Source organism: Gluconobacter sp. ESL1110 (assembly GCF_058107395.1).
Genome location: NZ_JBYLUK010000006.1, coordinates 54605 through 167289, shown reverse-complemented (window position 1 = coordinate 167289; position 112685 = coordinate 54605). Strand labels below are relative to the sequence as shown.

109 protein-coding genes (2 of these 109 running past the window's edge) are annotated in these 112685 nt (G+C 56.8%); 68 read left to right on the top strand and 41 right to left on the bottom strand.

The annotated features are described in order from the left end of the window. Window positions 1-1652, bottom strand: the 5' portion of a protein-coding gene (locus AC3B6F_RS03605; RefSeq protein WP_327791950.1) for a TonB-dependent receptor plug domain-containing protein. 826 nt of this gene lie to the left of the window's left edge; 1652 of the gene's 2478 nt are visible here — the first part of the coding sequence; it begins with the start codon at window positions 1650-1652; its stop codon lies beyond the left edge, outside the window. A gap of 183 nt (window positions 1653-1835) precedes the next feature. Between AC3B6F_RS03605 and AC3B6F_RS03600 the strand changes: the two genes are divergently transcribed. Beyond that, window positions 1836-3053: an SMP-30/gluconolactonase/LRE family protein gene (locus tag AC3B6F_RS03600; RefSeq protein WP_489823397.1), complete on the top strand. Its 1218-nt coding sequence runs from the start codon at window positions 1836-1838 to the stop codon at window positions 3051-3053. A 48-nt stretch (window positions 3054-3101) separates the two neighbouring features. On the opposite strand, the gene AC3B6F_RS03595 is transcribed toward AC3B6F_RS03600, so the two are convergent. From AC3B6F_RS03595 to minC, 4 genes are all read right to left on the bottom strand, one after another. Further along, entirely contained in the window at window positions 3102-3464 is a 363-nt protein-coding gene (locus tag AC3B6F_RS03595) for a YidB family protein (protein WP_023943159.1), read from the bottom strand. Window positions 3465-3540: 76 nt separating this feature from the next. Next, the gene (minE, locus tag AC3B6F_RS03590; protein WP_010502196.1) at window positions 3541-3822 is read right to left on the bottom strand and encodes a cell division topological specificity factor MinE; all 282 of its coding nucleotides are present in this window, start codon (window positions 3820-3822) and stop codon (window positions 3541-3543) included. Further along, entirely contained in the window at window positions 3819-4637 is an 819-nt protein-coding gene (gene minD, locus AC3B6F_RS03585; protein WP_010502195.1) for a septum site-determining protein MinD, read from the bottom strand. The genes minE and minD overlap by 4 nt, the downstream gene beginning before the upstream one ends. Before the next feature lie 158 nt (window positions 4638-4795). Next, the gene (minC, locus tag AC3B6F_RS03580) at window positions 4796-5533 is read right to left on the bottom strand and encodes a septum site-determining protein MinC (RefSeq protein WP_426066358.1); all 738 of its coding nucleotides are present in this window, start codon (window positions 5531-5533) and stop codon (window positions 4796-4798) included. A gap of 81 nt (window positions 5534-5614) precedes the next feature. On the opposite strand from minC, the gene fzlA reads away from it, so the two are divergent. The 47 genes from fzlA to AC3B6F_RS03345 all read left to right on the top strand — a co-directional run bounded on the left by fzlA (window position 5615) and on the right by AC3B6F_RS03345 (window position 47914). Next, complete coding sequence (gene fzlA / locus AC3B6F_RS03575; RefSeq protein WP_023943153.1) at window positions 5615-6283, top strand: FtsZ-binding protein FzlA; 669 nt, start codon at window positions 5615-5617, stop codon at window positions 6281-6283. Between the two features lie 14 nt (window positions 6284-6297). After that, entirely contained in the window at window positions 6298-7473 is a 1176-nt protein-coding gene (locus AC3B6F_RS03570) for a BaiN/RdsA family NAD(P)/FAD-dependent oxidoreductase (RefSeq protein ID WP_489823396.1), read from the top strand. 399 nt (window positions 7474-7872) lie between these two features. Continuing rightward, entirely contained in the window at window positions 7873-9099 is a 1227-nt protein-coding gene (locus AC3B6F_RS03565) for a DNA recombination protein RmuC (RefSeq protein ID WP_489823395.1), read from the top strand. A 47-nt stretch (window positions 9100-9146) separates the two neighbouring features. After that, a complete protein-coding gene (locus AC3B6F_RS03560; RefSeq protein WP_026017459.1) occupies window positions 9147-9878 on the top strand; it encodes a response regulator transcription factor in 732 nt (243 codons plus the stop codon). Further along, window positions 9865-11289, top strand: a complete 1425-nt coding sequence (locus AC3B6F_RS03555; protein ID WP_062017901.1) for a sensor histidine kinase — start codon at window positions 9865-9867, stop codon at window positions 11287-11289. The genes AC3B6F_RS03560 and AC3B6F_RS03555 overlap by 14 nt, the downstream gene beginning before the upstream one ends. A gap of 170 nt (window positions 11290-11459) precedes the next feature. Then, on the top strand, window positions 11460-14627 hold the full coding sequence (locus tag AC3B6F_RS03550) for an efflux RND transporter permease subunit (RefSeq protein WP_489823394.1): 3168 nt from the start codon (window positions 11460-11462) through the stop codon (window positions 14625-14627). A 23-nt stretch (window positions 14628-14650) separates the two neighbouring features. Next, complete coding sequence (locus tag AC3B6F_RS03545) at window positions 14651-15916, top strand: efflux RND transporter periplasmic adaptor subunit (protein ID WP_489823466.1); 1266 nt, start codon at window positions 14651-14653, stop codon at window positions 15914-15916. Beyond that, window positions 15916-17532: an efflux transporter outer membrane subunit gene (locus tag AC3B6F_RS03540; RefSeq protein WP_489823393.1), complete on the top strand. Its 1617-nt coding sequence runs from the start codon at window positions 15916-15918 to the stop codon at window positions 17530-17532. The genes AC3B6F_RS03545 and AC3B6F_RS03540 overlap by 1 nt, the downstream gene beginning before the upstream one ends. A gap of 106 nt (window positions 17533-17638) precedes the next feature. Further along, window positions 17639-18073 carry a 50S ribosomal protein L11 gene (gene rplK, locus AC3B6F_RS03535; RefSeq protein WP_008852418.1) on the top strand — a complete coding sequence of 145 codons (435 nt, stop codon included), beginning with the start codon at window positions 17639-17641 and terminating at the stop codon, window positions 18071-18073. Between the two features lie 4 nt (window positions 18074-18077). Then, on the top strand, window positions 18078-18770 hold the full coding sequence (gene rplA / locus AC3B6F_RS03530; protein ID WP_010502167.1) for a 50S ribosomal protein L1: 693 nt from the start codon (window positions 18078-18080) through the stop codon (window positions 18768-18770). Between the two features lie 308 nt (window positions 18771-19078). Beyond that, window positions 19079-19597 (top strand): 50S ribosomal protein L10, encoded by a 519-nt coding sequence (gene rplJ / locus AC3B6F_RS03525; RefSeq protein ID WP_010502165.1) that lies wholly within the window; start codon window positions 19079-19081, stop codon window positions 19595-19597. Window positions 19598-19663: 66 nt separating this feature from the next. Further along, a complete protein-coding gene (gene rplL / locus AC3B6F_RS03520; RefSeq protein WP_489823392.1) occupies window positions 19664-20038 on the top strand; it encodes a 50S ribosomal protein L7/L12 in 375 nt (124 codons plus the stop codon). A 242-nt stretch (window positions 20039-20280) separates the two neighbouring features. Further along, window positions 20281-24453, top strand: coding sequence for a DNA-directed RNA polymerase subunit beta (rpoB, locus tag AC3B6F_RS03515; protein WP_489823391.1), 4173 nt, complete (start codon window positions 20281-20283; stop codon window positions 24451-24453). 80 nt (window positions 24454-24533) lie between these two features. Then, the gene (gene rpoC / locus AC3B6F_RS03510) at window positions 24534-28850 is read left to right on the top strand and encodes a DNA-directed RNA polymerase subunit beta' (RefSeq protein ID WP_489823390.1); all 4317 of its coding nucleotides are present in this window, start codon (window positions 24534-24536) and stop codon (window positions 28848-28850) included. 387 nt (window positions 28851-29237) lie between these two features. Next, window positions 29238-29609 (top strand): 30S ribosomal protein S12, encoded by a 372-nt coding sequence (gene rpsL, locus AC3B6F_RS03505; protein ID WP_010502158.1) that lies wholly within the window; start codon window positions 29238-29240, stop codon window positions 29607-29609. Window positions 29610-29621: 12 nt separating this feature from the next. After that, the gene (gene rpsG / locus AC3B6F_RS03500) at window positions 29622-30098 is read left to right on the top strand and encodes a 30S ribosomal protein S7 (RefSeq protein ID WP_010502156.1); all 477 of its coding nucleotides are present in this window, start codon (window positions 29622-29624) and stop codon (window positions 30096-30098) included. A gap of 113 nt (window positions 30099-30211) precedes the next feature. Then, complete coding sequence (gene tuf, locus AC3B6F_RS03495) at window positions 30212-31402, top strand: elongation factor Tu (RefSeq protein ID WP_023943132.1); 1191 nt, start codon at window positions 30212-30214, stop codon at window positions 31400-31402. Window positions 31403-31522: 120 nt separating this feature from the next. Continuing rightward, on the top strand, window positions 31523-31831 hold the full coding sequence (rpsJ, locus tag AC3B6F_RS03490; protein ID WP_007282720.1) for a 30S ribosomal protein S10: 309 nt from the start codon (window positions 31523-31525) through the stop codon (window positions 31829-31831). 10 nt (window positions 31832-31841) lie between these two features. After that, window positions 31842-32525 carry a 50S ribosomal protein L3 gene (gene rplC, locus AC3B6F_RS03485; protein WP_023943130.1) on the top strand — a complete coding sequence of 228 codons (684 nt, stop codon included), beginning with the start codon at window positions 31842-31844 and terminating at the stop codon, window positions 32523-32525. Between the two features lie 11 nt (window positions 32526-32536). Further along, on the top strand, window positions 32537-33151 hold the full coding sequence (gene rplD / locus AC3B6F_RS03480; RefSeq protein WP_023943129.1) for a 50S ribosomal protein L4: 615 nt from the start codon (window positions 32537-32539) through the stop codon (window positions 33149-33151). Window positions 33152-33192: 41 nt separating this feature from the next. Continuing rightward, window positions 33193-33489 carry a 50S ribosomal protein L23 gene (locus AC3B6F_RS03475; protein WP_010502122.1) on the top strand — a complete coding sequence of 99 codons (297 nt, stop codon included), beginning with the start codon at window positions 33193-33195 and terminating at the stop codon, window positions 33487-33489. 16 nt (window positions 33490-33505) lie between these two features. Continuing rightward, window positions 33506-34336, top strand: a complete 831-nt coding sequence (gene rplB / locus AC3B6F_RS03470; protein WP_010502120.1) for a 50S ribosomal protein L2 — start codon at window positions 33506-33508, stop codon at window positions 34334-34336. 16 nt (window positions 34337-34352) lie between these two features. Continuing rightward, window positions 34353-34631 (top strand): 30S ribosomal protein S19, encoded by a 279-nt coding sequence (gene rpsS, locus AC3B6F_RS03465; RefSeq protein WP_007282725.1) that lies wholly within the window; start codon window positions 34353-34355, stop codon window positions 34629-34631. A gap of 2 nt (window positions 34632-34633) precedes the next feature. Beyond that, window positions 34634-35041, top strand: coding sequence for a 50S ribosomal protein L22 (rplV, locus tag AC3B6F_RS03460; protein ID WP_010502117.1), 408 nt, complete (start codon window positions 34634-34636; stop codon window positions 35039-35041). Window positions 35042-35044: 3 nt separating this feature from the next. After that, complete coding sequence (gene rpsC, locus AC3B6F_RS03455) at window positions 35045-35722, top strand: 30S ribosomal protein S3 (RefSeq protein ID WP_007282727.1); 678 nt, start codon at window positions 35045-35047, stop codon at window positions 35720-35722. A gap of 55 nt (window positions 35723-35777) precedes the next feature. Further along, complete coding sequence (rplP, locus tag AC3B6F_RS03450; RefSeq protein WP_007282728.1) at window positions 35778-36194, top strand: 50S ribosomal protein L16; 417 nt, start codon at window positions 35778-35780, stop codon at window positions 36192-36194. 1 nt (window position 36195) lies between these two features. Then, window positions 36196-36429 (top strand): 50S ribosomal protein L29, encoded by a 234-nt coding sequence (rpmC, locus tag AC3B6F_RS03445; RefSeq protein ID WP_010502114.1) that lies wholly within the window; start codon window positions 36196-36198, stop codon window positions 36427-36429. 13 nt (window positions 36430-36442) lie between these two features. Continuing rightward, window positions 36443-36715 (top strand): 30S ribosomal protein S17, encoded by a 273-nt coding sequence (rpsQ, locus tag AC3B6F_RS03440; protein WP_010502113.1) that lies wholly within the window; start codon window positions 36443-36445, stop codon window positions 36713-36715. A 12-nt stretch (window positions 36716-36727) separates the two neighbouring features. Continuing rightward, window positions 36728-37096, top strand: coding sequence for a 50S ribosomal protein L14 (gene rplN, locus AC3B6F_RS03435; RefSeq protein ID WP_007282731.1), 369 nt, complete (start codon window positions 36728-36730; stop codon window positions 37094-37096). Further along, on the top strand, window positions 37096-37416 hold the full coding sequence (gene rplX, locus AC3B6F_RS03430; protein WP_007282732.1) for a 50S ribosomal protein L24: 321 nt from the start codon (window positions 37096-37098) through the stop codon (window positions 37414-37416). Before rplN ends, rplX begins: the two co-directional genes overlap by 1 nt. 11 nt (window positions 37417-37427) lie before the next feature. Next, window positions 37428-37991 carry a 50S ribosomal protein L5 gene (gene rplE, locus AC3B6F_RS03425; protein WP_023943122.1) on the top strand — a complete coding sequence of 188 codons (564 nt, stop codon included), beginning with the start codon at window positions 37428-37430 and terminating at the stop codon, window positions 37989-37991. Between the two features lie 133 nt (window positions 37992-38124). Next, window positions 38125-38430, top strand: coding sequence for a 30S ribosomal protein S14 (gene rpsN, locus AC3B6F_RS03420; RefSeq protein ID WP_007282734.1), 306 nt, complete (start codon window positions 38125-38127; stop codon window positions 38428-38430). A 12-nt stretch (window positions 38431-38442) separates the two neighbouring features. After that, a complete protein-coding gene (rpsH, locus tag AC3B6F_RS03415; protein WP_010502111.1) occupies window positions 38443-38841 on the top strand; it encodes a 30S ribosomal protein S8 in 399 nt (132 codons plus the stop codon). A gap of 10 nt (window positions 38842-38851) precedes the next feature. Continuing rightward, window positions 38852-39388 carry a 50S ribosomal protein L6 gene (gene rplF / locus AC3B6F_RS03410; RefSeq protein ID WP_010502110.1) on the top strand — a complete coding sequence of 179 codons (537 nt, stop codon included), beginning with the start codon at window positions 38852-38854 and terminating at the stop codon, window positions 39386-39388. Continuing rightward, complete coding sequence (gene rplR / locus AC3B6F_RS03405) at window positions 39388-39750, top strand: 50S ribosomal protein L18 (protein WP_010502109.1); 363 nt, start codon at window positions 39388-39390, stop codon at window positions 39748-39750. Before rplF ends, rplR begins: the two co-directional genes overlap by 1 nt. Window positions 39751-39762: 12 nt before the next feature. Further along, window positions 39763-40335 carry a 30S ribosomal protein S5 gene (gene rpsE, locus AC3B6F_RS03400; RefSeq protein ID WP_007282738.1) on the top strand — a complete coding sequence of 191 codons (573 nt, stop codon included), beginning with the start codon at window positions 39763-39765 and terminating at the stop codon, window positions 40333-40335. After that, complete coding sequence (gene rpmD / locus AC3B6F_RS03395; protein WP_007282739.1) at window positions 40328-40516, top strand: 50S ribosomal protein L30; 189 nt, start codon at window positions 40328-40330, stop codon at window positions 40514-40516. The genes rpsE and rpmD overlap by 8 nt, the downstream gene beginning before the upstream one ends. A 1-nt stretch (window position 40517) precedes the next feature. After that, window positions 40518-41003: a 50S ribosomal protein L15 gene (gene rplO / locus AC3B6F_RS03390; RefSeq protein WP_211568487.1), complete on the top strand. Its 486-nt coding sequence runs from the start codon at window positions 40518-40520 to the stop codon at window positions 41001-41003. Window positions 41004-41099: 96 nt separating this feature from the next. Continuing rightward, on the top strand, window positions 41100-42473 hold the full coding sequence (gene secY / locus AC3B6F_RS03385; protein ID WP_489823389.1) for a preprotein translocase subunit SecY: 1374 nt from the start codon (window positions 41100-41102) through the stop codon (window positions 42471-42473). Next, window positions 42470-43051, top strand: a complete 582-nt coding sequence (locus AC3B6F_RS03380) for an adenylate kinase (RefSeq protein ID WP_211568489.1) — start codon at window positions 42470-42472, stop codon at window positions 43049-43051. Before secY ends, AC3B6F_RS03380 begins: the two co-directional genes overlap by 4 nt. 218 nt (window positions 43052-43269) lie before the next feature. Continuing rightward, window positions 43270-43647, top strand: coding sequence for a 30S ribosomal protein S13 (rpsM, locus tag AC3B6F_RS03375; protein ID WP_010502104.1), 378 nt, complete (start codon window positions 43270-43272; stop codon window positions 43645-43647). A gap of 58 nt (window positions 43648-43705) precedes the next feature. Further along, window positions 43706-44098 carry a 30S ribosomal protein S11 gene (rpsK, locus tag AC3B6F_RS03370; protein WP_007282744.1) on the top strand — a complete coding sequence of 131 codons (393 nt, stop codon included), beginning with the start codon at window positions 43706-43708 and terminating at the stop codon, window positions 44096-44098. Between the two features lie 128 nt (window positions 44099-44226). Next, window positions 44227-45246 carry a DNA-directed RNA polymerase subunit alpha gene (locus AC3B6F_RS03365; RefSeq protein WP_023943111.1) on the top strand — a complete coding sequence of 340 codons (1020 nt, stop codon included), beginning with the start codon at window positions 44227-44229 and terminating at the stop codon, window positions 45244-45246. Window positions 45247-45273: 27 nt separating this feature from the next. Next, window positions 45274-45693 (top strand): 50S ribosomal protein L17, encoded by a 420-nt coding sequence (rplQ, locus tag AC3B6F_RS03360; protein ID WP_282858834.1) that lies wholly within the window; start codon window positions 45274-45276, stop codon window positions 45691-45693. Between the two features lie 340 nt (window positions 45694-46033). Beyond that, on the top strand, window positions 46034-47344 hold the full coding sequence (locus AC3B6F_RS03355) for an MFS transporter (protein WP_489823388.1): 1311 nt from the start codon (window positions 46034-46036) through the stop codon (window positions 47342-47344). 113 nt (window positions 47345-47457) lie between these two features. Then, window positions 47458-47691, top strand: coding sequence for a hypothetical protein (locus tag AC3B6F_RS03350; protein ID WP_034880489.1), 234 nt, complete (start codon window positions 47458-47460; stop codon window positions 47689-47691). 52 nt (window positions 47692-47743) lie between these two features. After that, on the top strand, window positions 47744-47914 hold the full coding sequence (locus AC3B6F_RS03345) for a DUF1328 domain-containing protein (RefSeq protein ID WP_007282750.1): 171 nt from the start codon (window positions 47744-47746) through the stop codon (window positions 47912-47914). 69 nt (window positions 47915-47983) lie between these two features. Here AC3B6F_RS03345 and AC3B6F_RS03340 read toward each other — a convergent pair whose 3' ends face one another. Genes AC3B6F_RS03340 through AC3B6F_RS03325 form a run of 4 tightly spaced genes read right to left on the bottom strand, consistent with a single transcriptional unit; the run spans window position 47984 to window position 57338 of the window. Next, window positions 47984-49519, bottom strand: coding sequence for an efflux transporter outer membrane subunit (locus AC3B6F_RS03340; RefSeq protein ID WP_489823387.1), 1536 nt, complete (start codon window positions 49517-49519; stop codon window positions 47984-47986). Beyond that, window positions 49519-52797 carry an efflux RND transporter permease subunit gene (locus AC3B6F_RS03335; RefSeq protein ID WP_489823386.1) on the bottom strand — a complete coding sequence of 1093 codons (3279 nt, stop codon included), beginning with the start codon at window positions 52795-52797 and terminating at the stop codon, window positions 49519-49521. Before AC3B6F_RS03335 ends, AC3B6F_RS03340 begins: the two co-directional genes overlap by 1 nt. Beyond that, entirely contained in the window at window positions 52794-55979 is a 3186-nt protein-coding gene (locus tag AC3B6F_RS03330) for an efflux RND transporter permease subunit (protein ID WP_489823385.1), read from the bottom strand. The genes AC3B6F_RS03335 and AC3B6F_RS03330 overlap by 4 nt, the downstream gene beginning before the upstream one ends. Before the next feature lie 24 nt (window positions 55980-56003). Then, on the bottom strand, window positions 56004-57338 hold the full coding sequence (locus tag AC3B6F_RS03325; RefSeq protein WP_023943098.1) for an efflux RND transporter periplasmic adaptor subunit: 1335 nt from the start codon (window positions 57336-57338) through the stop codon (window positions 56004-56006). Between the two features lie 285 nt (window positions 57339-57623). Between AC3B6F_RS03325 and AC3B6F_RS03320 the strand changes: the two genes are divergently transcribed. The 4 genes from AC3B6F_RS03320 to AC3B6F_RS03305 all read left to right on the top strand — a co-directional run bounded on the left by AC3B6F_RS03320 (window position 57624) and on the right by AC3B6F_RS03305 (window position 60460). Then, window positions 57624-57914: a CsbD family protein gene (locus AC3B6F_RS03320; protein ID WP_007282756.1), complete on the top strand. Its 291-nt coding sequence runs from the start codon at window positions 57624-57626 to the stop codon at window positions 57912-57914. Window positions 57915-57978: 64 nt separating this feature from the next. Then, window positions 57979-58608: a DUF4339 domain-containing protein gene (locus AC3B6F_RS03315; protein ID WP_489823384.1), complete on the top strand. Its 630-nt coding sequence runs from the start codon at window positions 57979-57981 to the stop codon at window positions 58606-58608. Between the two features lie 146 nt (window positions 58609-58754). Next, entirely contained in the window at window positions 58755-59378 is a 624-nt protein-coding gene (rnhB, locus tag AC3B6F_RS03310) for a ribonuclease HII (protein WP_489823383.1), read from the top strand. Beyond that, complete coding sequence (locus AC3B6F_RS03305; RefSeq protein ID WP_010502073.1) at window positions 59375-60460, top strand: site-specific DNA-methyltransferase; 1086 nt, start codon at window positions 59375-59377, stop codon at window positions 60458-60460. Before rnhB ends, AC3B6F_RS03305 begins: the two co-directional genes overlap by 4 nt. Before the next feature lie 244 nt (window positions 60461-60704). Here AC3B6F_RS03305 and AC3B6F_RS03300 read toward each other — a convergent pair whose 3' ends face one another. The 5 genes from AC3B6F_RS03300 to AC3B6F_RS03280 form a co-directional block, all read right to left on the bottom strand. After that, window positions 60705-61316: an ankyrin repeat domain-containing protein gene (locus tag AC3B6F_RS03300; protein ID WP_489823382.1), complete on the bottom strand. Its 612-nt coding sequence runs from the start codon at window positions 61314-61316 to the stop codon at window positions 60705-60707. A gap of 77 nt (window positions 61317-61393) precedes the next feature. Further along, complete coding sequence (locus tag AC3B6F_RS03295) at window positions 61394-63442, bottom strand: glutamine amidotransferase (RefSeq protein WP_489823381.1); 2049 nt, start codon at window positions 63440-63442, stop codon at window positions 61394-61396. After that, window positions 63439-66192 (bottom strand): DUF4159 domain-containing protein, encoded by a 2754-nt coding sequence (locus AC3B6F_RS03290; RefSeq protein WP_489823380.1) that lies wholly within the window; start codon window positions 66190-66192, stop codon window positions 63439-63441. Before AC3B6F_RS03290 ends, AC3B6F_RS03295 begins: the two co-directional genes overlap by 4 nt. Further along, complete coding sequence (locus AC3B6F_RS03285; RefSeq protein WP_489823379.1) at window positions 66189-67115, bottom strand: DUF58 domain-containing protein; 927 nt, start codon at window positions 67113-67115, stop codon at window positions 66189-66191. The genes AC3B6F_RS03290 and AC3B6F_RS03285 overlap by 4 nt, the downstream gene beginning before the upstream one ends. A 5-nt stretch (window positions 67116-67120) precedes the next feature. Beyond that, entirely contained in the window at window positions 67121-68149 is a 1029-nt protein-coding gene (locus AC3B6F_RS03280; RefSeq protein WP_489823378.1) for an AAA family ATPase, read from the bottom strand. 94 nt (window positions 68150-68243) lie between these two features. Here AC3B6F_RS03280 and AC3B6F_RS03275 point away from each other — a divergent pair, with 94 nt between their 5' ends. Genes AC3B6F_RS03275 through AC3B6F_RS03265 form a run of 3 tightly spaced genes read left to right on the top strand, consistent with a single transcriptional unit; the run spans window position 68244 to window position 71847 of the window. Beyond that, complete coding sequence (locus AC3B6F_RS03275) at window positions 68244-68837, top strand: DUF1285 domain-containing protein (protein WP_489823377.1); 594 nt, start codon at window positions 68244-68246, stop codon at window positions 68835-68837. Then, complete coding sequence (locus AC3B6F_RS03270; RefSeq protein WP_489823376.1) at window positions 68834-70045, top strand: CCA tRNA nucleotidyltransferase; 1212 nt, start codon at window positions 68834-68836, stop codon at window positions 70043-70045. Before AC3B6F_RS03275 ends, AC3B6F_RS03270 begins: the two co-directional genes overlap by 4 nt. A 47-nt stretch (window positions 70046-70092) precedes the next feature. Next, entirely contained in the window at window positions 70093-71847 is a 1755-nt protein-coding gene (locus AC3B6F_RS03265; protein ID WP_489823375.1) for an ABC transporter ATP-binding protein, read from the top strand. On the opposite strand, the gene AC3B6F_RS03260 is transcribed toward AC3B6F_RS03265, so the two are convergent. From AC3B6F_RS03260 to AC3B6F_RS03235, 6 genes are all read right to left on the bottom strand, one after another. Next, window positions 71805-72317 (bottom strand): RNA pyrophosphohydrolase, encoded by a 513-nt coding sequence (locus tag AC3B6F_RS03260; protein WP_489823374.1) that lies wholly within the window; start codon window positions 72315-72317, stop codon window positions 71805-71807. The genes AC3B6F_RS03265 and AC3B6F_RS03260 overlap by 43 nt on opposite strands. Next, window positions 72314-73426 carry a divergent polysaccharide deacetylase family protein gene (locus tag AC3B6F_RS03255; protein WP_489823373.1) on the bottom strand — a complete coding sequence of 371 codons (1113 nt, stop codon included), beginning with the start codon at window positions 73424-73426 and terminating at the stop codon, window positions 72314-72316. Before AC3B6F_RS03255 ends, AC3B6F_RS03260 begins: the two co-directional genes overlap by 4 nt. 30 nt (window positions 73427-73456) lie before the next feature. After that, window positions 73457-74923 carry a S41 family peptidase gene (locus AC3B6F_RS03250; protein ID WP_489823372.1) on the bottom strand — a complete coding sequence of 489 codons (1467 nt, stop codon included), beginning with the start codon at window positions 74921-74923 and terminating at the stop codon, window positions 73457-73459. A 124-nt stretch (window positions 74924-75047) separates the two neighbouring features. Then, on the bottom strand, window positions 75048-76337 hold the full coding sequence (locus tag AC3B6F_RS03245; RefSeq protein WP_489823371.1) for a murein hydrolase activator EnvC family protein: 1290 nt from the start codon (window positions 76335-76337) through the stop codon (window positions 75048-75050). Then, entirely contained in the window at window positions 76324-77862 is a 1539-nt protein-coding gene (gpmI, locus tag AC3B6F_RS03240) for a 2,3-bisphosphoglycerate-independent phosphoglycerate mutase (protein ID WP_489823370.1), read from the bottom strand. The genes AC3B6F_RS03245 and gpmI overlap by 14 nt, the downstream gene beginning before the upstream one ends. A gap of 121 nt (window positions 77863-77983) precedes the next feature. Then, on the bottom strand, window positions 77984-78175 hold the full coding sequence (locus tag AC3B6F_RS03235) for a CsbD family protein (protein WP_026017457.1): 192 nt from the start codon (window positions 78173-78175) through the stop codon (window positions 77984-77986). 147 nt (window positions 78176-78322) lie between these two features. On the opposite strand from AC3B6F_RS03235, the gene msrB reads away from it, so the two are divergent. From msrB to AC3B6F_RS03220, 3 genes are all read left to right on the top strand, one after another. Further along, entirely contained in the window at window positions 78323-78742 is a 420-nt protein-coding gene (gene msrB, locus AC3B6F_RS03230) for a peptide-methionine (R)-S-oxide reductase MsrB (protein ID WP_023943063.1), read from the top strand. Then, a complete protein-coding gene (upp, locus tag AC3B6F_RS03225) occupies window positions 78739-79377 on the top strand; it encodes a uracil phosphoribosyltransferase (protein ID WP_010502049.1) in 639 nt (212 codons plus the stop codon). Before msrB ends, upp begins: the two co-directional genes overlap by 4 nt. A 96-nt stretch (window positions 79378-79473) precedes the next feature. Next, window positions 79474-79761 (top strand): DUF1330 domain-containing protein, encoded by a 288-nt coding sequence (locus tag AC3B6F_RS03220; RefSeq protein ID WP_010502048.1) that lies wholly within the window; start codon window positions 79474-79476, stop codon window positions 79759-79761. Between the two features lie 9 nt (window positions 79762-79770). On the opposite strand, the gene AC3B6F_RS03215 is transcribed toward AC3B6F_RS03220, so the two are convergent. Genes AC3B6F_RS03215 through greA form a run of 3 tightly spaced genes read right to left on the bottom strand, consistent with a single transcriptional unit; the run spans window position 79771 to window position 81812 of the window. After that, complete coding sequence (locus tag AC3B6F_RS03215) at window positions 79771-80106, bottom strand: energy transducer TonB (protein ID WP_426066382.1); 336 nt, start codon at window positions 80104-80106, stop codon at window positions 79771-79773. 6 nt (window positions 80107-80112) lie between these two features. Then, window positions 80113-81339 carry a threonine ammonia-lyase gene (locus tag AC3B6F_RS03210; protein WP_489823369.1) on the bottom strand — a complete coding sequence of 409 codons (1227 nt, stop codon included), beginning with the start codon at window positions 81337-81339 and terminating at the stop codon, window positions 80113-80115. Further along, window positions 81339-81812: a transcription elongation factor GreA gene (gene greA, locus AC3B6F_RS03205; protein WP_007282780.1), complete on the bottom strand. Its 474-nt coding sequence runs from the start codon at window positions 81810-81812 to the stop codon at window positions 81339-81341. Before greA ends, AC3B6F_RS03210 begins: the two co-directional genes overlap by 1 nt. A gap of 248 nt (window positions 81813-82060) precedes the next feature. Here greA and AC3B6F_RS03200 point away from each other — a divergent pair, with 248 nt between their 5' ends. Continuing rightward, a complete protein-coding gene (locus tag AC3B6F_RS03200; protein WP_489823368.1) occupies window positions 82061-82267 on the top strand; it encodes a helix-turn-helix domain-containing protein in 207 nt (68 codons plus the stop codon). A 54-nt stretch (window positions 82268-82321) separates the two neighbouring features. Here the strand turns inward: AC3B6F_RS03200 and carB are convergent, their stop codons facing one another. Together carB and carA are read right to left on the bottom strand one after the other, a co-directional pair. Beyond that, window positions 82322-85576: a carbamoyl-phosphate synthase large subunit gene (gene carB / locus AC3B6F_RS03195; RefSeq protein ID WP_489823367.1), complete on the bottom strand. Its 3255-nt coding sequence runs from the start codon at window positions 85574-85576 to the stop codon at window positions 82322-82324. Between the two features lie 3 nt (window positions 85577-85579). Continuing rightward, on the bottom strand, window positions 85580-86941 hold the full coding sequence (gene carA, locus AC3B6F_RS03190) for a glutamine-hydrolyzing carbamoyl-phosphate synthase small subunit (protein WP_489823366.1): 1362 nt from the start codon (window positions 86939-86941) through the stop codon (window positions 85580-85582). 219 nt (window positions 86942-87160) lie between these two features. Between carA and AC3B6F_RS03185 the strand changes: the two genes are divergently transcribed. Together AC3B6F_RS03185 and AC3B6F_RS03180 are read left to right on the top strand one after the other, a co-directional pair. Beyond that, complete coding sequence (locus AC3B6F_RS03185) at window positions 87161-87616, top strand: GatB/YqeY domain-containing protein (RefSeq protein WP_010502036.1); 456 nt, start codon at window positions 87161-87163, stop codon at window positions 87614-87616. A 150-nt stretch (window positions 87617-87766) separates the two neighbouring features. After that, window positions 87767-88738, top strand: a complete 972-nt coding sequence (locus AC3B6F_RS03180; protein WP_489823365.1) for a cation diffusion facilitator family transporter — start codon at window positions 87767-87769, stop codon at window positions 88736-88738. Here AC3B6F_RS03180 and AC3B6F_RS03175 read toward each other — a convergent pair. The 6 genes from AC3B6F_RS03175 to AC3B6F_RS03150 all read right to left on the bottom strand — a co-directional run bounded on the left by AC3B6F_RS03175 (window position 88735) and on the right by AC3B6F_RS03150 (window position 94766). Then, window positions 88735-89616: an alpha/beta fold hydrolase gene (locus AC3B6F_RS03175; protein WP_489823364.1), complete on the bottom strand. Its 882-nt coding sequence runs from the start codon at window positions 89614-89616 to the stop codon at window positions 88735-88737. The two genes, AC3B6F_RS03180 and AC3B6F_RS03175, sit on opposite strands and share 4 nt — an antisense overlap. Window positions 89617-89753: 137 nt before the next feature. Continuing rightward, window positions 89754-90737, bottom strand: a complete 984-nt coding sequence (locus AC3B6F_RS03170; RefSeq protein WP_489823363.1) for a zinc-dependent alcohol dehydrogenase family protein — start codon at window positions 90735-90737, stop codon at window positions 89754-89756. A 20-nt stretch (window positions 90738-90757) separates the two neighbouring features. Beyond that, complete coding sequence (gene adhP / locus AC3B6F_RS03165) at window positions 90758-91786, bottom strand: alcohol dehydrogenase AdhP (protein ID WP_010502028.1); 1029 nt, start codon at window positions 91784-91786, stop codon at window positions 90758-90760. Between the two features lie 24 nt (window positions 91787-91810). Further along, window positions 91811-93232, bottom strand: coding sequence for an NAD(P)(+) transhydrogenase (Re/Si-specific) subunit beta (locus AC3B6F_RS03160; RefSeq protein WP_489823362.1), 1422 nt, complete (start codon window positions 93230-93232; stop codon window positions 91811-91813). Further along, window positions 93229-93549, bottom strand: coding sequence for an NAD(P) transhydrogenase subunit alpha part 2 (locus AC3B6F_RS03155; RefSeq protein WP_010502024.1), 321 nt, complete (start codon window positions 93547-93549; stop codon window positions 93229-93231). Before AC3B6F_RS03155 ends, AC3B6F_RS03160 begins: the two co-directional genes overlap by 4 nt. Continuing rightward, window positions 93546-94766 carry an NAD(P) transhydrogenase subunit alpha gene (locus AC3B6F_RS03150; protein ID WP_489823361.1) on the bottom strand — a complete coding sequence of 407 codons (1221 nt, stop codon included), beginning with the start codon at window positions 94764-94766 and terminating at the stop codon, window positions 93546-93548. The genes AC3B6F_RS03155 and AC3B6F_RS03150 overlap by 4 nt, the downstream gene beginning before the upstream one ends. Window positions 94767-95098: 332 nt before the next feature. On the opposite strand from AC3B6F_RS03150, the gene dnaG reads away from it, so the two are divergent. The 7 genes from dnaG (at window position 95099) to AC3B6F_RS03115 (ending at window position 102494) form a co-directional block, all read left to right on the top strand. Beyond that, window positions 95099-96940 (top strand): DNA primase, encoded by a 1842-nt coding sequence (dnaG, locus tag AC3B6F_RS03145; RefSeq protein WP_489823360.1) that lies wholly within the window; start codon window positions 95099-95101, stop codon window positions 96938-96940. Between the two features lie 134 nt (window positions 96941-97074). Beyond that, window positions 97075-99024, top strand: coding sequence for an RNA polymerase sigma factor RpoD (gene rpoD / locus AC3B6F_RS03140; protein ID WP_061932450.1), 1950 nt, complete (start codon window positions 97075-97077; stop codon window positions 99022-99024). A gap of 11 nt (window positions 99025-99035) precedes the next feature. After that, window positions 99036-99608 carry a GNAT family N-acetyltransferase gene (locus tag AC3B6F_RS03135; protein WP_010502017.1) on the top strand — a complete coding sequence of 191 codons (573 nt, stop codon included), beginning with the start codon at window positions 99036-99038 and terminating at the stop codon, window positions 99606-99608. Between the two features lie 157 nt (window positions 99609-99765). Next, on the top strand, window positions 99766-100248 hold the full coding sequence (gene rpsF, locus AC3B6F_RS03130) for a 30S ribosomal protein S6 (RefSeq protein ID WP_010502015.1): 483 nt from the start codon (window positions 99766-99768) through the stop codon (window positions 100246-100248). 5 nt (window positions 100249-100253) lie between these two features. Next, window positions 100254-100535 (top strand): 30S ribosomal protein S18, encoded by a 282-nt coding sequence (gene rpsR / locus AC3B6F_RS03125; RefSeq protein WP_007282799.1) that lies wholly within the window; start codon window positions 100254-100256, stop codon window positions 100533-100535. Window positions 100536-100545: 10 nt separating this feature from the next. Continuing rightward, the gene (gene rplI, locus AC3B6F_RS03120) at window positions 100546-101136 is read left to right on the top strand and encodes a 50S ribosomal protein L9 (protein ID WP_023943032.1); all 591 of its coding nucleotides are present in this window, start codon (window positions 100546-100548) and stop codon (window positions 101134-101136) included. A gap of 137 nt (window positions 101137-101273) precedes the next feature. Next, window positions 101274-102494 carry a class I SAM-dependent methyltransferase gene (locus AC3B6F_RS03115; RefSeq protein ID WP_489823359.1) on the top strand — a complete coding sequence of 407 codons (1221 nt, stop codon included), beginning with the start codon at window positions 101274-101276 and terminating at the stop codon, window positions 102492-102494. Here AC3B6F_RS03115 and AC3B6F_RS03110 read toward each other — a convergent pair. From AC3B6F_RS03110 to AC3B6F_RS03065, 10 genes are all read right to left on the bottom strand, one after another. Next, on the bottom strand, window positions 102483-103031 hold the full coding sequence (locus AC3B6F_RS03110; RefSeq protein ID WP_156470792.1) for a DNA-3-methyladenine glycosylase I: 549 nt from the start codon (window positions 103029-103031) through the stop codon (window positions 102483-102485). The two genes, AC3B6F_RS03115 and AC3B6F_RS03110, sit on opposite strands and share 12 nt — an antisense overlap. 22 nt (window positions 103032-103053) lie before the next feature. Continuing rightward, window positions 103054-103878, bottom strand: coding sequence for a 16S rRNA (adenine(1518)-N(6)/adenine(1519)-N(6))-dimethyltransferase RsmA (rsmA, locus tag AC3B6F_RS03105; protein WP_489823358.1), 825 nt, complete (start codon window positions 103876-103878; stop codon window positions 103054-103056). 1 nt (window position 103879) lies between these two features. Further along, window positions 103880-105238: a peptidylprolyl isomerase gene (locus AC3B6F_RS03100; RefSeq protein WP_489823357.1), complete on the bottom strand. Its 1359-nt coding sequence runs from the start codon at window positions 105236-105238 to the stop codon at window positions 103880-103882. 2 nt (window positions 105239-105240) lie between these two features. Beyond that, a complete protein-coding gene (locus AC3B6F_RS03095) occupies window positions 105241-107559 on the bottom strand; it encodes an LPS-assembly protein LptD (protein ID WP_489823356.1) in 2319 nt (772 codons plus the stop codon). Next, a complete protein-coding gene (lptG, locus tag AC3B6F_RS03090) occupies window positions 107559-108782 on the bottom strand; it encodes an LPS export ABC transporter permease LptG (RefSeq protein ID WP_211568519.1) in 1224 nt (407 codons plus the stop codon). Before lptG ends, AC3B6F_RS03095 begins: the two co-directional genes overlap by 1 nt. Continuing rightward, a complete protein-coding gene (gene lptF, locus AC3B6F_RS03085; protein ID WP_211568520.1) occupies window positions 108743-109891 on the bottom strand; it encodes an LPS export ABC transporter permease LptF in 1149 nt (382 codons plus the stop codon). The genes lptG and lptF overlap by 40 nt, the downstream gene beginning before the upstream one ends. Before the next feature lie 52 nt (window positions 109892-109943). Beyond that, window positions 109944-110423 (bottom strand): hypothetical protein, encoded by a 480-nt coding sequence (locus AC3B6F_RS03080; protein WP_010501998.1) that lies wholly within the window; start codon window positions 110421-110423, stop codon window positions 109944-109946. 3 nt (window positions 110424-110426) lie between these two features. Further along, window positions 110427-111440: an L-threonylcarbamoyladenylate synthase gene (locus tag AC3B6F_RS03075; RefSeq protein ID WP_489823355.1), complete on the bottom strand. Its 1014-nt coding sequence runs from the start codon at window positions 111438-111440 to the stop codon at window positions 110427-110429. After that, window positions 111437-112234, bottom strand: a complete 798-nt coding sequence (locus AC3B6F_RS03070; protein WP_489823354.1) for a 3'(2'),5'-bisphosphate nucleotidase CysQ family protein — start codon at window positions 112232-112234, stop codon at window positions 111437-111439. Before AC3B6F_RS03070 ends, AC3B6F_RS03075 begins: the two co-directional genes overlap by 4 nt. A gap of 65 nt (window positions 112235-112299) precedes the next feature. Next, window positions 112300-112685: the 3' portion of a hypothetical protein gene (locus AC3B6F_RS03065; protein ID WP_489823353.1), read on the bottom strand. Its footprint extends 181 nt past the window's final position; the window shows 386 of its 567 coding nt (coding positions 182-567); its start codon lies off the right edge, out of view; the stop codon is at window positions 112300-112302.

Here is a 112685-nt window from a genome sequence, read left to right as displayed (position 1 = left end):
GCTGCAATCAGGCCTCGTGCGGCAGTTGGGGAGACAGCCAGCGCGGAATAATGCTGCTGGGCCAGTGTCGGGGCATGGAAGCCGCTGCTGAAGGTTCCACGGACGGCAAAGCGAGGGCTGAAGTCGTAACGCGTGGAGATCTTGCCTGTCTTGGCATTTCCGACATCGGTGTAGTGCTCGATGCGACCCGCCAGATCGACCTGCCAGTTCTTCATCAGGTGCGTTGCAATGTCGATGTAGCCAGATGCAACATCACGCGACCAGTTGCCGGCGTTATAAGACGTTGTGCCAGGAATACCGTCAGCGCCTGTGCCGGCCGTGCTGTCTGCCGAGCCTGTGCCCATGGAATAAGATTCATAACGATACGCAGCGCCACCAGCCACGTTGATGCTGTGGGGCCAGAACGAGAAGTTGAACTTGCGGGAAAGGTCAAGACTGCTCGTCCACTGCGAGTTGTTATAACCCTGCGCGTTGTAAAAATTCGTCGGTGTTCGGCCTGATGCTTTATATACGGCACTATTGATTGTGCTGAGGGCATCAAACCGATCGAAATCGCGGCCATAGACTGTGGAAAGGTCCCAATGCCAGCCCGCCAGCATGCCTTTGAAACCAGCCGTTAGCTCGTAATCGTTTTCTTCCAGCCCGAGGATTGGTGAGTAGCCATATGGATACTTCGCGGCATATCCTGGGTAGGCGGTCAGTGTCGAAGGCAGGCGATAATTCTGGTAGGACTCTGCGTGGCGGTGCGCGTAGGTTGCGCTTCCATAGGCCTGAACATTTTCCGTGATGTCGTAACCGGCAGTGACGGCAACGCTTTCACGCGTCTGTTCGGGCTGGCTCAGAACCTGGTTGGTGTACTGGTTCGTACGGTTGTCTTTGCCGGACCGAAAAGCATGGTCCTGATGCACGAAATCGCCGCCAATATGAACATAACCGCGGTTATGAATATTGAAGCCGCCATCCAGATAGACGCCCTGCTGGAAGCCATCTCCTTCGCTGGTAATGCCAGTGTTGGAGCGCATGTTTAGGCCGTGATCCTGCTTTTTGGTGATGATGTTCACCACGCCAGCAATCGCGTCAGACCCGTACTGGGCTGAAGCCCCGTCGCGCAGAACTTCTATATGATCGATCATCGACATGGGAAGCATGTCGATATCAACGGGTGTCGCGCCCTGTGACGGGCCCGGATCGGCATAAATGTTTGCTGTCGTGTGACGGCGTTTGCCATCAACGAGCACAAGGGTCTCGTTCGGGTTCAGGCCTCTGAGAGCGATTGTGTCCGTGAGCGCGCCTGCGTCAAAGCCAGCCGTTGGGACAGTTAGGGACGGGAGCAGAAGCGAAAGGGCGTCACGCAGGGTTGGCTGACCTGTGGCTGCGAGTTGCCGGTTTGAAACAACGTCGATCGGGGAAATCGAATCGCGTGCTTTCTTACCGAATTCGCGTGTGCCGGTGACGATGACAGACTCATTGCCACCGGAAACATCCCTGGTTCGGACTGACGAGACGGATGTACGGTTTTTTGTCTTCTTGTGAGGGGTTTCGGCTTTTGCTGTAGGCGCTGCACAGAGTCCTGTAACCGGCATGGCAAGGGAGGAGCCAAGAAGAGTGGTACCTAGAAGCACAATATGCCGGGAGGAAAAACGTACAGACACGATTTCACGATCTCACAAGAGTGAATTAACAATTAGACAGATTGCTATCGTGTATCGGTTTGGTCAACGGAATTTCTTCCGTTTCAATAACATTTGCGTATTTCTTGCTTCAGTGTGGCGCCGTTCCATCACTTGAAGCGTTATGACACAGAAAAGTTGTAATGAAAAATGGGAGTTTGATCTGTGAAACGTCGCCATTTTCTGCGAACGGCCTCGATAGCCCCTGCATCTCTGGCTGCTGCGCCATGGGGAATGTCTTCTGCTCTTGCTGATTCAAATGAAGACAGGGGAACTGTGCCGCATGGTATTTTCGAAGTTGTTGCAAGATTTGATGGTCCTGGTCCGTCCGGTGTTGTGGTGTTGCCAGAAGGACGCATTTTCGTTGGCTTTCCAAGACATGCAGTGAACCACCAGGGGGCAACGCTTGGAGAGTTGGTGAATGGAAAGGTAGTACCTTATCCCTCGAAAGAAGAAAGCCTTCCCAGTCATCGTTCTGATGCAGAGTGTCTTGTATCCATTCACGGAATGACTTTGGATCGTAATGGACGGATCTGGGCCATTGATGATGGAAAACGAGCTGGTCATCCGATTGGGGCAGGGGCAGCAAAAATTGTCTGCATTGATCCGAAAACCAACACCATTGTGCACAGGATCCTCCTCAAAGCGCCTGTTCTGCTTCCTGACAGCCACATGAATGATCTGCGCGTCTCTCTGTCACATGGGGCGGAGGGAACGGTTTTTGTGACGGACTCCTCATTTGGCACGCAGCCTGCTCTGGTCGTTGTGGATGTCGCAACGGGGCAGGGACGACGGGTTCTGGCCCAGAGCAGGGCTATTCTGCCAGAGCAGGGCTTTCTGGCCATTGTTGAGGGAGAGCCTCGCCAGTATCTGCCTAAAAAGCCACAACTGGTTTCTGGTGGGGTAGATGGGATCGCCCTTACAAAGGACGAGCAGCGGCTTTATTTTGCGCCTCTGACAAGTCGACGTCTTTACAGTCTCCCCGTAGATCTTCTGGCAGATCCCGCGTCAGATGACGCTAAACTCGAAGCGGCTATTCGTGATGAGGGGGAAAAAGGCGTAGCGGATGGCCTAGATTTTGACAGTCATGATCGTCTGTATACCACCAATTATGAACATGACTGTATTCTGCGGCGAGATCCGGATGGATCGTTCAAACTGATGCTTCGTGATCCTCGAATATTGTCGCCGGACGGAATCTTTGCGTCCGAGACGCATGTCTATTGTACGTTTGGGCAATGGAATCGGCTTGCATCTTTCAATGATGGGAAAGACCGGCGGGAGCCCCCTTATCTTCTGGCCCGGTTCCCCATCGAAGAGCCGGAATCCTACAATGCCTTGCCTGATGCGGCTTTGACCAAGGCTGGAACGCCAGGGGACTGAATGAAAAAGCCCCGACCAAGGAATGTTGGTCGGGGCTTTTTAGACTTTTCAGGCTGTCTGCTCTGGGGGAACCTGTGTGTCAGTCGTGTGCTGATCCACCGCTGCCGGAAGAAGCTGGGCCAGAGCCGGAAGGATTGTCGCTGCCGGTAGGCCCGTCTTGGAGACGAGCATCTGGACCTGCTGATCCGTCAGCAGGTTGCGAAGTTCATCCGTGGAAATGGGCAAATTTTCACCGTTCCCAATCCAGGAATGGATCTTCTCTTCAAGTCCAGCACTTTTAGCCTGATTGATAAGCATGTTCAGGCCTTCGCCTTTGAGCATGTCACCAAAGCTGCCACCGAGTTTGTCACCCAACTGGCCACCAAGGGCGCCCATGGCTTGATTGACGATGTTTCCGAAGAAGCCGCTCATAAATGTGTTCCGTACTCTGGTGCGACCAAGTGGCCGCTATGGAAAGATCGCCTGCTGTGTCAGGCCTGCTAGATAATCAGGATGCGCGCTTGTTGCTGAGTTCCTGCGGGACTTCGACGTCGATTTCCAGCATGGAGCATCCGCTGCCACGGTCCAGTTTGATCTGGACCTTGTCCTGATCGACGGCAACATGGCGTGCGATGACTTCCATGATCTCTTTATGAAGCTGCTTCAGGAGGTCGGATTCACCTTCTTCTCCCGCACTGCGTTCATGAGCCAGAAGGATCTGGAGCCGGTCACGCGCAACAGCGCTGCTGGACTGCTGCCGTCGCGTGAAAAGGTTTGCGAGAAAGCTCATGCCGCACCTTTCTTGCCAAACAGCCAGTCGAGAAAGCCGCGCTTCTCAGTCGGCACGGAAACATCAATTTTTTCACCAGCCAGACGGCGAGCGGCTTCAAAATAGGCTCGGGCCGGGAGGCTTTCAGGAGAAGATAGTGTGACAGGGGCGCCGACGTTCGACGCCTTCAGGACATCTTCGCTTTCCGGAACGATGCCAACGAGCGGGATGGACAGGATTTCCAGGACGTCTTCAACGCTCAGCATTTCCTTGCGGGCTGCGCGAGCCGGATCGTAGCGGGTCAGCAGCAGGTGTTTTTCGATCTTCTCGCCGCGCTCTGCTTTCTCCGTTTTGCTGTCCAGAAGGCCGATGATGCGGTCTGAGTCACGGACGGAGCTGACTTCCGGATTGGTTACGATTACTGCGGCATCGGCGTGATACATGGCAAGCTGTGCGCCACGTTCGATACCGGCCGGGCTGTCACAGATGACCCAGTCAAACTTTTCGCGAAGTTCTTCCATGACGCGGGCCACGCCTTCGGATGTCAGGGCATCCTTGTCGCGCGTTTGGGAGGCGGGAAGGATGGAGAGTGTTTCGCAGCGCTTGTCGCGGATCAGGGCCTGTGACAGGCGGGCGTCACCCTGTACGACGTTGATGAGATCGAACACCACGCGGCGTTCTGCGCCCATGACCAGATCAAGGTTTCTGAGACCGACATCGAAATCTACAACGACAACATTTTGCCCGCTCTGTGCGAGTGCTGCGCCGAGGGCAGCAGTTGATGTCGTCTTGCCGACGCCACCCTTGCCTGAGGTGACAACCAGAACCTTGGCCATGAAAACTCCAAAAACTGCGTCTGCGGCCATTTGCCGCGTCCTGCACGAAAATCGCGCCTATTCCCTGTATCCTATGGGATAGTGAAGCCTTCCGGCAACACGGGAATAGGGGCAGTTTCGTGGCATGGGATCACTTTGATAACGGATCAGCCAATTTCTCAGCGCGGAAGTGGGAGGACCCGGACTCTGTCCTCATCGAGAAGTGCCTGCGCGGCCTGTCCGAAAACGGTGGGGTCGATATCTTCCGTAACAGCGTAGAAACCATCCAAGGCCAGTAATTCGGCTTCCATTCGGGAGGCAAAAATTCTGGCATCTGACTTGCCGCCGACCCCCGCGATCGCCCGACCCCGGAGGATGCCGTAAACGTGGATTGATCCGGCCGCCACGATTTCTGCTCCAGACGAGACGGCTCCCAGGATAACGACGTCTCCCTGCATATGCTGGATGCATTGGCCGGAACGGATCGCGCCTTCCAGAACCAGGGTTTGCCCGCCTGATACGGATGACGCTGCGGCTGTGTCTGCTTCTGTTGCCTGCTCCGGGAGGTCAACTTCGCCAGACGGACGACCACCTTCGAAGGACGCTGGCCAGTCCCAGCCGGCAACGGCGGGCCAGGAGCGATCACCGCCCTCAATGCTGATGATACGAACGCCGCGGCTGCGGATGTCGTCAAGGAGGGTGGTCAGACCGGTCGTGTCGGCTGCAAGAAGTCCGAGGTCAAGAATTACCGGCTTCCCGCTGAAAAGGCCGCCGGATCGTACGATCTGCTGGTCGAGGCCAGCCAGCCAGAGGTTCAGTGGCGCTTCTGGCGACAGGACGAGCGCCAGAAAGGAACGGCCACGGGCGCGGATACGCATCGGGGTGGCGGTGGGGGAAGCGGATGCAGTGTCTGACATCGGAAAATTCGTTGGCCCTGTAAGGAAAGCGGTGACGGAGGCTCTTGTGAGCGGGTAGTGGGTGACTTAGAACATGACGTTATGCGTATCCTGCATCACCTTCCACTCTCCCCGCAATGCCGTCTGGTCCGGCTTGTGCTTGGCGAGAAGAGACTGCCCTGTGAACTCGTGATTGAACGGGTCTGGGAGCAGAGTGAGGAATTCCTTGCCCTGAACCCGGCTGGCGAAGTTCCCGTCCTTGTTGAAGAGAATGGTCTGGCCGTTCCCGGAGGACGGGTCATCTGTGAATATCTGGATGAAGCCTATCCGGATACACCCCTGATGGGACGCACGTTGGCAGAACGTGTTGAGGTTCGCCGGTTGATGGACTGGTTTGACACGCGCTTCGCACAGGAAGTCACACGTAATCTGCTTGGTGAGAAAGTGGACAAGCGGTTGTATGGACGTGGTCATCCGGATGGCAATGTGCTGCGGGCTGGTTACGGTAACATGCGCTTTCATCTGGATTATATTGGCTGGCTTGCGGAAACGCGCTCCTGGCTTGCGGGGTCATCCATTTCCATGGCTGATTTTGCCGCCGCTGCGCATCTGTCGGCACTGGATTTTATTGGAGACGTGAACTGGGCCAAGGCGCCTGCTGCCAAGGATTGGTATGCACGGGTTAAATCCCGCCCATGTTTCCGTGGACTTCTAACAGACCGGATGAGTGGCATCACCCCGCCCGGCCATTACGCTAATCTGGATTTCTGAACAGGGATTTGCTCGTGACGTATGATGTGGTGGTCCTTGGGGCTGGCGCGGCTGGCCTCATGGCTGCTGCGAGCGCCGGGCAAAAAGGTGCAAGTGTTCTTGTGCTGGATCATGGCCCCGAGCCGGGTCGCAAGATCCTGATTTCGGGTGGTGGCCGGTGCAATTTCACGCATCTGGAGACCGGGCCGAACTGCTTTATTTCCCAAAACAAACACTTTGCCCGGTCCGCGCTGGCCCGTTACACGCCGCGGGACTTCGTAAAGCTGGTCGATCGTTATCGCATCGCCTGGCACGAGAAATCCAAGGGCCAACTGTTTTGCGATGGGTCTGCCCGTCAGATCGTGGACATGCTGGTTTCCGAATGCCAGGCAGCGGGCTGCGAAGCGCGCATGCAGACGCGGATTGTGGACGTTCGCTCTGATGGGAATGGCTTTGTGGTGCAGACAGATGCAGGGGATGTTCAGGCGCGATCTGTCATTCTGGCGACGGGTGGACTGTCTATTCCCAAGCTGGGAGCCTCTGATCTTTCTCTGCGGATTGCAAAGTCGTTCGGTCTGAAGATCGTGCCGACGGCACCGGCACTTGTTCCTCTGGTGCTGGCGGATGCTGATCCGTCTTTGGCTGGGGTATCTCTGAATGTGGTCGCCACGACGGGCAAGAAGGGACCGCGTTTTGAAGATGGTATGGTCTTCACGCATCGTGGCGTCTCTGGCCCCGCGATCCTTCAGATCTCGTCTTATCTGGAAGCCGGAAAGTCGGCTCAGATCGATTTGCTGCCGGGAAAAGATGCTTTGAAGATGCTGCTTGAAATCAAGCAGGCGCGTCCAAAGGCTCTACCTCCCAGCCTGCTGGATGCGCTTCCCTCTCGCCTTGCCAAAGAGCTTGTTGTCGATCTCGGGGATACAATGCTGGCTAATCAGCCGGACAAGAAACTTCGTGCATTGGCGGATCGTCTGTCCCGTTGGGAGATCTCTCCTTCTGGCACCGAAGGATATGCCAAGGCGGAAGTCATGCGAGGGGGGATCGATACCAGCGGTCTTTCGTCACAGACGATGGAAGCGCGGGATGTGCCGGGGCTTTATGTGATTGGCGAAGCTGTGGATGTGACGGGCTGGCTCGGCGGTCATAATTTCCAGTGGGCCTGGTCCAGTGGCGTTGCAGCAGGGCAGGCGGCTGCTGAGCGCAAATAAGCTGGAACAATTATGCCACAGGATTGCCATGCCGGCGTAGGATGCCCGCAACTGACGCAGTGGAAATCCGTTTTCCGCTCATTCATGTTGTCTTGAGAGGGTCATACCGATGTCTCGTTCCATTCGCCGTTCTGCACTCCGTGTTGCCGCGGGACTTTCTTTTCTTGGGCTTGGCGCTTGTGTAGGAACGGCCGCTTCAGGGCCTGTGAACCCGTCTGCTCCGGTTGCCGGCTATGGATACACCTGTAAGGCTGGGATCTACACCTGCAAGATGCCAACTCAGGTCCCTCTGGGCACATCCTGTTCCTGCCCAGGCCTGGGTGCAGCCAGCTACGGTAATGTGCACCAGCCATAATCCCTGACATTGGCCCTTTGGGCTGAAGGGGATAGAACCGCGCCATGCAGGATGGGATTTCCGGTGTGGCGCAGTTTGTTCCATGGATTATTGCCGCAGTTTCGTTAGCCGTCGCGGCTCTTGCGATCATGCGGGGCGGGAGCGGAGATGTTGCGCGTCTTCTGGATCGCGAAGCGGACGAACGGGCACGGGATGCCGAGTATCAGCGCGCTCATCTGGCAGATGTCGAGCGTGCTCTTTCCGGTCGGATGGACCAGCTTCGACTGGAAACAAATGATCGTCTGGGGGATCTGACCCGGAGGGTTGGGCAGGATCAGGCTGAAGGGCGTGTCCTGCTGTCTGAAGCGCTACGAGAAATGGCGCAGAGCCAGAATGTACAGATTGAGCGCATTCGTGTTGCCGTTAACGAACAGCTTCATGGTGCTGTCGAAAAACAGATGCAGACCAGCTTTCAGCGTGTGGTTGAGCAATTCAGCGCCATGCAGAAAGCCTTGGGTGAGGTGACCAACGTCACGGCGCAAATTGGTGATCTCAAGCGTCTGTTCTCCAACGTGAAGACGCGTGGTGGCTGGGGTGAGGCTCAGTGTCGTGCCATTTTGGATGATGTTCTGCCGGAAGGGAGTTACGACACGAATTTCCGTCTGGGAGAGGGTGGAGAGTCTGTAGAATTCGCTATCAGGATGCCGGTGAAGGGCCATGTTGCGCCTCGTCTGGCTATCGACAGCAAGTTCCCGACTGAAGCTTATGAGCGTCTGTTGAATGCAACTGAGCTTTCGGACGTGAGTGCTGAGAAGGCGGCTCGGAAGGAACTTGAGGTCACGATAAAGTCTGAGGCTCGCAAGATTGCTTCCAAATATATTTGTCCGCCGATCACGGTTGAATTCGCGGTGCTCTATTTGCCGACTGATGGCCTCTATACGGAAATCGCCCGGATGCCTGGCGTCATTGATGAAATCGGGCGTTTGTATCGCGTGATCGTCATGGGGCCGTCGTTGCTTCCCGCCATGCTTCGGACGGTTCATCTCGGTTATGTGACACTCGCGCTTGAGGAGCGGACGGAAGCGATTGCCAGTCTGCTTGGAGCGACGCGCCAGGAGATGCTGCGGATGGACCAGGTGCTGGACAGATTGCAGCGGAATGCCGGGACAATGGGGAATACGATTGAGGAAGCGCGTCGTCGGACACGCGTTCTTGGACGTCGCCTGAGGGCGCTGGATGGGGTGGAAAATCTCGAAGATGCGCAGGATGATCTTGAATTTCCGGAAGTTTAAGACTGATTTTAATGGGATGACATCTGATATTCCCCCATGTGACAGTCATGAGCATGATGCCCGTATCTGAACACGAGGCGGCCTCCCGCCCGATCGAGTCTGCCATTCGTCTGCTTCTGATTGAGGACGATGACAGTATCGCCATGGAAGTGGCTGAGGAACTGACGTCCCGCGGTTACGCCGTGACGCGCGTCGATAACGGTCTGCGTGGTCTTGAAGAGGCTCAGTCTGGCCGATACGACCTGATGATCGTGGACCGGATGCTGCCGGAGCTTGACGGGCTGAGCGTCATCGAGTTGTTGCGTCGTCAGAAAATCATGCTGCCGGTTCTGGTTCTGTCGGCGTTGTCAGCGGTGGATGACCGGGTCAATGGCCTGAAGGCTGGGGGGGATGACTATCTTACCAAGCCTTTCGCCATGGAAGAACTGGCTGCCCGTCTTGAAGCTCTGCTCCGACGGCCGACCGACAGCCGGGAGACGGTTCTGCGGGTTGGCCCGCTGGAGATGGATCTCATTGAACGGAAGGTGTTCCGGAACGGGCGTGAGATCGAGTTGCTTCCGCGTGAGTTCCGTCTTCTGGAATATATGATGCGCCGACCGGGAACGGTTCTGACGCGCACCATGTTGCTGGAAGACGTCTGGAATTACCGCTTTGTTCCACAGACCAATCTGGTGGACGTGCATATTGGTAAGCTTCGCCGAAAGATTGATGTCGCAGGAGAACCTGCGTTGATCCAGAGCATTCGTGGCGCAGGGTTCAGTCTGCGTGTATCGGACTGACATTTTCCGGACGGCCACGTTCCGCCTGACGCTGGCGTTCGTGGTGGCAATGATCGGCGGTATTCTGCTTCAGTTCGGGCTCGTTTATGCCCAGATGAACGGGTACGAGAGTGCGCGTTCCAGTGATCTGCTTCGGCGTGAGGCGGCGCTTCTGGTTCAGGAAACACCTGAGCGACTTGAAGATGAAGTTCGCGAGCGGAGCAAGACAGATCTGCGCGTCATCCTCAATGGTGCCAGTCTGTTCGATCTGAACCATAACCGGATTGTTGGAGACATCCGTCACTGGCCGGAAGGGCTGGAAGTTTCTGATAGGACGCGGCGGCTCACGGTCGCTCCTCCGGGCGATACGCCTTACGAGATGCGCTATCTTGCCATCGAGGTGCCTGGACCGGATGGAAGCAGCGGGGATCGTATTCTTGTTCTGGCCCGCTCGATGCATATGGCGGATGAACTACGGTATATCATCAAGCGTGCAGCCCTGATTTCGGTTATTCCGATGGTGCTGTTTGCGTTGCTGGCCGGTCTGTTTCTCAGCCATCGTGCCTTGGGGCGCGTCAAGGAGATGCGGCAGGCAATCGAGCGTATCATGGCGGGTGATTTGCATGAGCGTTTGCCTGCCGGGCGGGAGTGGGATGACATCGAGCGTCTGGCGGGTGCGGTGAATCGGATGCTGGATCGCCTGGAGCATCTTCTGGATGAAATCCGGGATGTGGGGAATGATATCGCCCACGATCTGCGAACCCCTTTGGCTCGTGTGCGGGCGCGTCTTGAGCGGGCGCTGTCGTCTCAGGATGATCCGGAACATCTCAAATCCATCATTCTCCGGGCTACGCAGGATCTGGATCAGTGTTTCTCTGTCATCACTGCGCTGTTGCGCATTGGTGAGATCGAGAATGGTCGTCGTCGAGCGGGCTTTACGATGATGGATCTGTCTGAGTTGGCTGCAGGTATTGTTGATCTTTATGAGCCTATTGCCGAGACGCAGGGACTGGCTCTCACGGTTCGCGGCATCGACAGACCGATTCCTCTGTATGGTGATACGGATCTGTTGAACGAAGTTCTTGCCAATCTGGTGGATAATGCCATCAAGTTTACGCCGCCCGGCGGCGAGGTTGGCCTGATCGCTGGCAGCGATGATGCAGGATGTGCCTGGCTGAAAGTGTATGACACAGGCATCGGTATTGCGGAGGATGAGCGAGGCGCCGTTCTGGGGCGTTTTTACCGGTCTGACAAAAGTCGTCATATTCCCGGAAGTGGTCTTGGTCTGAGTCTGGTTTCTGCCATTGTGGATTTGCACGGAGCATCTTTGAAAATCAGCGCTTATCGCCCGAACAGAGAGATGGCAGGATCAGTATTCACAATCCATTTCTCCGCCAGGAATGGCGTGGATCAGTCCATCAATATTACATGACATTTCTGTTTCAGGGCTGAATCCGGGCGTTCTTAAACTCAATTTTGCTTGTCGCACCACATATGTCCGGTATGACTTGTCTCAATTTGAAGGGGACGCCCGTTGAGACTGACCAAGACTGACGTAGCCGTGCAACTCCTGTCATTCAGGAACAGGAGCGCCGTAGACGTATGAATGCCATCGTCGTAACTGCCCTTAAAAGGCCTTACACGTTCGTAGTTCTGTCGATCATGATCCTGATTTTCGGGATCAAGGCGATCGTTTCGACGCCGACGGACGTTTTTCCTTCCATTAAAATTCCAATTGTTGCGATTGTCTGGTCCTATACCGGGCTTATGCCGGAAGATATGTCCGGTCGTGTCGTTTATTATTATGAGCGCTCCCTCACGGCGACGGTCAGTAATATCGAGCACATTGAAAGTTCGTCTTATTACGGGCGAGGTATTGTAAAGGTCTTCTTTCAGCCTGGGACGGATACCGCTGTTGCCCAGACGCAGATTACCTCTGTGTCTCAGACTGTTATCAAACAGATGCCAACGGGTGCGACGCCTCCGCTGATTATTGCGCTGGATGCATCGTCTGTCCCGGTTCTGACTCTGCAGGTGAATAATCCCACCATGTCCGGGTCGGAAATCTACAACATGGCGTCCAACCTGATCCGGCCTGCGCTGGTGCCGGTTGCGGGGGCGGCAATTCCAAATCCGTATGGCGGTCTTGCTCCGGACATCATGGTGGACATTGATCCCATCAAGCTTCTGGCGCATCGGCTGTCTCCCGAAGACGTGGCAAACGCTTTGAACCGGCAAAACATCGTCCTGCCTGCTGGTGACCAGAAGGTTGGTGCGATTGACTGGATGGTAAAGACCAATTCCACGCCGCTGGACCTGTCAGTCTTCAACAAGATGCCGATCAAGCAGGTTGGTAATTCGGTCATCTATCTACGGGATGTTGCCTGGGTACACAGGGGCGGGCCGCCGCAGATTAATGCGGTGCTGGTGAAAGGCCAGCAGGCCGTTCTTATTGTGATCCTCAAGAGCGGGGATGCGTCTACGCTTTCTGTTGTGGCAGGCGTGAAAGCCCTTCTTCCTCAGATCAAGGCAACGCTTCCAGCTGGAACGACCCTGAACGTACTGACGGACGCGTCAGGTTTCGTGAAGGAATCCGTGTTTGATGTGGTCCGTGAAATGATCACGGCTGCGATCCTGACGAGTTTGACGGTTCTGCTTTTTCTGGGATCCTGGCGGTCTACGGTGATCGTCGCGACCTCCATTCCATTGGCGATGTTGTCATCCATGATAGGCCTGAGCATCGCCGGGCAGTCGATCAATGTCATGACACTGGGTGGTCTGGCTCTTGCCGTTGGTATTCTTGTGGATGACGCGACGGTCATGATCGAGAATATTGATGCTCACCTTGAAATGGGGAAAGAGCTTGAGGATGCGATTATTGACGCATCCAACCAGATTGTTGTGCCAACCTTCGTTTCGACCACTTGTATCTGTATCGTCTGGCTGCCGTTGTTCGAACTGACGGGTGTCTCGGGGTGGTTGTTCATGCCTATGGCTGAAGCCATCATCTTTGCGATGGTTGCGTCGTTTATTCTGTCGCGGACGCTGGTGCCGACGATGGCGAACTGGCTGCTTCCGGCTCAGGTCCAGATGCATCGTGATCCGGAATGGCATCATCGCAAGCCCGGCATTTTCGGACGTTTCCAGCGGGGTTTCGAAAAGCGGTTCAGCAGCTTCAGGGAGCATTACAAAGGCGTTCTGTCTGGGCTGATCGCCATTCGCGGGCGGTTCGTAACAATGTTCCTGTTGGCTGCTGTGGCCTCCATGGCGTTGCTGCTGTTCGTCGGGCAGGACTTCTTCCCGGAGATCAAATCCGGAACGATCCAGATGCATATGCGGGCGCCCGTCGGAACCCGTATTGAAGAGACGGGTAAGATTGCCGGCCTAGCTGAGAAGCGACTTCGCAAGATTCTGCCGGGTCAGGTCGAGAATGTGGTGAACAACTGTGGTCTGCCGTTCAGTCAGTTGAACCAGGCCATGGTCCCGTCTCCGACGACGGGAGCACAGGACTGTGACATCACCATCCAGCTGAAGAATGATGAAAGCCCGATTCCGGAATATCGTCAGAAAATTCGCAAGGGTCTGACCGATGCTTTCCCTGGAACGATCTTCACATTCCAGCCGGGTGACATGACGGCGAAGATTTTGAATTTTGGTTTGCCGTCCCCGATCGACGTACAGATTTCCGGACGTGATCTTCAGGCGAACTTTGCTTTTGCAACGCGTCTGGCCAAGACAATGCGTCATATTCCCGGCATTACGGATGTATCGATACAGCAGCCGATGACGCAGCCGACGCTGATGGTGAACAACCGTCGAAGCTTTGCGCTTGGTACAGGCATCACACAGCGGGATGTGGCGCTGAACTCGCTTGTGACGCTGTCGGGCAGTGCCCAGGTTGGTCAGACTTACTATCTGAATGCGCAGGGAACCTCACAGCTTATCGATGTGCAGACTCCGGCGAACTATCTTCAGACGATGAACGATCTCGAAATCGTTCCCATTGACAAGGGCGATGGCAATCCGACGAACCAGACGCCTCAGCTTCTGGGGGCTCTGACTGAGCTTCAGCAGACCGGAACACCAGCAGAGGTCTCGCATTACAACATCATGCCTGTGTTCGATATCTATGCTGCCCCGGAAGGTACAGATCTCGGTACCCTGTCCCGCACTGTAAAAAGTGTGGTGGAAAGTGAGCGCAAGAATCTGCCGCATGGCTCGACACTTGTCGTGCGCGGGCAGGCGGTAACGATGAACGATGCCTATGTGCAGTTGATTGGTGGTCTCGCGCTGTCCATTGCGCTGGTTTACCTGATTATCGTTGTAAACTTTCAGTCCTGGCTTGATCCGTTTGTCATCATCACGGCGCTTCCGGGTGCTTTGGGTGGTATTTCCTGGAGCCTGTTCCTGACACATACTGCCTTGTCGGTGCCGGCGTTGACGGGTGCCATCATGTGTATGGGCACAGCGACAGCGAATGCCATTCTGGTAGTCTCATTCGCCCGTGAACGTCTGGACCATCATGGAGATGTTCTGCTGGCCTCGCTTGAGGCCGGGTATGAACGTATCCGACCGGTTCTGATGACGGCGCTTGCCATGATGATCGGCATGATTCCGATGTCGATCAGTAATTCTTCCAACGCCCCTCTGGGCAAAGCTGTTATTGGCGGCCTGTTGGTAGCAACCATTGCTACTCTGCTGTTCGTGCCCTGTGTTTTTGCCCTGATCCATTACAAGCGGCCTGCTGGGCCAGAAGGAGACCGCGCGTGAACCATTCTTCTGAACAGGGCCAGATGATGCCTCAGGGGCAAGAACCGAAGAGTGGCAGCGCTCTGCGTAACAGGTTGATCCTGCTTGGTGTCGTTCTCGTGGCCATTATTCTGGCGGCGTGGGGGATCATTGAGCGCGGTGTGCACTATCACTCATTGTCTGGCGTTACCGAGGAAGCGGCCATTCCACCGGTAACGCTGATTTCTCCGCAGGATGGTCCAAAGACACGACAGGTCGATCTGCCAGCCAATCTTGCGGCCTGGTATGAAGCGCCGATCTACGCACAGGTCTCTGGCTATGTGAAAATGTGGTACAAGGACTATGGCGCGCATGTGAAGCGTGGCGATGTTCTTGCCGAGATCAGCACGCCAAGCATTGATGCCCAGTTTCAAGCGGCCAAAGCTCATTACAATGTTATTCTTGCCCGCTATAACCTTGCAGTCATTACGACGCAGCGGTGGACGGCCTTGAAGGGGACGCAGGCGGTTTCCCGACAGGAAGTGGATGTTCAGGCTGCCAACGCTGCGGCGCAGAAAGCCGAGCTTGAAGCTGCTGAACATGAGGTCGAGCGTTTTCAGGCGCTGGAAGACTTCAAGAAGATCGTTGCGCCGTTTGATGGCATCGTGACCTCTCGCCTGGTCAACGTCGGTGACTATGTTAATGCGGGCGGCGGCAACGTAAATTCACGTGGTTCAGCATCCGAACTATTTTCGGTGGCGGACGTACATCGGATGCGTGTGTTCGTGTCGGTGCCACAGGACTTTGCAAGCGTAATTTCCCCAAAAATCACGGCTGATCTGTCTGTCCCGCAGTATCCTGGCCGTCGTTTCAAGGCGACTTTCCTTGCCACGGCCAACGCGTTCAATGCGGCGACCCGTACAGTGACGACAGAGTTGACGATTGGGAACGAAGATAATCTGCTGTGGCCGAACTCCTATGCAACAGCCCATATTTCCGCGCCTGGTAATCCGGATATTCTGATTCTGCCGGAGGGTGCGATTATTTTCCGTGCGCAGGGTATGCAGGTTGCCAAGGTTATTAACGGACATGTGCATCTGGTGAATGTGACGGTGGGAATCAACTTCGGCACGACGGTTCAGATCCTGAGTGGTGTGACGAAGGATGACCAGCTTATTGCCAACCCGACGGCTGATCTGCTGGAAGGGGATGAGGTTCGCGTTGTTCCGACGACGCCGGGCTACAATGTTCCGACCGAGGCCCAGCAGGAAGAGGATCAGAAATCAGTGCGTTCGCATGATGCCAATCCGGATGAGGCTGGATCCCGTTAATGAGACTGACCGATCTGAAGCGCGGATATTTTACGCGGCCACGCCGTCATGTCGTGACGGCTTTGGCGGGTGTCCTGTCCATTGGGCTGGCGTCCTGTAATCTGGCTCCCGACTACCATCCTCAGAAGTTCCTTTATCCGGAAGGATGGGAAGGAAAGGGGGTTATGGCCAATGCCCATCCTGCGGATGACATGATCCGCAGTGATTGGTGGACCATGTTCCATGATCCCATTCTGAACGACATGGAAACCAAGATGCTGCAGGTCAATCCAGATCTGCAGGTTGCGGCAGAAGCGTTCACACAGGCGCGTGACGTGGCGAGGGAGGCGGAAAGCAAGCTCTACCCTCAACTCACTGGCTCTGCACATATGAGCTACAACAAAGGCTCTCTTGGGCGGCTCTTCAATAACCCGAACAGAAGTACGTCGCTCGTTTATGAGTCCAATCAGGCCTATAGCGGTGCTGCGACGTGGGAGCCGGATTTCTGGGATTCTATCCGGAACTCCACACGGATGGAAAAAAATCTCGCTCAGGCGACAGCCGCTGATTACGCGCTGGCCAAGCTGAGTCTCGAGGCTGAACTTGCCAGTGACTATATCGCGTTGCGGGGGTTGGATGCCCAGAATGCGGTCTACGAAGACTCGATCCATTACTTCCGGGCTGCTGTAGAAATCACGGAGTTGCGTCAGGCTGGAGCTATTGGTGCTGGACTGGATGTGTCCCGTTCAGAAAACCAGCTTTATTCAGCCATGGCGGCCCAGAGCAATCTGTTGGCAGAGCGTAGGGTTATGGAGAACGCGATTGCCGTTCTGCTGAATACCGCTCCGGCAGGCTTCCACATTGCGCCGGTTCGCGATGTAAAGATGCATTTTGGTGTGGTGAAGGTGAACCCGGGTCTGCCGTCGTCTCTCTTGGAGCGTCGGCCTGATATTGCTGCTGCCGAGCGGAGAATGGCAGCAGCGTCTCGTGCTATCGGTGTTTCTCGTGCGGCGTTCTATCCTCGCATTACGCTGAGTGCGGATGGCGGCTTTGAGGATGGCGGCTTCGATCTCGCCAGTATTTCGCGTGCTTTCTGGAAAATTGCTGTGCAGGCTGTAGAGCCTGCCTTCACTGGTGGTCTGCGCCGTGCAGCATTGCAGCGGTCCTGGTCTCAGTATCGACAGACTGTGGATGAGTATCGTGGGATTGTGCTGTCTGCATTCCAAGACGTGGAAAATGGCCTGACGCAGAGTGGTCAGTACAAGATTGCGCAGGATCAGCAGCAGCGTGCCGTGGAAGCTGCCCTTCGGACGCAGAGTATGACGATGGCCCTCTACACTGGCGGTCTGTCAAACTATCTCGATGCACTTGTAGCTCAGCAGGATGCCTTGCAAGCTCGTCTTGCTTTGGTCCAGACGCAAACGTCCCAAATCCAGGCAACAGTGCGTCTGGTGCGGGCTCTGGGCGGTGGCTGGGATTCCAGTGAACTGCCGGGTGTAAAGCAGATCGATCCGTTTGGTGCGTTCCAATACGAAGGACTGCATAAGCCTCAGCCTGTCGCGGGGATAGACAGCCATGAATCCGCAGTGGACAATGATCTGCGCGGCGATCATGCGGATAAAAGCTTGACGCATTAGGTGAAAGCGGTCTAGGGGACCGCCTCACTTCGAACGCGGGAGGAGGCGGGTCAGCCGACTCCGTTAAACCGCGGTTCGGGAACGAAACAAATGGGGAGTCCCGGATATGGCCAAAAAAGTTGTTGGCTACATCAAGCTTCAGATCCCGGCTGGTAAAGCCAACCCATCTCCGCCGGTTGGTCCGGCACTGGGTCAGCGCGGCCTGAACATCATGCAGTTCTGCAAAGAGTTCAACGCGAAGACGCAGCAGCTTGAGCCAGGTATGCCGATCCCGGTCGTCATCACCGCTTATGCAGACCGTACGTTCTCCTTCATCACGAAGACCCCGCCGAACACGTACTTTCTTCTGAAGGCTGCCAAGATTTCCAAGGGTAGCCAGACCGTTGGTAAGTCCGCTGCGGTTGGTTCCGTGACGACGGCTCAGCTTCGCGAGATCGCTGAGACGAAGTTCAAGGACATGAACGCCAACGACATCGATGGTGCTGTGCGCATGCTCGCAGGTTCCGCCAAGTCGATGGGCCTGAACGTGGTGGAGGGCTGATACCATGGCAAAGAACAAGCGTCTGAACGCCGCACAGGCAACTGTCGAGCGTAACAAGCCGTACACTCTTGCTGAAGCTGTGGCTCTGGTGAAGAGCAATGCCAAGGCAAAGTTCGACGAGACGATCGAAATCTCTCTGAACCTCGGCATTGACCCGCGTCATGCTGATCAGATGGTCCGCGGTCTGATCTCCCTGCCAAACGGCACGGGCAAGACTCTGCGCGTTGGCGTGTTTGCGCGTGGCGCCAAGGCTGAAGAAGCTCTGGCTGCTGGTGCAGAAGTTGTTGGTGCAGAAGATCTGGCTGAGAAGATCCAGGCTGGCGAAATTAACTTCGACCGCTGCATTGCAACGCCTGACATGATGGCTCTGGTTGGTCGTCTTGGTAAGATCCTTGGTCCGCGTGGCCTGATGCCGAACCCGCGTCTCGGCACGGTGACCATGGACGTCAAGGGCGCCATCACGGCTGCCAAGTCCGGTCAGGTTGAATACCGTGCCGAAAAGGCTGGTATTGTTCATGCTGGCGTTGGCAAGGCATCTTTCGATGAAGCCAAGCTGATCGAGAACATCAATGCTCTCGTTGACGCTGTGCAGAAGGCTCGTCCGTCTGGCGCCAAGGGTACCTACATGAAGAAGGCAGCACTGTCTTCTACGATGGGTCCGGGCGTCCGCGTTGACGTTTCCAGCTTCGAGGCTTGATCGAAGCGGGGGCTTTCTGTAGAAGGCCCCCAACAAGGAATGACACCATGCTTTGGTATGGTGGCGTAGGGGCGGCGCGCTAGCGGGTCGCTTCCAAACCTGTCCAAGACCGCGCGTAACATTTTTATGTTTTAAATGCTTCGCATGAAGCAGCGAGCGTCAGGCGGGGCGCCAGTGTTTTAGTGGTTGTGCCACGATGCGCTGGGTTCGCTCACTTCTGTGGACAGGCGAGCGGAGGGTCTTCAGCGATGAAGATGCTCCATGGGTAACCTGGTCTGGATTATTCCAGGCTGACGAGGAGACAGGTTATGGACCGTACGGAAAAGCGGGCCTTTGTCGAGTTCCTCGCCGATGTGTTTGGCAGCACGTCCATGGTCATCGTCACCCAAAACAAGGGTCTGACGGTTGCTGATGTGACCGAGCTGCGTCGACGCATTCGTGCGGCAGGTGCGACATACAAGGTTGCGAAGAACCGGCTGGCCAGCCGTGCTCTGGATGGGACCCAATTCGACGGCATCGCGCCGCTGCTCAAGGGGCCGACGGCTCTTGCTTGGTCTGAAGACCCGGTTGCAGTTGCAAAGGTGATTGTCGAGTTCGCCAAGACGAATGACAAGCTTGTAGTTCTCGGTGGATCTCTTGGTTCGCAGACGCTTGGCGTCGACGGAATCAAGACTCTGGCCGAACTGCCGTCTCTGGACGAGCTGCGTGCAAAGCTGGTGGGTATGATTCAGACCCCCGCTACGCGTATCGCAGGCGTTGTTCAGGCTCCGGCAGGCCAGCTTGCTCGCGTCTTTGGCGCCTATGCCAAGACCGGCGAAGCCGCTTAAGAGTAAAATCAACGCTGCGGCGTAGATTTGAACCCATTCAAACAGTGCATCACTTAGGATAAGACCATGGCCGATCTGGCAAAGATTGTTGAAGAGCTGTCCGCTCTGACCGTTCTCGAAGCTGCTGAACTTTCCAAGCTTCTCGAAGAGAAGTGGGGCGTTTCTGCTGCTGCTCCTGTTGCAGTTGCTGCTGCTGGTGCGGCTGCTGGTGCAGCTCCGGCTGAAGAGCAGACCGAATTCACCGTTGTTCTGGCCGCTGCTGGCGACAAGAAGATCAACGTGATTAAGGAAATCCGTGGCATCACGGGTCTGGGTCTGAAGGAAGCCAAGGACCTGGTTGAAGGCGCACCGAAGACCGTCAAGGAAGGCGTGTCCAAGGACGAAGCCGAGAAGATCAAGAAGACCCTGGAAGACAACGGCGCCAAGGTCGAAATCAAGTAATCAACTTGATCGGGCCGTTTTCTCTCTGAGAGGGCGGTCTCTGCGAAAGCAGACGGATAGGGCGGGGATCGCATGCGGTTCCCGCCCGATTTGCCGTTGGTGGAAATAAGAGTATAATACGCGGCTCGCCACGTATTGAAATTACTGAAAGCCGGTCGTTCCGGTCGTCCGTGTCGTGTCAGGCGGTTGTCTGTCAGCGAAGTCCCGGGCGACTCGAAGGTCTGGTGCAGAGGGCAAGATAGATGAACGCGATCACCAAATCGTTCACGGGACGCAAGAGGATCCGCAAAAGCTTCGGGCGCATTCCCGAAATTGCGCCGATGCCCAATCTGATCGATGTGCAGCGCGCCTCCTACGAGGCGTTCCTGCAGATGAATGTGAGTCCTGACGCACGTCAGAACTCCGGTCTGCAGGAAGTTTTCCGCTCGGTTTTCCCAATTAATGACTTTGCTGGTCGCGGTCGTCTGGACTTCGTATCTTACGAGTTCGAAGAACCGAAGTACGACGTTGAGGAATGCATTCAGCGTGGTCTGACATACGCAGCGCCGCTGAAGGTCATTCTGCGTCTTACGACGTGGGACATTGATGAAGATACGGGTTCGCGCTCCATTCATGATCTGAAGGAACAGCCGGTTTACATGGGCGATATGCCGCTCATGACAGACAACGGTACCTTCATTATCAACGGTACCGAGCGCGTCATCGTATCTCAGATGCATCGTAGCCCAGGTGTCTTCTTCGATCACGATAAGGGCAAGACGCATTCTTCGGGTAAGTATCTCTTTGCTGCCCGTGTGATTCCATATCGTGGTTCATGGCTCGATTTCGAATTCGATGCCAAGGACCTGATCTACGTTCGTATCGATCGCAAGCGTAAGCTTCCCGTCACGACGCTTCTGTACGCACTTGAAGGTGCGAACTACATTGCGCAGCGTGACCAGAAGATTGCAGAAGGCGGAGATGTCGAAGGTCTCGACATTCGCGGTATGGATCAGGATGAAATCCTGTCCTACTTCTATGACATGGTTCCGTTCACCCGAATGGGGGATGGCTGGGCCCGTCCTTTCGAGCCAGAAGCATTCCGTGGCCAGAAGCTGCTCAGCCCGCTGGTTGATGCTGACACGGGTGAAGTGGTCGCTGAGGCAGACGCTAAGCTGACCGCTCGTATGGTCCGCAAGATTGCGGAAAAGACCCGGGTGGTTCAGGTAGGTCGCCTGGATGTTCTTGGTCGCTATCTTGCCTATGATCTTGTCAATGAGCACACAGGTGAGATCTACGGTGAAGCTGGTGAGGAACTGACGGAAGATCGTCTTGTCGCCCTTGAAGAACTTGGCATTACGGAACTTCCTACGCTTTCGGTCGACGGTTCGCATGGTCCGTGGATCCGCAACACGCTTTCCGTTGACAAAAATACCAGCCGCGATGAAGCGCTGATCGATATCTATCGCATCATGCGTCCAGGTGAGCCGCCGACCAAGGAAACCGCTGAAGCGATGTTCCGTGGTCTCTTCTTTGATCAGGACCGCTACGATCTGTCGTCTGTTGGTCGTGTCAAGATGAATATGCGTCTCGATGTCGATGCGCCGGATACCCTCCGTGTGCTGCGCAAGGAAGATATCCTGCGTACGATTAAGATCATGTGCGACCTGAAGGATGGTCGCGGTCAGATCGACGATATTGATAACCTTGGTAACCGTCGTGTTCGTTCTGTCGGCGAACTGATGGAAAATCAGTATCGCGTCGGCCTGCTCCGTATGGAGCGTGCCATTCGTGAGCGTATGGGTTCGGTCGATATTGATACGGTCATGCCGCATGATCTGATCAATGCGAAGCCGGCTGCTGCTGCAGTGCGTGAGTTCTTCGGCTCCTCACAGCTCAGCCAGTTCATGGATCAGACCAACCCACTTTCCGAAGTGACGCATAAGCGTCGTCTTTCGGCGCTTGGCCCTGGTGGTCTGACCCGTGAGCGCGCAGGCTTCGAAGTTCGTGACGTGCATCCGACGCATTACGGCCGTATCTGCCCGATCGAGACGCCTGAAGGTCCGAACATCGGTCTGATCAACTCGCTCTCGACGTATGCCAAGGTCAACAAGTACGGCTTCATCGAAACGCCGTATCGTTTGGTTAAGGATGGCGTTCTTCAGGATGGCTGGAAATATCTTTCCGCCATGGAAGAAGAGAAGCTTGTTGTTGCACAGGCTGATGCTAAGCAGAGCGCCGATGGCCACCTGACGGACGAGCTGGTTTCCGTTCGTAAGTCTGGTGACTTCCGTGTTGTTCCGCCTGAGCAGGTTACGGCTTGCGACGTCTCCCCGAAGCAGCTTGTGTCTGTCGCGGCGGCTCTCATTCCGTTCCTAGAGAACGATGACGCCAACCGTGCACTCATGGGTGCAAACATGCAGCGTCAGGCTGTTCCGTTGGTGAAGGCTGATGCCCCGCTGGTTGGTACGGGCATGGAAGCGGCTGTTGCACGTGACTCCGGTGCGACGATCGTTGCCAAGCGTCGTGGCATTATCGATCAGATCGATGGTGCACGTATCGTTGTCCGTGCGACTGATGATACGGGTTCGACGCAGGGTGTCGATATCTATCGTCTGCGCAAGTATATGCGTTCGAACCAGTCTACCTGCATCAATCAGCGTCCGCTGGTGAAGGTTGGTGACACGGTTCATGCTGGTGACATCATTGCTGATGGTCCGTCCACCGAGCTTGGTGAACTGGCTCTGGGTCGTAACGTGCTTGTCGCGTTCATGCCCTGGAACGGTTACAACTTTGAGGATTCAATCCTCATTTCCGAGCGTATTGCACGCGATGACGTCTTTACTTCGATCCATATCGAAGAATTTGAAGTCATGGCTCGTGATACGAAGCTGGGTCAGGAAGAAATCACACGCGACATTCCGAATGTCGGTGAGGAAGCTCTTCGTAACCTTGACGAGGCAGGCATTGTCTATGTCGGCGCCGAGGTTAATCCGGGTGATATTCTTGTCGGCAAGGTAACGCCAAAGGGTGAAAGCCCGATGACGCCGGAAGAAAAGCTTCTTCGCGCCATTTTCGGTGAAAAGGCTTCGGATGTTCGGGATACGTCCCTGAAGCTGCCGCCTGGCACGACCGGTACGATTGTTGATGTTCGCGTTTTCTCGCGTCGTGGCGTCGACAAGGACGAGCGTGCGATGGCGATCGAGCGCGCTGAGATCGAGCGTCTGACCAAGGATCGTGATGACGAGCGTTCAATTCAGGAGCGTAGTTTCCACAATCGTCTGCGTGAGCGTCTGGTTGGCCAGGTTGCTGGTGCTGGCTTCAAGGGAATTCGTTCCGGTACGCCGATCACGGTTGAAGTTCTGGATGAGCATCCTCGTGCGGCATGGCGCAACATCTCGGTCTCTTCTGATGAGGTGACTGCTGAACTCGAAACACTGCGTTCCGAGTTTGATGAAGCTGTTCGTCGCATCACTGCGCGCTTTGACAACAAGGTTGAAAAGCTGCAGCGCGGTGATGAACTGCCGCCTGGCGTGATGAAGATGGTTAAAGTCTTCGTTGCCGTGAAGCGTAAGCTTCAGCCGGGTGACAAGATGGCCGGTCGTCACGGTAACAAGGGTGTCGTTTCCCGCGTCGTTCCTGTCGAAGACATGCCGTTCCTTGAGAATGGTCAGGCAGTTGATATCGTTCTGAACCCGCTGGGTGTGCCGTCGCGCATGAACATCGGTCAGATCCTTGAAACCCATCTGGGTTGGGCTTGTGCCAATATCGGTGCAAGCATCGGTGAGATGGTTGACGAGTATCAGCGGACTGGTGAGCGCAAGCAGGAACTGCTTGATCGTCTGCGGGACGTGTATGGGGACGAAATCTTCGAAACCGACGTTGCTACTCTGCCAAACGAGCAGCTCATCGAGCTGGCCAACAACCTTCGCAAGGGTCTTCCGATTGCTACCCCGGTGTTCGATGGTGCTTCCATCCCGGACATCGAAGGCATGCTGGAAAAGGCCGGTGTGAACAAGTCGGGTCAGTCTCAGCTGATCGATGGTCGTACGGGCGAGACATTTGAACGCCAGACCACCGTCGGTTACATCTACATGCTGAAGCTGCATCACCTTGTCGATGACAAGATTCATGCACGTTCCATCGGTCCGTACTCTCTGGTCACACAGCAGCCGCTGGGTGGTAAGGCACAGTTCGGTGGTCAGCGCTTTGGTGAAATGGAAGTCTGGGCGCTCGAAGCATATGGTGCGGCTTATACGCTGCAGGAAATGCTGACGGTGAAGTCGGATGACGTTTCCGGCCGTACCAAGGTCTACGAGGCTATCGTGCGCGAGCAGGACGACTTCGAAGCCGGCATTCCGGAGAGCTTCAACGTTCTGATCAAGGAACTGAAGTCTCTCGGCCTGAATGTCGAACTCGAGCAGGGCGAGATTTAATTGTCTCGCTCCCCTCTCGCTTCACGGTTCAATTTTGAAGTGCCCGCGGGACGCTGCGGTGCACATTGGGGTTTCGGCGCATGAACGAACTCATGAAAATCTTGGGTCAGGCTGGTCAATCAGTCAGCTTTGATCAGATCAAGATCCAGCTTGCTTCCAGTGAGCAGATCCGCTCCTGGTCCTACGGCGAAATCAAGAAGCCGGAGACCATCAACTACCGTACGTTCAAGCCAGAGCGTGACGGGCTTTTCTGCGCACGCATTTTTGGTCCTATCAAGGACTATGAATGCCTGTGCGGTAAGTACAAGCGGATGAAGTTCCGCGGCATTGTCTGTGAAAAGTGCGGCGTTGAGGTTACGCTTGCCAAGGTGCGCCGTGAGCGCATGGGGCATATCGAACTTGCTTCCCCTGTTGCACATATCTGGTTCCTGAAGTCGCTGCCGAGCCGTATCGCCACGATGCTGGATCTGCCGCTGAAGGACGTCGAACCCGTTCTGTATTTCGAGAAGTTTCTTATTCTCGATAAGGGGGTCTGTGATTCCGATCAGATCGACTCTTACAAGAATGGCAAGAAGCGCGATCAGTATCTTCTCGATGAAATCCGCTGCGAAGATCTGCTCGACGAATATCCAGATGCTGGCATTGATGTTGGGATCGGTGCCGAGGCGATCAAGCGTGCGCTGTCCAGCTATGACTGGGGCATTCCGAACGCCGAAGAGCGTGAGCTGAGTCTGGCTGCCAAGGCCAAGGGTCTTCCAGATCCGTTCGACTATGACGCTGAAGTCATGGAAGGCGATTCCGAGAAGACGATGATGCGCAAGAAGCTGCGCAAGGCTACGTCTGAAGCTGCTCGCAAGAAGCTGGTCAAGCGTCTGAAGCTCGTTGAGTCATTCGTTGAGAGTGGCTCACGTCCGGACTGGATGATCATGGACATTATTCCGGTAATCCCGCCGGAACTTCGTCCGCTGGTGCCGCTGGATGGTGGTCGTTTCGCAACGTCCGATCTGAACGATCTTTACCGTCGCGTCATTAACCGTAACAACCGTCTGAAGCGTCTGATCGAACTTCGTGCGCCGGATATCATTGTCCGCAACGAAAAGCGTATGCTTCAAGAAGCTGTTGATGCACTGTTCGATAACGGCCGTCGCGGGCGTGCGATTACGGGTGCCAACAAGCGGCCGCTGAAGTCCCTGTCTGACATGCTGAAGGGCAAGCAGGGTCGTTTCCGTCAGAACCTTCTCGGTAAGCGCGTCGACTACTCTGGTCGTTCGGTTATCGTGGTCGGTCCGGAGCTGAAGCTGCACCAGTGCGGTCTTCCGAAGAAAATGGCGCTTGAGCTCTTCAAGCCGTTCATCTACTCCAAGTTGGAGAAGTACGGTCACGCCACCACCATCAAAGCTGCAAAGCGCATGGTGGAAAAGGAGCGTCCGGAAGTTTGGGATATCCTTGAAGAGGTTATCCGTGAACATCCCGTGATGCTGAACCGCGCCCCGACGCTTCACCGTCTTGGCATTCAGGCGTTCGAGCCAACACTGATCGAAGGTAAGGCGATTCAGCTTCACCCGCTGGTCTGCACCGCGTTCAATGCCGACTTTGACGGCGATCAGATGGCCGTGCACGTTCCGCTGTCGCTCGAAGCGCAGCTCGAAGCGCGCGTGCTGATGATGTCTACGAACAACATCCTCAGCCCTGCAAACGGCAAGCCGATTATCGTGCCGTCTCAGGATATCGTTCTGGGGCTGTACTATCTGAGTCTTGAAGTTCCTGAGTATCGCGAGACACCGGATGAGGCCGTCATTGAAGGTGGTAAGGTCGTCAAGGCTGCTCCACCGGCTTATTCTGATGTGGCAGAAATCGAGAGCGCCATGCTCGCTGGTTCTCTGCAGCTTCATGACAAGATCCGTCTGCGTCTTCCGACCGTTGATGAAAACGGTAACCCGATCCGCCAGACGATTCTGACGACGCCGGGACGTGCGCTTATTGCGCAGATCCTGCCGAAGCATCCCGCGATTCCGTTCAGTCTGATCAATAAGCAGCTGACGAAGAAGAACGTGTCTGATGTCATCGATACGGTCTATCGTCACTGTGGTCAGAAGGAAGCTGTGATCTTCTGTGACCGTCTCATGGGCCTTGGTTTCAAGCATGCTGCGCGTGCTGGTATTTCCTTCGGTAAAGATGACATGATCATTCCGGCCGAGAAGGCAACGCTGGTTGGCAAGACATCGGAAGAGGTCAAGGAGTTTGAGCAGCAGTATCAGGATGGTCTGATCACGGCTGGCGAGCGCTACAACAAGGTGGTTGATGCCTGGTCGCGTTGCACGGACGAAGTGCAGGCAGCCATGCTGAAGGAAATCTCCAAGCAGGTCATTGGCAAGCCGACAAACTCTGTCTGGATGATGAGCCACTCTGGTGCTCGTGGGTCGCCGGCTCAGATGAAGCAGCTTGCGGGTATGCGCGGTCTGATGGTGAAGCCTTCGGGCGAGATCATCGAGCAGCCGATTATCGCAAACTTCAAAGAAGGTCTGTCGGTTCTTGATTACTTCACGTCAAGTCACGGTGCCCGTAAGGGTCTTGCTGATACGGCTCTGAAGACCGCGAACTCTGGATACCTGACACGTCGTCTTGTTGACGTTGCACAGGATTGCATCATTGTTGAGCCTGATTGCGGTACAGAGCGCGGTCTGACGGTTCGTGCGGTGATGGACAGCGGTGAAGTCGTTGCATCTCTTTCCGAGCGTATTCTGGGTCGTACGGCGTCCAAGGATGTGCTGCATCCGGTGACGCACGAAGTCCTTCTGCCTCGCAACACACTGATCGAAGAGCCCGAAGCAGAGCTCATCGAAAAGGCTGGTGTCGAAAGCATGGAAATCCGTTCGGTTCTCACATGTGATAGCCGCGTCGGAATTTGTGCACACTGCTATGGTCGTGACCTTGCTCGCGGTACACCCGTGAACATTGGTGAAGCTGTCGGTGTCATCGCCGCACAGTCCATCGGTGAACCAGGTACACAGCTTACGATGCGTACCTTCCATATTGGTGGCGCGGCTACGCGTGGTGCCGAGCAGTCCATGGTTGAGGCATCTCGCGACGGTGTTGTGACGATTAAGAATCGCAACGTGGTCGAAAACTCTCAGAAGGTTCTAGTTGTGATGTCGCGTAACTGCGAAATCCTGCTGACCGACGAGAATGGCGTTGAGCGTGCTCGTTATCGTGTGCCCTATGGTGCGCGACTGATGGTGGGTGAGGGCGAAGCGGTTGCACGTGGCCAGAAAATGGCCGAGTGGGATCCGTACACCCTGCCAATCATTACCGAGCAGGCGGGTACAGTCGAATACCTTGACCTGATCGACAGCATCACGCTCGTCGAGCGTATGGATGAGGTCACAGGCCTCAGTTCCAAGGTTGTGGTTGACTACAAGCAGGCTTCCAAAGGTGTGGATCTTCGTCCGCGCCTGCAGCTCAAAGATGCTGCAGGCAATGTGGTCAAGCTCGCCAATGGTAATGACGCCCGCTACTTCCTCTCGCCAGACAGTATTCTGTCTATTGAGAATGGTGCGGAAGTTCATGCTGGTGACGTTCTTGCCCGTATTCCGCGTGAAGGCTCCAAAACGCGTGACATTACCGGTGGTCTGCCGCGTGTTGCCGAACTGTTTGAGGCGCGTCGTCCAAAGGATCATGCAATCATTGCCGAAGGCGATGGTCGTATTGAGTTTGGTAAGGACTACAAGTCCAAGCGTTGTGTCATTGTGAAAAATGACGAAACCGGCGAAGAAACCCAGTACCTTATCCCGAAGGGCAAGCACGTTTCCGTCCAGGAAGGCGACTTTGTTCAGAAGGGTGACCCACTGGTCGATGGTCCGAGGGTGCCGCATGACATTCTGAAGGTCATGGGTGTCGAAGCGCTTTCGGATTACCTGGTCAATGAAATTCAGGATGTCTATCGACTGCAGGGCGTGAAGATCAATGATAAGCATATTGAGGTCATTGTTCGTCAGATGCTGCAGAAGGTTGAAATTCTTGAACCAGGTGATTCGACCTATCTGATTGGCGAAACCGTTGATCGGATCGAATACGAGATCGAAAACCAGCGTCTTCAAGAGAATGGCGATACTCCAGCAGCGGCTATGCCGGTGCTCCAGGGTATCACCAAGGCTTCCCTGCAGACGCAGTCCTTCATCTCTGCAGCCTCCTTCCAGGAGACCACACGCGTGCTTACCGACGCCGCTACGTCCGGCAAGGTCGATACGCTCAATGGCCTCAAGGAAAACGTGATTGTGGGTCGTCTCATCCCGGCAGGTACGGGTAGCGTTATGAACCGTCTTCGCGGCATCGCTGCCAGTCAGGATCGCCATCGTGTCGGCCGTTCCGCGGCCGAAGTGGAAGACGCAGCAGAGTGATGAAAACCTCTCTGTTCTCTTCTGAAAGGAAGGGCAGAGAGGATAAATGTGCCGATTCCGGGAACTCTCTTCTCAGAATCGGTTCATTTCTGGCCGAAACACTTGACTCAGCGCGGAACCCTTCGTAGGTTCCGCGCCCTCGGCTACTCCCGCCTGAAGAGGCGAAATTAAAGCCGTCGAAGACAAAGAATCGCATGTGGTGCCGCTAACCTGTTTTCAGGGAATGCCAAGGCCGCAGGCTACAAAAGGAGGGAAATGGCTTTGGCTGTTTCCCTTTCCAAATGTGGGATAGGCAGGCGGTTCAGCCGCATGTCGATTTGAATAAAATGTCATGGCAGAAAGTCTGGTGCTTTCTGTCCGGAATAGGACAAGGATTGGGAAGGGCGCATGCCGACCATCAACCAGTTGATCGCGAACGGCCGTGAGCCGGCCGCAAAGCGGAACAAGGTCCCTGCACTACAGGGATGCCCCCAGAAGCGTGGCGTTTGCACGCGCGTGTACACGGTAACGCCAAAGAAGCCGAACTCCGCTCTGCGTAAGGTCGCCAAGGTGCGTCTGACCAACGGGTATGAGGTCGTGAGCTACATTCCGGGTGAAGGTCATAACCTTCAGGAGCACAGCGTTGTGCTGATCCGTGGTGGCCGCGTGAAGGATCTTCCTGGTGTGCGTTATCACATCCTGCGAGGCGTGCTCGACACGCAGGGCATCGCAAAGCGTCGTCAGCGTCGTTCGCTGTATGGCGCGAAGCGTCCGAAGTAAGAGGTATTTGGAATGAGTCGCCGTCACCGCGCCGTAAAGCGCGAGATCCTTCCCGATCCGAAGTTCGGAGACATCGTCATTACGCGTTTCATGAACGCTCTGATGTACGATGGAAAGAAATCCACCGCCGAGGGCATCGTTTACGGTGCGCTTGAGGTTCTGCGTCACCGTGGTGGTGCAACTGCTGACCCAGTGGCTATGTTCCACTCGGCTCTGGACAACGTGAAGCCGGCTGTTGAAGTCCGTTCACGTCGTGTTGGTGGTGCTACCTATCAGGTGCCTGTTGAAGTGCGCGCTGAGCGCCGTCAGGCTCTGGCGATCCGGTGGCTGATTGATGCCTCCCGCAAGCGCGGTGAGAACACGATGCAGGAGCGCCTGTCCAACGAACTGATGGACGCGGTCAATAATCGTGGCGCTGCTGTAAAGAAGCGCGAAGACACCCACCGTATGGCTGAAGCCAATAAGGCATTCAGCCACTATCGCTGGTAATCAGAACCCGCTAAAGGGCTTCCGGCAGCATTCGGGAATCTACCGGATGCTCACTGGAAAGAACTTTCAGTCTTATCTCTGCCTCGTGGGAGGCAGGGTTTTGGAGATAGACGATGGCAAAGGCTAAATTCGAGCGGACGAAGCCGCACTGCAACATCGGCACCATTGGTCACGTCGACCACGGCAAGACCTCGCTGACTGCTGCAATCACCAAGACACTTGCGAAGAGCGGCGGCGCCGAATTTAAGGCGTATGACCAGATCGACGCAGCTCCTGAAGAGCGTGCACGTGGTATCACCATTTCCACGGCTCACGTTGAGTACGAGACGAAGAACCGTCACTACGCTCACGTCGACTGCCCTGGTCACGCTGACTATGTGAAGAACATGATCACGGGTGCCGCTCAGATGGATGGCGCAATTCTGGTTGTGTCCGCTGCTGACGGCCCGATGCCGCAGACACGTGAGCACATCCTGCTGGCACGTCAGGTCGGTGTTCCGGCTCTGGTTGTCTTCCTGAACAAGGTTGATCAGGTTGACGATCCGGAGCTTCTCGAGCTCGTGGAAATGGAAGTTCGCGAACTTCTGTCTTCCTACCAGTTCCCTGGCGACGATATCCCCATCGTTAAGGGCTCTGCTCTTGTAACGCTTGAAGACGGCGATGCCACCATTGGTGAAGATCGCGTTCTTGAGCTGATGGAAGCCGTTGACACGTACATCCCGCAGCCGGAGCGTCCGGTTGACCGTCCGTTCCTGATGCCAATCGAAGACGTGTTCTCGATTTCTGGTCGTGGTACGGTTGTGACGGGTCGTGTCGAGCGTGGCGTGATCAACGTTGGTGACGAAGTTGAAATCGTTGGTCTTAAGGACACGACGAAGACGACTTGCACGGGCGTTGAAATGTTCCGCAAGCTGCTTGATCGCGGTGAAGCTGGTGACAACATCGGTGCACTGGTTCGTGGCACGAAGCGTGAAGACGTTGAGCGTGGCCAGGTTCTTGCAAAGCCGGGTTCCATCACGCCGCACAAGAAGTTCAAGGCTGAGGCATACATCCTCACGAAGGAAGAGGGTGGTCGTCATACACCGTTCTTCACGAACTATCGCCCGCAGTTCTATTTCCGCACGACCGACGTCACGGGCGTCGTGACGCTGCCGGAAGGCACGGAAATGGTCATGCCGGGGGATAACATCGCTATGGATGTCGAGCTGATTGCTCCGATCGCCATGGACGAAGGTCTGCGTTTCGCAATTCGCGAAGGTGGACGCACCGTGGGTGCAGGCGTGGTTTCTTCCATTAGCGCCTAAGTCCTGCGTTTCGCCGTTGATATGGAAGCCCCGGCCAGATTTATTTCTGGCCGGGGTTCCCTTTCAGATGCAATGGCAGTAGGACGAGACCCGAATTTTTGAGTTGGACGAATTAAGACTATGGACAACCAGAACATCCGCATTCGCCTTAAGGCGTACGATCATCGCGTGCTGGACAACAGTACCAAAGAGATCGTAAACACGGCGAAGCGTACGGGTGCGCGGGTTCGGGGTCCGATCCCGCTGCCGACGCATATCGAACGGTTCACGGTGAACCGTTCGCCACACGTGGATAAGAAAAGCCGCGAACAGTTCGAAATTCGGACTCACCGCCGGCTGCTCGACATTGTCGAGCCGACCCCGCAGACCGTGGACGCCCTCATGAAGCTCGACCTCGCCGCTGGCGTTGATGTCGAGATCAAACTCTAAGGTCCAGACGATGCGTACCGGATTGATTGCAAAAAAGCTGGGGATGACCCGGCTGTTTAAGGAAGATGGCACTCATGTGCCTGTGACAGTTCTGCATCTTGACGAAGTTCAGGTTGTAGACGCTCGCACGAATGAACGAGATGGCTATACCGCCGTTCAGCTCGGTCTTGGTAATGCCAAGGTGAAAAATGTCACCAAGGCAAATCGTGGCCACTTCGCCCGTACCAAGGTTGAGCCGAAGAAGACCCTCGTAGAGTTCCGCGTTGCGGAAGATGCTCTGCTTGAGGCCGGCACGAAGCTGTCTGCGAACCATTTCGTGGTTGGGCAGAAAGTTGACGTCACGGGTCAGAGTAAGGGTAAAGGCTTTGCGGGTGTTATGAAGCGTCATAACTTCGCTGGTCTTGAAGCCTCCCACGGCGTGTCCATCAGCCATCGTTCTCATGGTTCTACGGGCCAGCGCCAGGATCCTGGCAAGGTCTTCAAGGGCAAGAAGATGGCAGGTCACATGGGTGATGTGCGTGTTACCACGCTGAACCTTGAAGTGGCTGCCGTGGATGAAGAGCGTAATCTGATTATGGTCAGAGGCGCGATTCCTGGTGCGAAAAACAGCGTTGTGCTGATTCGCGATGCAATCAAGAAGGCACGCCATGCCGATGCGCCGTATCCGGCTGCAGTCGTGGCGGCCGCCGGTTGAGGGCGAGGGGCATGGAATACGATATCAAAACCCTCGATAATGGCAGCGCAGGCTCAGTCGCGCTTCCAGAAGAGATTTTCGCGGTTTCTCCGCGTGCTGACATCATGGCGCGTGTTGTTCACTGGCAGCTGGCAAAGCGCCGCGCTGGTACGCATCGCACCAAGGGCATGGGTGAGATCTCCGGTACAACCAAGAAGCCTTTCCGTCAGAAGGGTACGGGTTCTGCTCGTCAGGGTTCGCTGCGTGCTCCGCAGTTCCGTACGGGTGGTGTTGTACATGGTCCGGTTGTGCGCGATCATGGCTATGACCTTCCTAAGAAGGTCCGTCGTCTGGGTCTGATTTCTGCTCTTTCGCAGAAAGCCGCCGATGGCAAGCTGGTTGTGCTTGATACAGCAAACGGCGTCAGCAAGACGCGTGAAGCTGCTGCAAAGCTGAAGGCACTTGGCTGGTCGTCCGCTCTGATCGTCGATGGCGCAGTTGATGAGCAGTTTGCTCGTGCAGTTGCTAATCTGCCGAAGATCGATGTGCTGCCGACAATCGGTGCGAACGTCTATGACATCCTCAACCATGATGTGCTGGTTATTACCCGCGCAGGTCTTGAGGGTCTTAAGGAGCGCCTGGCATGACCCTGTCTATCGTCATGAACGCACGTAAGACTGCTGAGAACATGTCTCAGGAAGCTCTGTACGATGTGGTCCGTTCGCCGCTGATCACGGAAAAGGCTACGCTTCTTTCCGAGCGTAATCAGGTTGTTTTCAAGGTCGCCACGACTGCAACCAAGCCGCAGATCAAGGCCGCTGTCGAGAAGCTCTTCAATGTTAAGGTTACCGGTGTGAATACGCTGGTCCAGAAGGGTAAGACGAAGCGCGTCAAGGGTCGTCCTGGTCGCCGCTCTGACATCAAGAAGGCGTATGTGCAGCTTGCAGAAGGTCAGTCCATTGACCTTACAGCGAAGCTGGGCTGACGCGGGGTAATCAACCATGGCACTAAAGCACTTTAATCCCACGACGCCGAGCACACGCGGCACCGTGCTGATTGATCGTAGCGAGCTCTGGAAGGGCAAGCCGGTCAAGCAGCTGACGGAAGGTAAGAACAAGTCTGGCGGCCGTAATAATCACGGTCGTACGACAGTTCGTTTCCGTGGAGGCGGGCACAAGCAGTCCTATCGTTATGTCGATTTCAAGCGTCGCAAGTTTGATGTTGGTGCAACGGTCGAGCGTCTTGAGTACGATCCGAACCGTACGGCTTTCATCGCACTGATCAAGTATGATGACGGCGAGCTGGCCTACATTCTGGCTCCGCAGCGTATCAAGGCTGGTGACCGCGTTATCTCTGGTGCGCACACTGACGTGAAGCCAGGCAATGCGATGTCCCTCGGTGCGATGCCGGTCGGTACGATCGTGCACAACATTGAACTGAAGCCTGGCGCTGGTGGCAAGCTGGCCCGTTCTGCTGGAACGTATGCACAGCTGGTCGGTAAAGATGCCGGTTACGCTCAGATCAAGCTGCAGTCCGGTGAACTGCGTCTTGTCCGCGGCGAATGCATGGCAACGGTTGGTGCTGTCTCTAATCCAGACAACATGAACCAGCACATGGGTAAGGCTGGACGTTCCCGCTGGCTCGGACGTCGTCCGCACAACCGTGGTGTTGTCATGAATCCGGTCGATCACCCGCATGGTGGTGGTGAAGGTCGTACCTCTGGTGGCCGTCATCCGGTTACGCCGTGGGGCGTTCCGACGAAGGGTTACAAGACGCGTGTTAACAAGAAGACGGATAGCCTGATCATCCGTCGCCGTAAGTCCGGCAAGTAAGAGGGGGCAAACAGAGATGGCACGTTCCGTCTGGAAGGGCCCGTTCGTTGACGGGTATCTGTTCGGCAAGGCAGAAGCAGCTCGTGCTTCTGGTCGTAATGAAGTGATCAAGATCTGGTCGCGTCGTTCCACGATCCTGCCGCAGTTCGTCGGGCTTACGTTCGGCGTTTATAATGGTCACAAGTTCCTGCCTGTGCAGGTCACGGAGAACATGGTCGGTCATAAGTTCGGTGAATTCTCACCGACACGGACCTACACCGGTCATGGCTCTGACAAGAAGTCGAAGCGGGGCTGAAAATGAGCAAGCCGAAGCACATCCGCACGCTCGCTGATACGGAAGCGCAGGCAATCACGCGCAATATCCGTGTTAGCCCGCGTAAGCTGAACTTGGTTGCGGCCATGATCCGTAACCAGCCAGCTGACAAGGCTATTGCCGCTCTGACCTTCTCGCGTCGTCGTATCGCGCAGCAGGTCAAGAAGACTCTTGAGAGCGCCGTGGCCAACGCTGAGAACAATCATCAGCTGGACGTTGACCGTTTGGTTGTGAAGACAGCCGAAGTCGGCAAGTCCATTGTCATGAAGCGTTTTCACGCCCGTGGCCGTGGTCGCTCGGCTCGCGTTGAGAAGTTCTTCAGCCACCTGAAGATTGTTGTTGCCGAAGCTGCAGAAGTCTCGGAAACGAACGAAGAGCAGAAGGCAGCTTGATCCATGGGACATAAGGTCAATCCAATCGGGCTTCGGCTCGGTGTAAACCGTACCTGGGACAGCCGCTGGTACGCAGGTGCAGATTATTCTCGTCTTCTTCATGAAGACCTGAAGCTTCGTGCATTCCTGCGTCGTAAGCTCTCGGGTGCCGGCGTTTCCCGCGTCGTTATTGAGCGTCCTGCCAAGAAGCCTCGCGTGACGATCTACGCTGCCCGTCCGGGCGTCGTGATCGGCAAAAAGGGTCAAGACATCGACGCACTGCGTAAGGAACTGAGCCGTATGGCGAAGACCGACGTAGCGCTGAACATCGTTGAGATCCGCAAGCCGGAAATTGATGCAACGCTAGTGGCTGAGAACATCGCTCAGCAGCTGGAACGTCGTGTTGCTTTCCGTCGCGCCATGAAGCGCGCAATCCAGTCTGCAATGCGTCTGGGCGCCCAGGGCATCCGTATTACTTGCAGCGGACGTCTGGGTGGGGCCGAAATCGCACGTGACGAGAAGTATCGTGAGGGACGTGTGCCGCTGCATACGCTTCGCGCTGATATCGACTATGGCACGGCGACGGCCAAGACGACTTATGGAACCTGCGGCGTGAAGGTCTGGATCTTCAAGGGTGAGATCCTGGCTCATGACCCCCTGGCACAGGACCGTCGTGCCGCGGAGCAGGCTCCGCAACGTTGAACTGTAGGCGCAAGCCTACAGCTCCATTGCTGGTGCTGATTGAGGATTTAACAACATGCTTTCCCCAAAGCGGACAAAGTTTCGTAAAGCCCACAAGGGCCGTATCCACGGCCTGGCGAAGAGCGGAACGCAGCTGAACTTCGGTGCATATGGTCTGAAGGCTCTTGAGCCAGAGCGGATCACAGCCCGTCAGATCGAAGCGTCCCGTCGTGCTATTACTCGTGCGATGAAGCGTGCCGGTCGCGTGTGGATTCGTATTTTTCCGGACCTTCCGGTCTCGACAAAGCCTGCAGAAGTGCGTATGGGCTCCGGCAAGGGTTCCCCAGAGTACTGGGCAGCTCGTGTCAAGCCAGGTCGTATCCTGTTCGAGATTGAAGGCGTTCCGCCGGAAGTCGCCCGCTTGGCACTGAGCTTGGGAGCTGCAAAGCTTCCGATCAAGACCAAGTTCGTTCAGCGTATCGGAGACGCGTAAGATGGCCGACACGTACAAGCCTGCAGATCTGCGCGCGAAGAGCGAGGACGAGCTGAATGCTCTGCTCATCGACCTGAAGCGTGAACAGATCAACCACCGTTTTGCGGCTGCCACGGGGCAGTCGGAAAACACCAGCCGCGTTAAGGTCGTGCGTCGTGCCGTCGCACGCATCAAGACGCTGGCTCACCAATCGAAGAACCGTGCGGGCGCCCAAACGTCCGCCGCAAAGTCCTGAGAGGAGACGGACGATGCCAAGGCGCGTCCTGACAGGGCGGGTAACGAGCGACAAGATGGACAAGACGGTTACCGTTCTTGTCGATCGTCGTATTATGCACCCGCTCTATAAGAAGTTCATCCGCCGCTCCAAGAAGTATGCGGCCCATGATGAAGCCAACGTCTGCCAGATTGGTGACCTGGTTCGCATTGAAGAATGCGCTCCGATCTCCAAGCGCAAGACTTGGTCTGTCGTCGCACGCAACGGAGAGGACATGGCTTCGGCTTCCTCTTCCGTCAGCGCATAAGGGGGTAGGCACATGATTCATCCCGAGACCAACCTTGACGTCGCCGACAATTCCGGTGCGCGTCGGGTGCAGTGCATCAAGGTGCTGGGCGGCTCCAAGCGGAAGACTGCCTCGGTCGGCGACATCATTGTCGTATCCGTAAAGGAAGCCATTCCCCGTGGTAAGGTGAAGAAGGGTGACGTCCATCAGGCCGTTATCGTTCGTACGTCCTACCCGGTGCGTCGTGCAGACGGGTCTGCGATCCGTTTTGACAAGAATGCTGCTGTGCTTATCAACAAGCAGCAGGAGCCAATTGGCACGCGTATCTTTGGCCCGGTCGTTCGTGAACTGCGTGCTCGCAAGTTCATGAAGATCATCTCCCTGGCGCCGGAGGTCCTGTAATGGCTGCACGTATTAAAAAGGGCGATCAAGTCCTCGTTCTCTCCGGGAAGTCCCGGGGCGTTCGTGGCGAAGTTCTTGCCGTCATGCCAAAAGCTGAAAAAGCTGTCGTGCGTGGTGTGGCTGTTGCTAAGCGTCATACGAAGCCCAACCGTATGGGTGGAGAAGGTGGAATCATCGAGCGCGAAATGCCGATCCATCTTTCCAACCTGAAGCTGGTTGATCCCAAGAGTGGCAAGCCGACGCGTGTTGGTTTCCGTGTTCTTGAAGACGGTCGCAAGGTTCGTGTTGCCAAGGCAACCGGCGAAGTGATCGAAGGCTGAGGAACGCAAAAATGAGCGATAACAACACCGCTTTGCCGCGTATGCAGCAGCGTTACGAAGAGCTTCTTCGTAAGCAGCTTCAGGAACAGTTTGGCTACGCAAACCCGATGCAGGTTCCCAAGCTCGAGAAGATCGTGCTGAACATGGGTGTCGGTGAGGCTGCTGGCGATCAGAAGAAGCTGGATGCAGCTGTTGCTGAAATGGCAGCTATTTCAGGTCAGAAGCCTGTAAAGACGCTTGCTCGCAAAGCTATTGCTGGCTTCAAGATCCGTGAAGGTCTTCCGATCGGTTGTAAGGTTACTCTGCGTCGTCAGCGTATGTATGAGTTCCTTGACCGTCTCGTGACGATCGCTATGCCTCGCATTCGTGACTTCCGTGGCCTTCCGGCAAACAAGGGCTTTGATGGCCGTGGCAACTTTGCCATGGGTATCAAGGAGCAGATTGTTTTCCCGGAAATCGAATATGACAAGATCGATGCTGTTCGCGGCATGGACATTATTTTCGTGACCACTGCAAAGACCGATGCCGAAGCAAAGGCTCTGCTAAAGGCCTTCGATCTGCCATTCGCAGGTTGATCAGGTAATTTTTCAGACCGATCGCGACTAAAATAAGGATTCGGCCTTCCATTGGGAGGCCGCTTTCCTTTATAGACACGCTGATTGGAAAACCGTCGGGATAGGCCTGACAGGTTCCGGGAGAAAATTCGAGATGGCGAAGATCTCAGCGGTTAACCGTAATAACCATCGCGCAGCTCTTGCGAAGCGCGACAAGGAAAAGCGGACCGCTCTTAAAAACATCATCAAGGATCGTTCCCTTTCGGTTGAAGACCGATTTGAAGCGACTCTTAAGCTGGCACAGATGCCACGTAACGGATCCGCAACGCGTGTTCGTCTTCGTTGCAAGCTGACCGGTCGTCCCCGTGCTAACTATCGTAAGTTCGAGCTGTGCCGTATCGCTCTGCGTGATCTTGCGTCTGCCGGCCAGATTCCTGGCATGGTCAAGTCGAGCTGGTAAGGGATAGATCGAATGTCGTTGTCTGATCCACTGGGTGATATGCTTACCCGGATCCGTAATGCTCAGCGTGCCCGTCATGCTGCATGCGTTGCGCCTGCTTCCAAGCTTCGCACGAACGTGCTTGAGGCTCTGAAGCGTGAAGGTTACATCCGTGGTTTCTCCACGGAAGAAGTCCGCAAGGGCGTATCCCAGCTCCGTATCGAGCTGAAGTACGTTGAAGGACAGCCGGTCATCAAGGAAATCCACAGGGTTTCCAAGCCTGGCCGTCGTGTCTATTCGAAGATCAAGGAACTTCCGCGCGTTTATGCCGGCCTTGGTGTGTCGATCCTGTCCACCCCGCGTGGCGTCCTTTCGGACGTCGAGGCCCGCGCTGCCAATGTTGGCGGCGAGGTTCTCTGCCGCGTCTTCTGAGGAGGGTCGCATGTCTCGCGTAGGTAAATATCCTGTAGAAGTTCCGGCAGGCGTTCAGGTTGCTGTTGTTGACGGTGTTTTCACCGCCAAAGGCAAGCTGGGTGAACTGAGCTTTCCGGTTTCCCGTCATGTGGACGTGACCATTGAAGCTAACTCTGTTGCAGTTGCTCCGGTTGGTCGTCGTTCCCGTGATAACTGGACGATGTGGGGAACAACCCGCGCTCTGATCGCTAACATGGTCAAGGGTGTGTCTGTTGGCTTCACCAAGGGGCTTGAAATTCAGGGTACGGGTTTCCGTGCTGCTGTTCAGGGCTCTAATCTGGTGATGAACCTCGGCTTCTCGCACGATGTCGTTTATCCCATCCCGGCCGGTATCAAGATCACAACGCCGCGCCCAACCGCTATTGTCGTTGAAGGTCACGACAAGCAGCGCGTTGGTCAGGTTGCTCTCGATATTCGCAGCTTCCGTAAGCCTGAGCCTTACAAGGGCAAGGGCGTCCGTTACGAGACGGAAGTTCTGCGTCGCAAGGAAGGTAAGAAGAAGTAATGGCATCGCAGCAAGGATTGCAGGAACGTCGCCGTCAGCGGCTGCGTTTCCAGCTTCGTCGCAAGAGCGGCGGCCGGCCGCGTTTGTCGGTCTTCCGTTCCAGCAAGCACATTCACGCCCAGATCATCGACGATGCACAGGGTCGTACGCTCGCCAGCGCTTCAACGCTGGAAAAAGAGCTTCGCGGCAGTGGCAACACCGGTGCCAACGTGGATGCAGCTTCAGTGATCGGCAAGCTGATCGCAGAACGTGGCTTGGCAGCTGGTGTAACAGCCGTCGTGTTCGATCGCGGCGCCTATGTCTATCATGGTCGGGTCAAGGCCCTGGCAGAGGCTGCCCGCGAGGGCGGGCTCTCGTTCTAAGGAGGATCACACATGGCACGTGAGCCAAGAGAAGGCGGCCGTGGTGGTCGTGAGCGCGAGCAGGGCGACGATCTGGTCGACAAGCTTGTAACCATCAACCGTGTTGCCAAGGTTGTTAAGGGTGGCCGTCGCTTTGCTTTTGCAGCGCTGGTTGTCGTTGGCGATCAGAAGGGACGCGTTGGTTACGGTGCAGGTAAGGCCCGTGAAGTTCCGGAAGCCATTCGTAAGGCAACTGAGCGTGCAAAGCGCACAATGATCCGCGTACCGATGAAGGAAGGTCGTACCCTCCATCATGATACGTTCGGTCATTACGGCGCTGGTAAGGTTGTTGTCCGTGCGGCTGAAGCTGGTACGGGTATCATCGCTGGTGGTCCGATGCGTGCGGTTTTCGAGAGCCTGGGCGTTAACGACGTTGTCGCCAAGAGCCTCGGAACGCGTAACCCGCATAATATGATCAAGGCTACTTTTGCTGCCCTTGAAAAGGCAAGCAGCCCACGTAACGTCGCTTCGCGTCGTGGCAAGAAGGCTGCTGAGCTTTTTGGCAAGCGTGAGCAGGCCCAGACTGAGGAGGCTGCAAATGTCTGAAAACGGTAAGACCGTTCAGGTGACGCAGATCGCTTCTGTCATTGGTCGCAAACCGGGCCAGGCAGAGACCATTGTTGGTCTCGGTCTGCGCGGTATCGGTTCCACCCGTACGCTCGAAGATACTGCTGCCGTACGTGGAATGATCCGCAAGGTTGCCCACCTCATCAAGGTGGAGGGTTGAAATGAACCTTAACGAACTCCGCGATAACGAGGGTTCTCGTTATCGCAAGAAGCGTCTTGGACGTGGCATCGGTTCCGGCAAGGGTAAGACCTCCGGACGCGGTGTTAAGGGTCAGAAGGCTCGTGAGGGCGTTTCCCTCAATGGCTTCGAAGGTGGTCAGCTCCCGCTGTATCGCCGTATGCCCAAGCGTGGCTTCGTGAACATCTTCCGCAAGGAATATGCTCCGGTGAACCTTGGTGCTATTTCGAAGGCTATCGAGGCAGGTAAGCTGGATAAGGCTGCTCCTGTGACGGAAGCTACTCTGCGCGCTGCAGGTCTTGTCAACGGCAAGACCCATGGTGTTCGCCTTCTTGCGAAGGGTGAACTTACGCATGGTCTGACCATTGAAGTTGACGGCGCTTCCGCAGCAGCTCTTGCTGCTGTTGAGAAGGCTGGTGGCTCCGTAAAGGTGCTTGCACCGAAGAAGGAAGTTCAGGCTGAGGCCTGAGTTCTCCTCTCCCGGATTTATCCGGGGTATGGTTAGATAGTGAACAGCGTCCCGTGCAGATGTGCGGCGACGCTGTTTTCATGAAAGGACAGGTGGATGGCTTCCGCAGCAGAGCAGCTCGCCGCCAATCTCAATATGAGTTCCTTTGCCAAGGCGACTGAACTCAAGAAGCGTATCTGGTTTACGCTTCTGGCCCTTATCGTTTACCGGCTGGGAACATACATTCCTGTTCCTGGTGTTGATGCAACGGTGATGGGTCAGCTGCTGGCACAGCATCAGGGTGGCATTCTGGGCATGTTTGACATGTTCACGGGTGGCGCTCTCGGACGCATGACTGTGTTCGCCCTGAACATCATGCCTTACATCAGTGCCTCCATTATCATCCAGCTTCTTTCAACGGCACTTCCGTCTATGGAAGCCATGAAGAAGGAAGGTGAGGCTGGTCGTAAGAAGCTTAACCAGTATACGCGCTATCTCACGGTTTTCATTGCGCTGTTCCAAGCCTATGGCATCGCCGTCGGACTGGAAAACATGACGTCTCACGGCGCCAGCGCTGTGGTTATGCCTGGAATGTTCTTTATCGCCTCCTGTATTGTTACGCTGGTGGGTGGGACGATGTTCCTGATGTGGCTCGGTGAGCAGATCACGTCTCGTGGGGTTGGCAACGGTATCTCGTTGATCATCTTCGCAGGCATTGTCGCAAACCTGCCGCACGCTCTGGCCAGCCTTTTTGAGCTTGGTCGGACAGGCGCGCTGTCACCGATCTTTGTTATGATTTTCCTTGTGCTCGCGATTGCGACCATAGCGTTCATCGTGTTCATGGAGCAGGCACAGCGTCGGGTTGTTATTCAGTACCCGAAGCGTCAGATCGGCAATCGCATGTTCGGTGGGGATTCCACGCATATGCCGCTGAAGGTGAATACTGCAGGCGTCATTCCGCCGATTTTTGCCTCTTCGGTACTGCTGATCCCAGTGACGATCTCAGGGTTTATGAACGGCCATAATATGCCGGGCTGGCTTTCTGTTCTCGGGCAGCAGCTTGGGCAGGGACAGCCGCTTTACATGCTGTTCTACGCAGCAATGATTCTGTTTTTCTCGTATTTTTATGCCGCTGTGACGTTCAATCCTGAAGAAACGGCCGAAAATCTGCGCAAACAGGGTGGTTTCATTCCCGGTATCCGTCCTGGGGCAAGTACTGCATCCTATTTCGATCGCATTCTGTCCCGATTGACGACTATCGGCGCACTTTACCTCGTCGTTGTCTGCCTTTTGCCGCAGATTCTGATCAGCAAGTATAACGTGCCATTTTATTTCGGTGGGACAAGCTTGATCATTATCGTGTCGGTTACGATTGATACGGTGACACAGGTCCAGTCTCATCTGGTAGCACATCAGTATCAGGGATTGATCCGTAAGCAGCGCAGTCGTGGATCTAGAAGTTCTGGTCCAGGGGGAAACAAGCGTCGATGAATATCATTCTTCTAGGCCCTCCTGGTGCAGGGAAGGGAACTCAAGCAAAGCGTCTGGAGCAGCTATACGGTCTGAAGCAAATCTCTACTGGAGATATGCTTCGTGCTGAAGTTGCTGCGGGAACGCCGATTGGGCAAGAAGCAAAAGCGATTATGGCGCGGGGAGAGTTTCTTCCCGACCCGATTATGGTCAAGATGATCCAAGGTCGTATTGCACAGCCGGATTGCTCACAAGGCTTCATTCTGGATGGGTTTCCGCGCACTGAAAGCCAGGCAGAAGCACTTGATGCCATGCTCGGTACGGATGGGCTGAAAATTGACGCCGTCATTCTTTTGGATGTTGCTGAGGACCAGTTGGTAGAGCGGATCGCTTCCCGGACTGCTGAGGACGGTACGCGCCGCCCGGATGATAATCCGGACGTTGTTCGATCAAGGCTTGATATTTATCGTCGTCAGACTGCTCCGATCCTTCCATATTATGAGAAGGCTGGACGTCTAAAGCGTGTGGATGGGATGCTGGGTGTCGATGAAGTTGGTGCTGAAATCGATGCGATCCTCGGAAAAACGAAGAAAAATTGATTGAATAACCAATGATCACGCAAAAGTGATCATTCTGATTTGACTCAAGGGGGGTGCCCGGTATATTGCGCGCCCTCGACATATCTGCAGCGTGAGTGCGGCCTGGGTTCCGGAATCGGACTGGGACTGACGTCAGCTGCGATGCAATCGATCCGGTTTCGGCCGGGCATGAAACAGGCTGACGCGGCCTTGAAGGCTGCGTCGATGGGAGAATTGGCGTGGCACGTATTGCCGGCGTAAACATTCCGACCAACAAGCGGGTGGTCATCGCCCTGCGCTATGTCTACGGCATTGGCCCGTCGACGGCACAGGCAATCTGCAGCAAGCTCGGAATCCCCGATGCGAAGCGCGTAAACGAACTGTCTGACGACGAGATCGTAAAGGTCCGTGAACTGATCGATGGCGAATATCGCGTCGAAGGTGATCTGCGTCGTGAGACAGCCATGAACATCAAGCGTCTGATGGATCTGGGCTGCTACCGCGGTCTGCGTCATCGTCGCGGTCTTCCGGTCCGCGGTCAGCGTACGCACACAAATGCCCGTACCCGTAAGGGTAAGGCTGTTGCGATTGCTGGCAAGAAGAAGGTCACGCGCTAATTCGCGCCTGACGGCTTCACTCTGACGCTTCTACTGAACTTTTAGGACGACCTCTCTTATGGCTAAGGCCGCAGCACCGCGCATTCGCAAGAAAGAGCGCAAGAATATCATCTCTGGCGTTGCTCACGTGCTTTCCACGTTCAACAACACCATGATCACGATCTCCGACGCGCAGGGTAATGCAATTGCATGGTCCTCCTCGGGCGCACAGGGCTTCAAGGGCTCGCGTAAATCCACGCCGTATGCTGCTCAGGTTGCAGCTGAAGACGCAGGCCGCAAGGCTCGCGAACACGGTATGGAAACGCTTGAGATCGAAGTGTCTGGTCCGGGTTCGGGGCGTGAAAGTGCTCTTCGTGCGCTGCAGGCTGTCGGCTTCACCATTACGTCCATCCGTGACATGACGCCTGTGCCGCACAACGGCTGCCGTCCGCGGAAGCGTCGTCGCGTCTGAGTGATGCAGTGCCACTTACCCGGTGGGTATGTGGCACTTGTAGTGATTGCATCTTCTACCGCACGATCCGTGCGGGCCAGGTGCCGCCAATTTTGTTGGCGGGCTTCGTTGTTTGAAAGGCCACGACCTTGGTTCTCCAGAAAAACTGGCAGTCCCTCATCAAGCCGGAGAAGCTTGAAGTCGAGCCCGGCCCGGTTGCCTCACGCGTCGCCACCGTCGTGGCGGAGCCGCTGGAGCGCGGTTTCGGTATGACGCTCGGCAATGCGCTGCGTCGTATTCTTCTGTCTTCCCTTCAGGGCGCAGCAGTTACCGCCATCCAGATTGATGGTGTTCTGCACGAGTTCTCTGCAGTCCCAGGTGTGCGCGAAGACGTGACGGACATCGTCCTGAACGTTAAGCAGCTCGCACTTCGTATGCATGGTGAAGGCCCGAAGCGCATGATTCTCACGGCAACTGGTCCGGGAGAAGTGACGGCTGGGCAGATTCAGGCTGGTCATGACATTGAGATCATGAATCCTGACCTTGTAATCTGCACTCTTGATGATGGTGTGAAGCTCGGAATGGAGTTCACCGTCAACATGGGCAAAGGTTATGTTGCAGCCGCTGCAAATCGTCCGGAAGACGCACCGATCGGTATGATCCCGATTGATGCCATCTACTCGCCGGTTCGTCGCGTGTCTTACAAGGTCGAGCAGACCCGTGTTGGTCAGGTCACTGACTATGACAAGCTGCTGCTGACGGTGGAAACGAATGGTGCTGTAACGCCAGAAGATAGTCTGGCTCTTGCTGCGCGTATTCTTCAGGATCAGCTTCAGCTGTTCATTAACTTTGATGAGCCGCGCCCGGTCCAGCATGAAGAGCCGCAGGATGACCTGCCGTTCAACCGTAATCTTCTTCGCAAGGTTGACGAGCTTGAGCTTTCGGTGCGTAGCGCCAACTGTCTCAAGAACGACAACATTGTTTATATCGGCGATCTGGTGCAGAAGTCCGAACAGGAAATGCTCCGTACGCCGAACTTCGGGCGTAAGTCGCTCAACGAGATCAAGGAAGTTCTCACCGGTATGGGGCTGTCGCTCGGCATGAGCGTCCCGGCCTGGCCGCCCGAGAACATCGAGGATCTGGCCAAGCGTCTCGATGAGACGTTTTGAGAACTTCTAAGGTAAGGAAAACTAGCAATGCGTCATGGTGTGAGTGGGCGTAAGCTCAATGTCACCTCTTCTCACCGCGCTGCCATGTTCCGCAACATGGCTGTCGCACTCATCAAGCACGAGCAGATCACGACGACGCTGCCGAAGGCGAAGGAACTTCGCCCGGTTGTTGAAAAGCTGATCACACTCGGCAAGCGCGGTAACCTGCACGCTCGTCGTCAGGCTTTCGCGCAGCTGCGTGATGAGGCTGTTGTCAGCAAGCTCTTCAGCACCGTTGCTGAGCGTTATAAGGCACGCGCTGGCGGTTATTCCCGCGTGCTGAAGGCTGGCGTTCGTTACGGCGACAACGCTGACATGGCTGTCATCGAACTCGTTGAACGCGATGTTGATGCCAAGGGTCAGGACAGTGGTCCGAAGCCGGTTGCAGAAGAGCAGGCAGCTGCCTGAGGTTTTCCTTTTTAGGAAACCTGAAAAAGCCGGTGCAGTGATGCACCGGCTTTTTTTTATTCTTCGGTTCACATTTCTGAACTGAATGTGTACTTTCTGTCATATCTCTTGCAGGACGATTCCCTTCCGGTTCTTCGCAACCGGCTTTTTTCCTCCATTCGTTTGGATGGGGAGGGCATCTTTTTTCTGAACGCAGGCAATCTGTCTGCGTCTTTCATCCTGCATCATTTTGAGAAACGGGTCCGAGCACTCTCGTAGGGCCCGCAACGACGCATCCCATATCTGTTTCGGCAATGAGGTCGAAGCAGGTTCGTGACGCGCCTACGCCTGGAGAGCAAACATGTCCGAAACAGCCGCACCAAAACGCGGGCTAGCGGAAATTCTTGGCATCCCACGCGCCCTTTTCTGGGCTTTTGTTGGTCAGCTTCTATTCATGGTCGGGGACGGTGTTGAAGCCGGTTATCTTGACACTTACATGCTGCATCACGGTCATTCCCAAGGCTTCGTCAACGAACTCTTCACTTTTTACGGCATCACGGTCATGATTGCAGCGTGGTTTTCAGGTCCGCTGTCTGATCTGATGGGCCCGAAGAAAGTCATGTGGCTGGGTCTGATTCTGTGGGCCATTCTGGAAGTTGGCTTTCTGACATTCGGTCTGGGTCCGAACAATGGCCCTATGATCCTTCTTTTCTATACGTTGCGTGGGTTTGCCTATCCGCTATTCGCGTATGGTTTTCTGGTTTGGATCGCGGCTGCCACGCCTGCGGCCATGCTGGGGTCGGCTGCGGGTTGGTTCTGGTTTTCGTTTTCTGCGGGTCTGCCTACGCTGGGATCGCAGTTCGCTCGTTACACCATTCCCCAAATTGGTGAACTCAAGACGTTCTGGTGTTCGTTGGGGCTGGTCATTATCGGTGGTCTGGTAGCGCTCCTGTTTACACATGAGCCAACGGGGAAAAAGCGTCTGCTGCCGGATCATATTCCGACAAAGGACATTTTTTTCGGTTCTCTCAGCATCATGTGGCGTGAGCCGAAGACGACGATTGCGGGTATTGTTCGTATCATTGATACCTCGTCTGAATATGCTTTTCTTGCCATTATGCCAGCGTTCTTCGTGGATCAGCTACACTTCACGCTTGAACAATGGCTGAACCTGCTCTCGTTGATCTTCCTGAGCAACATCCTGTTTAACCTTGTGTCTGGTATGGTTGCCGACACCTTGGGACACCGGTTTGTTGTGTCGGTTTTCGGTGGCATTGGTGGCTTTGTTGCCATTCCTCTGTTCTATTATGTTCCGCTCTGGTTCCCTGGGAATTTCTGGGCCGTTGCTGCTGCAGGTATTTTCTACGGAGCAACAGTGGCTGCGTTTGTCCCGCTTTCTGGACTCATGCCGCAGATTTGTCCTCGTGAAAAAGCCGCTGCGCTTTCCATTCTGGGTCTGGGTGCGGGCGCGTCAACATGGGTCGGTCCTGCTATCGTCTCCCTATGTGGGGCGATCTTTGGTTCTGGCATGAGCTATGTGATCTGGACATTCGCCGTGATCTATCTTGCTTCAGCTGGTATGACCTTGGCTCTCAAGATTTCTCCTGAGGCGCGACGGTATACAGAAGAAGCGACGGCGCGTGGTGAGGCTACGACTGCTGTCGGCCACTGAGGTCATCAACATCAGATTGTTGTCCGACCGTCAAAGAGTAGTGGGGGCAGTTCGTTTTCGAACTGCCCCCGTTTTTGTATGTATTGGATACGTCGATTATGGAGTGCAACATTATGGATGCAGATCTCGCATCATATCTGGACGAAACGGTTTCTTCTTTGCAGGACGGTGCTGATCGTCTCGTAGATTGTGACAGCATGAAGAAAAAAACGTGCACGTTTCTAAAAGAGAGCCGTGCTCTTATGGCAGATTTGATGGCGGATCAGCCGTTTTTCTTGCTTTCGGCCGCATTCGCCAGTGGGTTGCTCTTGGGGCGAGCTGTTTTTTCGGGAAAGAAACCTTCCTGAGGCATAGGACGTTACGACATGACCACGACCTGTTATTCAAGGATCATGTTCCATGCTGCACTATGCTATCGTTTTCTTCATCATTTCCATCATTGCCGGCGTATTCGGCTTTTCGGGAATCTCCGCAGCAACAGCAGGTATTGCGAAGCTGTTTTTCATCATCTTCCTGGTTCTGGCTGTTCTGGCCATTCTTGCAGGTGTTGCCGGACTTCATGCTCTTTAAGGGCATGTGTCAGTGCCCTAGGCGGGTATAAAAAAAGGCGGGTACCGGAAGGTCCCGCCCTTTTTGTATTTATCGGCCGTTCTTGTCTTGCTGGATAAAGGACGGCAGAAGCGGGTTGTCCATTTGGAGAGACGCTTTGGTCGGAAGGTCTTTTGTGCTCCAGCCACCCCCGAGATCTGTCAGGAGCGCCACTTCGGAATTGAATTGCTGCTGCCGGATATTGAGCTGGGTCTCTTCGTATTGCAGTGCGGTCTGCTGGGCGGTGATGACGGTGGTGTAGATCTGGGTGCCAGCAAGATATTCATTCATGGACACACGAACAGCAGCCTGAGCGCTCTCAACGGCTTGGTTCTGAAGTGTCAGTTGCTGGGCCAGATAATGCAGATTGGACATATGGTCTTCCGTGTCCTGCATGGCTGCCAGAACGGTCTGGCGATATGTGGCCACCGCATTATCGTAATCGGCTTCGGCTTCACGAACTGCGGCGGTTCGTGCGCCACCCTGGAAAATGGTCTCGGTCGCGGCAGCGCCAAGGCCCCAGGTTCGTGTGGCGGTTTGGATCAGTTGCTGGAGAGGATTTCCGCTATAGCCGTAAGAAGCGGACAAGGTGATTTCCGGGAAGAAAGCGCCAATCGCGTAACCGATTTCTGCATTGTAAGCTTCCATGTTCCGTTCAGCCTGAGCAACGTCTGGGCGACGTTCAAGGATCATGGAGGGGAGAGCGACAGGCGCTGGAGGCAGGGTCTTTGGAAGAAGTGCCGTTGCGATGGTTACATCTGCTGGTGCCCGACCTGTTAGCATCGCAATAGCGTGTTCATATTGCGCGCGTGCGATATGGGCGTTGGCCAGACTGGCTTCTGTTGATTGCAGAAGATATTTGGCCTGTAGGACGCTGGTAGGATCTGCAACGCCAGCTTCGAGCTGATTTTGCAGGATTTTCAGGTTATCCCGATAGAGACCGACATTGCGCGTATAAAGATCGATCAGGCTGTCCTGATAGCGCAGGCTGAAATAATCCTGTGCCAGCGTCAGTTGGTAAGACAGTCGCATACTGGCAACAAGGGCCGCATCACCTTGTGTGGCCGCAACCTGCTCCTGGACCTGTCGGCGTACTTTGCCCCAGACGTCCACGGTCCAACTGGCAGATGGGCCAGTGGCCCATGTGTTGCTCGTATAGGATTGGGAGGAACTGTAGGTGAAACCGCCGCTGGTGCTGGTCGCACTGCTGCCCTGAGAATTACGATTGAAGCTGAAATTGCCGCTCAGGGTTGGGTACAGGCTGGCTTTGATGGAATTGATGGTTGCCGCAGCCTTGCGATATTGTGCCTCATATTCCTTCAGGCTCTGGTTAGACGTTGCGACGCGTTCTTCAAGATCGTTCAGAAGGGGATCGTTGAAGATTGTCCACCAGTCCCCTTTGGGCATAAGGGCCAGATCTGGCTGTGCTTTGTTCCAGCCCGCAGGAGGGGGAGCTTCCTTGAAATGTGCGGAGATCACTGCCGAAGGACGATGATAATTCGGTCCGACCATGCAGCCGCTCAGGAAAGGCAGGGATGCGGCTCCCAGAAGAAGGTTACGCAGGGAAGGCATGCGAAGGGCGGTCATCAGATTTCCGTTTCCCGGGGCGAGATGTGAAGCAGGGTAGCAAAATGATGCCGGACGCGACCGAGCATCTTTCCAAAACGATCGAGATAGAGAAACACGACGGGCGTGCTGTAGAGCGTGAGAAGCTGGCTGACCATCAGGCCGCCGAGAATGGCGATGCCGAGAGGCCGCCGCAGTTCGCTACCGTATCCATTGCCGAAAACAAGCGGAACAGCACCAAAGGCGGCAGCAAGGGACGTCATGAGGATAGGACGGAAGCGCAGGACGCTGGCCTGATGAATGGCTTCCAGAGCCGTGGCTCCTTCACGTTGCGCCACCAGGGCGAAGTCGATCAGCATGATGGCGTTTTTCTTCACGATACCGATCAGCAGAATAACGCCGATCATGGCCATCAGTGAGAATTCCTGTCCGAAGACCTGTAGAGCCAGCAATGCGCCAACACCTGCGGAGGGAAGTGTCGACAGAATGGTCAACGGGTGAATGAGGCTTTCATAGAGGATGCCCAGAACGATGTAGACCGCAGCCAGCGCCGCGAGGATGAGCAAAGGCTCATCGCTGACGGATTTCTGGAACGCAGCCGCATTCCCTGCAAAGCCTCCATGAATGGTGGGTGGGACATGCAGTTTGACCATGGCGGCTTCGACGGCCTGAACGGCCGGGCCCAGCGAGGCGCCGGGCGCCAGATCGAAAGACACCGTTGTGGCGACGGACAGGCCATCATGATTCACTGTCAGCGCCGTATTGGTCATGCGTTGATGACCCAGTACCCCAAGAGGAACCATCTTTTCGGAACTGGTCGTTACAGCAGATCCGCTTGACGCAGATTTACCGCCAGCGAGTGCGTTGGCCACGGAGTTCAGGTAAGATTGTTCGCTCTGGGAGAGGGTGCTGGATGTCGTGCTGGCTCTGACGCGGAGATTGTTGGAGGATGTTCCCCCTGTCGCCGTACCGCCGGATGCGCTGACCCACATCTGCTTCAGCGTTTCGGAGTTCTCCCAGTAATGCGGCGCAACTTCCATAACCACATGATACTGGTTCAGGGAGCCGTAGATGACGGATGCTGAACGCTGTCCGAAGGCATCATAGAGCGTGTTGGCAATCAGCTGTGGGGTGATGGAGTATCGGGAACTCATATCGCGGTTGATGGCGATTGCGATGGCCTGACCGCCTTCCTCCACGTTGGATGACACATTCATCAGCAGGGGAATTCTGGAGAGGGCGGCCACGATTTTGGGCGTCCACTCGTAAAGCTCTTCTGCCGAAGGTCCTTCCAGAGAATACTGATAGGAGGCATCTCCAGAGCGTGCGCCGACCCGGACGGCTCCCGGTGCCATCAGGCGCAACTGGGCTCCCGGGACATTGGCGAAAGCTCTGTTGAGGCGTTGAACGGTTCTGGCCAGGCTGTCCTTGCGTTCTTCTTTGGGTTTGAGGGCGATGAACATATTGGCTGAATTCGCGGAGCGGCCGCCTGCGCCGCCCATGACACCAGCCACATCCCGATCCGCGGCCACGACTTTCATGGCGCGGGCGGCAAGCGCTTTTAAAGACTGGAACGACACGGACTGATCCGCGACCAGTCGCCCCATGAGTTGTCCCGTGTCTTCAGACGGGAAGAAGCCTTTGGGCATTTTTACGAAGAGAATGCCAGCCAGAAGAAGTGTGGCGGGAAGGGAAAGAACAATCAGGAAAGGGTGCCGCAGACCCCAGCCCAGAGAGCGATCATATCCTTTGGCAATACCGTCGATCGCTTTTTCCAGAAGAGAGCCGATCTTTCCCCAGAGTGTCTGGCTGTTGGCGGGTGTGACATTGAGGATCATGGCGCTCAACATCGGAGTCAGCGACAGCGACAGCACCAGTGAGATGGTCAGGGTAATGACCATCACCATCGCGAATTCATGGAACAGACGTCCGGCAACACCCCCCATGAACATGATGGGGGCGAACACGACAACCAGGGATACTGTGATGGAGAGAACGGTGAAGGCTACTTCACTGGCCCCAAGGATGGAGGCTTCCACGCGTTCATGGCCCATCTCCATGTATCGGGTGATGTTTTCAAGCACGACGATGGCATCATCGACCACAAAACCTGTGGAGATGGTCAAGGCCATGAGAGACATGTTGTCGAGCTGGTATCCCATCAGGGCCATGGCGCCGAATGTTCCGATAATGGACACGGGGACGACGACGGCCGGGATGAGAATGGCTGAGAAGCTGCGCAGGAACAGCAGAACGACAATGACGACGAGCACAACAGCAATAATCAGGGTTTGCTTCGTATCGTTGAGAGACGCCCGGATGGTCTTTGACCGGTCGATCATGACGTTGAGATGGGTGTTGCCCGGCAATGCAGACTGAAGAATGGGCAGACGGCTGCGGATACCATCCACCGTCTTGATGACGTTCGCACCTCCCTGCGTGAAGACTGTGCAGATGATTGCGCGCTGGCCGTTGTGAAAGCCCGTCTGTCGCAGATCCTCGACACTGTCATTGACGTCCGCAACGTCTGTCAGACGCACAGGCTGATTGTTGCGATAGGCAATGACCAGTCCGCGATAGTCTTCGGCTTTGCTGGCCTGATCGTTCGTGGACAGCATCAGGCGGGTGCCGTGCGAGTCAATGAAGCCTTTAGGGGTGTGGGCATTTGCTGACGCGAGAGCTGCTCGGACGTCTTCGAACCCGATACCGTAGCGGAACAGGCGTAGCGGGTTCAGCTCGACACGAACGGCGGGCAGGGAACTGCCTCGAATTTCGACTTCTCCAACGCCTTCAACCTGACTGAGCTGCTGGGTCAGGACATTACTCGCAAACTCGTAGAGTTCCTGCGGTGTCCGAGTATCGGACGTCAATGTCATGGCAATGACTGGCGGTCCGTTGGAATTAGCCTTGTCGTAGGTCGGGTTGGTGCGAAGAGTGGAGGGAAGGTCCTGTCTTGCGCCCTGCAATGCTGACTCTACATCCCGCGCCGCGCCATTGATGTCTCGGGAGAGATCGAACTGGAGGGTGATGCGCGTCTGGTTGACGGTGGATTCAGACGTCATTTCCGTGACACCCGAAATCGCGCCCAGATGGCGCTCCAGCGGGGCGGCCACCGTGCTGGCGATCTCGGAAGGAGAACCGCCAGGCTGGTTCGCCATCACCATGATGACTGGAAAGTCCACGTTCGGGAGGTCGGCAACGGGAAGGCTGAAATAGCCCAGAATACCGGCGATCACGAGCGCAACGGCCAGAAGGGTTGTCCCGACTGGCCTCATGACGAAGAGGCGGATCAGGTTCACGGGTTGCTATGCGGGCTTGGGGAAGGTGTCCGGCTGGCCTGATAGCGTTGTAGCAATCCACGGGTTCTGCGGCCGATACCGTCCATGAACAGGTAGATGACCGGTGTTGTGAACAGGGTCAGCATCTGCGACAGCATCAGGCCACAAACGATGGCGACACCCAGAGGGCGGCGCAGTTCTGATCCGACGCCATGACTCAGCATCAGAGGCAGGGCACCGAACAATGCGGCGAGTGTTGTCATCAGGATGGGGCGGAAGCGCAACAATGCGGCCTGTCGGATGGCTTCCAGAGGTGTGTGTCCCTCCAGACGTTCCGCTTCAAGGGCGAAGTCGATCATCATGATGGCATTTTTCTTCACGATGCCGATCAGCAGCACGATGCCGATGATCCCCATGATGTCGAGATCCATCCCGAACAGGTACAGACCGATCAGCGCCCCGATCGCTGCGGAGGGCAGTGTGGAGAGGATCGTGATGGGGTGGATGAAGCTCTCATAGAGAATACCCAGCACGATATAGACCGCGATGACGGCCGCCATGACCAGCCAGATTTCATTGGTCAGGGACGAGCGGAATGCGGCTGCTGTTCCCTGGAATGCGGTCTGGAAGGCAGGCGGCAGGCCGATGCTCTGCTCTACACGCTCAATGGCATTCGTCGCTGCCCCCAGTGAGTATCCTTTGGCGACGTTGAACGAAATAGTTGTGGCCGGGAACTGTCCGTAATGGCTGATGAGCAGGGGGGCCAGACTATGCGTGATGGTTGTGACCTGCTTGAGGGGCACCAGGCCGGACGTTGGCTGGCGTGTAGGTCCTGATGTGCTGCCTCCGGCTTCGGACGAAATCCCCGGCAGATAGAGCTGATCCAGAGACGTCAGATCGCTCTGAAGCTCCGGCAGAGCTTCCAGAATGACACGATACTGGTTGGCCTGTGTGTAGATCGTGGAGATCTGGCGCTGGCCGTAACTGTCATAGAGAAGGTTATCGACCGTCTGTGGGGTGATGGAATAACGTGCGCCCGTGGCCCGATCGAGGGAAAGCTGGGCCACCAGACCTTCGGCCTGAAGATCGGATGTCACATCCGCGAGGGAGGGTTCTTTCTGTAGTTCAGCCACAAACTTCGGCACCCACGTTTTGAAGGTGTCATAGTCCGGGTTTTCCAGCATGAACTGGTACTGGGTTGCGGAGATCGAGGAATCCAGTGACAGATCCTGAATAGGCTGAACGAAAAGCTGCGTTCCAACCACATTCTGGCCGAGCTGACCCAGACGGTGAAGGATGGTTGTCAGGTCAGATGTGCGATCGGTGCGGGGTTTCAGATTGATCAGGAAACGCCCCACATTCATCGTCATGTTCTGGCCATCGATGCCTACAAAAGACGAGATGCTGGCGACGTCAGGGTCTTTAAGAATTTCCGCCCCAAGGGCCTGCTGACGGTCCTTCATGCCTTCAAAAGAAATCGCCTGCGACATGACCGAGATACCCTGCACGACGCCGGTATCCTGAGTTGGAAAGAAGCCTTTCGGGATCGTATAGGCGAGAGCACCCGTCAGAATGATTGTTCCCAGCGTAACCAGAAGCGTCAGCCCGCGGAAACGAAGCACAACATCAAGCCAACGACCATAAAGCGCGATCATGCCGTTGATACCGCGCTCGGTTGCGTTGGACAGACGCCCCCAAAAGCCGTGGTTTGCGGAGGGAGCGTGCGTATCCGTCAACATCCGCGCGCACATCATCGGGACCAGTGTAATGGACACGATGGCGGAGATGACGATGGTGATCGACAGCGTCATGGCGAATTCGTGGAACAGACGCCCTACGACATCCTTCATGAACAGCAGCGGGATTAGTACTGCGATTAGCGAAACGGTTAGCGAGATGATCGTAAACCCGATTTCGCCGGCACCCTTGAGAGCGGCAGTATAACGGTCTTCGCCAGCTTCAATGTAACGCGCAATGTTTTCGATCACCACGATGGCGTCATCGACCACGAAGCCTGTCGCAATGGTCAGGGACATCAACGACAGGTTATCGAGCGAGAAGCCAAGCAGGTACATCGCGGCCATCGTGCCTACGAGGGACAGTGGGACCGAGAGGCTTGGAATGATTGTAGCGGGGACGTTGCGCAGGAAGACGAAAATCACGCCAACAACGAGCACCATGGCCAGGCCAAGCTCGTATTCCACATCTTCGACAGAGGCTCGAATGGTCGTGGTCCGGTCCGTCAGTGGTGTGATTTCAATACCGGGCGGCAGGTCCTGTTTGAGTTGCGGAAGAATGCGCAGAACATTGTCCACAACTCCGATGACGTTAGCGCCGGGCTGGCGCTGTACGTTCAGGATCAGGGCAGGCGTTCCATTCGACCATGCTGCAAGCTGGCTGTTCTCGGCGCCTTCCACAACGGTGGCGACGTCTCGCACGCGGATTGGACCATTGTTCTGGTAAGCAATGACCTGATTCATCAACTGCGCCACGGATTGGATCTGTCCGTCGATACGAAGGGATGTCGAGCGCTTGGGGCCGTCAAACGTCCCTGTTGGAGAGTTGACGTTGACGGTTGTGATGATGGTGCGCAGGGTGTCGATGGCGATGCCGTAGGAGGTCAGCTTCGGGATGTTGACCTGAATGCGATACGCCTTGCGATTTCCGCCGGATAGCGTCACGAGACCAACGCCAGAAATCTGACTGATTTTCTGCTCAAGGCGCGTGTTGACGTAGTCTTCCACTTCCGGAAGCGGCATTGTTTTGGACGTGATGCCGAGTGTCAGAACGGGTGTGTCTGCTGGGTTGACCTTGGCGTAGATCGGAGGGGCCGGAAGATCCGTCGGGAGTAGGGACGTTGCGTTGTTGATCGCCGCCTGAACTTCCTGCTCCGCCACATCCATGGACATATCGAGGCCAAAACGCAGGGTAATGACCGACGCGCCGCCAGACGACTGGGAGGTCATCTGGTCCAGGCCGGGCATCTGACCAAGCTGCGTTTCAAGCGGAGCGGTGACGGATGTACTCATCACGTCTGGTCCGGCGCCCGGATAGGAAGTCGAGACCGTAATCGTCGGATACTCGACCTGCGGAAGCGCTGAAACAGCCAGAAAATGGTAGCCGAGCAGACCGCTCAGCAGGATGGCGAACATCAGGAGGCTGGTGGCAACCGGACGTTCGATGAACAGGCGGGACGGATTCACGGTCTTGCTGTTCCCTGTGAACGGTCAGTGAGTGCCAGCGGCATCGGGGGCAGAAGGATCATTGCTGTGCTTGGCAGCATCAGTGCTCTGCTGGCCGTTGCTGTGGCGATGATGGGTTTCGGCCGTCTTGGCTTCTGCGGCAGCGGTCTGGTTGGTGGACGTATCCGGGATCGACACCTTCTGGCCAGGACGCAGATGGCTGACACCGTCGGTCACCACACGGTCTCCAGCCTTTACACCGGAAAGGATGACGGCATTGCTGTCGTCGGTCTCACCCACCTTCACGGGGACGTCCTTCACCGTCATGTCTGGCTGGACGACGTAGAGGAATTGGCCGTCCGGACCGGTTTGGAGCGCATTGCCTGGAACAATCAGAGCATTATGCAGCGTCTTGACAAGCAGGTGTGCGTTGACGAATTCGTTCGGGAACAGGCGCTCATCTTCATTGGTGAAGATGCCACGCATACGGACCGTACCGGTTGACGTGTCGATCTGACTGTCCAGAGCCTTCACGGTGCCATCGGCGATTTTTTGGGTATTGTCGCTGTTCCAGGCTTCGACCGGAAGTTCACTGACGTCATGCAGCCTATCAGCAACGGGGCCGATCTGATTCTGCGGAACCGTGAAGATAACGGAGATTGGTTCCATCTGCGTTAGGATTGTCAGACCGCCAGACTGGCCTGCGGCGACATAGTTTCCTTTATCCAGCACGCGGATACCGACGCGCCCATCAACGGGCGCAATGATGTGGCAGTACATCACGTTCAGTTCGGCATTGCGGACATTGGCTTCGTCGAACTTTACGGTGCCTTCCAACTGCTGGACTGTGAATTCCTGATCCCGTGCCGTCATGGCTGATGTGGAGTTTTGACGGATCAGCTTCTGGTAACGCGCATTGTCCACGCGTGCCTTCTCAAGCTGGGCGCGATCAGCGGCGAGAGTGCCTTTGTATTGCGCCAGTGTCGCCTCATAGGGGCGTGGATCGATCAGTTCCAGTTCGTCGCCCTTCTTAACGTGCTGACCTTCCTGGTAATACACGTCCAGAATATGGCCGCTGACACGAGGGGTAATCGTGACGTTGGTGACGGGGACGACCGTGCCGAGAAGCTGAAGAACGACTGGCATGTCGCCGGTATGAACCGTGGCGACGGCGACCGGCTGTGTATCGCCGGATTGGCCCTTGTGTCCTCCTCCCGCATTCCTTCCGTGCGGACGGAGGACCGCAAAAAGAATCAGCAGGAGAACAAGAACGATGATCCCCCAGAGGAGCCAGCGCCGACGGGGACGTCGGGCGGAGGGAAGGGGCTGGGCGTTACTGCTCTGGTGGCGGTCGCTGGAGCCGGCCGTCTGCTCGTCCATAATCGTTCTGTCTTTCCCGTACACTTGGATCCGGATGTGCTTGAGAAGGGCACCCGTTTGTCAGTCATTCTTCTATAGTGCAGGCTGTGCAACCCTGCCATGACAAGACCTTAAATCCTGTTCAGGTTTGGAAACGGATTTGAAACCATATGCCTTAACAGGCTGCTTTTTCAGGGTATTACTCTCTTGCTCCATTTCATGATCGCACCATATTCTTGAGGCAACCCTATGGTTCGCTGGTCGTTAGGATCAGGAACGGATCATATCCGGAGACAGGAGAGACACATGGCTGATACGACGACAACCAAGGCTGAGGGCCTTCTCGACGAAGCCAAGGGCAAGGTTAAAGACGGTATTGGTGGTTTGACCGGCGACACGGCAACGCAGGCTGAAGGCAAGTTTGACCAGCTTTCTGGTATGGCGCAGCAGGAATTCGCTGACCTGTATGATGAAGGTGAGACAAAGCTTGAGGCAGCCACCGCGTTTGTGCAGGATCGCCCGCTGATTTCCGTAGTCATTGCGACTGTTGTTGGAATCATTGTCGGTGGTCTGCTGTTCGGTCGTAAGAGCAGCTAATTTCGCGCACGAATGACTTCGTGTGTTAGAAGCCTTCCGGAGTAATCCGGGAGGCTTTATTTTTATGGACTGGTTTTACGAGAGCAATGGGCAACAGTCTGGCCCTGTTTCCCGTGAAGAAATTTTACGTCTGATCATGCAACAGCGTATCCGGCCGGAAACACTGGTCTGGAATCCATCGTTTGGCGATAGCTGGCGACCAGCTTCAGCTGCTGGCCTGGTGTCCCCGTTGACCGGCTTTCTGAGGCCGAAGGCGGAAGTGTCGGAACACTGGGCCTGGGTGCTTCTGGTTGGTCCATGGCTCATGGGACGAATGACACTTTATATCATGGACTGGCGGCATGTTCCTGAGGTCGCTCGCATGAATACTAACGGCATCGTCGGGCTTCTGGTTCTGGGGTTGTTTTTTACAGCATTTACCCTGGATCGGAATGCCATCCGGGAAGCAGGAAATACACCGCCGGGTTTCTGGTGGTGGCTGTTTCTGCCTGGCTACTTCTGGCGTCGTCGTCAGGTTGTTGGGAAGGGGATGTCGTTGCTGGTGGTCAGTCTGGTTCTTCTGGTGTTCAACATTGGAGACACGATTGCCCGTTTTCCTGAAATTCGTGAGCAGGCACGGCATGCCCATCACGCATCAGGATCTGTTCAGTCAACGGCACCAGCGGATGGAGACGGAGAGCAGGAGAACCTCTGAAGCGGCTGGAAAGAGTCTTTCGGAACACACTTGACAGCTTAATCTGAAAAATAACCCATTTTTGGGCTTCCCTTTCGAGTCGCCATGATTCAAAACCGATTCGGTAGTCAGTTTATTGACCGGATCGGTCGGGGAGCAGTTCAGGAATGCCAGATTATGCCCTTGAAGCCGCCCATGGAGGGCTGGTCGTCGGGATCGACGAAGTAGGGCGTGGTCCTCTGGCGGGACCTGTGGTTGCTGCTGCTGTTGCTTTCACGTCCGAGCCTGATGAGAAACTCTCGGCTCTGCTGGATGATTCCAAGAAGCTTACGGCAAAGCGGCGTATGGTCGCCTACGACCTGCTCATGCAGACGCCGGATATTCTGACGGGGATCGGTGCGGCGTCTGTGACCGAAATCGAAAAAATCAATATTGCTCAGGCCTGCCATCTTGCCATGCGTCGGGCATTGGACCGGCTCGGCCGGATGCCTGATCTGGCTCTGGTTGATGGCAAGCACGCCCCGAAGCTGCCGTGCCCCATTCAGATGGTGATTGGTGGAGATGGCATCAGTCTTTCCATCGCAGCAGCATCCATTATCGCAAAAATTACACGTGACCGTCTGATGGCCCGTCTTGCTGTTCGGCACGATGCCTATGGGTGGGAGCGCAATGCCGGTTACGGCACTGCCGTTCATATGAGCGGTTTAAAAATTCGGGGCGTTACGCCCCATCACAGGCGCGGATTTGCGCCTATCCGAAACATGATTGAAGCAGAGGCGCACGCAGCATGACCGGCGAACTTCCCGTGGACCAGATCCTGCGTGGTGAATGCGTGGAAACGATGAAGACCCTGCCGGATGGTAGCGTGGACTGCATCTTTGCCGATCCGCCATATAATCTTCAGCTTCGCGGAGAACTGCGTCGCCCGGATGAGACGGTTGTCGATGGTGTTGATGATGCCTGGGACAAGTTTGACGACTATTCCGCCTATGACAAGTTCACGCGGGAATGGCTGTCCGAAGCGCATCGTATTCTGGACAAGGATGGCACGATCTGGGTGATCGGCTCCTATCATAACGTGTTCCGTCTGGGCGCGATCCTTCAGGATCTTGGCTTCTGGATCCTGAACGACATCATCTGGCGCAAGTCCAACCCGATGCCGAACTTCCGTGGGCGTCGATTTACAAATGCTCATGAGACCATGATCTGGGCGGCAAAAAGCCCGCAGAGCCGGTATCGGTTCAACTATCAGGCCATGAAGGCGCTGAATGATGATCTTCAGATGCGGTCCGACTGGTATCTTCCGCTTTGCACCGGCAATGAGCGTCTGAAGAACGAGCACGGCCTGAAGCTGCACCCCACCCAGAAGCCGGAAAGTCTGCTCCATCGCGTGCTTGTGGCGTCCACAAATGTGGAAGATGTTGTGCTGGATCCGTTCTGTGGAAGTGGCACAACGCCAGCGGTGGCCAAGCGGCTGGGACGTCATTATGTCGGCATCGAGCGTCATCCGGATTATGTAAAGGCTGCGCGGGAGCGTGTGGCCCGTGAAGAGCGCCTGACGTCTGAGCAGATTGCTGTGACGCCTGCGAAGCGTGAAATGCCACGTATTCCGTTTGGAAGTTTCGTGGAAACGGGTGTGCTGCCTGCTGGAACCGCTCTTTATGATCGTCAGAAACGCCTTAAGGCGACGGTCACGCCTGACGGTACCCTCGTATCTGGTAATCAACGTGGGTCCATTCACAAGCTGGGCGCAATGTTGACGAATGCGCCGTCCTGCAATGGGTGGACATTCTGGTTCTTCGAGCGTGACGGACAGATGGTGCCGATTGATATCCTGCGTCAGGAGAGTGTAGCCCTCCGGAACGTGGGCTAATTTTCCTTAGACGCCATCTGCAGCTTTAAGAACTGCAGAGCTGCTTGTACGGCTTCTGAAACGTGTTTGGAGGTTACCTTGCACGTGAGCTGTACCCGGACCCCTGCCATGGGGGACGAAAATATTAAGTATGGTGGTGTTCGTCCGATCTTTCGGAACTGATGACGCATAGGCCGATGAATAAAAAAAAGCCGAAAGGAGAAAATTCCTTTCGGCTTTTTTTGTGTCTCTGAAAATGAAGGGATTAGCGACCGGCGAAGCCCAGGAAACCGGAAGCCGGATCAGTGCTGGCGCCCCTTTCGTCGAAACGTGGAGCAGCCTTCTTGCGGCTTGTGGTGGCAGCGCTGCCGCCGATTGTCAGATGGCCACTTCCACCCTTCATCTGAACGCCACTATCCTGAACGCTTGTTTCCAGACGGCCATCAGGATTGTAAGTGCGCATGGAGAGCAGCAGGAACATGATGTCGTTGCGATTTAGATCGATGGCCATGTCGAGGGGCGTCTGATCGAGAATGTTGTGTGCGTTCATGTCCGCACCGCGATTCAGGGCTTCCTTGGCCGCGTTCAGTGAACCGCGATTGACGGCATCAAACAGGGCCGTTGTCGGGTTCGTATCCGTACGGGCATGACCGGCATCATCGTCGGATGCTTCCGCACCTGGCAATGCTGATGGAGGCGCTGCCCGCTTGGCAGCTTTGCGGGCCTCAGCCTTTTTGGCGGATTCCTCAGCTTCCTGTTCAGCTTCTGCGTCATCGGCGTCCTGCGCATGGGCAGAGTGCCAGGGCACGAAAATTGTCGGTGTGGCTGCCAGGGCGGCAATCAGCAAAAGGCGGGGAAGGGTCAGAGGCAGTCGCATGGGGTCAATATACTGCGATCTGAAGTCCTGTGCGAGTCTCCAGAATCGTCGTCCCCAACTTGTCACACGTCGCAACATCAGCGTCCTTCCCGCCACCAGCCAAGCCCAAGACATCCAAGAGCGAGAACAAGCGCGAGCCATCCAGGGATCAGGTTCTGGGTCCGCGTTTCTCCGGCGACAGCAGCCTTGCTGACAGGAAGGCCAATCCAGCCGGATCCAGAAAGATCCTGCCCGGTCTGAATCTGTCGAAGATGCGGGATTGAAAGCCCCGCCCAGTTCTGGCTGCCGCCAGAGGCTTGGGCGATTGGTCCCATGACGGTCGCCGTTGCGCGGAGATCCTGCCGTTCCAGAACATCCTGAGACACGGGGCTTGCGAAAGCGACAAGGCCGTCTTGTCGGATCGTCCAGATTCCATTCCCACTGACGGGGAGCGTGCCAGTCCACAGTCCTTTTCCGCCCGTCATGGAGAGGGGTTGGGTCCGGCCATCCGGGAGTGTCACCATGGCCTGCGGTGTGATGGTCGTCTGGCCAAGAGCATGGCGCTCGACAAGAAGCTGCCCGTTTTCAATACGGGCTGTCAGGCGGTTCTCCTCAAGGTCTGGTTCTTTCATCAGCCAGTGGGACAGGCGACGAAGCAGTTCCGCCTGTGGGCCGCCACCGCCTTCGCCACGAGACCAGAGCCAGAGCTGATCAGACAGAAGCATGGCCACGCGGCCCTGTTCCACACGATCGAGTAGAAGCAGCGGAGAGCCGTCAGGCCCGCTCATCAGATTCTGCCCGTGAGACTGATCGACTTTGGCAGACCGATACCAAGGCCCCCAGTCGCTGCTGTTTCCAAGACCTGCGGTGACAGGATGCGCCTTACCGAGATCTGTCAGGCCGGGGCGGAAAGGCTGGGTGACGATCCCGTCCGTTGGGACATGAGCGGGAAAAACCTGCGCCAGCGTCGTGTCCTGCAAAGACCCGTCCTGCACGAATTCCGGACCGGCCGTGACAAGCAGGCCGCCTCCCTTGCGCACATAGTCCGCAATGTTGGTGAGATACTCTTCGGGCAGGATATTGCTGTTCCGAAAGCCATCCAGAATGATGAGATCGAAACTGCGGATCTTTTCCTGAAACAGTTCCCGAATAGGGAATGGGATCAGCGCGAGATCGGAGAGCGGTGTGCCGTCGTCTGTATTGGGCGAGCGCAGAATGGTGAAGTGGACCAGATCAACAGAGGGGTCGGCTTTCAGAAGGCGGCGCCAGACGCGTTCGCTCTGATTGGGTACTCCCGAAACCAGCAGGACGCGGAGCCTGTCCCGAACGCCACGGATCCGGATGACATCAGAGTTGTTGAGTTGTGAGGCTTCACTAGGAAGGGCGGAAACAGACAGGCCAACCAGCGTTTCGCCGGGGTGTTGAACCGGGACAGTGATGTCTTGTGGTTGGCCGGTCTGGATTTCGCGTGTCGCAGGTTGGGCATCGCCAGCGCGAACAGTCAGCGTGGCTGTTGTCGTGGCGGGTGATCCGAGATCGTCCACCTGAAGGCGAATGGTCGCGTTCTGTCCGACGATGGCATAGGGCGGCGTGCTGAGAATACGCAGCCTGCGGTCTGTTTCTTCTCCCTTGGCCGTCAAAAGGAGGTGCATCGGCAGTGTCTGCCCATTCGGGCCGTGGAAGCGCACAGGTAGATGCGCGGGCACGTCATGGTCCATCCCGTCCGTGACAACAATCGCACCGGCAAAGCGACCCTGCGGCAGGTCGGCATGATCCATCGCGTCGAACAGACGTGTGCCGTGTCCGTTGCCTCCGGGAACATCGACCCGGTGTAGGGTCAGGCCGGGGAGATGGGCGGCATCCTGCATGATCTGGCTGGCTGTCTGATCAGCAAGCGCGGTTCTTTGGCCAACCTGCATGGAGGGAGAGCGATCGACGATCAGGAGCGCATCCTGAGGAACAGGCTTGAAAACCGGATGGAGCGAGCGTGGGCCAGTCATCCAGCCCAGAAGCACCAGAACGGCAAGGGCGCGCCAGATCATCCCGCGTGCGCCACGGATGAAACCGTACACTGCGCCTATGGTAATGACGGCCGCGATCGTGATGAGCAGCCAGAGTGGCAGCATGGGGGCGAGATCGAACGTCATGGTGCGTCCTCCTCGTCTTCATCCGTACTGCCTGTGTTCGCTTGTCCGTCTGGATTGTCCTGTCCCAGTCGGCGCAGCATTTCAGGGTAGTGAGCCTGATCGCTCTTGTAGTTTCCAGTCAGGGCGTAGAGCACCATGTTGACCCCAAAGCGATAAGCCTGTGTGCGCTGGTCATCTCCGCCGGGTAGCACAGCATAAGGATGGTTGCCGGATGCATCGACGGCCCAGGCATGTGCCCAGTCTCCATTGCCGATAATGACCGGACTGACGTCATCATTCGCCTCGTCTCCGTTGCGGGAGACATAGACGGGCTGACCGTTGATCCGGCCGGGAAAACCGCTGTGGAGAAGATAGAAGGTGTGTCCCAGAACGTGTTTGTCCGTCAATTTGGCGAGGGGAGGAATGACTAGCCCATCCGTGACGCGTTTCAGAGCTGCCCGGACTGCGCCGCCTGACCCGGCATCCATATCCGTGCCTGCGCCCTGTTGATCGATCAGCAGGATACCGCCGTGATCCATAAAAGCATTGAGAGCCTTGGTCCGAGCAGCATCAGGTTGGGCATCTGCGGTAATGGGCCAGTAAAGCATCGGGTAGAACGCGAGATCATCCTTGCCGGGTGTTACGCCATCCGGATGGCCGAGAGCCGCTGAACTCCGCGCACTGGTATAATCGGACAGGCCCTGAAGGCCTTGTTTTGAGGCTTCATCCACATCGTCATGTCCGGTCAGAACATAAGCGAGACGGGTTTCAAGGGCTGCTGGTGGAGCTGAGGCCGGGAGGGCTGGGGGAGCACTGGCTGTCTGCGCCTGTGCCTGTGGCATGGCGATCAGAACCAGTATCGCAGCTATTGGTCCGAGCAGGCCGCGTCGTCTGAGAGACAGGGCAAAGTCTACGAGTAGCACCAGAAGTCCAGCCGCCAGAAGCCATGGCCCGATCGGCCGGTCTGGATGCGCGCCATCCGGTGTAATGCGCCTACCGAGCAGTGGTTCTTCATTGAGAAGAGCAGAGTGATTGGAAACATTGAGCGCACGGGTGCCATGTGCGGGGCCGTAAAGACCCGGAGGATGGGTCACGCTGATGTTCGTCTTTGAAAGATCGTTCCCATGAATGGAGCGTGCGGCCTCAGGTGGCATGACGAGGGCGCCCTCGCTGTCGAGCATACGCCATGGAGCAAGATCGGTTGGTCCGCTTCCGGCCACACCGGCGGAACGTTCAATCAGGCGTTCCAGCATTTGTGGGAACAGCCCTGAAATGGGCAGGTTGGACCAATCGGGAGAGGCCGTGACGTGGAACAGGACGATTTCTCCATTTCCTTCCGTACGGGCGGTGACGAGGGGTGTTCCGTCTGCCAATGCGGCCCAGACATGATCCTGAAGGCCGGTTTCAGGCTTCGCGAGGACCTGACGGGAGACTGTGACATCAGCCGGAATGGTCAGATCGGCAAAAGGCGAAGAGGCCGGAAAGGGCTCCAGTGCCTGTGGTTTCCCCCAGGACATGGGGCCGCCAAGCTGGCGCATGCCGTTCATCAGAGGGACAGGGAGGAGCGCATCTGATGCCTCAGCTGACGTGTCGTCCTGCTGTGGAGATTGTTCTGCGGCGAGGCCCGGACCAGCGAAACGGATGAGCATTCCACCGTGGCGAACCCACTCCAGAACACGCTTGCGGGTCTGGTCGCCAGACAGCGCCCCATCGGTTGCGACCAGAACGGAAAGGGACGAACCGAGCAATGCATTCGCGTCGCCGTTATGACGCTCCGACACTGTATCGAGGGCGTGGTTCAGGAAGAATGCCGAACCGATAAGAGGAGTGGTATCGCCCGGTGTCTGTAGCAGGCCGACCGGGCGGCGATGACCGGCGTCGCCGAGCAGAACGGTTGTAGCTGGTCCTGTCATACCTTCGAGCGTGAAATGATCGAGCTGGTTTCGCAGCAGAGTCGGGAGTGCGAGGGTTTTGTCCTCGCCAACCTGTGCGGGGAAGGCAGCAAGCGTGCCTCCATTGGCGGCAACCGCCCGAATCGTGACAGCGCGAGAGGGGCAGCTCAGGCCTTCAGCTTTGGCGTGAAGAGCCCCGTCGGAATTAGGGCCGGCCGACAGACGCAGGATATCGCATGCGTTCCAGCGCATATCCTGTACGGAGCGCGATTTGCCTAACGCTGTCTGAAGGACTGCATCATCGGGGGATGCAAGCCCATCAGACAAAACAACGACATGCTTGTCAGAGAGATCAACCCTCTGGAGCAGGTCTGCAAGTCCAGCGCGATCCACGGGCCAGGAGTGTGCGTGCAGATGCTCCAGATGTTCGGACAGGGCGTGCCCATCCTGCGTCGTGAATGGCTCAGGCATGGCGCCATCTGAAGATCGGGCGGCATGAACGATGGTGACGGGGTTGCCATTGCGAAGAGCGGTTTGCCCTAAAGACAAGGCTGCCGCCACACGTTCATTCCAGTGTGGGATGGATGCCCAACCATCGTCGAGAACGATCAGGAGGGGGCCGTTCGTTGTGTCACTCGTGTGTGGAATAAAGACTGGTCGGGAGAGGCCCAAAATAACGAGGGCAACCGCCGCAATCCGCAGGATGAGCAACCACAGCGGTGAACGCGCTGCATCTTCACGCCGGGCCGTCAGTCGCTTGAGCAGCAGCAGGGAGGGAAAGGTTTTTTCCTGCGGGGCTGGCGGCGTGGCGCGGACGAGCCACCACAGGGCGGGGAGCGCCAGCAGGCCCAGAAGCAGAAGCGGGGACAGGAAGATCATCGGCCGCCTCCCATGGCAAGATGTAGGGCCAGAAGCGCCGGGAGCGGGTCCTGTGAGGTGTCATGCATGATGCAATCCGCGTGAAGACGGCCTGCGCTGCTTTGAAGAGCGGCGAGATGCGCGGACATGGCCTGTTCGTAAGCTGGCCCGAGGCTTTCCAAGGCAGGAAGGGTCAGAACGCCCCCTTCAAGTCCGGAAAACCGGATGCGTCCCTTCTGGTCGAGGGAGCGCTCACCGGGATCGAGAATGCAGAGCAAATGTGTGCGGACAGGTCGGTTGGCGCAGTGCTTGAGAACGGCATCAATCCGAGCTTCTTCCCACAGAAAATCACTGATGAGGACGAGATCTGTTTGCGGCTGGATACCGTCCAGAGGGGGGAGCTCTGGTTCATCTGGTGAGGAATGGAGAAGGGCGTCACCAAGGCGACCTAGCACCTGACGGCCAGCGAATGTGCGTCCCGCTTCCGGCCCCGTCAAAAGCCCGGCCTTTTCCCCCCCTCTGAGTGCGGCACCAGCAAGGGCCAGCGTGCAGAGTTGGGCGCGTTCGCGTTTGGTGGGAAGCGTGCCCGCAGAGCGCCAGTTCATGGACGGAGACGGGTCGCACCAGACCAGCAGGGACTGTGCGTTTTCCCGCTCCCGTTCCCGCACCCAGAAGGTGTTGTCAATCGGGGAGCGGGCGGATTGCCGCCAGTCGATGGCCGTTGCGGGTTCTCCCGCATTGTAGGGCCTGAACTGCCAGAAGTCTTCGCCATTACCAGCACGTCTGCGTCCATGCGTGCCAACCTGAAGGCTGGCGGCAATTTTTTCGGCATGCAGCAGAAGGGCCGGCAGGGCTAGACGCTCTGCCGGGGCGGTCATGGACTCTGAGGAGCGGCTGTTCTTGCGGGAGAACAGGCCGCGGAGCGCTTCGGTGGGACTTTTCACGGGGTTCAGAGGATCGTCTGGGCCTGTTTGCGGATCAGGGCTTCAACCGTCACGCCAGAAGCTCTTGCACCAAAACCGAGTCCGATACGGTGAGACAGGACCGGCTCGGCCAATGCCACGACGTCATCAAGGCTGGGTGCCAGTCGACCGTTCAGAAGGGCGCGGGCGCGGGTGGCGATCATGAGGGCCTGTGCGGCACGTGGACCTGGTCCGAAAGAAACGGCATCCCGCACATCAGCGGACGCAGAAGCATCTTCAGGACGCAGGGACCGTGTCAGGGCCAGAATGGCATCGACGATCTTGTCTCCCACGGGCAGGCGACGAACCAGCTTCTGGGCAGCCAGAAGGGTTGTCGCGTTCATCAGAGTGGGGGCGTGGGCTGTTGTGGCACCTGTCGTTTGCAGAAGCATTCGACGTTCTGCGTCCCGATTTGGAAAATCTAGCGGGATACGAAGCATGAAACGGTCGAGCTGGGCTTCCGGCAGCGGGTAGGTACCTTCCTGCTCAATCGGATTCTGCGTCGCGAGAACGTGGAAGGGTGAAGGCAGGACGTAATCCTTGCCACCCTGCGTCACGCGATGCTCGGCCATAGCCTGCAGAAGTGCGGACTGGGTCCGTGGGCTGGCACGGTTGATTTCGTCAGCCAGCACAAGCTGTCCGAAGATTGGGCCGGGCAGGAATCGGAAGGCGCGCTGTCCGTTGGCGTCCTGGTCGAGAATCTCCGCACCGGTAATGTCAGACGGCATGAGGTCAGGCGTGAACTGGATACGGGTCGCATCCAGGCCCAGCACGCGGGAGGCCGTATTGACGAGAAGTGTCTTGCCGAGACCCGGCGCGCCCATCAGAAGCGCGTGACCGCCAGAAAGGATCGTGACGAGAACCTGCTCGATCACACGGTCCTGTCCCAGCACAATTCCGCCAATAGCCTGATGGACATCGCGGAGAACGGGGGCCAGACGGTCGGCCTCGGCCACATCCGCTTCGCCCTGGAGGGTTCCGGCGGAGGCGCCGGTAGAATAATGCTGCTCGCTCATATCACCAGTCTGACAGGTGTGGGGGTTTCATCAAGGCTCGATTGCACCCAACTTGGTGTGAGAAGAGAAGTTTTCATTTTAACCGGAGGGAAAATTGAGCGCGCATGATTGTCGGGATGCCTCCCGATCAGACGTTTTCCCCGTGACAGGGGCATCCGAAACCATTTCTGACGCAACTCAAGGCAAGGGTGTGCGCCAGTTGCCCTTTCTGGTCCGTCGGGATGGAACATGGCTCTATCGCGGTTCTCCGGTAACGCGGAAAGCGATGCTTTGCATGTTTTCGTCCATGCTGACCCGGGATGCGGAGGGCACGTACTGGCTGAAAACACCGATGGAAAGCGGTGTTATACAGGTGGAGGATGTGCCCTATATTGCTGTGGAAATGGACTTCAAAGGAAGCTGTGGGCGGCGTCAGACGCTCTGTTTCCGAACGAATATGGATGAACTTGTCTGCGTCGGACCGGATCATCCGATCTCCTGTGACTGGGATCAGCCCGCTGATGACTGTGGCTCTATCCCATATGTGCATTTGAGAGATGGTGAGGGCGATTTTCCGATCCTGGCACGAATCAGTCGCTCGGTTCATTTCGAACTCGCGGCGCTGGCCGTACCGGGACATGCGGAAGGCAAACCCTGTCTGGGCGTCTGGAGTCAGGACTGTTTTTTCCCGCTTTCACGTCAGTCATGAAAGAGGCCTCGGGACTTCTGGCCCGCGTGAAGGATCGACGCGGTCTGGATGAGGTGTGGCGTTTGTTGCCAGAGGCACGACTGGTTGGTGGGTCCGTGCGGGATCTTCTTCGTGGTGTGCCGGCTCATGACCTTGATATGGCAACCCCTGACGCTCCCGAAGATGTCCTGAGCATCCTGAAATCCGGTGGAATAAAAACCATCCCCACCGGGCTGGCGCATGGCACAGTGACGGCTGTGATTCGAGGGGAACCTTACGAAATCACAACCCTGCGCCGTGATGAGGAAACAGATGGCCGACACGCTGTTGTTTCCTGGACGGGAGATTGGGCTGAGGATGCGGCGCGTCGGGATTTCACGATCAACGCCATGTCGCTGTCCCGGCATGACGTTCTTCATGACTATTTCGGTGGTTTAAAGGATCTTGCCGATCATCGTGTTCGGTTTGTCGGAGAGGCAGGACGACGGATCGAAGAAGATGCGTTGAGGGCGCTTAGATTTTTCAGGTTTGACGCCCGATATGGTCATGGGGAGCCTGATGAAGAGGCCTGTCAGGCGATATCGGAACGGCTGGATCTGATTGATGCGTTGTCGGCCGAACGCATTGCTTCTGAACTGCTGAGAATTCTGACCGGGCCACGGCTCGTGGAAACGCTTTCCGCTATGAAAGACGTGGGACTTCTGGCGCATCTTGTCCCCGCTTCGGATATTCAGGCGTTGCATAGGCTTCTGGTGTGTCAGTCTCCTGAAGACGCGCTTCTACGGTTGTTTGCGCTTTGCCATGCAGACTGGAGTGATCTGGGGGAACGACTGAGACTGTCGAATGCGGATCGTGACCGCCTTCGACAGTATGGTGAAAATACGCCTGTTCTTGATCCGGCCATGCTGGAGGATGATCTCCGTCGGGCTCGGTTTCGGCAGTCTCTTCCTGTTCTTTTGGACAGAAGCTGGTTGACGCAGGCTTCTGTTCTCGGTGCGCCGGACAACGGGTGGAATCATCTGAGGACGCGTTTGCAAAACATGTCCCAGCCGGTTTTCCCATTGACTGGGCAGGATGCAAAAGATGCCGGATTACTGCCGGGACCTACCATGGGAGCCTGGCTGAAGGCTGGGCAATCCTGGTGGCTGGAACAGGGCTGTCGGCCTGACAGGAAGGCCTGTCTTATGCATCTGGCGGAAGCCTTCGACCTGCTGAAGAAAGCGGACTGAAACTGTCTGGTTTCGCAGTTTTCAAGAGGCCTGCTAAACCCCCACGCATGAGCAGAAAGACAGCCCTTGATACAGATAGCCAGATTCTGATCCGTAGGATCTGGCGGGACGAAATGCGGCATCACGTTCGTCAGATCGTGACGGTGATTGTGCTGACCGTTTTGATGGCCAGTCTGACCGCGCTGTACCCGGTCGTCATCAAGCGTGCCGTGGACATGTTCGCCGCGCAGGATCCTCGAATTTTGTATCAGGTTCCAGCGCTGGTCGTGATTGTGACCACACTGAAAGCGGCTTCCCAGTATGGGCAGACGATTGCCGTTCAGGGACTTGTTCTGACGGTGATCCGCGGGCTGCAGTCCCGCATGTTCAGACATTCTCTTCAGACCGATGTGTCGCGCATTGAGCGCGAAGCACCTGCCCAGTGGGCTGCGCGCTTTACAACGGATGCCGTTTCCATCCGTGAAGCCATGGTGCGTGTTGTGAATGCGCTGGGTGATGCCGTGACGGTTGTGGGCCTGGTGGCCGCCATGATCTGGGCTGACTGGGAACTGAGCCTTATTGCGTTGGTGTTGTACCCCGTAGCGGCTGTCCCAATTCAGAAGCTGGGCAAGAAAGTGCGCCGGGCCTCTGGTGGGATGCAGGAGCAGATTGGTGAGACGTCTGCACTTCTGAATGAAAGTTTTGCGCTGGCACGTCAGGTGCGGATTTATCGCATGGAGGACCGCGAGAGCAGTCGTGTCGACCAGTCGCTGGATCTGCTGCACACCGCGTTTCTACGCATTGCAAAAGGGCGCGCGCGTGTTGATCCTGTTCTGGAAGTTCTGGGCGGAACGGCTGTGGCTGTCGTTTTGGGGTTCGCGGGCTGGCGTGCGGCCATGGGCGGGGCAACGCTTGGAGATTTCACGGCGTTTATCACCGCTCTTCTGACTGCCGCCCGGCCTATCCGTGCGCTTGGGTCACTCAACACTGCAATGCAGGAAGGTCTTGCTGGACTGGCGCGTGTTTTTGCCGTCATTGATGAGCCGCCTGCGGTTATTGACCGCACGGATGCCGTGTCTTTGCCGGGCGGAAAGGGGCACCTTGTTTTCGAGCAGGCATCCTATCAGTACGAGGATGGTCGGGTGGGTCTGGCTGGTCTGACGCTTGATGTACAGCCGGGTCAGACTGTGGCTCTCGTTGGGCCGAGTGGGGCAGGAAAATCAACGGCACTGTCCCTGATCCCGCGCCTGCATGATGTGTCGGGTGGGCGTATTCTGCTTGAGGGGGTCGATATCCGGGATGTGCAGGTGGCGTCTTTGCGGGATGCGATTGCGTATGTCAGTCAGGATACCACCCTGTTTGATCTTTCGCTGATCGAAAATATCTGGATTGGTCGGCCAGATGCGAGCCGTGAGGATGTAGAAGCGGCCTGCCGGATGGCGGCTGTCGATTTTGCTGACAATCTTCCGCATGGTCTGGAAACACGCGTTGGTCCAGGTGGACGCCGTCTTTCGGGGGGACAGAGGCAGCGTGTAGCGCTTGCGCGTGCTCTTCTGCGTGACCCCCGTGTTCTGCTTCTTGATGAAGCAACAAGTGCTTTGGATTCAGAAAGCGAATCCCGTGTGCAGGGGGCGCTTGCGGCTCTGCGGACCGGACGCACCACAGTGATTGTAGCGCATCGTCTTTCGACGGTTCAGTCCGCAGATGTAATTGTTGTGATGGATGATGGCCGGGCTGTAGAGGCAGGGTCTCATGCAGAGTTGCTGAAAAAAGACGGTCTTTATGCCCGGTTGGTGCGCAGCCAGTCGCTGGAAGCCGCCTGATAGAGAGTTTTGAGTTCTGGCAGGAGTTTTTCGTAAAGCTCCTGTTTGAAGCCCAGATTGCGTTGAAGCAGGTCTTCCGGCTCTATCCATTCCCACAGATCAAACTCTGCAGGAAGATGCAGATCCAGCCGGATGTCGCTGTCTGTTCCCTCAAAACCGAGAACAAACCATTTCTGTGTCTGTCCGCGGTATTTCCCTCCCAGTGCCCGGCCGATCAGTCCTGTTGGTAGATCATAAGCCAGCCACTCGGGACGTTCTGCCAGGACTGTTGCCTGTGTGCAGCCTGTTTCTTCTGCGAGTTCACGCAAGGCAGCAGTTCGAGGGGCTTCTCCTTCGTCTATGCCACCTTGTGGGCATTGCCAGATCTCTCCCGGCAGATCTGCACGCCGGGCGACAAACAGCTTTCCGTCCCGGTTAAAAAGAGCAACTCCAACATTGGGGCGGTAAGGAAGATTGGAAAAATCGGTCATAGGGGAGCCGTCTGAATGTCTTTGGGCTGTGCCGAGGCCTGTTCGCTCGTTGTACCATTGTCTGCCAGTGCGGAAGGCGGAACGAGAACAAAGCGGTTTGCAACGGGGCCACTGAGCCAGGTTGCAAGACGATCAATCGCTACTGGCGTCAACGGACCAACCATCAACAGGATATGTGTGGGTTTTGTACCGTCTGGAAGCAGGGCGGCAAGCTGTGCATCAAGCGTTGCGGCATCGGTGTCACCGTTGATCCATGCCGTCGCAGTCATGCCCCGGATATGACGGTCTTCCTGAGGTGATCCGCTGAGGTAAAGCAAATCATGGCTGGCGATGATGTCTTCAATCGGATGGAAACCAGGCGTGGTGGCATATCCGCCACCGGGCTGGCTGTCTCCGGCTTCGGAAGCATCAGTCAGACCTGTTGCACCTTCTGCGCGGGACAGGCACCAGTCCAGCTCACGGCGATCATCGGCTTCGGAATTGCCATTGCCCAGTGCGTGCGGGCCTTCATCAACGTTTTCTGGATGAGCGCTCTGCATCGGCAGCGTGACAAAGATTTCCCGATGGGCTGCGTGGGCACGCGCCAGAACATCCGGCAGATTGCCAATATAAGGCGATACGCCAACGGCAACCGGAGCGGGAATGCGTGAAAGCACATCGTAGGTCATGGCATCTGAATAGCCAAAGCCCTGAAGCACGATGGCAAGGACCGTCTTCCCGGATGCTGTGATTGAATTCAGATCGAAAGTGGGTGTTTGTGCAATCGGCGGCGGCATCTGCGGAGATTTGATCGCTGGCGCCGATGGAACCGGAGCTGTGACAGGAACAGGTTTAGGTGCGGATGTATTTTGCGCCTTCTCGACTGGTATCACGGGTGGGCGCACTGAATGATTATCGGCTACCGTATCCGGTTGATGAGCACCGGGGGCGGCAGGTTGGTTGTTTGCCGTGCGTACCGGGGTGGAGGGCTGGCTCTGATGCCAAAGCATCAGAGCTGCTGTTGTGCCACCTACAAGAACAAGACCCCAGAACGCGACCAGAAGGCGTCCGATAACGGGAAGACGGCTCCAGAGCCCGGGGGAGCGGGGTGAAGCGGGACGGTTCTGCACGATCTGGACTGTCCTTCTGGTTTTATGAGTTTAGTGCGCCGGAGGGGTAGCCGGTGCGGCCTTCTTGTCAGTTGGAGGCGCCTTGACTTCGGTGGCCTGTTCAACCGCAGGGGCCGGGTTCGAAATGCCTGCCATGGCATTCACGACCTTGATCGCCTGTTGAAGCTGGAAGTCCGTTGCAGGTTTTGTCAGATCGAACTTCGGCCAATCCGCAGGGGGAGCCTTCGGAATGGACTTGGAAACCTCCGGAAGGTCCGTGCGTGGCGTCTCGGCCGTGCGGTTGCCGCCCACATTCGTTAGGATATGGGACAGATCAGCCTCACGATAACCGTAGCCATCGTCATCTTTGGTTTCTGCAACCGTAATATCAGGCGTAATGCCCAGCCCCTGAATGGAACGGCCGGATGGCGTATAGTAACGGGCTGTTGTCAGGCGGACAGCGCCTTGATCGCCGATCGGGATCAGCGTCTGGACAGACCCCTTGCCGAACGTCTTTTCGCCAAGAATGACCGCACGGCGATGATCCTTCAGGGCACCGGCAACGATTTCGCTGGCTGAGGCAGAACCGCCATTTGTCAGGACAACGATCGGCAACCCGTTGGTGATGTCCGTTCCCTTGGCATCCCAGCGCTGGTTGTTTTCCGGGTGACGTCCACGGATGGAAACGATCTCGCCTTCCTTAATGAAATCATCGGAGACGGCGATGGCCTGATCGAGCTTGCCGCCGGGGTTCGATCGCAGATCCAGAATAACGCCTGTCAGCTTGTGGGCGGGGCTCTTGGCGGCTTCTGTTTTCAGCTTGTCAAAAGCCGTATGCATTGCACTTTCGAGGTCGTCATCGAATTCGGTCAGGCGGATATAGGCCGTGCTGCCGTACAGGGCGGACCGGACGATCTGGACGTGAACGATTTCGCGCTTCATGTCGAAAGTCAGGGTCTTACCTGTCTTTGGGCGCACGACGGTCAGGCTGATTGAGGTTCCCGGATCACCACGCATCTTGCGAACGGCCTGATCAAGCGTCAGACCATCAATGCTCTTGTGGTCGACCATGGTGATGAAATCACCGGTCTGGATGCCAGCGCGCGCAGCAGGTGTGCCGTCGATCGGCGAAACCACGCGGACATGACCGGATTCTGCCTGAACCTGAAGACCAAGGCCGCCGAATTTGCCGGAAATCTCGGTCTGCATGTCCTTGAACTGGGCGGCTGTCATGTAAGACGAATGCGGGTCCAGTTCTCCGACCATGCCATCAAGCGCGTTGTTGATGAGGTCTTTGTCCGAAACCGGATGAACGTATTCGGCCTTCACGACGTCCATGACCGTCCCCAGGAGGGTCAGGAGACGAACGGTTTCAGCGCTGTTGTCATGAGAGACGTCGCGGGCGAGGGCGGCGGTAGGGAAAGTGCCAGCGGACCCGACGAGACGCAGTGCGCCCGGTCCGACAGCCAGTCCGGCCAGAAAGGCGGTGCCCAGCAACAGGCCAGTACGGAACTTCATGTGATCTCCATCCTCGGGAACGGGCGTGCTTCCGGCGTCTCTTGCTGTGCAGGACTAGCGCGAAACGGGTTGCCGAAATGTTAAGACGTGATCTTACAGTGTCCTGTCCTGTCAGAAAACAGGGTCAGAGAAACGGAGCAGGGCTGACGATCTGTGCGCCATGGCGCAACTGGACGAAGAGCAACCCGTCCGAAGTGGGCATTTGCCCAAGTGTGGCGGCTTTCCTGACGCTTTGACCGCTCGAAACTCCCAGCGAGCCGAGGCCGGAAAGAACAAAGCGATAATTCTGCCCGCAATCCAGGATCAGCATCTGTCCGAAGGACCGGAAAGGACCGGAAAAGACGATTCGTCCGCTGCAGGGGGCCTGTACGGCGGCGGATGACGCTGCTGCGTAAGTGATGCCAGTAGCGGGACCAGCCTCTGTGTCCTGTCCCCAACGGACGGCGACATGTCCCGAAACCGGGGCATGTCCGCTGCCGGAAGAGACGCCATTGCCAGCCGATAGGGCTTTCGCCTGCGCGCGTGCCTTGCGGGCCTGCTCCATCTGGTGCTGCTTTGCTAGCGCACGGGCCTCTGCCTCAAGTTCGGCTTTGGCCTGTGCTTCCTGCCGGGCGATGGTTTCGATTTCAGCTGAAAGATCAGCAGACGCTTTCATAGCTTCGGCGACAGCGGATCTGGCGCGTTTTGCAGCCTGATCCGAAAGCGTTTCCTGGCGGGCCGCGACCTTTGTTTTGGCCGCTGCGACATCGCGCTGGCGTGTCTGGGATTTCAGGAGACCATCCAGTTCTTTCTGACGGCTATCAAGCGCGTCTCCGACTGTTTGGAGTTCGTCCTGTTTTGTCTGAAGATGCGCGGCCCGCTGCTGGGTCAAGCGTGAGAAACCGCCAAGAATGGACAGGGCTGTTACGCTGTCTGTTGCGACGGAGGGGGAGGCGAGAAGCGCGGCATCAGGCGCAATGGACAGGCGGGCTGCAACGGGCAAAAGAGGCTGCAAGGCCTCGTTTTCGTGGGCAATATCCTGCTTGATGCTGGCCTGTTTCTGCTTCAGATCATCAATTTCCGCGTTCAGAGTGTCGATACGGGAGCGTGTTGTCTGAACGGCTGTCTGTGCTGTGCGTGTCTGTGCGGCAAACGCGACTTTGCGAGCATTGTCCTGAAGCGCTTTTTGTTGCGCCTGAGTGGCCGCTTGCTGTCGCGCGCGTAAAGTGGCTGCTTCCTGCGCCTGCTGGGCTTCGAGCGCTTTTCGGGCGGCCTGCGCTCGCGCAAGCGCTTGTTGTCCCGCGCTGGCAGCAGATGAATGGTGAGTATGCGCGGCGGCTCGATGATGGGCGTGATCTGCCGGAGAGGCCGCCATCAGCCATGGCGAGATCGCCAGAGCCAATGGCAGCAGTCTGGCTGGATCAGACGTTTTCAAGCAGGGAAACGCCTGTCATGGCTGCGGGCTGAGGCAGGCCGAGGAGCGCAAGAAGGGTCGGAGCCAGATCGGCAAGGCGTCCGTCATGGATGGTCTTGCCTGTGGCGTGAGCCAGAATGACCGGAACGACGTTGAGGGTATGGGCCGTGTGAGCACCGCCGGTTTCGGGGTCGCGCATGGTTTCACAGTTGCCGTGATCTGCAGTGACGATCAGTGTTCCCCCCGCGCGGGTAATAGCGTCGTTGATACGGCCAAGGCCCTGGTCAACCGTTTCGCAGGCCTTGATGGCTGCGGGAAGGGAGCCGGTATGGCCGACCATGTCCGGGTTGGCGAAGTTCAGGATGATCATGTCGAACCGGCCTGAGTCGATGGCTTCCACAGCGCGATCTGTCAGTTCAGGAGCCGACATTTCCGGTTGCAGATCATAGGTGGCGACTTTTGGAGACGGGACGAGGATACGCTCTTCACCCGGAAGCTGGACCTCTCGACCACCGTTCAGGAAGTAGGTGACGTGCGGGAATTTTTCTGTCTCGGCCATGCGAAGCTGTGCCTTGCCGGCTTTGGACACAACGTCTCCCAGAAGATCGTCGAGGGGGATCTTCGGAAAGAGGACCGTCATGTATGGGGCAAGATGGTCAGAGTAGCGCGTCATGCCACTGACAGCGGCGAAATTGATGCGACGGCCACTGTCGTAACCGTCAAAATCCGGCACGACCAGAACATCCAGAAGCTGGCGGATACGGTCTGCGCGGAAATTGCAGGACAGAATACCATCTCCGTCTTTCATACCTGCGTAACTGCCAAGCACTGTCGGGATGACGAATTCATCTCCCTTGTCTTCAGCATAGCTGGCTTTGAGGACGGAAAGAGGATCGTTCGCATGCGGGCCGTTGCCGTCCCGAATGGCATCAACAGCCAGTTTGACGCGTTCCCAGCGACGGTCACGGTCCATGGCGTAATAGCGTCCGCTGATTGTGGCGACCTGCACACTTTTGGGGAGTTCGCCCAGCAGGGCGGGGATGTAGTCCTGACCGGACTGAGGGGCGGTGTCGCGGCCGTCACTGAAAATGTGCAGTGCCACAGGAACACCAGCCGCGCTGACGATTTTGGCGAGTGCAAGGACATGGTCCTGATGGGCATGAACACCGCCGGGGGAGATCAAGCCCATGAGATGGCAGGTGCCGCCGGAGACTTTCAGAGCGTGGATGAACTCTTTCAGAGCCGTATTTTCAGCGAGGGAGCCGTCACGGGCGCTTCGCGAAATGCGCGGGAGTTCCTGCATGACAACGCGTCCAGCGCCGATATTCAGATGGCCGACTTCCGAGTTGCCCATCTGGCCATCAGGCAGGCCGACGTCTTCGCCACAGGTTTTGAGAAAGGCATGAGGGGAGTTAGCCCAGAGGGTATCGAAGGTTGGTGTGTTGGCCAGTCTCACCGCGTTATCGGAATTTTCTTCACGCCAGCCGAACCCGTCCAGAATGACGAGCATGACAGGGCGGCGGGGGGATGAAGCGGTGGAGGACATGGCTGTTTCCTGTCTTGTGGAAGGAGGAAAGAAGAGAGGGCCATTATGTCACCTTTCCCCACAAATGCGAACGCCCGCCGGAGAGGCGGGCGTTGCATGTCTCATGACAGTGACGTGAGCGTCAGATCTTGTCGACACCCTTTTTGACGGCGTCCTTGACGTCGCCTTTGGCTGTCTGGGCCTGACCCTTGAGGTTCTGGACGACGCCTTCACCTTCAAGCTCTTCGTCATTCGTGACACGACCAACTTCTTCCTTGATCTTGCCGACGACCTTGTTGGTAGCACCTTTGATTTTGTCTTCGATGGAGCTCATGATGATCTCCTCCTGAAAAAGAGTTACGGACTTCAAACGGCTCTCGGCAGAAGAAGTTTCGGTCGCAGCTTCAGATATACGTGACAAAAGGGGATGTGGCTTCCATATATCGGAAACTGAAAACCTCAGATTTTCTGGAGACTGACCATGACCCAAGGCTGCGGTCCCGTTAAGGGCGCCAATGGTGGCGGATGTGGTGTTGGCCTGACGCCGGAGCAGCGCCGTATTCTGCTGGAGCATGGTACTGAATATCCCGGTTCCAGCCCGCTGAACGACGAAAAACGTTCTGGGATTTACGCCTGTGCCGGGTGCGGCCGTGAGCTGTTTTCGTCCGCGACGAAGTACGAAAGCGGAAGTGGGTGGCCATCGTTTTTCCAGCCTCTTGAAGGCGCTGTTGAAACGACGCGGGATGGGAGCCATGGAATGGTTCGCACGGAAGTGCACTGCGCGAACTGCCAGGGGCATCTGGGGCATGTCTTTCCTGATGGGCCACCGCCCACGGGATTACGGTATTGCATGAACGGTCTGGCGCTCGATTTTCGCCCGGCCGCAGGAGAAAAAGCATGAGTCAGGCGCTGCCGCCTATCGTTCTCGACCATCCGCTGGTGCGCCACAAGCTGACCCGTCTGCGTGATAAGAATACATCCACAGCGGGCTTTCGTCGCCTGACCCGTGAACTCAGCCTGCTTCTGGCTTATGAAGCCACGCGTAACCTGTCTCTTGTGCCACGTCAGATCGAAGCACCAAGCGGGTTCATGGAAGGTGAGGAACTGGACGGCAAGAAGCTCTGCTTCGTCTCCATCCTGCGTGCCGGCAACGGCCTTCTGGATGGAATGCTGGATCTCGTGCCGTCTGCGCGTGTCGGTCATATTGGTCTTCGCCGTGACCATGAGACGCTGGAAGTCAGTGAATACTACTTCAACATGCCGAGTGATGTTCCGGGCCGGACCTGCATTGTTCTGGACCCGATGCTGGCCACCGGGCACTCTGCTGCTGCTGCTGTCACGCGTGTTAAAGAAGCGGGAGCAATCGCACCTGTTTTCGCCTGTCTGCTAGCAGCTCCGGAAGGAATTGCTCACATGACGGAGCTGCATCCGGATGTGCAGGTCGTGACGTGTTGTGTGGATCAGAAGCTTGATGAGCACGGCTATATTGTCCCGGGTCTGGGAGATGCTGGCGACCGTCTGTTCGGGACGCGCTGATAGACGCAAATATTCGGCACACGCGCTTGTGTGCTGAATGTTATGCCGTTTTGTGGCCGGTTGTGGATGATCATCCTTTTTTCAGGAGTTTCATCCATGACCGCCTACGCTGTTTTCATTCGCGATAAACTGACAGATCCCGCTGAATTTCAAGCGTACTCAGATACGGTTGGGGAGACCTTCAAGGGCCATCCCGCCAAAATTCTGGCTGCTTACGGAAAGCAGGAAAAGCTTGAAGGTATTGAGCCGGACGGTGTGGTCATTATCGAATTTCCGGATATCACTTCTGCCCGTGCCTGGTACGACAGCCCGGAGTATCAGGCTGCTGCAAAGCACCGCTGGAAAGCCGCGTCTTACAATGTTGTTATTGTAGAGGGCGTTTGAGCTGTTGCTCTAAATCGTGAAATCAACGTGTTCGATGTGATTGGGGACGGCAATATTTTTGCCGTTCCTGCGGGCAGGGACGTAACGCATACGTTGCACGAACTCTAGCGCCGAGGCGTTAAAGTGGGGGTTGTTCGACTTCGCGATGTGACAGTTTGAGGGAGTACCTGCTTCGCTGATGTCGCAGGAGACTTCAGTCTTGGCAGTTTCACCATGTTCAAAGGCTTCAATAGGATATTCTGGCGTCCCTGCGCCGGGCTTCAGCTGAAGATCCGAGTTTTCTGGAAGATTGGGGCTGCCAGCGAGCATGAGGCCTGTGGCGGCAGCCAGTATGAAAGAATACATGAGTTTTCAGTCCCTGCGTACGATGTAATGTCGAGACAGATCGGTCTCGATCTGTTTGGCGTGCTCCGTGTCGCGGGCTTCAATCATCACGACCAGTTCTGCCGTTTGCACGGATGGTGACGCGAACAGGCGGTGATGGGACACTTCGATGATGTTTCCACCGTAATTGCCAATCCGGGCCGAAATATCGGCCAGCATGCCGGGTCGGTCGGGGATCTGGAAGATCAGGCGCAGGATACGTCCGTCCCGCAGGAGTGAGCGCAGGATCGTGTTCGCCAGAATGCGGGCGTTGATGTTGCCGCCAGACAGGGGAAGGGCGACTTTGCGGCCCTTGAAAAGTTCCGGATTGGCAAGAACGGCAGCCAGCCCTGTGGCCCCTGCACCTTCACAGACCTGTTTGGCTTTCTCGGCGAGCGTAGTGATGGCGCTTTCGACCTGAAGCTCATTGACTACCAGAATTCTGGAAATCCGATGGCGGAAGGCGTTCAGGCAATGCTCGCCCATCGTGGTAACGGCAATGCCTTCCGCGATCGTGGAGCCGCCAAGCGTCGGGCCACCCTCCTGAGGGAAGGCAGCGAGGGAGGCATAGGCCTCGACCTGTACGCCAATGACTTCCACGTCCGGCCGCAAGGCCGCCATCACGGTTGCAAAGCCACCAATCAGACCACCACCACCAACCGGCACAACGACCGTGTCAATCTGGGGGGCATCCTGAAGCAGTTCCAGAGCCGCCGTGCCCTGTCCGGCAATAACGGCAGGATCATTGAACGGATGGACGAGGACGCGTCCTTCTGTTTTCTGAAGGTCTTCTGCTGTGATGCAGGCCTGCGCAAAATCGTCGCCAGCCAGAACGACATTCGCTCCCCAGGCCTGCGTTGCCGCAACTTTGGATGCCGGGGTAAAGCGCGGCATGACGATTGTCGCATCAATTCCAAGAAGACTGGCCTGACGGGCCACACCCTGCGCGTGATTGCCTGCCGAGACGGTAATCACGCCGCGTGCGCGTTCTTCAGCCGTCAGGAGCGCCATTTTGTTGGCAGCACCCCGCTCCTTGAAGGAGCCAATGGCCTGAAGGTTTTCGAGCTTGAGCGTAATGTCCGCGCCTGTCAGACGGGACAGGGCGGGGCAGGTAATCGTTGGCGTGCGTACCACTGTGGACGCGATGCGCTCATGGGCGCTCTCGATGTCCTGGATGGTAACGACAGGGGCGGTGGACGTCAGGACGTCAGACATTAGCGGTATGTGACTTTCAGGATCTCATAGGTGCGATCGCCGCCGGGGGCGGGAACGGAGATGGTATCGCCCACATCCTTGCCGATCAGAGCCTTGGCGAGCGGGGACGAGATGGAGATCAGGCCCTGCTTGATGTCGGCTTCATGGACGCCGACGATCTGGTAGGCGTTTTCCTTGTCTGTCTCTTCATCCACGACTTCGATATGCGCACCGAAACGAACCTTGGTGCCCGTGAACGTGGAAGGATCAATCACGTCGGCGGAGGAGACGATGCTTTCAAGCTCAAGCACGCGTCCTTCGATGAAGGACTGGCGGTCACGAGCGGCATGATACTCTGCGTTTTCAGAAAGATCGCCGTGTTCGCGTGCTTCCGCAATGGCGCGAATGACTGCGGGACGATCGACGCTCTTGAGAGTTCGCAGTTCGTCTTCGAGACGCTGTAGTCCCTGCGCGGTCATTGGGATCTTCTGCACTCTGAAATCCTTGAAAAAGCATGGCTGGAATTGAATGAATAGCCAGACAACATAGGATTTTAGGGGGTTTTATGCAAGGTAGGGTGTTTTTATTTATCGATTAACGATAATAAAATGAAGCGCCAAGGGTGAGGATTCAATATTCTGATGTCAGGAAAACAACATAGGAAAATATGGTCTGTCTCAAGTAGAGGAGCTGTATTTAAGTTAGATAACCGGCTTCAATCCGAAATAGACGAGGTCATCTGATGCCTGTTCGGGTCAGTCTGGATGAGCTTCTGAGAGAGCGGGGCATGTCTCTGACGGAGTTATCGGAGATGGTGGGTCTGACGCTTGCCAATCTTTCCATTCTCAAAACGGGAAAGGCAAAGGCGATCCGGTTTTCTACTCTGGAGGCTCTGTGCCGCGTGCTTGACTGTCAGCCGGGGGATATTCTTCGGTATTCGGGCGAGTAAGAACAAAAAAGCCCGCCAGATTACTCTGGCGGGCTTTTTTGTTATGAGGCGATGTTAGAACTCGCCTTTGAAGTAGGACTGGAGCGGCGCAACGCCCAGATCACCATCCTTGAGAACCGCGATGGCATAGGTCGCTGCACGGGCACCGGCAATCGTTGTGTAATGCGGGATGCCCATCGTCAGGGCGCCGCGACGGATGTCGTAGCTGTCACGCGCCGCCTGACCGCCCTGAGACGTGTTGATGACCATCTGCACGTCCCCGGAGCGGATGGCATCCACGCAGTTCGGGCGGCCCTGCATCACCTTGTTGACGCGCTTCACGGGAATGTTGGCCTCTTCAAGGCGTGAGGCTGTACCGCTTGTGGCAAGGATGGTGAAACCCATTTCCACGAGTTTGCGGGCAAGAGGCTGAACATGTCCCTTGTCGCTGTCACGCACGGAGAGGAAGACCGTTCCGGATAGGGGTAGCTTCACGCCAGCAGCAAGCTGCGACTTGGCAAAAGCGCGTTCGAAGCTGGAATCCAGCCCCATGACTTCACCCGTGGAGCGCATTTCCGGACCAAGGATCGTGTCAGCGTTCGCAAAGCGGTGGAACGGGAAGACGGCTTCCTTGACGGCCACATGCGGGGAGACTGCGCCGCCATCCAGACGGAATTCGGACAGGCGCGCGCCAGCCATGACGCGAGCACCAATCTTTGCAACCGGAACGCCTGTTGCCTTGGCGACGAACGGCACAGTCCGGGATGCGCGTGGGTTCACTTCAAGGACGAAGACTTCCTGATCCTTGATGGCGTACTGCACGTTCATCAAGCCTCGGATGCCAAGCTCGCGGGCCATGGCTTCCGTCTGCGCGCGGAGTTCCGTTACCAGTGCCGGGGAGAGCGTGTAAGGCGGCAGGGAGCAGGCGGAGTCACCGGAATGGATGCCGGCTTCCTCAATGTGCTCCATGACGCCAGCGACATAAACCGTTTCGCCGTCGGCAATGCAGTCCACATCGGCTTCGATGGCGTCGTTCAGGTAATGGTCGAGCAGGATCGGACCGGTTGAAACTTCCGGTCCGGCAGCACGAAGAACCGTGTTGAGATAATGCTTCAGACCAGCATTGTCGTACACGATTTCCATCGCGCGTCCGCCTAGAACGTAGGATGGACGGGCAACGACTGGATAACCAACTTCTTCCGCAACCTTCTCGGCATCTGCGGGCGTACGGGCGATGCCGTTGCGCGGCTGGCGAAGGCCCAGCTTGCGCAGCATGGTCTGGAAACGCTCGCGGTCTTCGGCGCGGTCAATCGCATCGGCAGGGGTGCCGAGGAGTGGGATGCCTGCCTCTTCCAGTGCACGGGAAAGCTTCAGCGGTGTCTGGCCGCCGTATTGCACGATGCAACCCAGAACCTTACCGCCACGCGCTTCCGTACGGATGAGGGCGATGACGTCCTCAGCCGTTAGGGGTTCGAAGTACAGACGGTCGGATGTGTCGTAATCCGTGGAGACCGTTTCCGGGTTGCAGTTGACCATGACTGTTTCAAAGCCAGCTTCGCGCAGGGCGTAAGCGGCATGAACACAGCAGTAATCGAACTCGATGCCCTGACCGATCCGGTTCGGGCCACCGCCCAGAATGATGATCTTGTCGCGGCCTGTCGGCTGGCTCTCGCATTCCGGTGTGCCGAACCCGCCTTCATAGGTGGAGTACAGATACGGCGTGTCGGAGGCGAACTCGGCGGCGCAGGTGTCGATGCGGCGATAGACCGGTACGACGCTCAGAGCTTCGCGCTGTGCCAGAATGTCTGCTTCGTTTTGACCTGACAGGCGGGCGAGCTGACGGTCCGAGAAGCCCTGAGCCTTCAGGCGACGGAAGCCGTAGGCGTCCTTCGGAAGACCATTTTTCTCAACGTCACGCTCGGATGCGATGATGTCTTCAAGCTGGCGCAGGAACCATGGTTCGAACTTACAGGCCTGCTGAACCTCTTCAACCGTCAGGCCAGCGCGGAGCGCTTGTGCGGCCATCAGGATACGCTCGGGGCGTGGCTCTGCGAGGGCGGCCAGATAGGCGTCCTTGGAGCCGTCGCCGGGTGCTTCAACCGGGTCCAGACCGGTCAGGCCCGTTTCCATGGAGCGGAAGCCCTTCTGGATGGCTTCGGCAAAGGAGCGGCCTACGGACATGGCTTCGCCGACCGACTTCATGGATGTCGACAGCAGGGCCGGGGAGCCTGGGAACTTCTCGAACGTGAAGCGGGGGATTTTGGCGACAACGTAGTCGATCGTCGGCTCGAAGGAGGCCGGGGTCGTCTTGGTGATGTCGTTCTTGAGTTCGTCCAGCGTGTAACCAACGGCCAGCTTGGCGGCGATCTTGGCGATCGGGAAGCCGGTTGCCTTGGACGCCAGCGCGGAAGACCGGGAGACGCGCGGGTTCATTTCGATGACGACCATGCGGCCATCAGCCGGATTGACACCGAACTGCACGTTGGAGCCACCGGTCTCGACGCCGATCTTGCGCAGGCACGCCAGGGAGGCGTCGCGCATGCGCTGATATTCCTTATCGGTCAGCGTCAGGGCCGGGGCGACGGTGATGGAGTCACCGGTATGCACGCCCATCGGGTCGATGTTTTCGATGGAGCAGATGATGATGCAGTTATCCGCGGTGTCGCGGACTACTTCCATCTCGTACTCTTTCCAGCCCAGAACGGACTCTTCAATCAGTACTTCCGTCGTCGGGGAGGCATCGAGGCCGCCCGCGACGATCTGGTCAAACTCTTCACGGTTATACGCGATGCCGCCGCCAGCGCCGCCCATAGTGAAGGACGGGCGAATAATGGCGGGCAGGCCGACATCCGCTAGCGCTGCGCGGGCTTCTTCCAGTGTATGGGCAATGGTGCTGCGCGGGCTTTCGATCCCGATTTCGTCCATGGCCTCGCGGAACTTCTGGCGGTCTTCCGCGCGGTCAATGACCTCTGCGTCTGCGCCAATCAGTTCCACATTGTGCTTCTTGAGAAAGCCGGACTTGTCGAGCGCCATGGCGGCGTTTAGGGCTGTCTGGCCACCCATGGTCGGCAGAACGGCGTCGGGTTTTTCTTTGAGGATAATGCGCTCGACGAATTCCGGCGTGATTGGCTCGATATAGGTCGCGTCCGCCAGGCCCGGATCGGTCATGATCGTGGCTGGGTTGGAGTTGATGAGGATGACGCGATAGCCTTCCTCACGCAGGGCCTTACAGGCCTGTGCGCCGGAGTAATCGAACTCGCAGGCCTGTCCGATAACGATCGGGCCTGCGCCGATGATCAGGATGGACTTGATGTCTGTCCGTTTTGGCATGGCTCAGGCTCCTGCTTTGGCGCGACGGTCCATGACCGCGACGAAACGCTCGAAAAGATAGAAACTGTCAGATGGGCCAGGGCTGGCCTCGGGGTGATACTGAACGGAGAAGGCGTCCTTCGTGGTGGAAGCAATGCCTTCGTTGGAGCCATCGAACAAGCTCACATGCGTCACCTTCACATCGGCGGGCAGGGATTTCTCATCCACGGCGAAGCCATGGTTCTGGCTCGTGATTTCCACGCGGCCGCTCTCGATGTCCTTGACCGGCTGGTTGGCGCCGCGATGGCCACGCTCCAGCTTGTAGGTCTTGCCGCCGAGGGCCTGTGCGAGAAGCTGATGGCCAAGGCAGATGCCGAAAACCGGCACGTCGGCATCCAGAACGCTCTTGATGGCCGGGACGGCGTAGGTGCCGGTTGCTGCCGGGTCGCCCGGGCCGTTGGACAGGAACACGCCTTCGGGCTTCAGTTCCAGAATTTCCTCAGCCGTAGCGGTCGCGGGCAGAACCGTGACGTCACAACCAGCGGTCACGAGGCAACGCAGGATGTTGTCCTTTGCGCCGTAGTCCATGGCGACCACGCGGCGTCGGTTCTCGGTACGGGCCGGACGTGTGCTTTCCCATACGCCTTCCGTCCAGACGCGCTTTGGCTGCGTGACCTCTTTGGCGAGATCCATGCCTTCGAGGCCGGGCCACTGGCGAGCGCGGTTCAGCAGGCTGTCCGTGTCGATCCGACCATTAGCCGGGAAGGCAAGAATGGCAGTCTGCGGGCCATTGTCACGCAGGGAGCGGGTGATGGCGCGCGTGTCAACGCCGCTAATACCTGCGCGGCTATGCTGCTTCAGCCAGCCATCAAGGGAGTCCATGGAGCGCCAGCTTGCCGGAGCGGTGACGTCTTCCTTCACGACGGCGCCAAGAGCGGCCATTTTCGGCGCTTCATTGTCGTCCGTGTTTGTACCGACATTGCCAATATGGGGGAAGGTGAAGGTTACGATCTGCCCGGCGAAAGACGGGTCCGTCAGGGTTTCCTGATAGCCGGTCATGCCGGTGGAGAAGCAGAGCTCACCGACGGCGCTATCGGTGTGGGCACCGAAGCCTCGGCCCCACAGGACCGTGCCATCTGCAAGGACAAGGGCGGCATTGGCGCCGGCAGGGCAGGAATTGGACACGTCCGTCTCTCTTTCTTGCGGGGTTTCAGCGGAAGTCAGGTCCTGGAGTTCGATTCCGGGAACGCGTAGCAGGGCGGGCCAGTGCTTGGTCGGCACGGTTCGCGACTGACGCCACTTGCGGACGGCTTCAAGGCCGACGCCGGCAAGAGCAGCGATCTCGTCCGCGCCTCCGGCTTTTTCGATGATTCTGTCGATGTCCATGGTCGCCCGTTCCTGGCTCCGTGTTCACTTTCAGGTCTGATAAGCGATTAGGAAGCGAATGGGAAGTTTTTTCCCAGGTGATTCTGGGTGAATTACGAAGGGGTGGGAAAAAACTTCCCTTGGCAGGGCTTCCATTGTTGGACGTCTGCTTTTGTGCGAGTTTGCGGCCATGAATAGACCCTGAGGCTCTTAGGCCTCTGAACAGATGGGAGAAGGCGCATGTCACTTCGCGCACAGATCATGGACGATCTCAAGGCTGCAATGAAGGCAGGTCAGTCTGAAAAGGTGGCGCAGATCCGTGGTATCACGGCCAAGCTCAAGGACCTCGAAGTTGCGGCTCGTGCCAAGAGTGGGGAGGTGACGGAAGCAGACATGATTTCGGCCCTGCGCTCCATGATCAAGTCTCGCACGGAGTCTGCCAACATGTACCGTCAGGGGGGCCGCCCTGAACTTGCGGAAAAGGAAGAGGGCGAGATCGCCACGATCCAGTCCTATCTGCCGCCTGAACTGGATGAGAATACTCTGAAGGCTGCGATTGATGAGGCTGTGACGGCTGTTGGTGCCGCGGGCATGAAGGATATGGGCAAGGTCATGGCGGTTCTGAAAGAGCGCTTCGGTGCTGATCTTGATCCGGCCAAGGCCAGTGGTCTGGTGAAGGCTCGGCTTGCTGCCTGAAAAAGGCAATTATGCCCGTATGCAAAAGGCCGTCCTTTTTAAGGGCGGCTTTTTTTGTGGCGATCTGCAATGAACCCGTGACGGTCCATGGGGTTTGACGCAGACTATTCAGGGGCTCAGTTGGTCCTTGTTCACGGAAATGAGGACTTCATGTCTGCTGGTGGTTCAACGAAAGTCGTTTTCATCGCGTTGGGTGTCAATTTTGGCATTGCCTGCGTGAAAGGCGTGGCAGCACTTCTGACAGGCTCGGCTGCCATGCTGGCTGAGACGGTTCATTCTTTCGTGGACTGTGGAAACCAGATCCTGCTGCTTGTCGGTATGAAGAGAGCTACGGCTCCGGCAACCAAAGAGCACCCGCTTGGATATCATCGTGAGCTGTATTTCTGGACGATGGTTGTAGCGGGTGCGCTGTTTGTGGGCGGTGGCGTTGCGTCTTTGTACGAAGGCTGGGAAAAAGTCATGCACCCGGCGGAGATGCAGCCGGTGCATCTGCTGGGGCATGTTTTTCCGGGCTGGTGGATGAATGTCATCATTCTGGCGATTTCTGGCAGCATGGAAGGATATGGTTTCTTTGCGGCTGTGAAATCCCTGCCTCGGAGCGAGGGTGTTTCTTTGTGGCGAATGATCCGTCGAAGTGCAGATCCGGGATTGTTTGTCGTATTATTTGAAGACGGGGCTGCTCTGGTCAGTCTGGTGGTTGCTCTTTTGTTTACGGTGCTTTCCGTTGTAACGGGGCTGCATGTTCTGGACGGGATTGCATCGCTTTTGATCGGTGTCGTGCTGGTCGTCGTGGCAGGTTTACTGACCAATGAGACGCGCTCTCTTCTTGTGGGCGAAAGTAATCCGGAAATTGATGCGTTTGTTCGCGCCGAAGCGCAAAAGCTTCCGGGGGTTGTTGGGATCAATGAAGTTGTGACCGAGACCCGGGGGCCGGACAGTATTATCGTGCTGCTGTCTCTGGATTGGGATGATGCGATGTCAGCCGGAGATGTAGAGCGAGGCGTTTCGATGCTGGAGAAAACAACACGCGCGCGATATCCGGCTGTCTTGCGGATGTATATTGAGGCTCAGGACAAAAGAGACGGTATCCCTGCGGCTCTCAGTTCATCGGGGCTGCTTTAGTGTGAGGCCAGAAAGGGCGTTACAGCGTTCAGAAATTCTTCAGGACGCTCAATGCTTGGGGCATGGCCTGAGTGTGGAATGATGACCAGATGAGCGTTCGGAATATGGGCGGCAAAATCGTGACCGTCCGATAGGGGAATAACCTGATCATTCTGACCCCAGATCACGAGCGTTGGGATCTGGATGGCTGTCATACGGTTATCAAGGAAAGTGTCCGGCGCATTGGCGTTTCTTGCAAAACTTTCCTGTGTGTATTGTGTGCCTTCGGCCATCCGGGTTTGAAATGTTGCTTTCACCAGGTCATCAGTAATGAGGGCCTTGTTGTAAAACAGGCTTCTGAGTCCTGTGCGGATGCCGGAAAATGAGACGGGGCCAAAAAGAGGTAATCCGTGCTCGACGAGTGATCGGTGACCCGCTGCATCGCTTAGGACAAGACGACTTGGCATGGCCATGGAAGAGTCCTGTGCGGCTTCGACGACGTAAAGTCCCGCAATCCAGCCCCCAAGGGATTCCCCGGCAAGCATAAAGTGTGTGATGTGTTTGGCTTTCAAAAAGCCATCCAGCATGTCCACCCATGTTTGGATACCGTAGGCGATCAATGGCTTCTCGGACGATCCGAAGCCGAGCTGGTCCATAGCGATGACATGATAATGCTGTGCCAGTTCAGGGATGACTTTGCCCCAGTCCATTGTGGCGCTACTTCCCAGGCCGTGGACCAGAACAAGATCCGGGCCTGTTCCGGCTTCCAGAAAGCGGATTTTCTGCCCGTAAACGGAGATGCTCTTTAAAGGTGGGAGAGCCTGCGCCTGACTGGCGGGAGAGAGGCCTATCCCTGCGAGAGCAATGGCGAACATGGACGCTCGGAATAGTCGGCGCATAATATAAAGGCCCTTGTTTCCATGGTTTGTTTCTTATGTGAAATAAGAATACCCGGCTGTTTGGGACGGTTTCAAGAGATCTTTTCAGGAATAAGGAAGATCTGTCTGACGGCAGAAACGGGAATATTTTCTGTGTGTTATGGGATCAGAACGGCGGCACCTTCAAAGCGGCCGTGCTGCAAATCGTCGAGAGCCTGATTGGCGTCTTTGAGAGCATAAGGGGTGTTCGTCACCTTGATGCCGATCTCTGGTGCCAGTTTCAGAAAATCCAGTCCGTCCTGCCGGGTTAGATTGGCAACGGAGACGATTTCGCGTTCTTCCCAAAGCGTATCATAGGAAAAAGATGGGATCGGGCTCATGTGGATGCCGCCACACACGACCTTTCCACCCTTGCGGACGGCTTTCAGTCCGGCGGGAACCAGCGCGCCGACAGGTGCAAACAGGATGACGGCGTCAAGCTGTTCGGGTGGGAGTTCGTCTGAACCGCCTGCCCAGACTGCGCCAAGGGAGCGGGCAAAGGCCTGCTTCTCTGTGTCTCCGGGGGATGTGAAGGCATAAACCTCGCGTCCCTGCCAGCGCAGCACCTGAATGATGATGTGCGCGGCGGCTCCGAAGCCATAAAGACCAATCTTTTTGCCGTTCCCAGCTTTGCTGAGACAGCGCCAGCCGATCAGGCCAGCGCAGAGCAGAGGGGCGAGGTCCTTGTCTTCCCCTTTGTCACCCATGGGAAAGGCATATCTTGCATCAGCGACTGTCATGGTCGCGTAGCCGCCATTGCGGGTGAAGCCTGTGAAAAGAGGATGGTCGCAGAGATTTTCCATCCCGTGTGTGCAGTAGTAGCAATGCCCACAGGTATGGCCGAGCCACGGGATACCGACCCGTTCTCCGACACTCAGGCTCGTAACATTGCTTCCGAGTTTATCAATTCGCCCGACGATTTCATGGCCGGGGATAATCGGAAGGGTAGGGTTGGCGAGTTCGCCGTCCACGACATGCAGGTCTGTGCGGCAGACGCCGCAGGCCCCGATGCGGATGCGGATTTCGTCCGGTCCGGGTTCGGGAGCTGGCAGCTCCACCCATTCCAGAGGCTGGTGGTGTTGGCGGAGCTGCATGGCAAACATGGGGTGTGCTTTCTAAGGTCTCAGGAACGGAAATCCAGAACTGTACGGCCCTGAAGGCGTCCGTTCTTGAGGTTGTCGAAGATCGTGTTGATGTTCTCGATCTTGTCTGCGGTGACGACGGATTTTACTTTGCCGCGAGCAAAGAAATCCATGGCTTCGATCATGTCGAGCCGTGTGCCGACGATGGATCCGCGAATGGTTGTGCCGTTCATGACCATATCGAAGATCGAGACCGGGAAGTCTCCGGGGGGCAGGCCGTTCAGAACGATCGTACCACCACGGCGGGCATAACCCATGGCCTGCGAGAACGCGGTGCGGCCCACAGCTGTAACCAGTGCGCCGTGAGCGCCGCCAACTTCCTGCTGGATAAAGGCGGCCGGGTCCTTGTCCTTGGCATTGACGGTCAGGGCAGCGCCAAGCTTTTTGGCAGTGGCGAGTTTGTCGTCATCAATATCGACGGCCACGACATTCATGCCCATGGCGACTGCGTATTGAACGGCCATCTGACCCAGACCGCCGACACCTGAAATAGCCATCCACTGACCGGGATGAGCCTCGGTCATCTTGAGGCCCTTGTAGACAGTGAGACCGGCACAGAGGACTGGTGCTGCCTGAAGTGGGTCAATGGTGCTGGGCAGGTGTGCGACATAGTTCGGGTCTGCGACGACATATTCGGCGAAGCAGCCATTGACCGTGTAGCCGGTGTCGTCCTGATCCTTGCACAGTGTCTCCCAGCCACCCAGACAGTGTTCGCAGTGACCACAGGCGGAATAGAGCCAGGGCACGCCGACCATGTCTCCAACCTTGGAGTGTTTGACCTGGCTACCAACTGCAACGATGTGCCCGACGCCTTCGTGGCCGGGAATGAACGGAGGATTAGGCTTTGCAGGCCAGTCTCCTTCCGCGGCATGAAGGTCGGTGTGGCACACGCCACAGGTATCAACCTTGACGAGGATCTGGTCGGGCCGGATCTCGGGGATGGGAAGCCTCTCAACGGAGAGAGGCTTTCCGAACTCGCGGACGACGGCAGCTAGCATTGTATCAGCCATTGAAGTGTCTCCTTGAGAACTGGTTTACGATGTGCCGAGCGCCTTGACGGCTTCGACCATCTTGCTGAGGACGGCCTGCGCGTCGCCGAAGACCATGGCGCAGTTGTCCTGGAAGAAGAGCGGGTTTTCGACGGCAGAATAACCCATGCCCATGCCACGTTTGATGACGAAGACCTGATGGGCCTTATCGGCGTTCAGGATCGGCATGCCGTAGATCGGGGAGGATTTGTCTGTGCGAGCCGACGGGTTCACCACGTCATTGGCGCCGATGATGAGGGCGACATCCGTGTCAGCAAAGCTGTCGTTGATGTCTTCCATATCGTAGATCATGTCATACGGGACGCCGGCTTCGGCGAGCAGCACGTTCATGTGGCCCGGCATACGACCGGCGACCGGGTGGATGGCGAACTTGACATCCACGCCTGCGGCCTGAAGCTGCTTGACGAAGTCATACAGCTTGCCCTGAGCCTGAGCGACGGCCAGACCGTAACCCGGAACAATGATGACAGACGAAGCATAGCGCATCGTCGTGGCAGCATCGCCGGGAGCGACGGACTTGGCTTCTTTCTGCGGACCTGTGGCCGTGGAGGCAGAAGCTTCACCGAAATTACTGAACAGCACGTTGGAAATGGAGCGGTTCATGCCTTTGGCCATCATGACCGTCAGCAGCGTACCGGCAGAACCCACGACCATACCGGCAATCATCAGAGCCGGGTCGGCCATGACATAGCCTTCGAGACCGACGGCCAAGCCTGTGAATGCGTTGTAGAGCGAGATCACGACCGGCATGTCTGCGCCGCCGATGGGGATCGTCATGCAGATACCAGCCAGCAGGGCGCCGATGAAGAACAGCAGTGTAGCGATACCGCCGCCATCCTGATGGTACAGGAAGGCTGCCATGATGCCGAGCAGGACGGTCAGCATGAAGACGGCAGCATTGACGATACGTTGGCCGCCAAAGCGGATCGGCTTGTTCATCCGACCATCGAGTTTGGCCCAGGCGATGATGGAACCTGACAGGGACATGCTGCCGATCAGGCCACCGGCGACAGTAACGAGAAGCGGAACGATGCCTGTTTCTTTCGGGCCGGTCAGGGCGATGACGGACACTGCTGCGGCAGCACCGCCACCCATGCCGTTGAAGAGGGCGACCATCTGCGGCATGGCCGTCATGGCCACGCTACGGCCTTTCCAGCCAGCCCAGCCACCACCGATGATGAGGCCAAGAATGGCCAGAATGACATTGACGACCAGATGCGGCTTTGCAGCTTCAGAAACGCTGAAAATGCCGAGGAAGCTGGCAACTGTGACGAAGAGCATACCCCAGCCAGCCGTCACGATGCCGGAAACGGCCGTGACGGGAGAGGACATGCGCTTGAGACCGTAGACCAGCAGGCCGGAGGCGATCAGGGCGCTGATGGCGACGATATATTCGAGGAGAATCATTTCTGTGCTCCCTTCTGCGGAGCAGCTTTGTCACTGGGTTTGAACATGGCCAGCATGCGGTCTGTCACGACGTAACCGCCGACGACGTTACCGGCACCCATGACGACGCCAAGGAAGCCGACGATCTGTTCAAGGACGGAAGAGGCGTTGAACAGGGCTGTTAGCGCACCTACGACCACGATGCCGTGCACGAAGTTCGAGCCGGACATCAGCGGTGTGTGCAGAATGGAGGGCACGCGGCTGATGACCTCGTAGCCCGTGAAGGCGGCGAGCATGAAGATGTAGAGCGCGATGATGAAGGTCATTGCGGTGATCATCGTGCGGCCTCCTGTCCTGAAGCCTGTGCCGGTGCGGCGGGGGCGGCAGCCGGGGCAGGGGGTTGTGGTGCGGGCGGTGCCGGAGAATTCGGATCGACGGCCGTGCGGATGCCTTCGTTCGTGATGTAGCCATCATGAGTGAGGGCGGTGCCGGAAATGACTTCATCCGTGAAGTCCAGCTGGATCTGACCGTCTTTGGTCAGGATCTGCTGGAGCAGATGCATGATATTCTTGGAGTAGAGTTCACTGGCCTGAAGAGCGAGCATGGACGGAACATTGATCGGACCCACGATCGTGGTCGGGCCAACTTGTACGGTCTGGCCAGCCTGTGTGCCCTCACAGTTGCCGCCGCCTTCTGCACCAAGGTCGATGATGACGGAGCCCGGTTTCATGGCCTTGATCTGATCGGCATCAATCAGGCGCGGAGCCTTCTTGCCCGGGACGGCTGCCGTGGTGACGATCAGGTCGGCGCGGGCGATGTGATCGCTGATGGCCTTGCGGACCGTCTGCTTTTCTTCGTCCGTCAGTTCGCGGGCGTATCCGCCGGTTCCGGTCGCATTCACGCCGGTATCGACGAATTTGGCACCCAGAGACTGTGCTTCTTCGCGTGTCTCAGGTCGGACGTCATAGCCTTCCGTCACCGCGCCAAGGCGCTTGGCCGTGGCGAGGGCCTGTAGGCCAGCGACGCCAAGGCCCATGACCAGAACTTGTGCGGCCCGCAGGGAGCCAACGGCGGTGGTCATCATGGGAAGGATCTTGGTCATGTGCACGGACCCGAGCAGAACGGCGTAATAGCCTGCGAGGGTTGCCTGACTGGACAGGGCGTCCATGGCCTGTGCGCGGGAAATGCGGGGAACCAGTTCCATGGCGAAGCAGGTTACTTTCTGGTCGCGCAGGGCCTTGACCAGATCTGGATGGTTTCGGCCGTAGATGAAGGACACCAGAATGGCGCCAGGCTTCATGGCCTGAACGGTTTCAATGGTTGGCGGCTGAACGGCGAGGACGATGTCCGCATCGCTGAGCAGGGCCTTCCTGTCTGTTGAAAGGGTTACGTCTTTATAGGTTTCATCCGGGTAGGAAGAGGCGGCACCGGCCCCGTTTTCCATCGCGAAAGAGACGCCGAGGCTGCTGAGGCGCTCGACAACCTGCGGGATCAGGGCGACGCGGCGTTCGCCACCTTCGTCCTGTTCTTTTAATACCGTGATTTTGACGGTCATAGGTTGGAATCCTGCGTCTTTAATCTTTTGTGAAGGCGCGACTCATCCACCCCACTAAAGGGATGCAGGGGCCTGAGCCTCGTTCGACTGCCATATTGACGCTATATTTGCCTCTCTTCCCTTGATGGGTGTCAAAAGAAAAAAAGTTTCTTTCGTTTGACACAATGTAAGCGGCCGCGGCCCGAAAATCGGTTACAATCATTTCTGAAACGGTCGGTTCTGCCTGTAAGCAGCTGATTTGCAGAGGCTGGGCAGAGATGATGGATTTTCCCACACAGTCGCGGTAAGACGCATCCTTCTGATAAAACTGATCGAAAGGCTCCTGCTGCCCCATGGCATTTGATGCTGCCTTTCTGGATGAACTCCGCAACCGGACGCCCCTGGCCTCCCTGATCGGGCGGCGGAACAAGCTTGTTCGTTCGGGTCGGAACTGGAAAACATGCTGTCCTTTCCATGGGGAAAAGACGCCGTCTTTCTACGTCTATGACGACCATTTCCATTGTTTCGGCTGCGGCGCGCATGGCGATGCGATTTCGTTTGTCATGCAGAGCGATGGCCGGAGTTTTCCGGAGGCTGTGGAGCAGCTCGCCGCTGAAGCCGGACTTGAAGTCCCGAAGCAGGACCCACGAAGTGAGGCACGTGCGCGGGAGGTCAAATCTCTCGGGGACGTGCTGTCTCTTGTTCAGGCGAGTTATCGGCGTCGGCTTTTTCTTCCGGAAGGCCGGGAAGGGTTGGCTTACCTTCGTGGACGTGGGTTGAGTGACGCAACGATAGAGCGGTTCGGATTGGGCTGGTCTGGCGATGGGAGGCATCTGGTCGAAGAACTGCGTGCCCATGATGTGACGCCTGAAATGCTAATACAGGCTGGCATCCTGCGCGTGGATGATCGGGGACAGCCCAAGGGCGAACTGTTCTTCAATCGCGTGACGTTTCCAATCCGGGACCGGCGCGGGAAAATCATTTCCTTCGGCGCACGGACTTTGGGCGACGGCCAGCCGAAATATCTGAACGGACCGGAAACGGCGCTCTTTTCCAAACGACGGACCCTCTACAATCTCGATCTGGCCCGTGAGGCTGTCCACAAGGGCGCCGAGCTGGTTGTGGTCGAGGGGTATATGGATGTCATTGCTCTGGATCAGGCCGGGTTCGGGGGAGCGGTGGCTCCTTTAGGAACTGCGCTTGGAGAAGAGCAGCTTGATCTGCTCTGGCGCATGACGCCGTCTCCCATTCTGTGTCTGGATGGAGATGCGGCTGGTGCGCGTGCGGCTTTGCGTGTGTGTGAAGTGGCGCTGCCTCTGTTATCGCCAGAAAGGACGCTCCGCTTCTGCCGTCTTGATCCGAAAGATGACCCGGACAGTCTGATCCGTTCGCGCGGGGCTGGCGCGATGGGGGAAGCATTGTCGGGCGCAACGTCTCTGGCAACGGAACTGTTTGGGTTGATGACGGGGAATATGTCGGACCCCGGTCCTGATCAGCGGGCGGCGCTTCGCGAAAAGCTGGTGGCGCTTTCGAAGCTGATTCCGGATCGTGCCCTGTCTTCCGAGTATCGCAGCACGTTTCTGGATATGTTTTTCGCGCGTTTCCGGCGTGGCGGAGGCGGTGGAAAAAAGCCGTTTCAGAAGAAAGGTGCGCCGCTGCCCCTGTCGATGCAGGCTCCGGGAGAGATGCGTCATATCGAGCAGGGCAGTGTGGAGCGGCTGAATATCCTGACAGCACTGCTTCTGCGATATCCGGACATTCTTCCCGAAGTGGAACAGGCCTATAGCAGTCTGGCCCTTCCCGGTGATCTGGATCGGATTCGCGCGGCCCTTCTGGACTGGGCCTGTCAGGACGAGGATCTGACAGAAGAGAACTGTCAGCACTGGATCGAGAATCGTGGCCTGACGAATATCGTGACCGCCGTTACGGAAAGCCCGATGCCTCGTGAGGTGGGTCTTGGAAAAGACCGGGATGATGTTCTCAAGGTCGATGTCGTGGAAAGCTGGTGGCACTTTTACGGGCTTGTAAATTTTCGAAATTTCGAGCGCGAAGTGGCCAACGATATTCAGGCAACCATCATGCAGGTTTACTCTGGAGGAGGAAGCGGAGACGGTTCTTTTCCGGAAAGTCTTCTGGCCCGGATGCGCGTTCTGGAAGCGTTGCGCCGGGGTGAGGATGTGGAAGAAGAGAACTGAAAAAGGTCGGCGGTAACGTTTTTTCTTGCCTTGAAGTTGCATTCTTTTTCGTCTGAACCTTGACTTACAGCTCAGGATCGACCACCTGCACGCTGCCGAATTGCTTGCTTTCGGTGGAGTTGAGGGAGAGACGCATGGCGACGAAAACAGCCTCTGGTACGGATCGGAACGCGCAGGAACAGGAGGGGGATGCCACTCTTCTTGATACGCAGTCCGCTGCCGTAAAGCGGCTGATCGCCAAAGGGCGTGAGCGTGGCCACATCACGTTTGACGAGCTGAACGCCGTTCTGCCGCAGGACCAGATGTCCTCTGAGCAGATCGAAGACGTGATGGCAGCTCTGTCGGAAATGGGCATTCAGGTTCTCGAGAACGAAGAACAGGATGAGCCTGAGACGGCTCAGGACGAGGCCAAGGAAGAAGCTGAAGAGTCCGATGAGCCGCAGGGTGGCAACATCGACGCTGAAGCCGCCAGCCGGACGGATGATCCGGTGCGCATGTACCTGCGCGAGATGGGCTCGGTGGAGTTGCTGTCCCGCGAAGGCGAAATTGCCATCGCAAAGCGGATTGAGGCTGGTCGGGACGAGATGATTGGTGGGCTTTGCGAAAGCCCATTGACGATCCGCGCCATCATTTCCTGGCATGAGCGCCTCAAGGACGGCGAGATGCTGCTTCGTGATATCGTGGATCTGGAGGCCAGCCAGTCTGGTGGTCCAGGACCTGAAGACGAAGAAGGCGAAGAAGGCGAAGAGCCTGCTGACGACGATAGTGATGATGATGCCGAGGATGGTGACGGCGAGCAGCAGGAAGGCAGTGGTCTTTCTCTGTCCGCTTTGGAAGAGAAGCTGAAGCCGGAAATCCTGGCCCGCTTTGAAGCCATTGAGCCGCTGTATCACAAGCTGCGCCAGCTACAGACCAAGCGTCTGGAAGCATTGACCGCGGGTGAAGAATCAACGGACAAGTCCGAGCAGGTTTACGAAGAACTGCGTCGCGAACTGGTGACGCTGGTTGAGCAGGTTCATCTGCACAATAACCGGATCGAAGAACTGGTTGCGCAGATCAAGGTTCATGTTCAGCGCCTGAATACTCTGGAAGGCCGGATGCTGCGTCTTGCGGAAAGCTGCAAGATCACGCGTGACGACTTCCTGCTGAAGTATCGTAACCGCGAGATGGATCCAACCTGGATCGATTTCATCTGCACTCTGCCAGGCAAGGGCTGGAAGACGCTGACCACCCGCCATCTGGAGCAACTTCATAGTCTCCGTGGAGACCTGTCTGCGCTGGCGCATGAGACGGGTCTTCCGGTTGGCGAGTTCCGTCGTGTGTATGCGACTATTTCCCGCGGTGAGCGTGATTCCACGCGTGCCAAGAAAGAAATGATCGAGGCCAACCTGCGTCTCGTGATCTCGATTGCCAAAAAGTACACGAACCGTGGTCTGCAGTTCCTGGATCTGATTCAGGAAGGCAACATCGGTTTGATGAAGGCGGTGGACAAATTCGAGTACCGTCGCGGTTACAAGTTCTCGACCTATGCCACCTGGTGGATCCGTCAGGCGATCACGCGTTCCATCGCGGATCAGGCCAAGACGATCCGTATTCCGGTGCATATGATCGAGACGATCAACAAGCTGGTGCGGACGTCCCGTCAGATGCTGCATGAGATCGGGCGTGAGCCTGCTCCGGAAGAGCTGGCTGAAAAGCTGGGCATGCCGCTGGAGAAGGTTCGCAAGGTTCTGAAGATCGCCAAGGAGCCAATCTCTCTGGAGACGCCGATTGGTGATGAGGAAGACAGCCATCTCGGTGATTTCATCGAGGATAAGACGGCCGTCATTCCGCTGGACGCTGCGATCCAGACGAACCTGCGTGAAGCCACAACCCGCGTTCTGGCATCCCTGACGCCGCGTGAAGAGCGTGTGCTTCGCATGCGTTTCGGTATCGGTATGAACACGGATCACACGCTTGAGGAAGTTGGGCAGCAGTTCAACGTGACCCGTGAGCGTATCCGTCAGATCGAGGCGAAGGCGCTTCGTAAGCTCAAGCATCCGAGCCGTAGCCGTAAGCTGCGGTCCTTCCTCGACGATAACTGATCGTCGGGGGTATGGTGCCGGACTGGCTCAGTCCAAAGGGGGCATCCACCCGGCTTGAGGTGGATGTCACTTTTCTGGAAACGCGTACGTCCTGCGCGTCTCCAGTGCTTCCAGATGGTTTGTCCCTTGAACGGGTTCTACCACCGGCCCTCACACTTTATCGCCAGCTCTACCGCGATGTCGGAGAAGACTATTGCTGGTGGATGCGGCGCCCGATGCCGGATGCGCAGCTCGCGGAAATCCTGCATGATCCCTCCGTCTATTTTATGGTACTTTGGGATGCTGCCGGAGTTGCTCTTGGGTTCTATGAACTGGATCTGAGAGATCATGGGGATGCCAATCTGGCTTATTTCGGTCTGGTGCCGGCTGCGATCGGTCGGCGGCTTGGGCCTGTTTTGCTGAATTGTGCGGTTTCTCAGGCGTTTGACGCAGGAAGCTGGCGGCTGCGGGTGAATACCTGCACCCTCGATCATCCGCGGGCTCTGACCAACTATCAGAAGGGCGGCTTTGTGATCCGGCATGTCGTGCAGGAAGTCTGGGATGTTCCGGATGAATATCTGCCGCCGAGACTGCGTCGACTCTGAGTTTATCCTTGATTTTCGAAGGTCTGCGTGATTAATGCAGCCTTTCCCTGCCGGGCGATGTGGCGTCGCGCCGGCTATACCCACGCTTTCCTCAAGATTGCACTGTCTCCGGCACGGGCTGGACCAGTTGGGTTGACCTCATCCGAAGGGAGTTTTCATGCCACTGTACGAAAGCGTGCTTATTGCACGTAACGATGTGTCCCAGGCACAGGTCGAAGGCCTGGTCGAGACCATTGAAGCCCTGCTGACCGAGCATGGTGGTTCCATCCAGAAGCGCGAATTCTGGGGCCTCCGTTCGCTCGCATATCGCATCAAGAAGAACCGCAAGGGCCACTACGTCCTGCTCGGTATCGACTGCACCCCTGACACGCTGCGTGAACTCGAGCGTCAGCTCGGTCTGAACGAAGACGTGCTGCGCGTTCTGACGCTCCGCGTTGACGAGATCGACGAGACCCCGTCTCCGGTTCTGGCTCGCAAGAACGACGACCGTGGCGAGCGTGGCGGTTTCCGTGGCGGCTCCAAGCCGGCTGGCCGTTTCGAGAGCGGCCGTGGCGGCCCGCGTCGTGGCGGTGAAGACCGTGAAGAGTATCGTGCACGCGGCGAGCATGACGATGCTCGTGAGGCGGCTGGAGCGGAGTAAGAATCATGTCCGAGACAACCACCCCAGAAGTGAACCCGGCTACCCGTCGCACCGCAGTTGGTGCACGTCGCCCGTTCTACCGTCGTCGCAAGTCCTGCCCGTTCTCCGGTCCGAATGCGCCGAAGATCGACTACAAGGACGTGCGTCTGCTGAGCCGCTTCCTTTCCGAGCGCGGCAAGATCGTGCCGAGCCGCATCACGGCCGTTTCGGCCAAGAAGCAGCGTGAGCTGGCGCAGGCTATCAAGCGTGCCCGCTTCCTCGCCCTGCTCCCCTACGTCGTGAGCTGAGGAGAGCACCATGTCCCAGACCGCACTGATCCTGCTCCAGCGGGTCGAGCATCTCGGCCAGATGGGTGATCTTGTCCAGGTGAAGCCGGGTTACGCACGTAACTTCCTGCTTCCGCAGGGCAAGGCCATGCGTGCCACGGCTGCAAACCGCAAGCGTTTCGACACGGAGCGTGCGCAACTTGAAGCCCTGAACATCAAGAAGCGTGAAGAAGCCGAGCGTCTTGCCGAGCGTATGGACAGCCTCTCGGTTGTCATCATCCGCCAGGCCAGCGACAGCGGTAGCCTGTACGGTTCCGTCAGCACGCGCGACATCGCCGTTGCTGCTACGGATGCCGGCCTGACGGTTGCTCGTCAGCAGGTTATTCTGGCTCACCCGATCAAGGTCCTTGGCCTGACGGAAGCCCGCATCGTCCTGCACCCGGAAGTGTCCATTCCGCTGACAGTCAACGTTGCACGTTCTGCTGAAGAAGCTGAGCGCCAGGCCCGCGGCGAAGCCGTTGGCGTGGAAGAAGAGGATGAAAACATCCTCGGTGAACTGCAGGCCGAGAACGCAGCTGAAGAAGCTGCTGCCGAAGCCGCTGCGGAAGAAGTCGAAGGCTGATTTCGCTGGCATAGCCAAAACAGAGAACCCGGCCGGGTATTCCCGTGCCGGGTTTTTTGTTGTCTGCTCTTCTGGTCAGGAAACTGACAGATGTGTCACGCTTTGTCGTGAGGCGCGTGAACAGGAGGGAGGCAGGTGTGAAACCCATTCTCGATTTCGTTCTGAAGAAATTTATTCAGGTTGGAGTGCTGAGGGTCACGTTCAGTGACGGCACTGTTCATATTTACAGAGGCACCAAGCCCGGCCTTGAAGCCGGGCTCCACCTGAAAACGAAGCAGGCCGAGCGCTCTTTGGTCATCAACTCAGGCCTGGCGTTTGGCGAAGAATATATGGCGGGAGAACTCTCCCCTGAAGGATGTACGCTTGAGACCTTGATGAGGGTTTTGATGGCCAACATCATGGAGGGTGGTCACGTCTTTGAAGAAATCGAGGACCGACTCCGATATTTTGCGCGTCCCCTCAAAGGATTGAACTCCCTTAAAAAATCACGTCGCAATGTTGCGCATCATTATGATCTGAACGGTCGCCTTTACGACCTGTTTCTCGACAAGGACCGTCAATATTCCTGCGCTTACTTTGCGCATGACGACATGACCCTTGAAGAGGCACAGGCTGCGAAGAAGCGGCATATTGCTTCCAAACTCAAACTGGATCGACCGGGACTTGAGGTTCTGGATATCGGATGCGGATGGGGTGGGCTGGCCCTGACGCTGGCCAAGGATTATGGCGCCACTGTTGTGGGCATTACCCTCTCGAAAGAACAGCTGGAAGAGGCGCGACGGCGGGTTCGGGAAGAGGGGCTTGAAGGGCAGGTTCGCTTCGAACTCATGGATTATCGAAACGTCCGGCATCAGTTTGATCGTGTTGTCTCGGTGGGGATGTTCGAGCATGTGGGCAAAGCCCAGTTCGAGCGGTATTTCCGGGGGGTTAAGGATTGCCTGAGGCCTGATGGTATTGCGTTGGTTCATTCCATCGGTCGAACGGACGGGCCCGGAACGACCAATGCATGGCTTCAGAAATATATTTTCCCAGGCGGATACTCTCCTGCTCTGAGCGAGACACTGGCGGCGGTTGAGCGGTCAGGGTTATGGGTGACGGACTGTGAAATCCTTCGTCTGCATTATGCCAAAACGATTGCTGAATGGCGGAAGCGGTTTGATGCGAACCGCCAGAAAATCATTGATCTTTATGACGAGCGGTTCGTCCGGATGTTCGAATTGTATCTGATTGGAAGTGAACTGGCGTTTCGCCTGCAGGGGCACATGAATTTTCAGATACAGTTGACGCGATCGGTGGACGCTTTACCGCTCACACGGGATTACATGTACGAGACGGAGCACAAGCCTTCAGAGGTCTGAAGAAACCTCTCTTTTCGGTGTATAGCGAAAGCAGGATGGGTCATGGTCGTGCACCAGACCCACGGCCTGCATCCATGCATAGACGATGACGGGTCCGACGAAACGAAAGCCACGAGACTTCAGTTCTTTTGAAATTTTCAAGGATAGCGGAGACTGGCTCAGGACCGTTCCACTGGGATTATGAAGCGGAGCGTCAGGAACCAGTTTCGAGATGAAATCCGCAAAATCTTCGCCATTGTCTCGCATGGCGAGATAGGCGCGGGCATTCCCGATGGTCGCTACAATTTTGGCACGAGCACGAATAATGCCTTCATCCTGCATCAGCCGATCAACATCGGCATCTGTAAACAGGGCAATTTTTTCCGGGTCAAAACCGGCAAAAGCACGTCGGAACCCTTCTCGACGACGCAGGACAATCAGCCAGGACAGGCCGGCCTGAAAGCTTTCCAGAACCAGAGTTTCCCACAGAAGGCGGCTATCCCGGACAGGGACGCCCCATTCTTCGTCATGGTACTGACGAAGAAGCGGATCTGTCATGGCCCAGCGGCAACGTGGGTGGTCAGGACCGGGAACGGGCAAGGTGCAGTTCTGCAAGACGTGCGAATTCTGCGACCGAAAGGGTTTCGGCGCGTCGGGTTGGTTCGATCCCTGCTTCGGCCAGAAGAGCTTCTCCGCCAATAGACTTGAGGGAGGAGCGGAGCATTTTGCGGCGCTGTCCAAAAGCCGCTGCTGTCACTCGTTCCATGGCACGAAAGAGAGCCGGTTCCGGCTGTTCTGCATGAGGGATCAGGACAGCAACGGCAGAATGGACTTTTGGCGGCGGCGAGAAGGCTCCCGGGGGGATACGGAGGGCGACGGAGCAGGAGGCACACCATTGAGACAGCACGGCTAGCCGGCCATAGGCCGATGTGTCTGGGGCCGCGCAGATACGCTCGGCCACTTCCAGCTGAAACATCAGGGACAAACGTTCCCAGGATGCTGCCTGCTTCAGCCAGCCTACAAGGAGAGGTGTCGCGACGTTATAGGGCAGGTTGGCGATAATCTGACGCGGGGCAGGAGCAAGGCTTGCTGCGTCTAGCTTCAGGGCATCCTGACGAACGACATGCAACCGGTCGGGATAATAGCCTGCCAGTTCGTCCAGCAGAGGCCAAGCTCGTTCGTCAATTTCGACGGCATCAACACGCGCTGCGGGACTTTCAAGCAGAGCGCGGGTCAGGCCACCGGGTCCCGGGCCAATTTCCACAACGCTGCGGCCTGTCAGATCGCCGCCGAGAGAGACAATCCGGGCGCAGATGCCCGGATCGAGAAGAAAGTGCTGACCGAGAGACTTTTTGGCACCCAGACCATGGGCCTGAATGGTGTCTTTAAGGGAAGGGAGGTTCACGTCAGTTCAGCGCCGGTTTTGCGGCAGGGCGGATGTCGATGATGGAACGGCGCTGCAGATCACGCTGAAGCTGACGGGACGCCTGTTCCACGCGCTCGTTCATGAGTTGATCAGCAATTTCGCCCGGTGTCTGCTGTGCCAGATTTTTCTGCTGGCGGTCACAGACCATCAGTAGGGCAATTCCATCCATGGAAACCAGCGGGCGGCTGACTTTGTTGACGGGCAGCGGCTCGATAACAGAGCGCATCTGGGGTGCAAGGCGCTCCAGAACCTGGGTTCCTGGGTTGCTGGGGCGCTTTTCCCCTAGAGACTTGTTCAGGGCTTCCAGAGCGTCACAGCTATGAATGGTTTGGATGGCCTGTGTTGCCTTCTGCAAGGAGGCCTGCTGCTGCGGCGTTGGATTCTGCGGGTTCAAAGGCGCATCGAATGGGAAGAACGCCTGTCGCAATGCGACCAGTGTTCCCATCTGCTTTCCTACGACGCGTTTGGCCTGAACCGTGGCAATGACGAAACCGCCTGCAACCTGAATGGGGTTGGAGATGGCGCCGATCGGCATCTGGCGTACGATGTTCACAACCTCTGGGTCGAGATTGTCTTCCTGAACCCATCCCATGGAGCCGCCATCAAGCGCTGATTGTGCCTGGGAGAACTGAGCCGCCACAATGGGGAAGGGCGCGCCATTGCGAAGCTGGGTAATAATGGTGCGGGTAAAGGCGAGTTCGTTCTCGTCGTGGCGAGGGTCCGCCACAGGGACGAAAATTTCGCTCATCATATACTGTGCCCGACCCTGCTCGGCCTGAAGCGCCTGCTCACGCTGGGCAATCTGCGTTGCCGTGATGCGGCCTCCTTCGCCAAGCTGTTCACGCAGAACCTGCATCCAGCCGATCTGGACACGGATCTGGTCAATCAGGGTGGTCAGAGATACGCCATCAGAAGCAAGGCGGTCGCGCAGGGCATTTTTGGGCATGCCGTTGCGCTGTTCGATATTGCTGATGGCTGCGGCAATCTGCTCAGGCTCGACATTGATGTGTCTCTTGAGCATTTCCTGCGTCTTGAGGCGTTCATCAATCAGCTGATGGATGATCTGTCCGCGCATGCGGTTCATGACGTCCGGGCTGACGGGCAGGCCGGTTGAGAGCACGAACAGTTTCGCGCGGTTGTCCACATCGCGCTGCGTCAGAACCTGGCCGTTGATGACGGCGAGGATCTGATCCTCCGGCGGGGGCTTTGCCGGAGCTGCTGCTTTCTGGGGCACATTTTTATGTGCTAAAGCGGGATGGGCCAAAGCGGCGGGCGCTGCGACAGAGAGAGCCAGCAGGGCAGCCAGGGCCGTAGATGCGGTGCGTGGGGTCTTGGACATGCTCAGCCGTTGATTCCGAAGGTGCCGATCGTTTTGAACGTGAAGTTGAACATCACTGTGGTGTTCCGCTGCTCGCCGCCGATCCGTGTGTACTGTTTGATATACATGATATCCAACCCGAAGCAGTCGTTGGAATAGCCAACATCCCCGCCATTTGCGACGAACTGTTTCCGGGAGAGACTGCGACGGAAGAAACCGGACGCATGATACTGACGCCAGTGCGTCGATACACCGCCCGTGATCTCATTCGTTTTCACAGTATAGGGCGTATTGACGCCACCTGTGCGGTAGTTCGTCGCATAGTAGTAGTATGGCGTCACTGGGGCATAGATATAGCCAGCCGTGAATCGCAGGGCAGGAATGCCCGTGCTCAACAGACCTTCGCCGTAATCAAGCTTATGCGTCCAGGGATTGTAGCGGCCTCGTGCTGTGACATCGACATACTGGTTGGGAGAAATACGCAGTCGACCGACGGGATCGGACAGATGATGGTCCAGGCCGGAATAGGGGATACGATTGTGGGTGATATGCTCCTGAAAGCTTTCACCGACGAGCATATCGATCGTATGTCCGTTCCACACCCAGTTCTGGTGCACACCAACATTGGCGCGTAAGCCACCATCAAGGCGGTCCGTGCCATTATAGCGGTTGAGTGAGAAGAGGGTCGTATCCGTAAATTCGTAGGTCAGGCTGTCTTCGTTCGGCATGTAGCTGTTGGAAGAATTGCCTGTGTTGGGAGCTGCAATCGCCTGTACGATGGGCTCGAAGATCTGTGAGCCACGCCCATGCGCGAAGGAGCGCAGGAAGGGCCAGTTCATTTTGACGGCAATAGTTGGCAGGACCTGACCCGTAAATTTTGTGCCTTGGGCTGAGTAATACAGGGGTTGCTGGTAGGATCGAGTGGAACGATAGATATTCGAATCCAAGCGTGCCGTGACCAGAAACTGTTGACCCCAACTGTTATGGAACGGGCGGTCCCATTGCATCTGAAGCTGGCCGCGTTGATCTGAGACGCCGTTCACGCGGTATACGTCAAAATCTGTGGTGTTCAGGCTGAACCGGCCGCCGAGAGCATCGGGTTGCCCCTGAAAAGCGTACGTAAAGCGGGGCAGAACCCAGGGAAGATCCGAGTTCTGAATGACGCCCTGGTTCAGACCCTGATAAGCCTGCGCATCGACGCGCGCGTAAGACCCGATGCCATATCCTTCAAGGAAGACATTCGAGTTCAGCATTTCCGAGCCGTAGCCCGGAACGCGATAATCACGCATGTAGTTGGCGGATGTTGCGAGGTTGATGTTCGCACCTACCAGCCAGTTCTTGCTGAGGGAGGCCTCCCCCCGGCCAAAAATATATCCTTGAAGGCCGTATTCGCCTGAGGAGTTGACGTTGTTGCCAAAGGTATTGGTGTAACGGCTTTCCCGGTTGGTGTCGTAGGCGCCACCGGCTGTAATATCCAGCGTGCCGAAGTTGAAGCGGTTTCGATATTCGGCTGTAACTTCCGGCCCGGTTTTTGAGGAGACGAGCCCACGGACTGTCAGATCCTGATGCTCGTCGATCGCCCAGAAATAGGGGAGCGTAAAATAGGTGCCGAGATATCTGTCATGCGGGCTGATGCCAGCCATCAGAAAGCCGCTCTGGCGCTTTACGGACGGGTCACTCATGGAGAAGAACGGGAAGTAGAAGACGGGCAGCCCCAGCATTTTCAGCCAGGCATGATCAAATTCTATCCGCTTGTGCTGAGTGTCCTGTGTCGCGCCATAGGCCTGGAATTGCCAGAAAGGGGGAGCGTCCGGGCGTTTGGCGCAGATTTCACAGGCCGTATAGACGGCGTGTGACAGATCGTTGATGAGGCCGTTCGTGCGACGCATTCCGTTCCCGGCCAGCTTCGCATTGTCCTGCATTCTCATGTAGATGGATGTGCCAATTCCATCATGCATGCCATGGCTGAATTCCATATAGGTGGCATAGGTGGTGCTGCCATCCGGCTCCATGATGGCAACATGACCGGTTGCTGCCAGAACGCCTGTATTGCGATCATAGGTAATCTTGTCGGCACGAAGCGCATGATCGCCCTGCCAGATCCGGACGTTGCCTTCCCACGTGACAAGGCCATTTTTGGCATAGCTTTCGCTATCGGCAAGGTAGGTCAGGGGATCGCGTTCAGACGTAGGTTTCCCAATAACGATGATATGCGTGTTGTCGCGCTGCATCGTATTGGCAAACATGTCCTGCGGCGCCACGAGCGCTGTTCCCGTCAGGGCGGCGCTTGCAAGGGAAACGTACCTGCGAGCGCGTTTAGGGAGCCACCGGGGCACCGACATCAACCATCCTCCATGTGCAGCAGAAGCGCGACCGCAAGACAAAGCCCTGCGCCCGTAGGTGCCCATGCTGCAAGAACCGGCGGCAATGCACCGGATTCACCAAACTGTTCAGCCACTTTCGAGATGGTAAAAAGTGCAAAACCTGCAGCAATTCCCGATCCCAGCATCCGGGCTACCCCGCCGCGCCGTGTGGGGCGCATCGAAAACCCTGCGGATACCAATGCCATTGTACCAGCAAGGATGGGAAGAGCCAGAAGCGATTGGAAATGTAACCTGTGACGGATCGACGGGAAACCGGAGTGCTCCAACAGGTGAATGAATCCCGGCAACGCAAAGACCGAGAGCGTATCAGGAGAGGCAAAACTCTCTTGAATGCGGCTGACCGTCAGATCCGACGGGAGCGTCAGGGCACCAATTTTCTGAGGAAGATGATCGGGCTTTAGAACGGCCGAATCATTGAGGTGCCATTCCTGATTGGCCAAAACCCCCAGTGGGGATTCAACGCGCACAATCAGGCGATCACGGTCATCCAGGCGGAAAATGGTTACGCCTGAAACTTCCAGAGCGGTTTTGTTAAGGCGAACATTCTGGGCATGGAGAATGGCAACGCCGTGTGGAACGAGCCCTTCATCGGCCTGCCGAAGCCATAATTCGCCGCCCTGCATCGTGAGGGGGCCGCCGCCTGTTCGCAGGTAGGACTGGTCCAGGAATTCTGCCTGCCGATACATGGTAGACGATAGCGCGGAAATTCCTGTCGTTGTGAAAAGGCCGATCATCAGCGCGCAGGCCAGCGGACTGGCAAGGAACTGCCATGCTGAGATGCCGGCGGCACGGGCCACGATCAGTTCCGAAGACCGCGTCAGGCGCGAAAAGCAGACAATTCCGCCCAGCAGGATACCAAAGGGCAGCACGTAGATGATGTAGTACGGGATGTGCAGCCCAGCGATTTCCAGAATGAGGCTGGTTGGGACGTCGGGGCGGGTTGCTGCACGGCGAAGCAGGTCGATGAAGTCGAACAGGGAGACGAGCCCGGTCAGGGCCAGCACCATGGCGAGTGTGTTCAGTGTAAAATGACGGGCAATATAGATTGCCAGCGTCGTGGAGAAACCGACTTCGGTTTCCTGTGGACGCAACGTGTGAAGCAGCGTGGAGAACCAGCCGCGCTGAGTATGGACCATGCGCTTCATGAAGACTGCTTCACCTGCTGGGATGTGCCAGTCCATTGTTCGGCAAACAGCAGCGCCGCACAGATGATGCTGGGAAGAATGGCAGCCGCCCAGATGAGCGGAACGAGTGCCAGATTGCGCCCTGCAAGGTTCTGAAGCATCAGGGTGAGAGCCTGAAGGCCCACGACCGTCAGAATGGCTGTCAGGGGTCTGGTGATGTTGCCATGACGGGAAAAAGCACCGCGCAGAACGGCCACAAGTCCGATCATGGCGAAGGACAGGACCGTCAGGGGCGCCGTCAGACGGTGCCAGCCTTCCACGGCGAACTTGCCCCGATCACGGTCCGAAACTTCGGTGGGATTGGGATGAAACAGTTCGTGGAGAGACATTTCCGCTGCATCCCGCTCTTCGTGATTGTTCTGGCGGGATGAGGTGAGGTCAATCGTGTTCCGACCAAATGTCAGGACATTCAGGCGGCCTGTATGGCGGTCAATTTCTTCGCGGGAACCATTGTAGAGCACGACACGCGGTTTGTCGTTCACGGTGACGATGGTGCCTCGTTCGGCCAGAATGGTGGTATGGGCGTCCGGGTCACGGTCATCTTCCACCAGAACACCATGGAGGAGCCCGTTGGCATCGCGGGAGCGCACATAAACGGTCATGTCCCCCGAAACTTTTGTGAATACGCCTTCCTGCAAGAGGAAGGCAGCCATCTGATTGCGGATCTGGAATTCGTACCGATGGAAGGCATGGTAGGATACGGGGGCTAGCCAGAGCGTCAGAACATAACACAGCGCGACCGATGCCACGCCACAGATCATGCCCGGTCGTGCCAGTTCAAGTGGTGAAAGACCGGCTGCGCGCATGACGGTCAGTTCGCGGTCTCCGGACATGCGCTGATAGGTGAACAGGATCACAAGAAAGGTGGTAATCGGCAGGATGACGGCCACGAAAGAGGGCAGCATCAACGATGTCAACTGAAGGAAGACGCGCAGGGACAGTCCGTGCTGAACAATCATCGAGACGAAATGCAGTGACTGCGTCAGCCAGATGAGCGCCACAGCGCCGCCGGTCAGGGCGAGCAGAGCGATCAGAAGCTGTCGAAGGACATAACGATCGAGAAGGGGCAGCAGGTGTCGCACTGAAGTGCCGGGGGAAGAGGCCATGGCCCTTCGTGTATCCTTAGCCTGTGACGGGAGAAAGGCGAAAAAGCGGTATTTAGCGCAAGTAGATAGATCGATCGATCGGGGGAGGGTCTGTCAGGCTGTGATAAAGCTGGGTGGCAGCGACACCCAGCAATAACCCTGCACTCACCCCGAAGGCAATTGCTATGTAACGCCATGGTTGTTGTGCCTTGTTGGTCACCACTTCTGCCTGGAGGCTGTAAGCATCCCTCTGTGTGCGGCTCAGGTCGGCCTGAACAGTGCGGACTTTGATCTGCTGTGTCCTCAGTTCGCCTTCAAGGCGCGCAATGACCTGTCTAAGCTGGGCTTCACGGGCGCTTGCCCCGGTGCGCATTGGGTCTGTCGCCAGACTGATGAAGAGGTTTTTGAGGGCGCCACCTGTCAGAGCGTTGCGTTGCGCGCGTGTTCGCAGGGCATCCAGTGCGTTTTGGGCGGAGCCGGACGACTCTTCCAGCACGAGTGCCAGAATGTCGGACAGCACCTTGATGTCTTTTGGGTCGAACGCCTCGCCCATATGTCAGCCGAGAGAGGTGGAAGACGGTCGGGGCTCGGCGGCACGACGTAGCCGATCCCGGATGGCCAGACCGAGTCCGTGTCGTGGAATGGGCTGGGCGGCGATCCGTGTCAGCCCTCGTTTTGTTCCTTCTGCGTCGAGAAAGCGCAGTCCTGCGAACAGCCGGGCCGCTGCTTCTTCCAGATCCCCTGTCTCACTTAGGTTCCACGTCAGGCCTGCTCCCGGCAAGGCCGGCCCGAAAGCGAGCAGGGCTTCGTTCGGCTCGACCTCATAGGCATCCAGCCGAACGGGTAAGGACGGAGCATAATGGGAGGCCAGACGTCCGGGAGAGGCAGGGAGCGCTTCTGTGAAGTCATCAGGATGATGGATGCTACCACACAGGGCTCTCAGTTCTTCCAGTGTGACGCCGCCTGGACGGAGCAGAACAGGCGTTTCCCGTGTGAGATCCAGAACGGTGCTTTCGACGCCGACCGAGCAGGGGCCGGAATCAAGAATGGCGTCAATCCGGCCATCAAGGGAGCGCAGGACATGCGAGGCCTCTGACGGGCTAACGGTGCCTGAGATGTTGGCCGATGGGGCTGCAATCGGGGCGCCGACTTCGCGCAGCAGCGCCAGTGCCGTCTTGCCGCGAGGAACGCGCAAGGCCAGCGTATCCAGCCCGGCGGCAGCGAGGTCCGAAACCGTGGAGTTTGGAGACCGGGGAAGCACCATTGTGAGCGGGCCGGGCCAGAGTTTTTCTGCCAGCGCATGGGCGATGTCTTTTGTCCGGCCCTGCAATTCGGCTTGGGCAAAGGCGCTTTCCGCATCGGCCAGGTGGCTGATGAGCGGATTGAAACGGGGCCGCCCCTTTGCCGCGAAAATACGGGCCACGGCAGTATCTGATGAGGCTAGAGCGCCGAGGCCATAAACGGTCTCGGTTCCGAAAGCGACGAGCTTGCCCGCTTTCAGGAGTTCAGCGGCGCGGCGGATGCCTTCAGGGTCAGCGGCCAGACGTTCGGTATGAAGGGTCTCGCTCACGAAGCGCCTCCCGTGCAGTAAAAGGATGAGTTCAGACGGCCGGGTTTGCCGTAACGAAGGGGCTGACCGTGTTCATCCAGAAGGCTTCCGCCAGCGGCTTCCAGAATGGCCTGTGGAGCGGCCGTATCCCATTCCATGGTTGGACCGAAGCGAGGATAAAAATCTGCCACGCCTTCCGCAACGCGCATGAATTTCACGGATGAGGCCAGCTTGTCGATGGACGCGACTTTCCGGCCTGCAAGCCAGCGTTCCAGCAGTTCTGTGTTGCCATGATGGCTGGACGCCAGAACGCGCAGGCCGTCATCGGATGGGGCGGCGGTATGGATGGGTGTGCTGGTTGTGCCATCAAAGCGATGGGCGCCAAGCCCCTGTCCACCGCTGTAGATCAGTCCATAGCCGGGGAGAGCAACGACGCCGAGAACGGGTTTGTCGCCTCGTACGAGACCGATATTCACGGTGAAATCCCGCCCGCCGGATGAGAAGCCGCGTGTGCCGTCAAGAGGGTCGACCAGCCAGTAGGCTTTCCCGGCATCAACTTCGATCCCAGCGGACATTTCCTCTTCACCGATGGCCGCAAGAGACGGGCAGGCGGTTCGCAGGCCGCGCAGGATGTGCTCCTCTGAGGCGCGGTCAGCTTCCGTGACGACGGAAGCGTCTTTCTTGACTTCCGTACGAAAGCCGCGGGTGCGGATCTCGTTGATGATGTCGGCGGCTTCCGAGGCAAGGCGGAAAGCCAGTGACAGCAGGGCGCGGTCATCATCAGGGGAGACCGTTTGAAGAGGAGCTGAGGTCATGCCTGCAAGGCTACTTCATGAAAGATGTTTCGTCATGTGCTGATGCATGCGGAAAGAGACGTCGTTCAATGAAAGCAGCCATTTGCGGATGAGGGAGGGCCAGCGTCTGCCGAGAAGGGCAGGCCGGTGGCGACCTTCAGGGCCCTATCGGAACTGCAGAATGTTCCCGGAACAGGAATTTTTTTGACAAAGCGAAAGTAAGAAGATGTCCAGCCGGGCGTTCCGTCGGAGTGTGTCAGGCTGTAGACGTAGACGACTGTCGGGGCAGGCGATGGAACCGGATGCTCTCCGGGATCGCGGATGGCCTCAAAAAGCAGAACGGATGGCTTCCCATCCAGTCTTCCCTTGGCGAATTGAAAGGTCGCCAAGGCATCTTCTCCGGTATGAGGCGCGTCACTCAGATGGTCCCGTAACGACGTGTTGGAACTTCCAGGTCTGGCCTCAACGCCAA

What these genes read in the sequence shown, in the direction of transcription:
- AC3B6F_RS03595 (WP_023943159.1), bottom strand. Translation starts at nt 3,464, where the DNA reads ATGAGCGGCTTCTTCGGAAACATCGTCAATCAAGCCATGGGCGCCCTT.
- minE (WP_010502196.1), bottom strand. Translation starts at nt 3,822, where the DNA reads ATGAGCTTTCTCGCAAACCTTTTCACGCGACGGCAGCAGTCCAGCAGC.
- minD (WP_010502195.1), bottom strand. Translation starts at nt 4,637, where the DNA reads ATGGCCAAGGTTCTGGTTGTCACCTCAGGCAAGGGTGGCGTCGGCAAG.
- minC (WP_426066358.1), bottom strand. Translation starts at nt 5,533, where the DNA reads ATGTCAGACACTGCATCCGCTTCCCCCACCGCCACCCCGATGCGTATC.
- fzlA (WP_023943153.1), top strand. Translation starts at nt 5,615, where the DNA reads ATGCGTATCCTGCATCACCTTCCACTCTCCCCGCAATGCCGTCTGGTC.
- AC3B6F_RS03565 (WP_489823395.1), top strand. Translation starts at nt 7,873, where the DNA reads ATGCAGGATGGGATTTCCGGTGTGGCGCAGTTTGTTCCATGGATTATT.
- AC3B6F_RS03560 (WP_026017459.1), top strand. Translation starts at nt 9,147, where the DNA reads ATGAGCATGATGCCCGTATCTGAACACGAGGCGGCCTCCCGCCCGATC.
- AC3B6F_RS03550 (WP_489823394.1), top strand. Translation starts at nt 11,460, where the DNA reads ATGAATGCCATCGTCGTAACTGCCCTTAAAAGGCCTTACACGTTCGTA.
- AC3B6F_RS03545 (WP_489823466.1), top strand. Translation starts at nt 14,651, where the DNA reads ATGATGCCTCAGGGGCAAGAACCGAAGAGTGGCAGCGCTCTGCGTAAC.
- AC3B6F_RS03540 (WP_489823393.1), top strand. Translation starts at nt 15,916, where the DNA reads ATGAGACTGACCGATCTGAAGCGCGGATATTTTACGCGGCCACGCCGT.
- rplK (WP_008852418.1), top strand. Translation starts at nt 17,639, where the DNA reads ATGGCCAAAAAAGTTGTTGGCTACATCAAGCTTCAGATCCCGGCTGGT.
- rplA (WP_010502167.1), top strand. Translation starts at nt 18,078, where the DNA reads ATGGCAAAGAACAAGCGTCTGAACGCCGCACAGGCAACTGTCGAGCGT.
- rplJ (WP_010502165.1), top strand. Translation starts at nt 19,079, where the DNA reads ATGGACCGTACGGAAAAGCGGGCCTTTGTCGAGTTCCTCGCCGATGTG.
- rplL (WP_489823392.1), top strand. Translation starts at nt 19,664, where the DNA reads ATGGCCGATCTGGCAAAGATTGTTGAAGAGCTGTCCGCTCTGACCGTT.
- rpoB (WP_489823391.1), top strand. Translation starts at nt 20,281, where the DNA reads ATGAACGCGATCACCAAATCGTTCACGGGACGCAAGAGGATCCGCAAA.
- rpoC (WP_489823390.1), top strand. Translation starts at nt 24,534, where the DNA reads ATGAACGAACTCATGAAAATCTTGGGTCAGGCTGGTCAATCAGTCAGC.
- rpsL (WP_010502158.1), top strand. Translation starts at nt 29,238, where the DNA reads ATGCCGACCATCAACCAGTTGATCGCGAACGGCCGTGAGCCGGCCGCA.
- rpsG (WP_010502156.1), top strand. Translation starts at nt 29,622, where the DNA reads ATGAGTCGCCGTCACCGCGCCGTAAAGCGCGAGATCCTTCCCGATCCG.
- tuf (WP_023943132.1), top strand. Translation starts at nt 30,212, where the DNA reads ATGGCAAAGGCTAAATTCGAGCGGACGAAGCCGCACTGCAACATCGGC.
- rpsJ (WP_007282720.1), top strand. Translation starts at nt 31,523, where the DNA reads ATGGACAACCAGAACATCCGCATTCGCCTTAAGGCGTACGATCATCGC.
- rplC (WP_023943130.1), top strand. Translation starts at nt 31,842, where the DNA reads ATGCGTACCGGATTGATTGCAAAAAAGCTGGGGATGACCCGGCTGTTT.
- rplD (WP_023943129.1), top strand. Translation starts at nt 32,537, where the DNA reads ATGGAATACGATATCAAAACCCTCGATAATGGCAGCGCAGGCTCAGTC.
- AC3B6F_RS03475 (WP_010502122.1), top strand. Translation starts at nt 33,193, where the DNA reads ATGTCTCAGGAAGCTCTGTACGATGTGGTCCGTTCGCCGCTGATCACG.
- rplB (WP_010502120.1), top strand. Translation starts at nt 33,506, where the DNA reads ATGGCACTAAAGCACTTTAATCCCACGACGCCGAGCACACGCGGCACC.
- rpsS (WP_007282725.1), top strand. Translation starts at nt 34,353, where the DNA reads ATGGCACGTTCCGTCTGGAAGGGCCCGTTCGTTGACGGGTATCTGTTC.
- rplV (WP_010502117.1), top strand. Translation starts at nt 34,634, where the DNA reads ATGAGCAAGCCGAAGCACATCCGCACGCTCGCTGATACGGAAGCGCAG.
- rpsC (WP_007282727.1), top strand. Translation starts at nt 35,045, where the DNA reads ATGGGACATAAGGTCAATCCAATCGGGCTTCGGCTCGGTGTAAACCGT.
- rplP (WP_007282728.1), top strand. Translation starts at nt 35,778, where the DNA reads ATGCTTTCCCCAAAGCGGACAAAGTTTCGTAAAGCCCACAAGGGCCGT.
- rpmC (WP_010502114.1), top strand. Translation starts at nt 36,196, where the DNA reads ATGGCCGACACGTACAAGCCTGCAGATCTGCGCGCGAAGAGCGAGGAC.
- rpsQ (WP_010502113.1), top strand. Translation starts at nt 36,443, where the DNA reads ATGCCAAGGCGCGTCCTGACAGGGCGGGTAACGAGCGACAAGATGGAC.
- rplN (WP_007282731.1), top strand. Translation starts at nt 36,728, where the DNA reads ATGATTCATCCCGAGACCAACCTTGACGTCGCCGACAATTCCGGTGCG.
- rplX (WP_007282732.1), top strand. Translation starts at nt 37,096, where the DNA reads ATGGCTGCACGTATTAAAAAGGGCGATCAAGTCCTCGTTCTCTCCGGG.
- rplE (WP_023943122.1), top strand. Translation starts at nt 37,428, where the DNA reads ATGAGCGATAACAACACCGCTTTGCCGCGTATGCAGCAGCGTTACGAA.
- rpsN (WP_007282734.1), top strand. Translation starts at nt 38,125, where the DNA reads ATGGCGAAGATCTCAGCGGTTAACCGTAATAACCATCGCGCAGCTCTT.
- rpsH (WP_010502111.1), top strand. Translation starts at nt 38,443, where the DNA reads ATGTCGTTGTCTGATCCACTGGGTGATATGCTTACCCGGATCCGTAAT.
- rplF (WP_010502110.1), top strand. Translation starts at nt 38,852, where the DNA reads ATGTCTCGCGTAGGTAAATATCCTGTAGAAGTTCCGGCAGGCGTTCAG.
- rplR (WP_010502109.1), top strand. Translation starts at nt 39,388, where the DNA reads ATGGCATCGCAGCAAGGATTGCAGGAACGTCGCCGTCAGCGGCTGCGT.
- rpsE (WP_007282738.1), top strand. Translation starts at nt 39,763, where the DNA reads ATGGCACGTGAGCCAAGAGAAGGCGGCCGTGGTGGTCGTGAGCGCGAG.
- rpmD (WP_007282739.1), top strand. Translation starts at nt 40,328, where the DNA reads ATGTCTGAAAACGGTAAGACCGTTCAGGTGACGCAGATCGCTTCTGTC.
- rplO (WP_211568487.1), top strand. Translation starts at nt 40,518, where the DNA reads ATGAACCTTAACGAACTCCGCGATAACGAGGGTTCTCGTTATCGCAAG.
- secY (WP_489823389.1), top strand. Translation starts at nt 41,100, where the DNA reads ATGGCTTCCGCAGCAGAGCAGCTCGCCGCCAATCTCAATATGAGTTCC.
- AC3B6F_RS03380 (WP_211568489.1), top strand. Translation starts at nt 42,470, where the DNA reads ATGAATATCATTCTTCTAGGCCCTCCTGGTGCAGGGAAGGGAACTCAA.
- rpsK (WP_007282744.1), top strand. Translation starts at nt 43,706, where the DNA reads ATGGCTAAGGCCGCAGCACCGCGCATTCGCAAGAAAGAGCGCAAGAAT.
- rplQ (WP_282858834.1), top strand. Translation starts at nt 45,274, where the DNA reads ATGCGTCATGGTGTGAGTGGGCGTAAGCTCAATGTCACCTCTTCTCAC.
- AC3B6F_RS03355 (WP_489823388.1), top strand. Translation starts at nt 46,034, where the DNA reads ATGTCCGAAACAGCCGCACCAAAACGCGGGCTAGCGGAAATTCTTGGC.
- AC3B6F_RS03350 (WP_034880489.1), top strand. Translation starts at nt 47,458, where the DNA reads ATGGATGCAGATCTCGCATCATATCTGGACGAAACGGTTTCTTCTTTG.
- AC3B6F_RS03345 (WP_007282750.1), top strand. Translation starts at nt 47,744, where the DNA reads ATGCTGCACTATGCTATCGTTTTCTTCATCATTTCCATCATTGCCGGC.
- AC3B6F_RS03340 (WP_489823387.1), bottom strand. Translation starts at nt 49,519, where the DNA reads ATGACCGCCCTTCGCATGCCTTCCCTGCGTAACCTTCTTCTGGGAGCC.
- AC3B6F_RS03325 (WP_023943098.1), bottom strand. Translation starts at nt 57,338, where the DNA reads ATGGACGAGCAGACGGCCGGCTCCAGCGACCGCCACCAGAGCAGTAAC.
- AC3B6F_RS03320 (WP_007282756.1), top strand. Translation starts at nt 57,624, where the DNA reads ATGGCTGATACGACGACAACCAAGGCTGAGGGCCTTCTCGACGAAGCC.
- AC3B6F_RS03315 (WP_489823384.1), top strand. Translation starts at nt 57,979, where the DNA reads ATGGACTGGTTTTACGAGAGCAATGGGCAACAGTCTGGCCCTGTTTCC.
- rnhB (WP_489823383.1), top strand. Translation starts at nt 58,755, where the DNA reads ATGCCAGATTATGCCCTTGAAGCCGCCCATGGAGGGCTGGTCGTCGGG.
- AC3B6F_RS03305 (WP_010502073.1), top strand. Translation starts at nt 59,375, where the DNA reads ATGACCGGCGAACTTCCCGTGGACCAGATCCTGCGTGGTGAATGCGTG.
- AC3B6F_RS03300 (WP_489823382.1), bottom strand. Translation starts at nt 61,316, where the DNA reads ATGCGACTGCCTCTGACCCTTCCCCGCCTTTTGCTGATTGCCGCCCTG.
- AC3B6F_RS03295 (WP_489823381.1), bottom strand. Translation starts at nt 63,442, where the DNA reads ATGACGTTCGATCTCGCCCCCATGCTGCCACTCTGGCTGCTCATCACG.
- AC3B6F_RS03290 (WP_489823380.1), bottom strand. Translation starts at nt 66,192, where the DNA reads ATGATCTTCCTGTCCCCGCTTCTGCTTCTGGGCCTGCTGGCGCTCCCC.
- AC3B6F_RS03280 (WP_489823378.1), bottom strand. Translation starts at nt 68,149, where the DNA reads ATGAGCGAGCAGCATTATTCTACCGGCGCCTCCGCCGGAACCCTCCAG.
- AC3B6F_RS03270 (WP_489823376.1), top strand. Translation starts at nt 68,834, where the DNA reads ATGAAAGAGGCCTCGGGACTTCTGGCCCGCGTGAAGGATCGACGCGGT.
- AC3B6F_RS03265 (WP_489823375.1), top strand. Translation starts at nt 70,093, where the DNA reads ATGAGCAGAAAGACAGCCCTTGATACAGATAGCCAGATTCTGATCCGT.
- AC3B6F_RS03260 (WP_489823374.1), bottom strand. Translation starts at nt 72,317, where the DNA reads ATGACCGATTTTTCCAATCTTCCTTACCGCCCCAATGTTGGAGTTGCT.
- AC3B6F_RS03250 (WP_489823372.1), bottom strand. Translation starts at nt 74,923, where the DNA reads ATGAAGTTCCGTACTGGCCTGTTGCTGGGCACCGCCTTTCTGGCCGGA.
- gpmI (WP_489823370.1), bottom strand. Translation starts at nt 77,862, where the DNA reads ATGTCCTCCACCGCTTCATCCCCCCGCCGCCCTGTCATGCTCGTCATT.
- AC3B6F_RS03235 (WP_026017457.1), bottom strand. Translation starts at nt 78,175, where the DNA reads ATGAGCTCCATCGAAGACAAAATCAAAGGTGCTACCAACAAGGTCGTC.
- msrB (WP_023943063.1), top strand. Translation starts at nt 78,323, where the DNA reads ATGACCCAAGGCTGCGGTCCCGTTAAGGGCGCCAATGGTGGCGGATGT.
- upp (WP_010502049.1), top strand. Translation starts at nt 78,739, where the DNA reads ATGAGTCAGGCGCTGCCGCCTATCGTTCTCGACCATCCGCTGGTGCGC.
- AC3B6F_RS03220 (WP_010502048.1), top strand. Translation starts at nt 79,474, where the DNA reads ATGACCGCCTACGCTGTTTTCATTCGCGATAAACTGACAGATCCCGCT.
- AC3B6F_RS03215 (WP_426066382.1), bottom strand. Translation starts at nt 80,106, where the DNA reads ATGTATTCTTTCATACTGGCTGCCGCCACAGGCCTCATGCTCGCTGGC.
- AC3B6F_RS03210 (WP_489823369.1), bottom strand. Translation starts at nt 81,339, where the DNA reads ATGTCTGACGTCCTGACGTCCACCGCCCCTGTCGTTACCATCCAGGAC.
- AC3B6F_RS03200 (WP_489823368.1), top strand. Translation starts at nt 82,061, where the DNA reads ATGCCTGTTCGGGTCAGTCTGGATGAGCTTCTGAGAGAGCGGGGCATG.
- carB (WP_489823367.1), bottom strand. Translation starts at nt 85,576, where the DNA reads ATGCCAAAACGGACAGACATCAAGTCCATCCTGATCATCGGCGCAGGC.
- carA (WP_489823366.1), bottom strand. Translation starts at nt 86,941, where the DNA reads ATGGACATCGACAGAATCATCGAAAAAGCCGGAGGCGCGGACGAGATC.
- AC3B6F_RS03185 (WP_010502036.1), top strand. Translation starts at nt 87,161, where the DNA reads ATGTCACTTCGCGCACAGATCATGGACGATCTCAAGGCTGCAATGAAG.
- AC3B6F_RS03180 (WP_489823365.1), top strand. Translation starts at nt 87,767, where the DNA reads ATGTCTGCTGGTGGTTCAACGAAAGTCGTTTTCATCGCGTTGGGTGTC.
- AC3B6F_RS03175 (WP_489823364.1), bottom strand. Translation starts at nt 89,616, where the DNA reads ATGCGCCGACTATTCCGAGCGTCCATGTTCGCCATTGCTCTCGCAGGG.
- AC3B6F_RS03170 (WP_489823363.1), bottom strand. Translation starts at nt 90,737, where the DNA reads ATGTTTGCCATGCAGCTCCGCCAACACCACCAGCCTCTGGAATGGGTG.
- adhP (WP_010502028.1), bottom strand. Translation starts at nt 91,786, where the DNA reads ATGGCTGATACAATGCTAGCTGCCGTCGTCCGCGAGTTCGGAAAGCCT.
- AC3B6F_RS03160 (WP_489823362.1), bottom strand. Translation starts at nt 93,232, where the DNA reads ATGATTCTCCTCGAATATATCGTCGCCATCAGCGCCCTGATCGCCTCC.
- AC3B6F_RS03155 (WP_010502024.1), bottom strand. Translation starts at nt 93,549, where the DNA reads ATGATCACCGCAATGACCTTCATCATCGCGCTCTACATCTTCATGCTC.
- AC3B6F_RS03150 (WP_489823361.1), bottom strand. Translation starts at nt 94,766, where the DNA reads ATGACCGTCAAAATCACGGTATTAAAAGAACAGGACGAAGGTGGCGAA.
- dnaG (WP_489823360.1), top strand. Translation starts at nt 95,099, where the DNA reads ATGGCATTTGATGCTGCCTTTCTGGATGAACTCCGCAACCGGACGCCC.
- rpoD (WP_061932450.1), top strand. Translation starts at nt 97,075, where the DNA reads ATGGCGACGAAAACAGCCTCTGGTACGGATCGGAACGCGCAGGAACAG.
- AC3B6F_RS03135 (WP_010502017.1), top strand. Translation starts at nt 99,036, where the DNA reads ATGGTGCCGGACTGGCTCAGTCCAAAGGGGGCATCCACCCGGCTTGAG.
- rpsF (WP_010502015.1), top strand. Translation starts at nt 99,766, where the DNA reads ATGCCACTGTACGAAAGCGTGCTTATTGCACGTAACGATGTGTCCCAG.
- rpsR (WP_007282799.1), top strand. Translation starts at nt 100,254, where the DNA reads ATGTCCGAGACAACCACCCCAGAAGTGAACCCGGCTACCCGTCGCACC.
- rplI (WP_023943032.1), top strand. Translation starts at nt 100,546, where the DNA reads ATGTCCCAGACCGCACTGATCCTGCTCCAGCGGGTCGAGCATCTCGGC.
- AC3B6F_RS03110 (WP_156470792.1), bottom strand. Translation starts at nt 103,031, where the DNA reads ATGACAGATCCGCTTCTTCGTCAGTACCATGACGAAGAATGGGGCGTC.
- AC3B6F_RS03100 (WP_489823357.1), bottom strand. Translation starts at nt 105,238, where the DNA reads ATGTCCAAGACCCCACGCACCGCATCTACGGCCCTGGCTGCCCTGCTG.
- AC3B6F_RS03095 (WP_489823356.1), bottom strand. Translation starts at nt 107,559, where the DNA reads ATGTCGGTGCCCCGGTGGCTCCCTAAACGCGCTCGCAGGTACGTTTCC.
- lptG (WP_211568519.1), bottom strand. Translation starts at nt 108,782, where the DNA reads ATGGACTGGCACATCCCAGCAGGTGAAGCAGTCTTCATGAAGCGCATG.
- lptF (WP_211568520.1), bottom strand. Translation starts at nt 109,891, where the DNA reads ATGGCCTCTTCCCCCGGCACTTCAGTGCGACACCTGCTGCCCCTTCTC.
- AC3B6F_RS03080 (WP_010501998.1), bottom strand. Translation starts at nt 110,423, where the DNA reads ATGGGCGAGGCGTTCGACCCAAAAGACATCAAGGTGCTGTCCGACATT.
- AC3B6F_RS03070 (WP_489823354.1), bottom strand. Translation starts at nt 112,234, where the DNA reads ATGACCTCAGCTCCTCTTCAAACGGTCTCCCCTGATGATGACCGCGCC.